Below are 107,589 nucleotides of genomic sequence, written 5' to 3' on the forward strand. Positions count from 1 at the left end.
GGCATTGTCAAAGAGGCTCCGTTTCTTTGGATCCTTCAATGTCTCATAGGCGCGGCCGATTTCCGCAAAGCGAGCGCTCGCCGTCGGGTCGCCCTGATTGTGATCAGGGTGAACCGCCTTGGCCATATTGCGCCAGGCTGCTTTGATTTCGTCCTGCCCCGCGTCGCGCTTGACGCCCAAAATCTTATAAGGATCGCGCATGTCCCAAACCGCCGGTGTTCCGATGCGGTGTGCCTGCCCTTGCCCTGGCACCCCGAAGCCTCTCGTTCGGCGCCCGAGCTCATCCTGAGGATAAATCTGGCGCACATGAGGAACGATTGTCAGGAAAAGATGCTAATCAGTTCTTATCCGACGTGGCGGGTATCTCGCTTTTGCGCCGAATGGTTAGCCTTTTGCTAAACATCAAAAGAGGTGAGAGCACGCGCTAAGCATGCGTCGCAGGGCATTCAGCTTTCCGGCTGGAAACTCAGGAGCTGCCAGTTGCCGCCGCCGACCAAGCAGGTCTTGCCATAGAATTTTGCAATTCCGACATAGGAGTGGCGCGTCGTACGGAACTGTCGGCAGACATGGCCGGAATCGGTATTCTCGACGATGGTGTCGATAACGCCGGCGCTTCCGGTCGAAGCGTTGGCCCAGGGAAGGGGACGTCCCTCTAGTCTCTGGATGTCGGCCGATGTCACGGCGTTGCCGACCGTCATCTCGTCGGAAATCGAGTCACTCGTGGGTGCCGGCTGCGGCACCGTGCCCGTCGCAACCGAGCGGTCGACCTTCGAACTGCTGAAAAGATCAAGGCCGCTGGAGACGCAACCGGAGAGGGAGAGCACCGCCGTGCCGACAACGCAGAAGGCCGCACTGCGACGCAGCAGACCCTTTGTATGACGATCTGACTTTGCTATGACTTCCACCCTGCGTCCTGTCCAGTAGCTAAAAGCTGGGCAAACTTCGAATAAACCCGGGGCATTTGAGCTAATATGTCGGCAAATGAGTTAATAAGCGGTGACTTCACCGAGCGAAACGAACCGTTCGATCTTTTTGCCGAGTGGCTGAAGGAAGCGGAGGCTTCCGAGATCAATGACCCGAATGCGGTAGCACTTGCGACGGTCGACGAGGACGGCCTTCCCAATGTCCGCATGGTTCTCCTTAAGGGATTCGATCACGAGGGTTTTGTCTTCTACACGAATTTCGAGAGCCAGAAAGGCCAGGAAATCCTCGGGCAGAAAAAAGCGGCGATGTGCTTCCACTGGAAAACGCTGCGCCGGCAGGTTCGCTTGCGGGGGCCTGTGGAAATCGTCAGCGATGAAGAAGCGGATGCTTACTTCAAGACGCGGGCTCGCGGCAGCCGGATCGGTGCCTGGGCATCGAAGCAGTCACGGCCGCTGGAAAGCCGGTTCGCGCTCGAGAAAGCTGTAGCTGAATATACCGCCCGCTACGCGATCGGGGAGATTCCGCGTCCGGCGCATTGGTCCGGCTTCCGGATTCGGCCGGTGTCGATCGAGTTCTGGAAGGACCAGAAGTTCCGTCTGCACGATCGCATCGAGTTTCGCCGGGCCTCGCCGGAAGACAACTGGACGAAGGTTCGGATGTATCCCTGATCAACAGGATGGTCACACCTTGCTCGATGCAAACCGGAAAGGGATGCCGGAAGCAAGGCCGGAAACATGGCGCACGTTCTGATAGAGGCCGTTGACCGATAGCCTCGGCAGATGGGTGATGTGGCCGATCGAGCGCGGGGTGACGACGCCGGGCTGTGTCGTCACGGCAATATCAAAGCCGACCTCGCGTGCGATCGCCGCCTGCCTCTGCGTGACAGCCTGGCGCGTGCCATAGGGATAGGCGAAGCAGCCCGGTCGGGCGCCTGCGATCGCAGCGACATAGTCGCGCGAGGTTTCCATCTCGTCGCGAACCTCCTGGTCGGAAAGGCGGGACATCGCCCTGTGGCTGATCGTATGCGCGCCAAGGGAGGCGAGGGGACTGGCTTCCAGCAAATTGAGCTCCGGTGGGGTCATGACGAGATCGTCAACGATCTCGTGCGGATCGATCTCGTGCATCCGCGCCATGGCATCGATGGCTGCCACCACGGCGCTTTCGTCATGGCGATGAAGATGGCTCGCGAAACGCGCGAACGCATGCTCCTTCAAGGCAACCGTTGCGATATCCAATATCTCATGGCCATTGCCGAAATCGAAGCCGAGCCTTTCCTCCTTACGCAAAAGCGCCGCAAGTGTCTCCCACCAGATCGTATGGGTGCGTTCGGAAAGGCCTTTGGCGACGAAGATGGTGAAGGGCGCGTCGTGTCTCTCGAAGATAGGCAAGGCATAGACAAGATTGTTGCGGTAACCGTCATCGAGCGTGAACGCCGCGAAAGGTTGGCTTGACGCGGACTGCGACAGCAACGCGGGAACTTCGTCAAGCGCCACGAAGCGATAGCCGTCGCGCTTCAGACGATCGAGGACCAGATCGAGGAATTCGGGTGTGATCTCCAGATGCGCATTGGGAGCGAACGCAGTGACTTCCTGGGGGCGGACATGGTGGAGCGTGAAGATCGCGCCGCGCCCGCGGGCGCCCCGCATCACACCGGCCGCACGCAGGAGGTTGGCAGCCTCAAGCCCACCGGTGATGGCAATTCGCCTTGCAAGCTTTTTCGCGCTGCCCGTCATCTCACTGGCTGCTGACCCGTTTCTGGAACGGCGAAACTAGCAAGCCCGGGGTTAAGTCTTGCTGAATGAAGATTTTTGAGTGTCCTCTTTACGGGATTTTCACTATGAAGGATAAAACTTGGCAAAAATGGTACCAGTTGTCGCAAAGTCGCTCCAGATTGGCTGCTTCTGTAGCGGAACGGGACAAATCCGAATGGCGCCGGCTATTCGTTCATCAAGGGGAAATGCATGAATAAGCTGTTGGCCGCGATTATAGCCGCGACGCTCGTCGTTGCGGCGCCGTTGACGGCGATGGCAGGTAGTGCCTCCCTTATCCTGGATGCCCGGACAGGCAAGGTGCTCAGCGCCGAGAATGCCGACGTACTGAATCATCCCGCGTCGCTGACGAAAATGATGACCATCTATATGGCCTTCGAGGCGATCAAGCGCGGCAAGATCAGCTGGAACACGCCGCTTGTCATGTCGAAATATGCCGCCTCGCGGCCGCCGACAAAGCTCGGTGTTCGGCCCGGCGATTCCATAACTGTTCAAGAAGCAATCCTCGGCATGATCACCAAGTCGGCCAACGATGCTGCCGCGGCCATGGCCGAGAAGCTTGGCGGTTCCGAAAGCAACTTTGCAGCCATGATGACGCAGAAGGCGCGCCAGCTCGGCATGACCCGCACGGCTTTCTACAATGCGTCTGGCCTTCCGGATGGCCGCCAGGTTACGACGGCGCGAGACATGTCCACGCTTGCCGTGGCCCTCATGCGGAATTTCCCCGGCGAGTATCGTCTGTTCTCGACGGCCAGCTTTACCTTCCGCGGGCGCACGATCCGCGGCCACAACAACCTGATGTACCGCTATCAGGGCATGGACGGCATCAAGACTGGTTACACCAATGCGTCTGGTTTCAATCTGGTCAGCGCTGTCAGGGACGGAGACCGCCGCGTCGTCGGCGTCGTGCTGGGCGGCCGCACTGCCCGCAGCCGCGACGCAAAGATGGCCGGCCTGCTCGACAAGTATCTCGGGCGCTCGCCAGGCGGCGCGAATATGGTCGCGAGCACAAACTCACGCCAGCCAGTGGAAGTTGCCTCGGCGGCAGATGACGGCGATATGCCGACCCCGGGAACCGCACCGCGCAAGAACGAACTCTCGCCGAAGGCGCTCGGCTTTCTCAGCGATGCGACGGTTCCAATGGAGCGTCCGTTTGACGCCGCCGATCCCAGCAAAGCTAGCAAGCCGGCCGCAAAGTCTGCCGCTGCGCCGACAGCAGCCGGCGACTGGCAGATCCAGATCTCTGCTGCATCGAGTGACGATGCGGCGCGCGCCCTGCTTGCCCAGGCCAAGGCCGAGGGCGGCGCTGCCTTGAAAATGGCCTCGCCCTATACCGAGGCTGTCGGCAATGGCGCGAACAAGATCTATCGCGCTCGCTTCGTCGGCTTCCATAGCCGCGAGGCGGCTACTTCAGCCTGCGATGCCCTGAAGCAGCGCTCCTACGACTGCATGCTGCTGCCTGATCACGGCTGAGGCTTCTGGACTTTCCTGCAGAATCAAGGTTCTCCTTTGTAAACAAAAGGAGAACATCATGCTGAATGATCTCGCCGAAAAATTCGAGCGTTCCTCTCGGGCCTACGCCGACGCAAACCACATCGAGCGGGATGCCGACTGGTTTCTGCTGAAGCTGCAGGAGGAAATGGGGGAACTCACCCAGGCGTGGAACCGCGTCAGCGGCAGAGGCCGCCGGAAGGGGAGGTCCGATGACGAATTGGCCCGCGATCTCGCCGACGAGACGGCGGATGTGCTCGGCCACATTCTCCTTTTTGCGCACAGGAACGGTTTGGATCTCTCTGCCGCGATCAAGCGCAAGTGGCTTTTCCAGGCTGAATAGACTTCAAGCCGCGCCGATCCTACGCCGATAGAATTTCGTGTCCAAGGCCATCAGCGGAAACGATCGCGGAAGCTCGCCTTTCGAAATCTCGATGAAGCTGTTCTTCTCATAGAAGCGATGCGCGGCGAGGAATTTGTCCGTCGTTCCAAGGAAGACATCCTTGACCTGCTGAACCTCGGCGTGTGCCACCAGTTCCGCAAGGAGCCGGGCCGCGACGCCATGCTCGCGGCCGCGCACGTCAGCCGCAACGAACATCTTGCGCAGTGCTGTCTGACTGTTGCCGATGTCCTTCAACCCAATCGTGCCGACAATCTGGCTGCCGCGAACTGCGACCCAGAACTGTCCCTTTCCCGACTGATAGAAATCGGAAATGACGGCGAGATCCGGCTGGTCGTCGGCCGTGATGGAGATGCCGAATTCCTCGCGCTGAATCGGCAGGATCACCGAGAAAACGCCATCGATGTCGCCTGCAGCGAAGAGTCTGATCTCGATTTCGCTCATTGCGGTTCCGTTCTCGACTAGGCCTTCGTGCCGCCGACGGTGATCTGATCCATCCTGAGATGCGGTTGGCCGACGCCGACCGGGACCCACTGGCCGCCCTTGCCGCAATTGCCGATGCCGGTGTCGAGCTTCATGTCGTTGCCGACCATCGAAACACGCTTCATGGCGTCGGGTCCGTTGCCGATCAGCATCGCGCCCTTGATCGGTGCGCCGATCTTGCCGTTGTCGATCAGATAGGCCTCCGTGCAGCCGAACACGAACTTGCCCGAGGTTATGTCCACTTGGCCGCCGCCGAACGAAACGGCGTAGATGCCCTTTCTGACCGACGAGATGATTTCCTCCGGCGTCTTGTCGCCGCCGAGCATGTAGGTGTTGGTCATCCGCGGCATCGGGACGTGCGCGTAGCCCTGTCGGCGGCCGTTGCCGGTCGGTGCCATGCCCATTAGGCGGGCATTCTGCCGGTCCTGCATGTAGCCGACGAGCTTGCCGTTTTCGATCAGTACGTTGTAGGCGGACGGCGTGCCCTCGTCGTCGATCGTGATCGAGCCGCGCCGGTTGTCGATCGTGCCGTCGTCGACGACAGTCACGCCGGGTGCCGCGACCATCTGGCCGAGAAGGCCGGCAAAGGCCGACGTCTTCTTTCGGTTGAAATCGCCTTCAAGCCCATGACCGACCGCTTCGTGCAGCATGACGCCCGGCCAGCCGGAGCCGAGCACGACGTCCATGGTGCCTGCCGGCGCCTCGATCGCCTCCAGATTTACCAGCGCCTGCCGCAAGGCCTCGTCGGCGCCGTATTGCCAGTTGTCTTCGGCGATGAAATCGCCGAAGCCGATGCGGCCACCGGTGCCGTAGGAACCGCTTTCCTGACGATCGCCTTCGCCTGCAATGACCGAGATGTTGATACGCGTCATCGGCCGGATGTCGCGAACGCGGTGACCGTCGGCCCGCAGGATGTCGACGACCTGCCAGCTGGCAGCGATCGATGCGGTGACCTGACGGACCTTGGGGTCCTTGCCGCGCAGATAGGCGTCGATGTCCTGCAGCACCTTGACCTTCTCCTCGAAGGTCGGCGTGCCGATTGGGTTCTCGTCGGAGTAGAGTTTCTTGTTGGTCCGCTGGGGAGCCGCCGCATAGCTGCCGGAATGACCGCGGGTGACTGCGCCAACCGCATCGGCCGCGCGCTTCAGGGCGGCCACCGAAAGGTCGCCCGCATGCGCGTAGCCGACGGCTTCGCCGGCAACCGCGCGCAGGCCAAAACCCTGCTCGGTGTTGAAGCTGCCGCCTTTCAAGCGTCCGTTATCGAACATCAACGACTCTGCCTGGGCATGTTCGATGTAGAGCTCCCCGTCGTCCGCGCCCGAAAGCGCTTCGGCAACGAGCGAACGCATCTTCGCTTCGTCGGCATCGAAAAGCGTTAGGAGATCCGTATTCATGTCTTTTGCTCCGCTGAAGCAGGAATGCTTTCAGCCGATGTAGGTCCGGGGGACGGTTCGAGCAAGCCCGAAAATCAAGACGATCAGGGGAGGGCGTCGTAGCCTTCGGCAAAGCCCTTGAGATCAACGGGGATGCCGATCCCTTCCTCGGGCGTCTGGAAGACGATGAAGGTGGCGCTGGCGCCGCTGCGGAAGGTCTTCAGCAGCTCGTCTTCAAGAACAACCTCGGCATAGCAGCCGTCGGCAAAGCAGCGGACGAAATAGGCGCGGCCGATATCCTTGCCGTCGACATTGAGACCAAGGCCATTCGGCAGCAGGACGCCGAGAGGCGCCAGAACGCGCAGTATCTTCGACTTTCGGTCAGCGGTCTTCAGCACCACGACGGAGAGACCGACTTCCGGCCGGTCTTCGGCGATCACGTTCTGCATCAGCGCGCACTGCTCAGCCGAGGCGCCGGCGGGCTTGTCGCACACCACAGACCATGCCCCATGGTTCGACTTTACGGTGCCGGGCGCCTGCGGCTGCGTCTGCCCAGGCTGTGCCTGCGACGTCGGCGGCGTTGGCGCTGGCTGCCCCGGCGCGGGTTGCTGCTGGGCGAAGGCGGGAGCAGTCGCTGCGGCCGCAATGCACGCTGTCAGCACGAAGGGCCGTGCGAGGGAACGGAAACCCATGAAAACCTCTGCAATTCGAATCAGTGCCGCTAAGTTGGGGCGCGCCACCAAAAATGAAAAGCCCCACCCGCTGAAAAGCCGGGGACTACGGCGGAAATGGGACGTTTATCCGAGAATGTTGGTGCGACGGCACCGACAACAAGCGATATTTCACTGATTGCAACGAAAAAGATGGAATGTTTCGCTATGCTTGGGTCAATGTGTTTGAAAGCGAAAATGCCGCACGAACAAACGCTTTGGGCTGTTGCGATCAATGACAAACTGTGGTTTGAAGCGCTGAGATGGCAAGGATTCTGTGCGTGATTTTGCGCAGATCAGCGCTCGAGGGAGATTTTAAGGTGATTAAGAAGGCTTATGCAGCTCTGACCGCGCTGGTCTGTCTGCTTTTTGCTTCCGGCAGTTATGCCGACCAACCGATGCCGTGGCAGGCGACATTGCAGCCGGCAGCCACGCCGATCATGCGGGACATTCATTGGTTCGAACAATATACCCTGTGGTTTATCGTTCCGATCACGCTCTTCGTTCTGGTCCTTCTTATCGTCGTCTGTCTCAAGTTCCGCGCCGGCGCAAACCCGGTGCCGTCCAAGACGAGCCACAATACGATGATCGAAGTTGCCTGGACCGTGGGACCGGTCCTCGTGCTTCTCTTCCTCGCTGTGCCTTCGTTCAACCTCTTGACCGCCCAGTTGACCTTGCCGGAAAATCCTGACGTCACCATCAAGGCGACCGCGACGCAGTGGCAGTGGAATTACGAATATGAGGGCTCGGGCGAAAACCCGCTCGCCTTCGATTCCTTCCTGCTCAAGGATGCCGACCGCGCAGCCGCCGGCAAGGAAGACAAGGCGATCTATCCGCGCCTGCTGACTGTCGACAACGAGCTTGTTCTGCCCGTCAACAAGACCGTCCGCGTTCTGGTGACCGCTGCCCCGACCGACGTCATTCACGCATTCGCCATGCCGTCCTTCGGCGTCAAGATCGACGCCGTTCCGGGTCGCCTGAACGAAACCTGGTTCCGCGCCGAGCGCGAAGGCCTGTTCTACGGCCAGTGCTCCGAGCTCTGTGGCAAGGATCATGCGTTCATGCCGATCGCCATCCGCGTCGTTTCCGAGGACAAGTACAAGCAGTGGCTCGCCGGTGCCGCTACCGACTTGCCGGGCGCGTACAAGACACTCATGGCCGCAACCGATGGTGCCGCAAGCACCGTCAACGTTGCCGAAAACGTCGCACAGTAAGGGAAGAGGGAACGGGACATGGCTGGACCTTCCGCACACGACGATCATCACTCGCATGATCATTCTCATGGCGCGCACGCCCATGACGACCACCACGATCACTCGCACAAGCCGAGCTTCGTCAATCGCTGGTTCTTTTCGACGAACCACAAGGACATCGGTACGCTTTACCTGATCTTCGCGATCATTGCTGGCATCATCGGCGGCGCACTCTCCGTTGCTATGCGCATGGAGCTGCAGGAGCCGGGCATCCAGATCTTCCACGGTCTGGCATCGATGGTCTACGGCTATGAAGGCGACGCCGCCATCGACGGCGCCAAGCAGATGTTCAACATGTTCACGACAGCGCACGCGCTGATCATGATCTTCTTCATGGTCATGCCGGCGATGATCGGCGGCTTTGCCAACTGGATGGTGCCGATCATGATCGGTGCACCTGACATGGCGTTCCCGCGTCTGAACAACATCTCCTTCTGGCTAATCGTTCCGGCCTTCCTTCTGCTCATCCTGTCGATGTTCGTCGAAGGTCCTGCCGGTGCTTACGGTGCAGGTGGCGGCTGGACGATGTACCCGCCGCTGTCGAGCTCGGGCACGCCGGGCCCTGCCGTCGACCTTGCGATCTTTGCGCTCCACATCGCCGGTGCGTCCTCGATCCTCGGTGCGATCAACTTCATCACCACGATCCTGAACATGCGCGCTCCGGGCATGACGCTGCACAAGATGCCGCTCTTTGCCTGGTCGGTGCTGATCACCGCCTTCCTGCTTTTGCTGTCGCTCCCGGTTCTGGCCGGCGCCATCACCATGATGCTGACCGACCGCAACTTCGGCACCTCCTTCTTCGTACCGGAAGGCGGCGGCGACCCGATCCTCTACCAGCACCTGTTCTGGTTCTTCGGTCACCCGGAAGTCTACATCCTGATTCTGCCCGGCTTCGGCATCGTCAGCCACATCATCTCGACCTTCTCGCGGAAGCCTGTTTTCGGTTACCTCGGCATGGCCTACGCCATGGTCGCGATCGGCGCCGTCGGCTTCGTCGTCTGGGCGCACCACATGTACACGGTCGGCCTGTCGCTCGACGCGCAGCGCTACTTCGTGTTCGCCACGATGGTCATCGCCGTTCCGACGGGCGTGAAGATCTTCTCCTGGATCGCAACGATGTGGGGTGGCTCGATCAGCTTCCGCACGCCGATGGTCTGGGCGATCGGCTTCATCTTCCTGTTCACCGTCGGTGGCGTCACCGGCGTGCAGCTCGCCAATGCCGGCCTCGACCGCTCGCTGCATGACACCTACTACGTCGTTGCTCACTTCCACTACGTTCTGTCGCTTGGCGCCGTCTTCGCTATCTTCGCTGCCTGGTACTACTGGTTCCCGAAGATGACCGGCTACATGTACAACGAGTTCCTCGGCACGCTGCACTTCTGGGTCATGTTCATCGGCGTCAACCTGGTGTTCTTCCCGCAGCACTTCCTTGGCCTCGCGGGCATGCCGCGCCGCTACATCGACTACCCGGATGCATTCGCCGGCTGGAACTATGTTTCCTCGGTCGGCTCCTACATCTCCGCCGTCGGCGTGTTGATCTTCCTGGTCGGCGTCTTCGAAGCCTTCGCCAAGAAGCGCGTTGCCGGTGACAATCCGTGGGGTGAGGGTGCAACGACGTTGGAATGGCAGCTGTCGTCGCCGCCGCCGTATCACCAGTGGGAACAGCTCCCGCGCATCAAGTAAGATGCGAGAAATTACGACCGCCGCGTGTTACAGTGCGGCGGTCGGCTTACAAGTTTGCAGGACAAGAGAATGACAGTAATCGGCAATCGCAAGGCTCTGGCGCACGACGGCGAGTTCCGCCTGTCGGAAGCGAGTGCGCGCGATTATTTCGAGCTTTTGAAACCGCGCGTCATGTCGCTCGTGGTCTTCACGGCATTTGCCGGTCTCGTTCTGGCTCCGGGGCACATCAATCCGGTCCTCGGTCTCATCGCCATCCTTTGCATAGCTATCGGCGCCGGCGCTTCCGGCGCGCTGAATATGTGGTACGACGCCGATATCGATGCGATCATGACCCGCACCGCCAAGCGTCCGATCCCGGCCGGCCGGATCGCGCCACGGGAAGCGTTGGCATTCGGTCTGGTGCTCTCCTGTTTTTCGGTGATTATCCTCGGGCTCGCCGTCAATTGGCTCGCAGCCTCGATCCTCGCCTTCACGATTTTCTTCTACGCCGTGATCTATACGATGTGGCTGAAGCGCTCGACGCCGCAGAACATCGTCATCGGCGGTGCCGCCGGCGCCTTTCCTCCGATGATCGGCTGGGCTTGCGTGACGGGTACCGTCACGATCGACAGCTTTGTTCTATTCATGATCATCTTCCTCTGGACGCCAGCCCACTTCTGGGCGCTGGCTCTTTTCAAGATGGAAGACTACGAGGCGGTCGGCGTGCCGATGCTGCCGAATGTCTCCGGTGAGCGGACCACCAAACACCAGATCGTAGCATACGCGGTGCTGACAGCGATCTGCGGCGTGCTGCCGACGGCTCTCGGCTTTGCGAGCCTTGGTTACGGCCTGGTTGCCGCCGCGCTTGGCGCGATCTTTATCTACTGTTCCATCGCCGTCTGGCGGATGCCGGACGGCGATGAGAAGATGATCCCGGCGAAGAAGCTTTTCGGCTTCTCGATCTTGTATCTCTTCGCGATCTTCTCCGCCCTGATGTTCGACCGGCTCGCTGCCGTGCTCGTTTCTCACATGGGAGGCATTCTCTAATGGACGTCGTCAAGCTTACAGAGGCGCAGCGCAAGTCGCGCCGCAACCGCAACGTTGCGCTCGGTCTGGTTTTGGCCGGCCTCGTCGTGCTTTTTTACACGATTACGATCGTGAAGTTTACGGGGCACGCTTGAGATGAGCGGGATGCCGAGCACGCCGCGAAAGCCACGCAACAACGGCGCTGTCGTTTTCATGTGCCTTGCCTTCGTCTTCGGCATGGGCGCTGCGAGCTATGCGGCGGTTCCGCTCTACCGGATGTTCTGCCAGCTGACCGGCTATAACGGCACGACGCAACGCGTCGAGCAGGCTTCCAGCGTGATTCTCGACCGCAAGATGCGCGTCACCTTCGACGCCAATGTGGCGCCGGGTCTTGATTGGGAGTTCAAGCCGGTCGAGCGCGAGGTCAACCCGCGCATCGGCGAAACCATTCAGGTGAATTTCACTGCGGTGAACAAGTCGAACGAGCCGCAGCGCGGTCAGGCTGTGTTCAACGTGACACCTGGCGAGGCGGGCGTCTATTTCAACAAGGTGCAGTGCTTCTGCTTCAACGAGACCGTTCTGAAACCGGGCGAAAAGCTCGAGATGCCTGTCGTTTTCTATATCGATCCTGATATTACCAAGGCTGTGGAATCGAAGGATATCCACACCGTTACCTTGTCCTATACGTTCTATCCGAAAGAGGGTCCGAAGCCGGTGGCTTCGAATGAGGGTGGAACGGTAAAGCTTGAAAAGAAACTTTGATTGAGGTTCGTTTCCGGCTATGCCGGAGCGGAGAGGAAGAGATCCGGGGATAGCTTACATGGCTGATGCTCATCAGAAACATCACGACTACCACATCATTGACCCGAGCCCGTGGCCGATCCTGGCTTCGATCGGCGCGTTCATCATCACGTTCGGCGGCGTCGGCTTCATGCGCTACCTCAACGGCGGGTCGCTGCATCTCCTCGGCATCGAATGGGCTCATCCGTGGCTGTTCTTCATCGGCCTTGCGATCATTCTCTACGTCATGTTCGGCTGGTGGTCGGACACGGTGAAGGAAGCAAACGAGGGCGCCCATACCCGCGTCGTCTCGCTGCACCTTCGCTACGGCATGATCATGTTCATCGCTTCCGAAGTGATGTTCTTCGTTGCCTGGTTCTGGGCTTACTTCGACGCAAGCCTCTTCCCCAACGAAGCGATTCAGGCGTCGCGCGTTGCCTTCACCGGTGGCCAGTGGCCGCCGAAGGGCATCGAAGTTCTCGACCCTTGGCACCTGCCGATCTATAACACGGTCATCCTGCTATTGTCCGGCACGGCCGTTACCTGGGCGCACCACGCGCTGCTGCACAACGACCGCAGGGGCCTGATCCAGGGCCTGACGCTCACCGTTCTGCTCGGTATCTTGTTCTCATCGGTGCAGGCGTTTGAATACGTACATGCGCCGTTTGCCTTCAAGAACTCGATCTACGGTGCGACCTTCTTCATGGCGACCGGTTTCCACGGCTTCCACGTTCTGGTTGGTACGATCTTCCTGCTCGTCTGCCTGCTGCGTGCAATCCGCGGCGATTTCACGCCGAAGCAGCATTTCGGCTTCGAAGCGGCGGCCTGGTACTGGCACTTCGTCGACGTCGTCTGGCTGTTCCTGTTCTTCTGCATCTACGTCTGGGGCGGCTGGGGCGCTCCGCTGGCTGCAGGCTGAGCCGAGGCCATGAATTGAAAAGGGCGGGTGCCACGGCACCCGCCCTTTTTGTTTTACTGATCACCGCATGGCGGCGATGCGCTCGAACGCTGAGGGTTGGGGAATGCCGAGATCCAGGCGGTGCCGGATCGCTTCGGCACATTCCAACGGCGTCAGCACCGAGGTGTCCACCTCAAGATCGTAGATGCCGGGGATATGGACCTGCTCCTGCCAGAGCTGGACCGGATGGGGGACGGCCTCATCTTCGGTTGCGGTGACGTACAGCGAGTGACGACCTGGCACTGGGATGTTCCGCCTTTTCATGATGACCTTGATCGGACATCTGACACCGACGAAAAGCACTGGCAATCCCTCAAGCCGGCGCGCGCAATCGGCGAGAATGCCGAGCGGCTGAGAGTAGCTGTCATGATGGCCGAGGTCGGCCACGACATTGAGGCCGAGCCCAGCATGGATGGCGACCGATTCGTAGAGTGCCGCATAGAAAAACGGAATCATCTCCTCGAGGTCAGGGCGTTCTCCGCCCGGACGCAGCCCGATTCCCGGCAGGTAGCGTTCCGCGGTCATCGAGTTGTAGGTGTCGACGCCAAAGTTCATCCAGGGGCCGTCGAAATGCTCCTGGATCGCGTTGGCGATCGACGATTTTCCACTGCGCGGGGCGCCGTTCAGAATGACGATCTGTCCGGCCGAGCTGTCATATGTCATCAGTTTTCTTCTTCTGTTTGGCGCGAATCGCTGAGGCGAAAGAGCGCAGGTATTTCCTTTCCCTCTGTGATTACTTTATGGGTGAGTTATGGCGGAGCCACCGGTTGGCCATAGGCAATTGGAAGGATGGCATGAACGAGGACAGCGCGCATTTCCCACCGGTTGATCCTGTCAAGACGGGCTTCAAGGGATGCTGCCCGCGCTGCGGCCAGGGAAAGCTCTTCAACGGCCTGCTGGCGCTGAAGCCGCGCTGCTCGGCCTGTGGCCTCGATTACGCTTTTGCCGACGCCGGCGACGGCCCTGCGGTATTCGTCATTTTGATCGTTGGCTTCATTATCATCGGCTCCGTGCTGTGGCTTGAGGTCAACTACGCACCACCGATCTGGCTGCACATTCTGCTGTTCGGCCCCCTGACCATCATTCTCTCCCTACTTGCCCTGCGCTGGTGCAAGGGGATCCTGATCGCAATGCAGTATCGCCATAACGCCAGCGAGGGGCGCATTTCCCGTGACTGAATTTGATGTTTCGGCGCCGCGCCGAAAGCGGTCGGTGCTGTCAGGCATCGCTCTGCTTGTCGCGCTTGCCATCCTCCTCTCGCTCGGCACCTGGCAAGTCGAACGGCTACACTGGAAGGAAAAACTGCTGACCGATATCACCGAGCGCCGGCAGGCGCCGGCGGCATCGCTTGCCGATATCGAAGGCATCGCCGCAGAGGGCGAGGATATCGATTATCGCCACATGACGGCCAGCGGCGAGTACGTCAACAGCAAGGAACGGCACTTCTTCGCCACCTGGCATGGCCAGACGGGCTTTTACGTCTACACCCCACTGCAGCTTGCCGATGGCCGCTATCTCTTCGTTAACAGAGGTTTCGTTCCTTACGACAACAAGGAGCCGGAAATGCGCATGCAGGGGCAGCTCACCGATCAGCAGACGGTGACCGGCCTCGCTCGCGCGAAGCTTCCCGGCAAGCCGTCTTGGGTCGTGCCCGACAATGATGTTGCGAAGAATATCTTCTACTGGAAGGACCTTGACGTGATGGCCTCGAGCGTCGGGCTCGACAAGACGCAAGTCGTTCCGTTCTTCGTGGATGCGGACGATACCCCCAATCCGAAGGGGCTGCCGATCGGCGGGGTCACCGATGTCGATCTGCCCAACAACCACCTGCAATATGCCTTCACCTGGTATGGGCTTGCGGTAACGCTTGTCATCATCGCCGTGATCGCTCGTTTCCGCAGGCGAGGTCCGGCGCAATAGTATCGCTTCAATTCTTGCCTATATTGGGCTAGAGAGCGCTATCCCTACGAACCGGAACAGACATGAATATTGCGGCGAAACCTCCCTTGACGATCAGGCTCTGCGGACCGCGCGGCTTTTGCGCCGGCGTCGACCGCGCCATCCAGATCGTCGTGCTGGCGCTGAAATCCTACGGTGCGCCTGTTTATGTCCGCCACGAGATCGTCCATAACAGGTATGTGGTTGAAGGCTTGGAAGCCAAGGGCGCCGTCTTCGTCGAGGAGCTCGACGAGATCCCGGAAGAGCATCGTGCCCAGCCGGTCGTCTTCTCAGCGCATGGTGTGCCGAAGTCGGTTCCGGAAGATGCAAGCGCCCGCAATCTCTTCTATCTCGATGCCACATGCCCGCTGGTCTCCAAGGTGCACAAGCAGGCAATGCGCCACAACAAGCTCGGCCGCCATGTCGTCCTGATCGGCCACGCCGGCCATCCGGAAGTGATCGGCACGATGGGGCAGCTGCCTGAAGGGTCGGTATCGCTGATCGAGACGATCGAGGACGCCGACGCCTACGAGCCGGCCGATCCCGACAATCTGGGCTTTGTGACGCAAACGACGCTCTCGGTGGACGATACGGCCGGCGTGATCACGCGCCTGCACGAGCGCTTCCCCAACCTGACGGCGCCTGCCGCCGACTCGATCTGCTATGCCACGACCAACCGCCAGGAAGTCGTCAAGCAGGCAGCACCCGGCTGCGATCTCTTCATCATCGTCGGCGCTCCGAACTCGTCGAACTCCAAGCGACTGGTCGAGGTCGCGCTGCGGGCAGGGGCGAAGAAGTCGCTCCTGGTGCAACGCGCCTCGGAGCTCGATTGGGACGAGATCGGGCCGATCTCGACGCTTGGGCTTTCCGCCGGTGCATCGGCACCCGAGGTGATCGTCAATGAGATCATCGAGGCCTTCCGCGCGCGCTTCGACGCCAAGGTCGAGCTTGCCGAGACGGTTCAGGAAAACGAGCATTTCCTCGTCAATCGCGAACTGCGCAACATCGAGCTGACGCATGAGGATATGGCGTGGGTGAATGGATAAGGCGCATCCCGTGATGCGGGAGTAATCGTCGAGGGGACGATTGCGGCGCCAGTCACCGCCCGACCCGGGCGGTGGTCTAACTGATCAAACATTTTCGCGGGACGTAAATTGGCAGTCTATACCGATATTTCCGAAGACGATTTGAAGTGGTTCCTGACGGAGTACGATACCGGCACGCTGCTGTCCTATAAAGGCATCGCCGAGGGTGTTGAGAACTCGAACTTCCTGCTGCACACCACCAAGGACCCGTTGATCCTCACGCTTTACGAAAAGCGCGTCGAGAAGAACGACCTGCCGTTCTTCCTGGGGCTGATGCAGCATCTGGCGGCCCGCGGTCTCTCCTGCCCGCTTCCCCTGCGGCGAAAGGACGGGGCCCTGCTTGGCACGCTCTCCGATCGGCCGGCCGCTGTGATCTCCTTCCTGGAAGGCATGTGGCTGCGCAAGCCGGAAGCAAAGCATTGCCGCGAGGTTGGCAAGGCGCTTGCGCAGATGCATGTCGCCGGCGAAGGCTTTGCGCTGAAGCGTCCCAATGCACTGTCGGTCGATGGCTGGAAAGTGCTCTGGGAGAAGTCCGAGGCGCGTGCCGACGAGGTGGAGAAGGGACTTCAGAACGAGATCCGCACCGAGCTCGACTTCCTCGCCGCCCATTGGCCGAAGGACCTGCCGGGTGGCGTCATCCATGCCGATCTCTTTCCTGATAACGTCTTCTTCCTCGGTGACGACCTGTCCGGCCTGATCGACTTCTATTTCGCCTGCAACGACCTGCTGGCCTATGACGTCTCGATCATTCTCAATGCCTGGTGCTTCGAGAAGGACGGCGCCTACAACATCACCAAGGGCATGGCGATGCTGGAAGGCTACCAGAGCGTCCGGCCGCTGAGCGCTGCCGAGCTAACGGCACTTCCCATCCTTTCGCGCGGTTCGGCGTTGCGCTTCTTCCTGACGCGCCTCTACGATTGGCTGACGACGCCCGAGGGCGCGCTGGTCACCAAGAAGGATCCGCTCGAATATCTGCGCAAACTGCGCTTCCACAGGCAGATCGGTTCAGCCACTGAATATGGGCTCGTGGCATGAAGCACGTCGATATCTTCACGGACGGCGCCTGTTCCGGCAATCCCGGCCCCGGCGGCTGGGGGGCGGTGCTGCGCTACGGCGATGTGGAAAAGGAACTGTCTGGCGGCGAGGCAGACACCACCAACAATCGCATGGAGCTGCTGGCGGCGATCTCGGCGCTGTCGGCGCTGAAGAGCCCGTGCGAAGTCGATCTCCACACGGACAGCAAATACGTCATGGACGGCATCTCGAAGTGGATCTTCGGCTGGAAGAAGAACGGGTGGAAGACCGCCGACAAGAAGCCGGTGAAGAACGGCGAACTTTGGCAGGCACTCGATGCCGCCAACCAGCGCCACAAGGTCAAGTGGCACTGGGTCAAGGGCCACGCCGGCCATCCGGAAAATGAGCGCGCCGACGAGCTCGCTCGCAAGGGCATGGAGCCGTTCAAGAAACGCTAGAGCTTTCCGGTCGGGGATCCGTGCAAACAAGGACATCGGGCGTTTCCTCGAATCAGTTCGGAAAGGTCTTCGCGCAGAAGGGGAGGGATGTGATGCGGATTGTCTCGCTGAATGCATGGGGCGGAAAACTGCACGCGCCGCTCATTCCCTACCTCGCCGAGATCGATGCGGACGTTCTCTGCCTGCAGGAGATCACGCGTACGGTGACCGTTTCGACCGATTGGCTAGTCTACCGTGACGGCAGCCATATTCTGCCGCAGCGCGCCAATCTGTTTGCCGAGATCAAGGCGATCCTTCCCACGCACGATGCCTTCTTCGCCCCGACCGCAAGAGGCGAACTGTTCGAAGGCGAGACCGCTGTCATGTCGGAATTCGGGCTTGCGACCTTCGTGCGCCAGTCTCACCCGATCATCGGCCAGGCGATGGATTTCGTGCACGGCGACTTCTCGGGCGACGGTTATGGCGCCCACCCCCGCGCACGCAATGCCCACTGCCTCCGCTTGTTCGACTATCGCGCCAACCGTCCGATCACCATCGCCCAACTACATGGCCTGCGGGACCTTGCCGGCAAGGGCGACACGCCCGCACGTCGCGGGCAGGCGGATGCACTGGTCGGTCTGATCCGCCGCATATGGCGCGAAGGCGAGCCGCTCGTCGTCTGCGGCGACTTCAATGTGCTCCCTGACAGCGCCATGTTCGAAGCGCTCGCCGAACTGGGCTTGAGCGACCTCGTGACCTCACGCGGCCATACGGATACGCGAACCTCGCACTACACCAAAGAAGGCCGCTACGCCGACTACATGCTAGTCACAGCGAACGTCAATGTGGTTGCGTTCGACGTCGTTGAACAGCCCGAGGTGTCCGACCATCGGGCTCTCTTGCTGGATATGGCGTAGGAGCCACGGATGGCGCAACGGATGCGGATGCACCCGCTGCGCCGAGCCTCGGGAGGCCTTTACCTAAGCCGCCTTGGCGACTTCGCCATGCGGGTCGAGGACAAACTTCGTCGCCGCGCCATGGTCGAAGCTCTCGTAGCCTTGTACCGCCTCTTCGAGCGGAATGACCTTGGCGTTGACGATATCGGCGATCGGCAGGCGGTCATGCAGGATCGCCTGCATGAGCTGACGATTGTACTTCAGAACAGGTGTCTGGCCTGTATGGAACGACTGCGCCTTCGCCCAGCCGAGGCCGAAGCGCAGCGCCAGGTTGCCATGCTTGGCAGCATTGTCGACGGCGCCCGGATCCTCGGTCACGTAGAGGCCGGGAATGCCGATCGATCCCGCCGCGCGGGTGATTTCCATCATCTGGTTCAGAACGATTGCCGGCTGTTCGCCGCCCGAATGACCGCGGGCCTCGAAGCCGACGGCGTCGATGGCGCTGTCCACTTCGTTGCTGCCGGTCACCTGCGCGATCATGTCGCCGAGCCGGTCGCTCTTCGACAGGTCGATCGGCTCGAAGCCGACCTTGGCGGCATGGGCAAGACGATCCTTGTTGAAGTCACCGATCATCACCACTGCAGCGCCGAGGATGCGGGCGGATGCAGCCGCGGCAAGCCCGACCGGGCCCGCTCCAGCGACATAGACGGTCGATCCGACGCCGACACCGGCGCGCACCGCACCGTGGAACCCGGTCGGCAGGATGTCGGAGAGCATGGTGAGATCGCGGATCTTCTCCATCGCGCGATCGCGGTCCGGGAATTTCAAGAGGTTGAAATCGGCATAGGGAATGGTCACGTAGCGGGCCTGCCCGCCGATCCAGCCGCCCATGTCGACGTAACCGTAGGCGCCGCCGGCGCGCGACGGGTTGACGGTCAGGCAGACGCCCGTGTCCTGCGATTTGCAGCAGCGGCAGCGGCCGCAAGCGACGTTGAACGGCACGGAGACGAGATCACCGATATCAAGCATCTCGACATCGACACCCTTCTCGATCACCTCACCGGTGATTTCGTGGCCGAGAACGAGGCCGGGCATGGCCGTGGTGCGGCCGCGAACCATATGCTGGTCCGATCCGCAGATATTGGTGGAGATCACTTTCAGAATGACGCCGTGCTCGATCTTGCGGCCATCGGGTGCTTCAAGCTTTGGATCGTCGATGTCGTGGATTTCGACCTTGCCGGGCCGCATGTAGACGACGCCTCGGTTCTTGCTCATTTCCATCTCCTCCGTTGAAAATGCTGCCTCGCGCAGGGCTCCTCTTCGCCGCACACTGGGTACCGACAGATTAGACGAGAATGTAGGACGCGCCGTTCCGTTTACGACGGTTTACGGCGTCGAATTGGTCGCGTCTCGCACACCGGCCTTTGCCGAAGCCATTCAGATGGGGATGTCTGCAGAACGGCACGTCCTTGTCACTTGCCCCTGCGACGTTTCTCCCTATGCTCGCCTGAAAATGGAATCCGGGAGGTTACCACATGATCCTGCACTGCGTGCTGATGCGGCTGAAGGCAGCCATGACAGGGGATGAAAAGCAGTCCTTGTTTGACGCGATCGTCGCATTGAAGCAGCTGATTCCCGGCATCATCGACATCAAGTACGGTCCGAATGTGTCGCCCGAGGGGCTACATGCGGGCTACGTCGATGGCTTTGCGGTCACCTTCGAAAGCGCGGAAGCGCGCGATGGATACCTTGTGCATCCCGAGCACGTTGGCGTCGGCGAGCGTATCGTCTCCTCGACGGATGGCGGCTTGGGTGGCCTGATCGTCTTCGACCTTAACTATTGAGGCCGAGCCGCGCCGTTGCGCGACCCAGCCGTTGTCGTCAGCTGGCTTTCGCCATCGCCGCCGCGAGCTGATCGACGTTGTAGCGGAACATCTTCTCGTAGGTCGGAGCCGCCCCCCTGGCATCGGAAAGAGACTCGACATAGAGCTCGCCGCCGGGTTCTGCCCCCGTCGCCTTTGCGATCTGCCTGACGAGGCGAGGATCATTGGAGTTCTCGAAAAAATACGTCTTCACGTGCTCGGCCTTGATCTGTTCGATCAGCTTGGCGACATCCGCGGCCGAGGCTTCGCTCTCCGTCGAGACGCCGATCGGGGCGAGGAACTGCACGCCATACTCACGACCGAAATAGCCGAAGGCGTCGTGGCTCGTCAGGACCTTGCGATGGTCGGCAGCGATGGGATCAAGCTTCGAATGTGCGTAGGCGTCGAGCGCGTCGAGATGCTTCAGGTACGCCTCGGCATTGGTCTTGAACGCGGCAGCATCGGCCGGCGCAGCCTTTGCAAGCGCCTCTTCGATATTGGCGACCCAGACCTTGACGTTGACGGGACTGTTCCAGACATGTGGATCGGTGACCGTCTGTCCGTCCTCGTCCATGGTGCGGAGCTTTATCCCTTCGGAGACGACGACCGGCTTGCCCTTGTAGCCCGAGGCGGCGATCAGGCGGTCCATCCAGCCTTCCAGACCCACGCCGCTGACGAAGGCAACCTGTGCCGCATTGAGGTTCTTGGCGTCGCTTGGCGATGGCTCGAACTCATGCGGATCGCCGTTCGGGCCGACGAGGCTTGCGACCGTCACGCGATCACCGCCGACCTGGCGGACGACGTCGGCAAGCACGGTGAAGGAGGCCACCACCTTGAGGGTCGCGGCAGATGTCGAACTCGTCGAAAGCGCCACCAGTGCCGGGATCATCACTGAGAAAAGCAGTCTGCGGGAAATCATCGGAAGGCTCCGGTTGTCAGCCCTTAAGATGCGGGCGAGGGAAATACCGCCGGGCGAGACCCGACGGGGCGAGGAAGATCGAGAAGCCGTAGAGCAACGCCGCCGTCATGATGATCGTCGGCCCAGAGGCGAGCTCGAGATGGTAGGAGGCGATGAGGCCGAGGTAGCCGGAGGCCGTAGCGCTCGCTGCTGCGATCGCCATCATCGACGGGAGGCTGCGCGACCAAAGTTGCGCGATCGCTGCAGGCAGCATCATCAGGCCGACCGCCATCAATGTGCCCAAGGCCTGGAAACTGGCGACCAGATTGAGCACCACCAACAGCAGAAAGAGAAAGTGATAGACCGGTCCACGTCCGCCGATCGCCCTGAGGAAACCGGCATCGAAACATTCCGCGACGAGCGGACGGTAGATGATCGCCAGCGTCACCAGAGTTACGGTGCTGATTGCGCCGATCTCGTAAAGGGCGGAGGCATCAATCGCGAGGATGGTGCCGAAGAGAACGTGCAGCAGGTCGATATTTGAGCCGCGCAACGAAACGATGAGCACGCCGAGCGCCAGCGAGGAGAGATAGAAGCTGGCGAAGCTCGCATCCTCCTGTAGCGAGGTCGTGCGGCTGACGATGCCGGAGAGGAGCGCCACCGATAGCCCGGCAATCAGCCCCCCAAGGCCCATTGCGGTCAACGATAGCGAACCGGCAATGAGATAGCCGATGGCGGCGCCGGGCAGGACGGCATGGCTCATCGCATCGCCGACGAGGCTCATCCGCCGCAGCATTAGGAAGACTCCGATCGGCCCGGAGCCAAGGCCAAGGCACAGGCAGGCGACGAGCGCGCGGCGCATGAAGCCATAGTCGGAAAACGGCGCGAGAAGAAGATCGTAGGCGGTCATCTGGCGGGCTCGCAGATGTCGGCGCTCTCGTCCCACCGCTCGGCCATCACCCGCGCCTTCGTCAGGTTTGCCGTGGTCATGACATCGGCCGTCGCGCCCCAGCCGATGACTTCGCGCGCAAGCAGGAGTGTCTGCGGAAAGTGGGCACGGACCTGCTCGAAATCATGAAGGACTGTAAGCACCGTTCGCCCTTCGCCATGCCAGCCCGCAACGATCTCCAAAAGATCCCGTGTCGTGCGGCTATCGATGGCGGTGAACGGCTCGTCGAGCAGGATGACACTCGCATCCTGCAGGAGCAGCCGGGCAAAGAGCACGCGTTGAAACTGACCGGCTGAGAGCGAGCCGATGCCGCGCCGATCAAAGCCCTCCAGCCCGACCACGGCAAGTGCATCGCGCGCTTTCTGCTGCTCCGGCGATGCGATCTGTGCGAAGGCTCCGGCCTGCCGCCAGGATCCGAGAAGAACCGTGTCGAGCACCGAGATCGGAAAACGGCGGTTGATATCGGCTGCCTGCGGCAGATAACCGACATCCGTTGGTTTCAGTCGGTGCCTTATCGTGCCGGAGGAAGGGCGGAGTTCGCCGATGACAGCTTTCAGCAGGCTGGATTTTCCGGCGCCGTTTGGACCGGTGATCGCCGTCAGGCTGCCGGTCGCAATGGTTCCTGAAAGATGATGGACCGCGGGATGCCGCGCGTAGGCGACCGTCAGATCATCAAGCTCGATTGCAATGTCACTCATGGCAGCAGCGTCGCCCAACGGATCGCTGCCCAGAGTGGGATTCCAAGTGCGGTGACATAAAAGATGCGACGGCCGGCGGAGAGGGCCATAAGGCCCAGAGAATCTTGAAATTTCGAGAAACGCATATTTTTCACCAAATGTAATAACATTACAGTTATGTTATAACAAATGAGGCGAAAAGACGGCGTGCGACGAACTTTTATGAGGAAACAAAAAAGCGGCCACACGGGCCGCTCTCAGAGGGTCGGAATGTGCGGAGCCTTACAGTTGCTCCAGCATGGTCGCAGCGCCGGAAACGGTGGCCTGACCCGGATTTTCTTCGACATTCAATGACTTCACGACACCGTCTTCGACGAGCATCGAATAGCGCTTCGAGCGGACGCCGAGACCGCCGGCAGAAAGGTCGGCGTCGAGACCGAGCGATTTGGTGAAGCCGGCATCCCAATCGGCAAGGAAGTGGATCTTGCCCATGCCGCCGGAGGACTGAGCCCAGGCGCCCATCACGTGCCAATCGTTGACGGCGACGACGGCGATGTCATCGACGCCCTTGGAAAGGATCGAGTCGCGGTTTTCCAGATAGCCCGGCAGGTGGTTCAGCGAGCAGGTAGGCGTGAACGCGCCAGGGACTGCAAAGAGAACCACGCGCTTGCCCTTGAAGAGCTGCTCCGTCGAAATTTCGACCGGACCGTCAGACGTCTTTTCCTTGAAGGTGGCTGCGGGAAGCTTGTCGCCGATTGCGATGGTCATGGACGTCTCCTTGTCATATATGGCGGCGCAAATACCGCGATTTGCGCGCGACTATAGAACTCGACTACTCAAAGGCAAGCGGTGTCTCGATGGCACGCGAACCGTCGATGACAAGCGCGCTCCATGTCTTTCCGTGAATGTCGTATGCCTTGGGAAGCTTGCCGACGGAAAGCGTCGTCGTGAAGCTTCGACCGTCGCGGTGAGTTGCGGTCTGCTTGGTAAAGACGTGCCCGCTCGGGCCTGCGACGATCACCTCAGGAGCCGTCTCGCCGCTCTCCGGCAGTGTCACGGTAAGGGAAAGCTCCTTCATGTCGGGCGACAGCCTATGGTCGCTCACGTTGAATTCGGAGGAGGCGGCTTCCGGCAAGGTGGCCTCGGCCGCTCGGAGGATTTTTTCCTCTTCGGGGCGTGAACGGGCCGATGGTTCGAAGGTCAGCGACAGCTCCGCCTGAAACGGGATGCAGATTTCCTTGCAGATGCCAATAAAGGCGGTTGCCTTGAGTTCATGGAGTGCCGGGTCTTTCGCCGTCAGCTGCAACGGGAAGGTGACCGACGCGTCGTAGGCGACCTCATCGACCTTGTCGTCGACAATATGCTTGGGAGTCGGAAAGCTCATCTTGTCGAGCGAAACGCCTTCAGAAGAAAAACCGACCTGGGGCGGGATGCCGCTATTGCCGGGTTCTCGCCAATACGTGATCCAGCCCGGCTTCGGTTCGATCTGCAGTCCGGCGCGAATGCTTCCGCTTGCATCAGGAGGAAGCGCGATCAGTCGCATCCGCCCACCCTCATTCTCGGCCCAGGCGCTCATCTCCGCCCGGGCGGGCTGAGAAAGCTGCAGCATCACGACGAGCAGACCGAAAGCGGAACACAATTGGCAAGTGACGCGTGAAATAGTTTGCATGGATCAATGATCTATTGAAATTCGCCATGCTCGGCTAGAACTCGCCATCATTTAAGTTTTCATTTTCAGTTGATTGATCTGTGACATTGGCTCATGCTCGTGTTGTCGGGCCTCATGCGGTCTGGCAGAGGAGGAACGATGTCGTTGGCGACCCTCAAAAACAAAAGAGAACGTGGCTTCTTCGATGGCCAGTTTCTCATTGCCATGCCGGGCATGGAGGATCGCAACTTCGCCCGCACGGTAATCTATATCTGCGCGCATTCCGATGCCGGCGCGATGGGGTTCGTCATCAACCGTCCGCAGAACCTGACCTTTACCGATGTGCTCTTGCACCTTGAAATGATCAAGGATGAGGATGCCATCGTTCTTCCCCCACATGCCCGCGATTGCCCGATCCAGACCGGCGGGCCGGTGGAAAGCGGACGCGGTTTCGTCCTGCACTCCGACGACTATCTCTGCGATTCCAGCATTCCCGTCAGCGACGATATCTGCATGACGGCGACGCTCGACATCATCCGCGCGATTTCCAAGGGCAAGGGACCGAAGCGGGCGACCATGCTGCTCGGTTACGCCGGTTGGGGAGCGGGTCAACTGGAAGCCGAAGTCGGCAACAATGGTTGGCTCACATGCGCGGCCAACGAGGAATTGATCTTCGACCGCAGCCTCGACGACAAGTACGAGCGGGCGCTGGCTTCGATGGGCATTAATGCCGCCATGCTTTCGGCCGAGGCCGGGCACGCCTAATTGGCGGAACGATCCGTAAAGAAGCGCGTTCTCTGCTGGCGCGGGCCATAGGGCCCAGTCAGGGGAAGTTTGATGGAAACCACGGCCGGAAATTATCCGCCGTCCACTTTGCACAGCGGTTTTTCGACCCCTGATCTCGAGGGAGGCGCGCGTTGAGGCTGTTTGTATGTGACAACTGCGATCAGGTTGTTCATTTCGACAATCGCCAGTGCGTCCGGTGCGGTCACCGCCTTGGCTTCCAGCCGAATGGCCTGCGCATGCACGCTGTTCAGCAGCAGGACAGCGATCTCTGGCAATACGTGGCTCAGCCGGACCTGGTGCGTTTCTGCGCCAATGCCGGCCTCGACATCTGCAACTGGCTTGTTGAGGATGGCGACGCGGGTGACTACTGTGTTGCGTGCCGGCATAACCGGCTTGTGCCGAATTCAGCGACGCAGGATGGCGTGGACCGGTGGCGTCGGATCAGCCAGGCACAACGACATCTCTTCTACTCGCTCTTGCGCTGGCGCCTGCCGCACCCGGACCGCACGCAGGATCCCGTAGGCGGCCTTGTTTTCGACTTCCTGGAAGACACCGTCCAGGATGACGGCAGCGTCGTGCCGGCGATAACCGGACACGAGGAGGGCCTGATCGCAATTCGGGCCGCCGAGGCCGACGACCTTACGCGCGAACAGGCGCGCACTTCGATGAACGAACCCTACCGGACGCTGCTCGGCCATTTCCGCCATGAGACGGGTCATTTCATCTGGAACCGCCTCGTCCGCGACAGGAACAACTTCGATGGATTCCGGGCAGTGTTCGGCGATGAGCGCGAGGACTACACCGAAGCCCTTGCACAGCACTACGCAAATGGTGCTCCGCCCGGCTGGCAGGAAAGCTTCGTCAGCGCCTATGCCAGCGCCCATCCTTGGGAAGATTTCGCCGAGTGTTTTGCTCACTATCTCCACATCGTGGACACGTTGGAGACTGCGCGCGCCTTCGGCATCGCAGTTGATCCCCGCGGTCACGAAGAGATGGCGGCGGAAGTGGATTTCGACCCTTACAGGGCAGCTAGTGCCGATCAGCTTGTCGACGAATGGGTGCCGCTCAGCGTTGCGATCAACTCGATACAGCGCAGCATGGGGCAGCGCGATTCCTACCCGTTCGTGCTGTCAGCGCCGGTGGTCGCCAAGCTTGAATATATGCACCAGCTGATAGCGGGCGCCGCTACGCCGTAACATTGAGCGGGTCGGTTAAGCGCGCTTCGTCAACGGGAACCGTTCCTTCAGCAGCCGCAGGACGGACTCCGCTGCCATCGGCGGCCCGAACAGGTAGCTCTGTCCGAAAGTGCAGCCCATCTTTGCGAGCTCGATCGCATCTTCGTTCGACTCGATCCCTTCGGCGACCACCTTCATATCAAGTTCACGCGCCATGGCGATCACCGAGCGAAGCACGGTTGCCTTCTTGTCACTGCCATCGCGCACCATCACCTTGTCAAGCTTGATCGTGTCGAACGGGAAGCGCGTCAGATAGGCGAGGGACGAGTAGCCGGTTCCGAAATCATCCAGCGCGAGGCCAAGCCCCATCTCCCGCAGCTTCTCAAGCACGAGGCGCGCTTGCTCCGGATTCTCCATGACCATGGATTCCGTGAGCTCCAGCTTCAGGCGCGAAGGGTCGCAATGGGTTTTCGCCAGCACCGAACGGACGTCGTCATAAAGCTCGTTGTTCAGCAGCTGTGCGCTGGAGAGGTTGATCGAGACGAAGATGGGCAGCTCGCCGGTTTGGTTCTCCCAACCCATCAGGTCGTTGGTCGCCTGCTCCAGGGCAAAGAGACCAAGCATCTCGATAAGGTCGGATGTCTCGGCGATCGGAATGAACTCCGAAGGAGGGATGGTGCCGCGCTTCGGATGCTCCCACCGCATCAGCGCCTCGAAGCCGGCAATCTCCACGTCTTCCAGGCCGGCGATCGGCTGGTAGACCATCGACAGTTCCTTGCGCTCGATGGCACGGCGCAGGTCGGATTCGAGTTGCAGCCTGTCGGCGCCGAAATCGCGGAAGGCGGGCTGGAACGGCTCGACGCGATTGCCGCCGGCGCGCTTGGCCCGGTACATCGCAAGCTCCGCGTCGCTGAGCATGCCGGCGGCGCTTTCCTGCTGATCGACGAATGAGGCAAGCCCGATTGATGCCGTCAGGATGATTTCGCGATTGGCGAAGTTAATCGGCACCATGATCGCCTTGCTGATCGCATCGGCAAAATCGGCCACCTTCGTCGGATCGCGCTCGGACGTCAGGATCAAACCGAACTGGTCGCCGGAAAGCCGTGCGAGCGTGTCCTGCGGCTTGAGCAGCCGTCGCAGGCGTCGCGTCAGCGCGATCAGGATATTGTCGCCGGCGGCGATCCCCAGCGTATCATTCACCAGCTTGTAGCGGTCGATATCGATCACCATTACCGTCGGGCGCAGCGTCTCGCCACCGGGCGCCAGTGCAAGCACCGCCTGCAGGCGATCAAGGAACAGCTGCCGGTTCGGCAAGCCGGTCAGGTTGTCGTGCAGCGCGTCGTGCAGCAGCCGTTCGACGGAGTTCTTCTGTTCGGTGACATCGACAATCGTGCCGACGCAGCGGATGATTTCGCCGTTCGAGCCGAGGACTGGGCGGGCGCGGATGAGAAGCCAATGGAAATGACCGTCTTCCGCGCGGATGCGGAATTCATGATTGAGCCGCCCGCGGCGATGCTCGAGCAGCACGTCGAGCGTCGCCCGGAAGCGATCGCGATCGTCCGGATGAAGCCGTGGCAGCCAGTTGCGGGCCGCGCCATGCATCGTGCCGAGCGGGAGACCGAGCTTGGCCGACACGTCGGGAATGGTGACGACACGATCGCGTGCCACGTCCCAATCCCACACCATGTCGCCCGAGCCGGTCAGAGCCAGCGATTGCCGCTCCAGATCGGAGAACAGGCCCTGCTGAAATGCACCGCCCGCAAAGGCGTGCTGCATGACGGTAAAGCCGATCAGCAGGACGATGAGAACAAGGCCGCCGCCGAGCGCTGGCTGAATGATGTCGTTGTCGAGCTGGCCAGTGATCGTCAGCCATGCCCCGAAGATCCACACGAGGATCAGCGCCCAGGCGGGCACCAGCAGGATGGCGCGATCGTAGCGGTTGAGGCCGAGATAGATGATGAGGAAGAGGCCCATCGTCGCGGTCAGCGCAAACGACAGCCGCGCGATGCCGGCGGCGATTGCCGGATCGTAAATGGCGACGCCGAAGAGCAGCGCCAGGCCCAGCACCCAGGCGAGCGTCAGGTAGCCGAGGTGTGTGTGCCAGCGATTGAGGTTAAGGTAAGTGAACAGGAAGATGACGAAACTGGAGGCGAGCGCGACTTCAGCGCAGGCGCGCCATATTCGCTGGTCGGTCGACGCGATGCTGATCAGCTTGCCGAGAAAGCCGAAGTCGACGCAGATGTAGCCGAGCACCGCCCAGGCGAGTGCTGCCGTCGCCGGTAGCATCGACGTGCCCTTGACCACGAACAGGATCGTCAGGAACACCGCCAGCAGACCGGCAATCCCGAGCACGATACCGCGATAGAGTGTAAACGCGTTGATCGTGTCCTTGTAGGCGTCCGGTTCCCAGAGATAGATCTGCGGCAGCTCCGGCGTCGTCAGTTCAGCAACGAAGGTGATGACGGCGCCGGGGTTGAGCGTGATGCGGAAGACATCGGCCTCATCGCTCGGCTGCCGGTCGAGCGCGAAACCTTCGCTTGGCGTAATGGCGATAATGCGCTGCGAACCGAGGTCCGGCCAGAACAGCTTGGAGTTCACGAGGCGGAAATGGGGGGCCACGATTACGCGCTCGAGCTGTTCGTCGGAGACGTTGGCCAGCGCAAAGACGGCCCAGTCGCCCTGGTGATTCTCCGAGCTGGCACGTACCTCAATACGGCGCCGGATGCCATCAGCACCAGCAGCGGTCGAGACCTGAAAGGCTTCGCCCTGATTGGCGTAGATTTCCGTCGTGGCAGTCAGGTCGAGCGCCGTATCGTCGCGGGAGATCTTCACCGGTTCGGCTGCGTAGACGTTGCCTGCCGCTAGCATGAAGGCCGACAGCAAGAGAGCTGCGATCACCGCGATCAAACGTCCGGCCGGTGATGAGAGCAGCATGCGGTTGTTAGTCATCGGCTGTCGGTTATCCTGCCTTTATCCGTGTCGGTGGCGAGCAATGAGAACATCACATGGTCGTGCCACTGACCGTTGATTTTCAAGTATCCGCGCAGATAGCCTTCCCGCTGAAACCCGGCTTTTTCAAGCAGGCGGATGCTCCGAGCATTGTCTGGAATACAGGCTGCTTCGATACGGTGCAACTCAAGCACCGTGAAGATGTAGGGTATAACCAATTGAAGTGCGGCGAACATATGACCTTGGCCGGCGTAGGTCTCACCCATCCAATATCCGATCATGCAGCTTTGCGCCGCCCCGCGCCTGATGTAGCCGATCGTGATTCCGCCAAGCAGCGTCATCCTATCCTTGTGGAACAGGAAGAGCGGGATCGCCTGGCCGGACGCATATTCCTGTTTGCCGCGGATGACGCGGGCGCGATAGGCGCCCTCGGTCAATTCATCCCGCCGCCATGTCGGCTCCCAGGGCTCGAGGAACTGCCGGCTGGCCGCCCGCAGCTTGTGCCACTGGTTGAAATCCTGGTAGCGCGGCAGGCGCAGCACATAGTTCTCGTTTTCGAGTTCCACTGAATCCGGCTGTCGCGACAGGAACCGAAAAACCGATTTTGGCATCGATCACTCCCGGCAGGATGGATGTGAAATCAAACGAGCGCTTGTTGGCTGTGCGGTGCGGCGGGCGAGGAGAGAGAGGCGGCGATATCTTCCATAGGAGCCAAGTGTTCCAGAGGACCGATAGCCGATAGCGTCGGAACGGTGTCGAAGAACAGGCGTCCTGCAAGATCCGTCAGGCGCTCGACGGTGATCCCCTCGAGCCGTTCCATCATCTCCTGATTGGAGATCGGGCGGCCGTAGAGCATCATCTGCCTTGCGATCTGGCCGGCGCGGGCCGCCGGGCTTTCCTGGCCCATCAGCAGCTGGGCGCGGATCTGGGCGCGGGCGCGTTCGATTTCCTTCTGCTCGATCGTCGCTGCCGACTTGTGCAGTTCGTCGATGATGACGGGCACCAGCTCCGGCAGGTTCTCGCCACCGGTGGCGGCGTGGATGCCGAAGATGCCGGTGTCGGAAAAGCCCCAGTGAAAGGCATAGATCGAATAGCAGAGGCCACGGATTTCGCGCACTTCCTGGAACAGGCGAGACGACATGCCGCCGCCGAGAATATTGGCGAGAATCTGCGAACAGTAGAAGTCGCGGGCGTGATAGGCCTTGCCCTCGAAGCCGAGCAGAATCTGCGCATCCATCAGGTCGCGCGTTTCACGGATGTTGCCGCCGATGTACTTGGCAGCTTCCATGACCGGCGTCGCCGATGGAGAAGTCGGAAGGCTCGCGAAGCGCTCCTCGACCATGCGAACGAACTCGTCGTGCAGTACGGCGCCGGTCGCAACGATAAACATCCGGTCGGTCGTGTAATTGCGGCTGAGATAGCCGCGGATCTGCTGCGGCGTGAACGACAGCACGGTTTGCGGCGTGCCGAGGATCGCCCGACCGAGCGTCTGATCGCGGTAGGCGGTTTCGGAAAACTTGTCGAAAACGACGTCGTCCGGCGTATCGTTCGCAGCGTTGATTTCCTGCATGATGACCTGCTTCTCGCGCTCGAGTTCTTCTTCCTCGAACGCGGACTCCGTCAGGATATCGGCAAGAATATCGACGGCGAGCGGAACGTGGTCCTTGAGGACGCGGGCATAGTAGGAGGTCGTTTCCGTGGATGTCGCGGCGTTGACCTCGCCGCCGACATCCTCGATCTCCTCGGCAATTTCGCGCGCGCTGCGGCGTGCAGTGCCCTTAAAGGCCATGTGTTCGAGCAGGTGGGCGATGCCATGCTCGTCTGTCGTCTCGTTGCGCGATCCTGATTTGATCCAAACTCCCAGCGCAACGCTTTCCAGATGCGGCATGGTCTGTGTGACTACTGTCAGCCCGGATTTGAGCCGGGTGCACTCAACTGTCATTGGCTATCTTTCTGCGCCTGCGTTACTTAGGCCCGAGCGTGCTCGCCGATGAAGGTCTCGATGGCTTTGAGCTCAGGCTTCACAATCTGAAAGCGCTCCTCCTTGTGCATCAGATCAGCAAGCCACGTCGGAAGCGCGGGGTCAATACCGGAGGCGGATTTTACGGCGGCGGGGAATTTCGCCGGGTGTGCGGTGGCGAGCGTCACCATCGGCGTGTTCGGCTTTTCGTGTTTGCCCGCAACGAAGACACCGATCGCCGAGTGCGGATCGAGAAGATAGCCGGTTTCGGAATGGGTTTTCTTGATCGTCTGGGCGACCTGTTTCTCGCTGGCGCGGCCAGCGCGGAAGTCCTTCTTGATGAAGGCTAGGGCCTCCTTCGCAATCTCGAAGCCATTGGATTGCTTGAGACTGTTCATTGCCGCGCGAACTTTGGATGCGTCGCGATCAAAGGCTTCGAACAGCAGTCGCTCGAAGTTCGATGAGATCTGGATGTCCATCGAAGGTGAGGTCGTTGCCTTTACCGCTTTCATCTCGTAACGGCCGCTCTTCAGCGTGCGTTCGAGGATATCGTTCTCGTTGGTCGCGACCACCAGTTTGCCGATCGGCAGGCCCATCCGCTTTGCGCAGTAACCGGCAAAAATATCCCCGAAATTGCCCGTCGGCACGGTAAACGAAATCTTACGGTCCGGTCCGCCAAGCGCGATTGCCGTCGTGAAATAGTAGACGATCTGGGCCATGATGCGGGCCCAGTTGATCGAGTTGACGCCGGAGAGCCTGACGCGATCGCGGAACGGTCCGTCGTTGAACATCGCCTTGACGAGGTTCTGGCAGTCATCGAAATTACCTTCGACGGCAAGCGCGTGAACGTTGGAGGCAGTGGAGGTCGTCATCTGGCGCTGCTGCACCGGCGACACCTTGCCATGCGGGAAAAGAATGAAGATGTCGGTGCGTTCGCGCCCGGCAAAGGCGTCGACCGCCGCGCCGCCGGTATCGCCGGAGGTAGCGCCGACGATGGTCGCGCGCTCGCCGCGCTTTTCGAGCGCATAGTCCATCAACCGGGCGAGCAGTTGCATCGCGACATCCTTGAACGCCAGCGTCGTACCATGGAAGAGCTCCATGACGAAGCTGTTCGGCCCTGTCTGCACGAGCGGGGTGATCGCAGGGTGGCGGAAAGTGCCATACGCCTCGTCGATCATGGAGCGGAAGGTCTCGTCGGGAATCTCACCGTTGGTAAAGGGCGACAGGATAGCGAAGGCAATCTCCTGGTAGGTCTTGCCGCGCAACGCGCGGATTTCCTTTTTCGAGAAATGCGGCCACTTGCGCGGCACATAGAGGCCACCATCGCGCGCCAGACCAGTCAACAATGCATCGCAGAAACCGAGGGAAGGGGCTTCGCCGCGGGTCGAAATATAATCCACTGTCGTCATCCTTGATGTGCCGGTCGGAGAAAGGCTGAGGGAAAGTAAACCCCGCGCTGCATCTCGCTTGCGCTGTCGGCTATGGTCGCCTGCGATCCCGAAATGTGCATCAAAACGGTTCTTACCCAATCGATTTTTGTTTGCGCCGCTGATATAGACCATCGCAAACTGTCACGAAAGGCCTGCCATCAAGTGATTGGGCCTGCCAAAAAACTTTGTGGAGAGGGTGGAATAATCGTGCTTGGCAAGGTCTCGCGTCTCATCGTTTCGGCTTCCCTTGCGGCAATGCTTGCCGGTTGTAATTCGCTCGGCGCCGGTGGTGGCTCAGACAGCGCAACGGCACCGACCCAACCGAACGGCAATGGCCAGATCATGCCGTTGGCGCCATCCAACCCGTCCTCCAGCGACGCATCGATCGGTTCCGCCAAGACGGCCGCTGGCGCAACGGCGCCCGTCGTTCAAGGCGCCTGCCCGCAGATGTTCATGAAGGACAGCGACGCGATCTTCCGGACTTATGCCGGCGGAGCGAAGACCGGCGATGCGGAGAAGCTGGCCTACCAGGCGTCGATCGGCAACTACACGCGCCAGTGCACTCTCAACGACACGAACCTGACGATGACCGTCGTGGCGCAGCTTCGCGTCATTGCCGGGCCGAACGGATCGTCCGGCAAGGTCACGCTCCCGGTTCGCATCACAGTCTATGACGGCCAGGAAGCGCTCTATTCGGAAGTGACGAATTTCCCGGTTGATGTCGGACAGAACGCTACACAGGCCCTGTTCCGCAAGGATGGCATCAAGCTGCCGGTCGGCTCCGGCGCGCTGGTTCGCGTCAATATCGGTTTCGATCAAGGACCCGTGTCGACGAAAAAGAAGAAGGCCTGAAGAACGCCCCTGTTTCCGCTTCGCCAGGCTGGTGAGGCGGGGAGAAGATATCGCTTGAAAATCGGCATCGTATTGAATCCGGCGTCGGGCCGGCGCGGAAAGAAACTGTTCTGGTCGGCGCTGCGGCGCGCCATCGAGGCGAGATTTGCCGATCTCAGCCTGCGTGAAACCAAAGGCTTCGGCGATGCCGAGCGGTTCGGGCGCGAACTGGCGAATGATGGGGCCGATCTGGTGATCGCCGTCGGCGGCGACGGAACGATCGGCGAGGTGGCTGGCGGCATCCTCAAATCGCATCGGCCGGGTACTGCGTTTTCTTTCATCCCAACCGGCACCGGCTGTGATTTTGCCCGCAACTTTCCGATGTCGCGCGATCCCACCACGATCGCCAACGGCCTGAACTCTCCGTCCGTGCGGCTGATCGATGCCGGCCAGCTCACTTGCGACGACGAGGACGGCGACACCGTCACCCGCCACTTCGCCAACATCGCAAGCTTTGGCGTTTCCGGCCATATCGTGCGCGCCGTCAACGAGGCACGCAGGGGCAGGCGCCTGCCCGGGCCGATGGTTTTCTTCTTCCATAGCCTGCTTCAGATCCTGCGCTACGAGCCGCGCACAATTCGCCTCAGACTTGATGGAGAGGACATCTACGAGGGCCCGATCACGGCGGTTGCCGTCGCAAACGGCGCTTGGTTCGGCGGCGGTATGAAGGTGGCCCCCGATGCAGATATCAGCGATGGCCTGTTCGACGTGGTCATCATTCGAGGCGCCGGCCGGTTGAAAGTGCTGTCGTTAATGAACAGCATCTATAGCGGTGGCCACCTCAAGAGTCCGCTCGTCAGCATCCATCGCGCCACGCTCGTTGAGGCATGGCCGATCGGCAAGGCGGCGGTGCCGATCGACAGCGACGGCGAGGGACCCGGTCAGCTCCCGGCCCGGTTCGAGATGCTGGCTGGCGCGATCAACCTGAAAATCTAGTAATTTCAGACGAGTATTCATGGCGAACGCAACCAGCGGAGTCGCACAACGAACGCCGTGTCGTCGTTCAGCCGTCCAAGCGCGCCTGAATTGTCGCGCCGAGATTGGTGTCGTGGAACCCTTCGTAGAAGGCCACCACCTCCTGCGCCATGCCGGCCGGAATGGCGACGAAATCCTGAAGTCGGAACCCAACCGCCTTGTTGAGCCCGGGACTCAACAGGTCCTTCTCGCTCAAGTTCTCGACACGGCTGGCCAACTCTTTGAAATATAGCAAGTTGTCGTCCACCGTTGTGGGGGAGAGGGTTCTGCCGTGAGCCGGAATCACGAACCTTGCGCTCAGGTCGCATATTCGTTGGAGGGATGAGCAGAGCAGCCGGAGATCGTGCGCGCTCCTACTCCACACCTCGGGGATCGGATACTCGACCGCGTCGACGGCCAGACAGACGCGGATTTCAGGAATCCAGACGGAGACATGGTCGGGCGTATGACCTGGCGTGTGAAGCAATTCGAGCGTGAGATCGCCGCCATGAAGGGTCGTAGAGTCTGAGAAGGTGATATCTGGCGCTATGAGCTCAACGTTTCGAAATCGCTGATCTTCGCGCACCTTGTCTTTCAGGACCTGAACCGAGGAAGGATCGCGCAAGCGCTCAAGCGTTGCGGCATGGGCAATGATCGGCGCCCTTCCTGCAATCGCGGCGTTACCCCAAAAATGATCCCAGTCCATGTGCGAGTTCACGACCAGTAGCGGACGTGCATGCACGTCCTCGCCAAGCAGGTCCAGCGCCTTCCGGCATAACTCAGGCGTTCCGAGAGTGTCGACCAGGACGTTGAATCTCTTGGTGCGGACGAAGATGCCATCAACTTCGTCTCCGGCCCTGACAATGGTGAGCCGGTCGTCGAGTTCGGGCGGAGAGCACAATTCCACGGAAACGTTCATACGAGACAGCCCATCAGACGGCGATTACCACACCGATATCCGAATAGGTTCGCTCTGTCGCGCCAAGAACGCGCGTTCTACAGGGCGCCTTCCCATTCGGCGAGCGCGGCAACGATGCCGGGCAAATCGCTCATCCGGGAAATGACGGTTTCAGCACCGGCATCGGTCAGCCTGTCGGCATGTGCCGGATAGGTATGGGAGGCGCCGGTGAAGCCGATGACGCGCATGCCGGCAGCCCGCGCTGCGTGAACGCCATGTACGGAGTCCTCGACGACGACGACGCGGTCTGTGGAAACGCCCATCTGCTTGGCGCCGTGCAGGAAGATATCCGGTTTCGGCTTCACGCGATCGGCACCGAGATCCTTGGCCGAGAAGATATGCGGCGCAAAGAGGGGCTTCAGGCCCACTTTGCCGAGCATCATGTCGAGCCGCGCACTGCTGGAGTTCGAGCAGATGCAGCGCTTCAGCGTCAGTCGCGAGAGAGCGGCTTCGACGCCGGCAATTGCCTGCACATCCTGGGCTAGACGCAGATCGAGCAGCTTTTCGGACTTGTCGAGCAGCGATGCGGAAATCGGAATGCTGGCTTCGCGCTCGACCTGCAGCAGGATGTTCTGCCAGGTCATGCCGGCGAAACGCTCGCCCATTTCCTCGATGCTGATCGGGTAACCCGCTTCGGTGAGAAGCTTGGATTCGACATCCGCAGCGATAATTTCCGAGTCGACCAGAACGCCGTCACAGTCGAAGATGATGAGGTCGAAGCCGTCCATATACTCGCGCCTTATTTGGGATGATGCCCCTTTACACGATGCCTCGGCGAAGCTCAACCGACAGCAGGGCATGGCTGGATTGCGTGTCGCGGGCGGCTTCGATTTTACGATCGTTCGCGGCTATTTGGCGGCAGGAAACAAGGCAAGAAACTGCCGTTCGCCTTCTGGTGAGAAGATGACGGAGCGGCTTTCGGCCGTGCGACGCGCCCAGCCTTTGTCGAGGAAATTCGAAAGTAACGCCTTGCCGAGACTGCCGGCGAGGTGCGCCCGTCGCTCGCTCCAATCCAGGCAGGAGCGGCAGAGTGGACGACGCGACGATCTCAGGGCGTGGACGTCGATGCCGATACTCTTGAGCGCGGTTTCGCCGCTCTCCGTCAAGGCAAGACCGTCACCGAGTACATCGATCGCGCCCTCGGCAATCAGGTTGTCGAGCATGCGCACGCCGTAGTCGCCGGCGAGGTGATCGTAGCAGATGCGGGCCTTGCGCAGTGCTGGTTCCTTCGGTCCCGGCTTGTGGCGCAAATGGCCGCGCCCGGCCGCAAATCCCATGATGCTTTCCAGGAACTTGCCAACGCTGTCGTCCGCCAGCGTGAAATAGCGATGGCGGCCTTGTTTTCGCTGGGCGAGCAGATTGCCGGCTTCCAGCTTCGCAAGGTGCGTGCTCGCTGTCTGCACGGTAATGCCGCCGGCAGCGGCAAGCTCCGTTGCTGTCAGCGCCTTGCCGCCCATCAACGCCGTCAGCATGTTGGCACGGGCGGGGTCGCCAATCATCGCGCCGATCTGGGCTATATCGGGTCCTTCCTTCATACTTCGATCCTAACCGAAGCATTGTCGTCAGGCAATGTGCGAAAACGGTCTCCAGACAACAAGGAGACGACGATGATTACCTGCTTCATCCGCTATGAAATCGATCCGTTCAAGAAGGAGGCCTTTACCGAATATGCGCGCAACTGGGGCCAGGCGATCCCGCGCAACGGCGCCGACCTGATCGGCTACTTTGCGCCACATGAAGGTTCGGCGACGACGGCGTACGGCGTCTACAACATTGAAAGCCTCGCTGCCTACGAAGCTTATCGCGCCCGCCTTGCCGCCGATCCGCTCGGCAGGCAAAACTACGAATTCGCCAAACGCGAACGTTTCATCCTCAAGGAAGATCGTATCTTCCTCAAGAACGCTTCCCTTCCTCATGCAAAGCTGGTGATGCCATGATCGCTGTTATCTTCGAAGTCCTGCCCTTCATGGGCGAACGCCACACCTATCTCGACCTCGCCGGCGAACTTCGCGGTGAACTCGAAAAGATCGACGGCTTCATTTCGATCGAACGCTTCGAAAGCCTCACCAACCGCGGCAAGCTGCTGTCGCTGTCCTTCTGGCGCGACGAGGAGGCGGTCAAGGCTTGGCGAAACGTGGAGGCACACCGAGCTGCCCAGCACGCCGGCCGCAACGGCGTCTTCGCCGACTACCGGCTCCGCATCGGCCATATCGTCCGCGACTACGGCATGAACGACCGCGACGAAGCGCCGGCGGATAGCCGCAAGGTGCACGACGTGGCGGCTTAACGACAACAGCCGGAAGGGCGGGGGTTGTACCCGCCTTTCGACACTAAGCACGCGCTGCGACTTATTTTCCCGAAATCGCTCATCCCTTCAGGCTTTGGTAACCAAACTGAGTAACCATAACGGACAGTAAAAGCGTAATGTGTATGAGCGAGTTTTCAGATGGCGTCAGTATTTCCGCTTGCCGATCTCAAGGCCTCCGCAAAGCCGGACTCCTGGATCGACACGATCATCAAGGGCGATTGCGTTGCTGCCCTTGAAGCCCTGCCGAACCACTCCGTAGACGTTATCTTCGCTGATCCGCCGTACAATCTGCAGCTTGGCGGTACGCTGCATCGCCCCGACCAGTCGCTGGTTGACGCTGTCGATGACGAGTGGGATCAGTTCGCCTCCTTCGAAGCCTATGATGCCTTCACCCGCGCCTGGCTGCTCGCCTGCCGCCGCGTTCTGAAGCCGACCGGCACGATATGGGTGATCGGCTCCTATCACAATATCTTCCGCGTCGGCGCGACGCTGCAGGATCTGAACTTCTGGATCCTCAACGATATCGTCTGGCGCAAGACCAACCCGATGCCGAACTTCAAGGGTCGTCGCTTCCAGAACGCCCATGAGACGATGATCTGGGCGAGCCCGAACGCCAAGGCAAAGGGCTACACCTTCAACTATGACGCCATGAAGGCCGCAAACGACGACGTGCAGATGCGCTCCGACTGGCTGTTTCCGATCTGCAGCGGCAATGAGCGCCTGAAGGGCGACGACGGCAAGAAGGTGCATCCGACGCAGAAGCCGGAAGCGCTGCTCGCCCGCGTCATCATGGCTTCGTCCAAGCCAGGCGACATCATCCTCGACCCGTTCTTCGGCTCGGGCACGACGGGCGCGGTTGCCAAGCGCCTCGGCCGCCACTTCGTCGGCATCGAGCGCGAGCAAGATTATATCGACGCGGCTTCCGCCCGCATCGAAGCGGTCGAGCCGCTCGGCAAGGCTGAACTCACTGTCATGACCGGCAAGAAGCAGGAAGTTCGCGTGGCTTTCAACGTGCTCGTCGAAAGCGGTCTGATCAAGCCCGGCCAGGTGCTCACCGATGCCCGCCGCCGCTACAGCGCGATCGTTCGCGCCGACGGCACGGTGGCCTCCGGTGGCGAAGCCGGTTCCATTCATCGCCTTGGGGCAAAGGTCCAGGGCCTTGATGCATGCAACGGATGGACATTCTGGCACTTCGACGACGGGCAATCCCTGCGCCCGATCGACGAATTGCGGTCCGTGATCCGCAGTGATCTGGCAAAGGCGGAATGACGCGCGCCTCGACCTGATCGAGACTTCCTTCTTCCGGTGTTTTGTACCTCCAGTTACGGAAGAAGGCTTGGCGCCCGGGGATCAACACCCCGGGCGCTCTTCATTTTGGCTCGCGCGGCCGTGCAATTCCGTGTCATGTATCGGCTGCTGATGATCCGAAAGAGGCAAGGAACGCCATGTATCTTGCGGTCATATTGTTGCTGATGCTTGTTTTGCCGTTGGGCTCGGTTGTCGCCGAAGTGCATTGGAATGCGGACGCCAATCTCGTCTTCCTCATCGGAAAATGGTTCGTCTTCTGGGGCGTCGGCTTGCGATTGCTTATGGCCAGTCTGAAACAGATCATCAATCCGGCCTTCACGGCGGAAACGATCTTTGGTGTGACCGATCACAAGGCCCAGTCGTTGGTGCAGGAGATCGGCTTCGGCAACCTGTCGATCGGTATGCTTGGCATGCTCAGCCTTTTCGCGCCGCAGTGGACCGTCCCGGCCGCGATCATCGGTTGCCTGTTCTTCGGTCTTGCGGGTCTCAAACATCTGTTGGAGCGAGCAAGAAACAGGTCGAGAACCATCGCGATGGCTTCCGACCTGTGGCTGTTTTTCGTGCTTGCCTTTTATCTCTCGGCGGCGTTCTTTCAGAACTCTCGGTAGTCCGTCACCTCGACGTGGGTGACGCGACCGTCTTCGTTGAAGGTGATCGTCTCTTCGCCTTCCCGCACTAAGGGCTTGCCCGTCTTGCTGTGCGTCGCGCGGACCGACCAAACGGCACGGCCGGCATGGGGGCTGACCTTCTCGACCAGCGTGTTGATTGCTGTCTGGTCTGGGTAATCGTCGAAATATTTGCGGAAGGCGACCATGATCTCGGCTCGCCCGGACAAGCTGCCCACGCCATTCGAGACATAGGTCGCGTCATCCGCGAAATAGTCCTCGATCATATCGAAATCGAGCGCGTTGATCGCGCCATGGAAGCGTTTGATTTCCTCAACCGGATCGAATGCCATGGTCAGAGCCTCACGCCGCGCGCTGCAAGATCGGCGCGCAGCTTGTCGGCGCCGGTGAAGAGAACCGCATCCCAGCCGGCCGCTTTCGCACCTTCGACGTTGGGGGCGGAGTCGTCGATGAAGATCGTCGCCCCCGGATTGAGGCCGAAACTCTTGGCGTGTGTTTCGTAAATAGCAATATCGGGCTTGATGAGACCCACATCGCCGGAAACGGTCACGCCGCGCGGCTTGGTCAGGAATGGAAAGCGTACTTGTGCCTCGCGGAAGGTATCGGATGCGAAGTTCGTCAGCATCGTCACGTCCTGGCCATCGTCAATCAGCCCTTCCATGATGGCAACGCTGTCATCGTAGGCATGCGAGACCATTTCGTGCCAGTGCTTGCGGAAGGCCCGGATGTGCTCCTCGCGGTCCGGATGAACCTCGATCAACAGAGCTTCGGCATCGGCCCAGGCGCGACCGCGGTCCTGCTCGACGTTCCAGTCGTGGGTGCAGACATTGTCGAAAAACCACTTGCGTTCAGTCTCGTCGGGGATGAGGCGGCTGAAAGGGATACTCGGATCGTAATGGATGAGTACTTTTCCAATGTCGAAAACAATATGCTCGATGGGCATCGATTAATCCTTGGCATGTTTGAACGCGAGCGGGATAGCCGCGGTGATTGCTTTTTTCATGACGGTCGGCAGCGCCTGCGAGTCAAGATTTGTAACCGCCTCCCACCAACCGTTATCCGTTTGAATTCGCGAAGGTATCGCGACGCGGTAAATCGACAGCCTGAGCTCGAAATGAGTGAAGACGTGTGTCACCGTCCCGCAAGGCTCCCAGGCTGCCGGAAACGGTGCCCCGTCGGCCGATGTCTCGCCGTCCTGCCGCGCCGTCCAGTGGGTCGTCGGCACCTCGGTCATGCCGCCGAGCAGGCCGCTCTCGATGCGACGCCGCAGCAGAACCTTGCCATCCGCCGTAACCGCGATGAAGGCTGCGCCTTGGCGGATCGGCTTTTCCTTCTTGGCTGCCTTGACCGGGAAGTGCTCCGGATCGTGCAGGCGCAGCGCCTCACAGGATCCCCTGAAGGGACAGAGCGAACAGGCTGGCCGCTTCGGCGTGCAGATCGTCGCACCGAGATCCATCATCGCTTGTGCGAAGTCGCCGGGCCGATCTTTAGGTGTCAGCAGAGCCACCTTCTGCTTCATGTCAGGTTTGGCAGCGGGCAGGGGCGTGGCGATAGCGTAGAGCCGCGAGATCACCCGCTCGACATTGCCGTCCATCACGGCTGCCTGCCGGTTGAAGGCGATCGCGGCCACTGCGGCGGCTGTATAGTCGCCGATGCCGGGAAGCGATTTCAGCCCGTCCTCGCTATCGGGAAAGACGCCGTCGTGGTCACGCGTCACCGCCTCGGCGCATTTCTTCAGGTTGCGGGCGCGCGCGTAGTATCCAAGCCCGGCCCAGGCAGCCATGACGTCTTCGCTGGGAGCATCGGCAAGGTCGCGGACGGTCGGCCAGCGCGCCAGGAAATTGGCGAAGTAGGGCTTCACCGCCGGCACCGTGGTTTGTTGCAGCATCACCTCGGAGAGCCAGACATGGTAGGGATCGGCCTTGATGCCGCGCGCCGCCATCGGCGGCGAGATGCGCCATGGCAGGTCACGATGGTGCCGGTCATACCAGTCGAGAAGGGGCTTGGCAGCGGGCGCGTCCAGTGTCGTCGATGTCATCATTTGCCGTCGTGAGGGGAAGTGCCCTATACTTGGCGAAGCAATGCCGCGCGATCAAGGCAGTGGTGCCTGAACGCAGCGCGATCTGAAGGTTTCAATGAGTTATCCACGCAAAGGTGAAAAGCAGATCTCCGAATTGACCAATGGGTTGATCGATCCGGTGCTCGCAAAGCGCGCCGGCATCAACACCGCTCTGCTCGGTTCGTGGGATGAGATCGCCGGCGAGGAATTTGCCGATTGTACTCGGCCGGAAAAGATCGCCTGGGCGAGGGGCAACGATGACGGCGGTTTCCGCCCCGGCGTGCTTACCATCGCCTGTGAGGGCGCACGAGCCCTTTTTCTGACGCATGCGCAGGGCGAACTGATCCAGCGCGTCAACAGCTTCTTCGGTTTCGCCGCCGTTCACCAGATCCGCATCGTCCAGAAGCCTGTCTATCAAGCGATCAAGCGCTCCCGTACACCTCCGCCGCTAAAGGGTGCGGCAGCCGCAAAACTGGATGAGATGATGGAAGGGATCGAAGGCGACAAGCTGCGCGAAGCGGTAAAGCGTCTTGGAACGGCCGTGTTGGGAAAGCGCGGGCGCTAGCGCTTCCAAGTATTGCTCCCGCAATTCTGTCCGCAATTTAATCTGGCGGTCCAACCAAGGTCACAATTCTTTGAAGAAAGTTGGCGAACCGTGCCTTGTTCGGGGCATCGAGCCGTTATATCGCACTCACAGCCACTACTCTCATTTATGGGGAACTTCATGCCGATTTCCGAAATGCAACTGACGAAACGCCAGCTTCTGGGCGGCGTGGCTGCCGCGACCGCGACGCTTGCGGTTTTCAGCACCGCGCAGGCCGCTGTCGAAATGCCTAAGCCCGATGGCGACGTCGACATGGCTGCGGTGCTGAAGCCGGGTGAGTTGCCGGAAATGGCACTGGGCAAGGAAGACGCACCGGTCACGATCGTCGAATACATGTCGATGACCTGCCCACACTGCGCCCACTTCCACACGACGACCTTCGATGAAATCAAGAAGAAGTACGTCGATGCCGGCAAGGTGCGTTTCATCATCCGCGAATTCCCGTTCGATCCGCGCGCGGCTGCCGCCTTCATGCTGGCGCGCTGCAATCCTTCCAAGCCGGAAGAATTGAGCACGGCCGAACAGTATTTCCCAATGGTTGCCATGCTGTTCAAGCAGCAGCAGACCTGGGCGGCCGCAGATGATGGCCGCGGCGCACTGCTTCAGATGTCCAAACTTGCTGGATTTACTGAGGATAGCTTCACGAAGTGCTTGACGAACCAGAAGCTGCTGGATCAAGTGAATGCAACGCGGGAAAGGGGTTCCAAGGAGTTTGGCGTCAATGCCACGCCGACGTTCCTCATCAACGGCAAGCGCTATTCTGGAGACATGACGGTTGACACCATGTCGGCCCTTATCGACAGCCTGCTCTAATCTGAACCGTATCCGATCGAGGGGCGACGGCCGAAGCCGTGCGCCCGTCTTTTGTTTTATCAGGCGCGGGGATACGGCATGAAGTTCAATAAGCTTCGTGTCGTCGGCTTCAAGTCCTTCGTCGAACCCACCGAATTCATCATCGAGCGCGGCTTGACCGGTATTGTCGGCCCGAACGGTTGCGGCAAGTCGAACCTCGTCGAAGCGCTCCGCTGGGTGATGGGGGAGAACTCCTACAAGAACATGCGTGCGTCCGGCATGGACGACGTCATCTTCTCCGGCTCCGGCAATCGTCCCGCTCGCAACACTGCCGAAGTCGCGCTTTATCTCGACAATGCCGAGCGCACAGCGCCCGCCGCCTTCAACGACAGCGACGAGATCCAGGTCACCCGCCGCATCGAGCGTGAGCAGGGATCGATCTATCGCATCAACGGCAAGGAAAGCCGCGCCAAGGACGTGCAGCTTCTCTTTGCCGACGCCTCCACCGGTGCCCGTTCGCCGTCCATGGTCGGGCAGGGGCGGATCGGCGAGTTGATTTCGGCCAAGCCGCAGGCCCGCCGCCAATTGCTCGAAGAGGCAGCCGGCATATCAGGTCTGCATTCGCGGCGTCACGAAGCCGAGCTTCGCCTGCGTGCTGCCGAAAGCAATCTCGAACGCCTCGACGACGTGACATCTCAACTGGAAAGCCAGATCGAGAGCCTGAAGCGTCAGGCCCGTCAGGCAAGCCGCTTCAAGTCGCTATCGGCGGACATCCGCGCCCGCGAGGCGCTGCTTTTGCATATCCGCTGGGTGCAGGCCAAGGAAGCGGAAGGCGAGGCCGATAGCGCGCTCAATCAGGCCACCGTCGTCGTCGCCGAAAAGGCGCAGATGCAAATGGAGGCCGCCAAGGTTCAGGGCATTGCCAGCCTGAAGCTGCCGGAATTGCGCGAGAGCGAAGCGCGCGCCGCTGCCGCGTTGCAGCGCCTGCAGATCGCCAAGACGCAGCTGGAGGAGGATGCCAACCGCATCCTGCGCCGTCGCGACGAGTTGACCCGCCGCCTAGCACAGCTCGGCGAGGATATTCGCCGAGAGGAGCGGCTGGTTGCCGACAACGCCGAAATCCTGGCGCGGTTGGACGCCGAAGAGAGCGAGATCACCGAGATTCTTGCCGATTCCGGCCGTTTTGCCGAGGAAACACGCGAAGCCTTCGAGGAGGCTGCGGCAAGGCTCGCTGACAGCGAGCGCATTTTCACCGCGCTGACGGCCGAACGCGCCGAGGCCGCTGCCGGGCGTAACCAGCTCGAGCGTGCCATTCGCGACCTTGCCGATCGCAAGATGCGCCTCGAGCGGCAGATGGACGAGGCCAATCGCGAGCTGTCGACCATCGGGGAGAAGATTTCCAGTCTGCCCGATCCGGAAGAGAAGCGGGCCGTGGTCGAGGCGGGCGAGCAGGCGCTTGCCGAGGCGGAAGCCGCAATCCAGAGCGTCGAGCAGGCCTTGGCCGCCGCTCGCCAAACAGAGGCCCTGTCCCGGTCTCCGGTCGATCAGGCGCGCGCAAAGCTGAATGCCATTGAAACGGAAGCCCGGACGATTTCACGCATGCTGGCGGCCGGCGCTGCCGCAGGCGAATTTGCGCCGGTTGCCGATGAGCTTCGCGTCGACCGCGGCTTCGAAACGGCGCTCGGTGCGGCGCTTGGCGACGACATCGAATCCCCGCTTGATCCCCAGGCGCCGGTTCATTGGTCCGGTAATGGTGACGGCGCCGCGGATCCGGCATTGCCATCTGGCGTGACGCCGCTGATCGATCATGTGCGCGCTCCCACGGCGCTGATCCGCCGACTCAAGCAGATCGGCCTCGTCTCCGGTTCGGATGCGGCCGCCCTGATGAAGGACCTCAAGCCTGGTCAGCGGCTGGTCACCAAGGAGGGCGCCGTCTATCGCTGGGACGGGCATGTTACAGGCGCCGATGCACCGAGTGCTGCGGCCCTCCGGCTGGCGCAGAAGAACCGGCTCGCCGAACTCGAAAGCGAAACGGCACTTGCCCGCGACATACTCGATGAAGCAGAGGAGCGCCTGGCAGGTGCTGCCGATGCGATCCGCCTTCAGGAGCAGCGCCTCGCCGAGGCACGCGAAAAGAGCCGTATCTCCGCGCGGCAACTCGCCGAGGCGCGAGACGCACTGGCAGCGGCCGAGCGGGCGTCCGGCGATCTCATCCGTCGCCGCGATGTCATTGCAGAAGCCGTCAGCCAGCTTCAGATTCAGCTCGAAGATCTCTCGATCCAGGAAGAGAACGCCCGGATCGAGTTGGAAGATGCCCCTGATCTGACCGCGATCGACGAACGGCTGCGAGCGCAGCAGGTCGAAGTCGCGACCGATCGTGGTGGGCTCGCCGAAGCGCGCGCACGCCATGAAAGCCTGAATCGCGAAAACGAAGCCCGTCAACGCCGCATCATTGCCATCGGCCAGGAGCGCGAGACCTGGCGCCAGCGCGCGGCCAGCGCCGAGGATCACATCGCCACCCTTCGCGACCGCGAGGAGGAAGCACGGGAAGAAGCGGCCGAGCTCGAAATGGCGCCCGATGAGTTCGACGACAAGCGCCGTGCGCTGTTGACCGAACTTCAGAAGGCCGAGGAAGCGCGTCGCCACGCGGCCGATGTGCTTGCTGAAGCCGAGATCGTCCAGCGCGACGCCGACCACAAGGCGGCAACGGCCCTTTCCGAACTCGCCGAAAGCCGCGAGCGTCGCGGTCGCGCCGAAGAGCGGCTGGTCTCGGCGCGTGAAAAGCGGCAGGAAACCGAGGCGCGAATTCGCGAGACACTGAACGTCGCGCCACATGAGGCTCTTCGGCTTGCTGGACTGGAGTCGCTGCAGGCAGCACCTGATCTTCGTGAGGTCGAGCGCGAACTCGAACGCCTGAAGATGGAGCGCGAGCGCCTTGGCGCGGTCAACCTGCGCGCTGAGGAAGAGCAGAAGGAACTGAGTGGCAAGCTCGAGGCGCTGATCAAGGAACGCGATGACGTGATCGATGCGATCCGCAAGTTGCGTGGCGCGATCCAGAGCCTCAATCGCGAGGGTCGCGAGCGCCTGCTCGCCGCCTTCGACGTTGTCAACGGCCAGTTCCAGCGTCTCTTCACCCATCTTTTCGGTGGAGGCACGGCCGAATTGCAGCTGATCGAGTCCGATGATCCGCTCGAAGCCGGCCTGGAAATTCTCGCCCGCCCGCCCGGCAAGAAGCCGCAGACGATGACGCTTCTTTCGGGCGGCGAGCAGGCGCTGACGGCAATGGCGCTGATCTTTGCCGTCTTCCTCACCAATCCTGCCCCGATCTGCGTGCTGGACGAGGTGGACGCCCCGCTCGACGACCACAATGTCGAGCGCTATTGCAACCTGATGGACGAAATGGCCGCATCCACCGAAACGCGTTTCGTCATCATCACTCACAATCCGATCACCATGGCGCGCATGAACAGGCTGTTCGGCGTGACGATGGCGGAGCAGGGCGTATCGCAGCTCGTGTCGGTCGATCTGCAGACGGCTGAACAACTGCGTGAGATCGCCTAAACAAGCCGCTGACAAAAAGCCCAAAAAAAGTCGAGCCGAATTGGCACATCTTCACCATTGGGTGATGTTTTTCTACTGATCTTGTATTAGAGATTGCTTCATGTCGCTGCCGAATTGCCGCGAAGCGGTATCGGCTGCAGAGTTTTCTGTGCGACGCGATCGGAGCAGGCCTTGGGCGCTCCGGCTGTCGTATGGACGAGACCCCCCGTCCGGTTTTTCCTGGCTGGACGGACAGAAGGCTTTGCGGGACTTTGTTGCAGTCCCGCAAAGCTTTTTCTCCCTTCAATCGCTTCAGTCTGTCGCAGTTGTTGTGCGACGCAACATTTCGGCCGCATTTGTCGATTTTCATTTCAACACCAACGGATTAAGTTGATCCGGATTTGGTGTTGGGGGGAATATGACCAAGTGGGTCTATACATTTGGCAACGGTCACGCAGAGGGTAGCGCCCTCGACGGCGAGCGTTTGGGCGGCAAAGGCGCAAACCTTGCGGAGATGTGCAATCTTGGCCTTCCCGTTCCTCCTGGTCTGACGATCATCGCTGACGCTTGTTCCGCCTACTACAAAAACGGGCGACAGATTGCCGAGGACCTGAAAGCGCAGGTCCGAGCCGGCATCGAGCGCATTGAGGAAGCGACCGGCCGGCGCTTCGGCGCGGGTGATCAGCCGTTGTTGCTCTCAGTGCGCTCCGGCGCGCGCGTTTCGATGCCGGGAATGATGGACACTGTCCTCAATCTCGGCCTCAACGACGAAACCGTGCAGGCGCTCGGTCACGATGCCGGCGACGCCCGTTTCGCCTGGGATAGCTACCGCCGCTTCATCCAGATGTATGCCGACGTCGTCATGCGTCTCGATCACGAAGTGTTCGAGGAAATCCTCGAGGATGAGAAGGCCAGGCTCGGTTACGAATTTGACACGGAACTGACCGCCAGCGAATGGCAGCATGTGGTCTCGCTCTACAAGAGCATTATCGAGGAGGAACTGGGCGAGGAATTTCCCCAGGATCCGGAAGTGCAGCTATGGGGTGCGGTCGGCGCCGTATTCTCGAGCTGGATGAGCGCCCGTGCCGTCACCTATCGCCAGCTTCACAATATTCCCGAAGTCTGGGGTACGGCCGTCAATATCCAGGCGATGGTCTTCGGCAACCACGGCAATTCGTCTGCGACCGGCGTCGCCTTCACCCGCAATCCGTCCACGGGTGACAAGTCGCTCTACGGCGAATTTCTCGTCAATGCGCAGGGCGAGGACGTCGTCGCTGGTATCCGCACGCCCCAGAGCATCACCGAGGAGGGTCGTATCAGCTCCGGTTCCGAACGACCGTCGATGGAAAAACTGATGCCTGATGCCTTCAAGGAGTTGTCGCGCATCTGCGCCGAACTCGAGGCGCACTATCGCGACATGCAGGACATCGAATTCACCATCGAGCGCGGAAAGCTGTGGATGCTGCAGACCCGCGCAGGCAAGCGTTCGACCCGTGCGGCGATGAAGATCGCCGTCGACATGGTCGATGAGAGAGTAATTACCGAAGAGGAAGCGGTGCTACGCATCGAACCCTCGTCGCTGGACCAGCTTCTGCACCCGACGATCGATCCGCGTGTGTCGCGCGAGATCATCGGCACTGGCCTTCCGGCATCGCCGGGTGCCGCGACCGGCGAGATCGTCTTCACGGCCGAAGAGGCCGTCATCGCCTCGGAGGAGGGGCGCAAGGTCATCCTTCTGCGCGTCGAGACGAGCCCGGAAGACATTCACGGCATGCACGCGGCCGAGGGCATCTTGACGACGCGTGGCGGCATGACCAGCCATGCCGCCGTAGTCGCTCGCGGCATGGGCATCCCCTGCGTGGTTGGTGCTGGCAGCATGCGCATCGATGCCCGCAACGAGCGGCTGATCGGCGTCGGCGTGACGCTGAAGAAGGGCGACGTCATCACTATCGACGGCTCGGCGGGACAGGTCCTGAAGGGCGACGTGCAGATGATCCAGCCGGAGCTGTCCGGCGATTTCGGGCGCATCATGCAGTGGGCAGACCGCGCGCGGCGCATGACAGTGCGCACCAACGCCGATACCCCTGCCGATGCGCGCGCGGCTCGCTCCTTCGGCGCCGAAGGTATCGGCCTTTGCCGCACCGAGCACATGTTCTTTGAAGGCGACCGCATTCATCTGATGCGCGAGATGATCCTGGCGGAAGATGAGACCGGCCGCCGTGCCGCTCTCGATAGCCTGCTGCCGGTGCAGCGGCATGATTTCACCAGCCTGTTCAACGTCATGCATGGGCTGCCGGTGACGATCCGTCTGCTCGATCCGCCGCTGCACGAATTCCTGCCGAAGACGGACGAGGAGATCGCCGACGTTTCCGCCGCAATGGGCATGGATGCTGCGGCGTTGCGACAGCGCGTCGATGCGCTGCACGAATTCAATCCGATGCTCGGGCATCGCGGCTGCCGGTTGGCGATTTCCTATCCCGAAATCGTCGAGATGCAGGCGCGCGCCATTTTCGAGGCGGCGGTTGCGGCGGCCTATGAAACGGGTGCCGCCGTCGTGCCTGAGATCATGGTGCCCCTGGTTGGGCTGCGTGCGGAGCTGGACTATGTCAAGGAGCGCATCGACGCCATCGCCCGGGAGGTCACTGCGGAGGCCGGTATGCGGATCGATTATCTGGTCGGCACGATGATCGAATTGCCGCGTGCAGCGCTCAGGGCCCATATCATTGCGGAAGCGGCCGAGTTCTTCTCCTTCGGCACCAACGATCTGACGCAGACGACCTTCGGCATCTCGCGCGACGATGCGTCGGCTTTCATCCCGACCTATCAGCGCAAGGGGATCATCGAACACGATCCTTTCATTTCACTGGATTTCGATGGTGTCGGCGAGTTGATCCGCATCGCCGCCGAACGCGGTCGGCGCACCCGCAACGATATGAAGCTCGGAATCTGCGGCGAACATGGCGGAGATCCTGCATCCATCCATTTCTGCGAGGAAATCGGATTGGACTACGTGTCCTGTTCACCCTTCCGCGTGCCGATCGCCCGCCTTGCCGCCGCGCAGGCGGTCATCAATAGCGATAGTGCCGCCAGTATGGGCGCCCGTAGTAAGACGGGTCCAACTCGAACGCCATCCCCATCATGAGCCTGTCGCTGTCATAGCGATACTGCGCGCGGCGGTAGAGATCGATGCGCTGCAGGCATGCGGCAAACCCGTCGGTCCTGGGTTTGAAGCCATAGCGTCGGCATTGGTCTTCGTCGGCGGCGCGCTGCTGCTCGGGCGGCAGTGCTTGGCACGCTGACAGGCTTACGGCGGCCGCGGCGAGCGCGAGGGATAAAGCGAGGATTTGCATCGGTGTGTCTTTGCAACGAAAATTTCCCGTAATCAGATGACGCTAATCACCGGTTACAGTCAACTAAAAGAATGGCTTAGGGTTACGAGCTGATTTTGCGATCACTGCCGGCCGGCCGATCCGGCGCGCGAATGGCTTTCGCCGGCCCAGGATCGTCTGTAAGAAGGCGGCTCGCACGATATTGGAAGGCAAGCATGGCACTGCGCGATCGATTCTCGAAGAAACTGACCTGCCCGCAATGCGGCAATACGGGTTTTGCCGAAGCTTCCGAAATCGATGATCCGAAGCGCAAGCATCCGGGTTTCAGCGTCGACCACCTGCCGCGCGGCTTCTTCATCCAGCGCCCCTCCAATCATCAGGAAACCTGCATGATCAAATGCGAATGCGGCCGCAAATTCCCGTTTCGCAGTGTGGCCGAGGCAGCCGCGGCGCGCGATTAGCCCTGAAAGCGCTCGGGGTCAGAACCGTTCGAGAACCTTGATGAAGGCATCGGCGAAACGGACGAGGTGGGCCGTCGCGGGGTCCGGCGCTTCCATCCGGATTTCTGTGCCGCTGTGATCGAGTACGGCGAGAACGACACGCATCTTCTCGTTGGAGGAGGGGATGCGGAGCACGGCGATCCGCTTGCAGTCGTCCATCAATCCCTCGGCGGGAAGGTCGAAAAGGAATTCGCCGCCGGCCTTGGCCGAAGCCACACGCACCGTCTCGCAGAAGTCGGTTTTGCCGTCATATCCATCGAGCGACAGTTCCAGTTCCAGAAGCTCTATCGGCAGAAGCGGATCTGCATGATCTGCTGCCCCCAGCGTCGGCGCCTGGGTTCCCGATGCGAGCTCCGGTGCAATCATTGCCCTTCTCCTGTTGGTCGGTTGCGGCGCAAACCACACAACCGCAAATCAACGAATATCAGAAAATGCTCACGCACGCCATTGTCGTCTTCTCCGTGGATTGCGCCCGTCGGATCGACACAACAGTTTCAATTTAGGCGAATCTTGCACTAAACAAGTCGAGGGCGATTTTGCGCGTTCATGCGGGACGCGCCGCTTGCGAGTAACCGGTAAGTTTTGATGGCAATCCGTTTCGACCGCCCCGTTTCAAGTGCCGCCCGCTTCTCGCGGCGCTTCGGGGCATTTGCGCTGGTTCTTTGCCTTGCCGCCCTGGTCGGCCACCGCTTCGCCGGCCTTGTCACGCCATACCTGGTGCTGGTGCTGATCGTCTCTGCGGGCTTCGCACTGCTGGCAGCGCTGCTTGCCTTCGCCGGCCTCCGCAGCCTTTGGCTGACAGGGGCCGAAGGTGGGCTAGACGCCTTGAAAGCCTTGATTTTTGCTGCTCTTCCGCTGGCGCTCGGCGCAATTGCTGCCGAACGATATTTCATGCTGCCGGCAATCTACGACGTCTCGACCGATCTCGTCTCCGCCCCCGATTGGCTGAAGACGCCGAATGCCGACCAGATCTGGCTGAAGCGCCCGCCAGCTGCGACGCCGGAGGACCGTGAAAAGCAACTTGAGGCCTATCCGGAGCTGACCGGCCGTCGCTACGACGGTGCGATCGACCGCGTGCTCCAGGCCGTGAAGAAGGTCGCCAAGCAGAGCGGCATTCGGATCACCCGTGCCGATGGCGACAACGAGCCAAGCGATCTCGACGATCGGCCGGTCAAGCCGCAGCCGGATGACGGCGCGGTTGCCGAGGCGCCGGAGGCCGTGCCGATCCCGACGCCGCGGCCGTATGACGACGATGTCGCGCAGCTGATTCGCCGGGCCAATGGCGTCACGCTCCAGGGCGAAACCCGCACCTTGGTCCTCGGCCTGCGTTTCGACATCGTCATCCGCTTGCGCGAAGAAGCCGAAACCACCCTCGTCGACGTCAGGGTCGCCTCACGCTACGGCCCTCACGACCTTGGCCTCAGCGCCGATGTTGCCGAGGACTACCTGAAGGCTCTGGATTCCGAATTGCTCGGCATCGCGGGCAGCTAGTCGCGTTTCGGTTTGGCCGTCGGAACCAGTCGTCCCCGACGGATTACCCTAGGAATCGGCGCCTCTGATCCGGGCTCGGCACGAAGCAGGTGGCTCGCCTGCCGGCAATGCGGAAACGATTTCGCGCCACGAATTCGTAGAGCCTGTCGGCAAGCCCCCGCGGCAGCAGTCGAAGGACGCCTACAAGTGACCAGGGAAAGCCAAGCGCTTCGACCATACGGATCGTCCCTCTCGACTTGAAGTGCGCGTGTCCGTCTTCGATCAGGATATTGGTTTCGTAGTCGCGGCCATCGAGCCCGTAGTGGCGATAGAGCGCTTCCCCGAGTGGCGATTGCGCCGCAAGAAAGCGATAGCGCTCAGCCTTGTCGTGCCTCAGCACGAACTGGACCCACGCCGAGCAGAACACGCATTCTCCATCGAAGACGATGAGAGGCTTGTCATCCGCAAATTCGGGCACGCCGGCATCGGCGCGATAGCTGTAGGCCTCGCGCACGGACTATCTCCGCTTTGCCGGCCGGTATGACCCGAGCAGGGCAGGCGGCCCGTCGGTCTCGATCTCACCGCGCTCGAGCAGATCCTCGATATGGGCAAGCACCGAAAGGGCGGCGGCGCCATGCAGGCGTGGATCGGTTTCGCGATAGATGACCTTTACCATGTCGGGAATGTTGCGATCGCCCGCACGAATGCGGCCGAGCACGGCCCGCTCGCGCATTCGTCGATGGGTTTTGAGCGCGCGCATGAACGAGATCGGCTTGTGCACGGGGCCGCCATGTCCCGGCAGCAGAATCCGGTCATGCCGCGCAATCAGCTTGTCGAGGGAGGCCAGGTAGTCGGACATGGAACCGTCCGGCGGCGCGACGATGGAGGTGGCCCACGCCATGACATGATCGGCGGAAAACAGGATCCCCGTCCCCTCGAGCGCGAAGGCTGCATGGTTGGCGGTATGTCCCGGTGTCAGCACCCCGGTCAGGCTCCAACCGTTACCGGCGATCGTTTCGCCGTCGCGAATTGTGATGTCGGGTCGGAAATCCAGGTCCGAGCTCTCGGCAAAAGGGTTGATCTCGCCTTGGTGCAGCGGGCGGGCGGCGCGGTGCGGTCCCTCGGCCACGATCCGCGCCCCGGTCGCCGCCTGCAGTCGCCGCGACAGGGGCGAGTGGTCGCGATGTGTGTGGCTGACGAAGATGTGGGTGACCTCGCGTCCGTCGAGCGCTGCCATCAAGGCCTGGAAATGTGCCTCGTCCTCAGGGCCGGGATCGATGACGGCCGTGGATTGATCCCCTATGATGTAAGTGTTGGTACCGTAGAAGGTGAAGGCGCTCGGATTGTTGACCGTGATGCGCTGTACGCCCGACGTAACTGGCACGGCTTGGCCATAGGCGGGCTCGAAAGCCAGATTGAATTCGGGACTTGCCATTTATTTGTATTCGATCTCGATGAAGGACATCGGCTGATCGCCGGCATTGACGACATTGTGCTCGGTGCCGGCATCGCGCCGGTAGGCTGCGCCCTTGGCAATGTCGACCCTGCGGCTGCCGTCCTTCTCCTCCAGCAGGAACCGGCAATCGGTCATCGGCACGACGACGTAGCCCATTCCATGCGTATGGACGCCCGTATCGGCACCCGGCTCGAAGTCCCAGCGCGTGATCCGAACCACCGCATCGTCGAGCAGTAGCGTTGCGAGGGCAGGCGGGCGGGCACGGTACTGGCTCATTGTTGCTCCATGGTCCTGGACGGCTGAGGCGAGACCTAACATGGCAATGAGACATCCGCACAGAAATATGCGATAGCCCGAAACTTAATGATTGTGACGGCAGGCGAGCTTTGCTAAGCAGGCGTCGATTTGGCAAGCGGTCTCCGCTTTCAAGCTCTGGTGGGGCGTCGCCAAGCGGTAAGGCACCGGTTTTTGGTACCGGCATTCCCAGGTTCGAATCCTGGCGCCCCAGCCATTGAACTCCTGCAAATGATGAACACGCGCTGTCGCAGATTCAGGCGCAACCGACCAACGCGCCATGAGCGGAGTCTATTCAATACAAAAAGGCGACCCGATGGGCCGCCTTCCAAATCCGCGTGCTGTGCCGTTTCTTACTACGCCGGCTGTGCCGGTGCCAGTAACTCGGCGCAATAGGACGGGCCGTTGACGCCCGGGATATCGCCGACGACGCGGATGCTGCGGATCGTGTAGTCGGAGCTGGTAACGATTTCGGCCTGGCAGCGCAGGTACTGCGTGCGGGCCGCCGCGATCTGCTTGCCACGCTTGCCGTCCGCACCGTCCGCATATTTTGCCGGAACGCGCACGGTCTTGTAGCCACCCTTCCAGGTGTAGGTGACGCCGGAGCCGCTTTCGACGTCGTTGATCGGCGGGCCGAAGGCAGCGAAGAACTTTCCGGCGGACTGGCCAACCCAGCGGCTGGAAATCGGATCGGCGGAGGTCTGAATCGTCGTGCAGCCAGCAAGCGCAATGGCAAGCCCAGCCGCGGCAAAGGTGCGGAGTTTCATTCTTTCGTCCCTGAAATGTTGTCGCGCATTCGACGGCGGGAACTGCTGGTCTGCAGCGGTTTCCGCTTGTCCCGCCGAGCGCTTTAGCGCGGAACCCGGCAAAAGAAAATCGGCCCGCCTTCGCAATCGCAAAATTTGCCGCAAGTGTGTCTTTTTGCTCCACTTACGCGGCCGAGACTGGTGCTGGCCGCGTCTGTAAAAAATGCGCCGGCTTTTGAATTTTGGTGCTTGCGCAACAGGATGGGCCGGTCTATAGAGGCGCCGCTGGTCACGGAGTGTAGCGCAGTCTGGTAGCGCACCACGTTCGGGACGTGGGGGTCGAGTGTTCGAATCACTCCACTCCGACCAGCTTGAACCTTTGATTTGGTTCACTTATTTCCCGAACAGCCATTCTCCCCAAAACCTTAGATGCCTTCAAACGGACCGATTGCGGACCGTTTCGATTTCCGGACCGCTTTAGAATGCGTTCGCTGCCTGCTGCTGGAAGTCCGGGCTTGCATGCGCATAGGTCCGTTCGAACTCCTCGGCCGTCATTCCGAGTGAAGCCGCTGCCTGTTCTACCTCGACGCCAGCTTGGGCGAGCCATGTTGCTCGCGTGTGCCGCAGGACGTGGGGCGTTATATCGTCACCGAGACCGGCAGTCGCGCGGATCGAGCGGAACGCCTTGTGCGGCTTGGTGATCTTCTCTCCACCGTAGTGGACAGCATAACGAAGCGTGACGGATCGGCCTCTCTCATCGATGGTCGTATCGCGCTTGTGCCAGTAACGCAGGAAGCGAAGCAGGCGAGGCGGGATCTTGACCGGCGTCTTGCGCTTGTTGTGCATCGTGCGCTCGCCTTGGGCCTTGCGATAAATCACGCCGCGATCGAGGTCGATATGGCCGCCGGTCGTGTTCGCCATCCATTGCAGGTTTAGGATCGCGGTCAAGCGGGTGCCAGTGTAGAGGCCGACCATGATTAGGCGCACGAGGTGCGGGTTACGCCATCCGGTGCGCTTCCATCTGTTGGGCTGCTGCGTCGCCACGTCGCAAGAGACGGGGACCCAGCCCATGGCCGCGAGCAAGAGCTTTGCGATCTCGCTCCTCGTCAACCAGCTCTGACGGGGCTCGCCCTTCTCTGGCAACGTGACCTTCGGAACCATGTCGAGCGTTTCCTCGGCGTGGTAGTGGTTGATTGCTGCCCTGAGGGCTTCCAGGTCACGTCGGGCGCCGCCCTTGCTGCCGCGATCGGCGGCGTAATCGCGGAACGTTTGCCCGCGCAGCTCCGTCAGCATCATTTCACCGAAGAACTCGTTGACTCGGTCGAGCATCGCAATCGTCTCTTTCGGGCGTGCGGTGCTCGGCGCCTTCTCCTCGGCATAAACAATGATGATGTCGCCTACCGTGACCTCAGCGGCACGACTGCTGCGCTCTGGGCGGTACTGGGCTGCGATGTAGTCGGCAAGCCGTCTCTGAGCTGCTTCAACTTCAGCCTCGCTGCAATCCGTGGGGACACGCTTGCTTCCGTCTTTGATGAACCACGTTCCTGTGTCTGGTCTGAGCCAGAGCCTTGCTGGGCGCCGTTTCTGAGGCATTTTTCTTTCATCCTATTGATCCCGTTTTTGGTGACGAAATCCTTGTTGGCGATCCGGATGATTTCCAGGTTGCCTTTCCTGTGCTCCGTGCGCAGGGCAGATTTCGTCAGCGCACCACGAAACAGCAGCTTCGCGGCTTGCGCAAGCGGGATTGGATCGTCAGGGCCAAACTCGTCGAGGACAGCGTGCATCGTCAGGCTTCCCTCGTGGCGGGCGGAGGGCAGGAGGCTCCGCAGATGTCGCAGGTTTCGCCTGGCTGGATGTGGCATTCTCCGCACGGGTCTCCGCCGTCTTTGCGGCTAGGCTGGGGGAATGGCTCTTCATCCGGGCGTTCATAGATATCTGCAGCACACGGCTCGGCACACGAACCGCTGTATCCGTTATAGATTGTGCCAATTCGGTAACCTCTGTCCTGCGCCGAGTGAACATCAGCCGGATCAGCAACATCGATCGTTCCCACCTTGCGATAGCCGGGAGGGCAATCATTGCCGATGAAGGTGTAGTTTTTTCGATCGGTGGTCATGCGGCAATCCTCGCGTGCTCGCGAATGGCGGCGGCCACCTGCTTATTGATCTCAGGTTCGAGATTAAAAAATGAGAGCTGGCCACGGCATTGGATCAACGGGAGCGGGAAAGCATCACGCAGGACGAAGCCGAATTTTCCGTAGAACCACTGGCTATCCATTTCGCGGACGCAATCGACGATGCGGGCCATACCGACCACGCCGCCGCGAGGCATAGCCATCTGGTGATCGTTGTCCTTATCGATCTCAGACTTAGAGACGCCAGCATGCACGATGAACCAGCCGCGGCCCTTTGTCGGCCAGTCGCGGTTCTCCACGTCTTTGCCATCATGGAAGATGTGATACGGATATGGTTGCTTGATGCTCAGGGACTTTATGTCTCCGGCTTCAACGCGATCGGCGAGCTTGTGAAAGTCGACCTGACTCATCACTTCATCTCCTCGTAATCGAGGTAGTAGCCCTTGCCGCAGACGTCGCAGCGATAGCGCTCGCCGTCCATGCCGCCGCCTACTTCCTTCATGTTGGAGCAATCACGGGCAGACGGATCAGCAATACCGCATGGTTGTGGCCCTATCGCTTCATCTTGGGGCGATGGGATGACGGAAGCCATGAACTCGGCCATGGCTGCGTAGTCGGTGGTATCCCAAACAGCGCCAATGCCGCCGCATTCATGGCAGCCTAAGCCGAGATGGCATTTCATGATCGAGCTATAGGCTCCGGTAGGAACCCCTTCGTTCAGTTCATGGCAACCGCTGCAGGACCGCCATACTCCATCCCCGCCAAGCTGCCGCTCGACGCCGTCCAGTTCGATAGGCGGCGACTGCGGGGTGGGAGCCCTCATGTCATCGTCTAGCATCCGCTGCCAGCGGCGGAAACCGTTCAGCTTGCGGTCGGCACGAGCTTCGTCGTATTCGTCGTTTACCAGCTCCCGCAGCCACTGGACCGCCGCATCAAGGTCGGAAATCTCTTCGAAGAGTGCCTGACGGTTCGGCTTGCCGCTGACGGGCTCGCTCTGGTCGAGGCCTTGAATTAGGCAGCGGGCGAGGATGGCGGCAAGCTCGTTGGCTTCCTCGCATGCCTTGCCGAGCGCCTGGTGAATGATGACGTCCGGCTCTGGCTTCCAAAGAGTAATGCTCATGCTGCCTCCTTTTGCGCGCCGGCATATCCGCCCCACTGGGCAGCTGCGGCATCGGCGATTCCTGGAAATGTTTCGGAACGGATCTTCCAACGATCGGGGCCCGGCGGGGCGCGGTGGATCTTGGACCACAGCTTATGCTCCTCGGTGCCGGCCTTCGGCGGTGTCAGCTTGTTCGTCGGCACCAGCTTCGGAAGGCTTTTCAGGAAGAACGACGTGCCCTTGAAGGCCTCGTCGCCGAACCACCACGGCTGGACGGTCTGAGCCGGGTCGACGTAGTTCTCGATACGGGCCTTCGCATGCCGGTGCATGACCGGGTTCTCGATGGCGATGCGTTCTATGGGCGCATTCCAGCAGGCCGAGAACAGATCCGCACCCTTATCCAGCTCGCGCCACATGAAGGCTAGGCGTGCATCTCTGTCCATCGCCAAATAGGTAAGCTGATCCTCTGCCGAGTAGGTCTCATTCAGCTTCGTCGGCGGCTCAGTGAGCCAGCGGACGCCACTGTTGCAGAGCCTGGTGCAGGGCGGATGCATGACGGCGAGCAGATCCCAACCGTCATTCAGCAGATCGCGGACATCGCAGATGATGTGACGGTTACTGCGGTCATCGGATGGCAACAGATCGCACGACCACACATCGTGGCCGAGCCGATCGAAGGCGCGGCGCATCATACCGGACGTCTCGCAGCCAATCAGAATTCTCACTGGCGAACCTCTCGAATGGACGTGCTGATCAAAAATTTTTTGGAAGTCCCACTTGGGACCGGCTTCGCGGAACGCCTTGAACGCGAGCCACATGGCTTTCGCCTTCGTATCGGCAAGGAAGCGCTCAGGAGCGTACCCGTACACCTCGACAGAGAAGGTCTTCATTCCGCAGCCTCGCAAACTATGGCGCGTTTCGCCTGCTCGCGGCGGATGGCGTTTCGTTTTCTAGTGACCATTTCAAGGTGATCGGGGTGAGGGCGAACGCACAGCCGGTTGCGGCAAACGTGGTCAAGTTCCTTCTTGCCGGGGATATAGCCGTGTTCGTTGGTCCACAAAACGATGTGGACGGCGACAGTCTGGCCAGCGAGGGCCATACGAGGGTAACCAGCACCTCGACCTTCTGTCCCGGATGTCGGTCCGGTCCAGATCCAGCAACCTGTCTTCTCATCGATCCGGACGCGTGCCATGACCTTTTCGCGGATGCTGTCGCGTCGGCTCATCAGACCCAAAACTCCAACTCATGCTTGAGATCGGCATAGATCGAAGAGTAGCGCTGGCTGTTTTCATCCTCAGTGAGGCATTCGATTGCAATTTTCGCAGCATCCAAGAGCTTTTCGACAACTTCGATATCGCCGAAACTGCCATTTATATCAGCTCCCTCGCGGCTGAAGCGCAGCAGCTCGGTTACAGCTTCCGATGCCTGGTGGGCCGCAGCGACGGCGTGTGTCTGCCGATCGGCGTCTGACATGTTGTAGACATCGACCGTCATGGGTTCACCAGCTGGTGATAGCGATTCAGGAATGACTGAGCGGCAACCTCGGGAGCCCACGGGATGATTTCCCAATCGTACGGCTGAGCGTAGTCGTCGATCCCCCACCGCTCACCCTTCCATGGAAGGAGGTCGCGGCGTTCAGTAGCAAGCATCCTCAAATCAGCACGCTTGATTTCTAACGGATCGGTGATTGCCACACTGAATCTTGCGAGGATTGCCGCCTCACACTTCTTCTCGATCGCTTTGAAGGACGGGTTTAGTGACTTTAGCGGTGCGTTCATATCGCCGCACACGGCCTCGCCAACCTCGTGCATCAGAGCTTCCAGCGCGAGTTCATCGGGGACAGAGTGACTCATCCGAACGCAGTGCTCGGCAACAGAGTAGAACACGCGTTTTTGCAAGATGCGGCTATAGCACTGGCCGGCGCAGCGGCCCTCGTAGGCGAGGCCATAGGCGATATCCTCGATAGTGATCTCCGAATTCCACGGGTCTTCGAAGTCGAAATAGGTGCCAGATCCCAGAAGGATCGTCGGACCGACAGCACGGCGGATCGCGCTATCACGCATTTTTTCGATGGTGACTTCCTTGGTCATACGACCTCCTTCATCCAGGATTCAAATTCGGCACGCAGTTTCAGCCAAAGCTTTCTGGCATTTGCGTCGGTGTTGATGTGGCTGCGGCTATCCACCTTCAGCAGGTAGCGAACGTGCTTAGCGACAACGTTGTCCTCATCCATGGCCGGTAGCTCCTTCTCTTCAAAGAGGAAGCGGCGGAATGCGGGCTCCTTGCACATCATGGCGCAATTGGCGGCATAGTTCGGCTCGTCGGACTTTTCCTGCCTCGGCTCGGCGCCGCGCGGATCTTCGGGCGGCTTGAGCTTGCGGATCTCTGCGAATGCCGCGTCGAGCAGTGTCAGCAGAGCGCGGATCAGGAGGGGCGCCTTCATCATGAGACGACGATCGTCGTAGCTGCAGTCTCGGGTTAGGAGCGCAATAGGCACAACCTCGCCGGTCTGTCGGTCGACGATGCAGATCTCGGCCCGTTGATCCCTCAAATTATAGGACTCGCTCCACGCCTCGCTTGCGAGGCCTGCAATCTCGCGAGCCATAGGAAGCAGAGGTTTTGCGTCGTTCAGCCGCATGAACATCACATAACCTCCAGCGCATTGCGAAACATGAGTGGCTGCTGATCTCGTGGGATGCGGTTGCGTCCCCGCGACATCGGATGCTTCGGAGATCCGTCCTTATTTCTGCCAAGGCAGACGAGGCTGACGGTATGGAGGCGGGCGCGCGAGATGAACCATTCGTCGCGGTCAAGGTGATTGCCGCCATTGCCCCACGCGGCCAACACAGGCGTGCCCTGATGGCGGGAGAAGGTGAGGGCGGATTCGATGAACTCGCCATTCTTAGGACCGACGCATGCGCCTTCCGCCATCATCACACTCGGGTGCGAAGCGCGGAAGGCGTTGAGGTTTACAACGATCAGGCCGCTGTAGCCCCAGAGCTTGCCGAAGTACGTCAGTTCGCGCAGCGTCGGATCGTCTTTTTCGTCGTCAGCTGTCGATGGGTTCAGCATGCAGACGACGAGAAGGCGCTTGCCGGCATCCCATGTGCGGCAGAGTTCGTATCGGTAGCGCTTGCAGTCGGAAATGACTGCGCTCTTCTGGGTGCCAATTTCGCCCGATATCGACAGCTGGCTCATGCCGCCTCGCTTTCGTGGGCGGTCACAGACGACGCTCCTGTGATCCTCATGACCCCAACCATCATGACCGTGTTGGGATCACCGGCAGTGGACAGGAATGCAGGGTTGCGGCCTTCGCCCACGATGATTTCGACCTCGTCACGGTCGAGATGTTCAAGGGCGGCTATTACGTAGCGACCGTTGTAACCCTGCCGGATCTCGCCGTCGCACTGGATCTGGATCTCGTCGCTTGCCTCGCCCCCGACTGCATCGCTGCTGGACTGCAGAACAAGGCGACCTGGCTGAAAATCGAAGGCGACGCCGCTCATCTTGTCGGAGCTGATCGTCAGCACGCGCGCCAAAGCCGTCGCCAGCGCCTGCGCACTAAAAGTGGCCCGTACGCCATTCTTGCTCGGGGAAAGGGCCTTGTAGGGCACGAAATCGCCGTCAACGAGCTTCGAGGTCAGGACGGCCTCATCGCTGGCGACGCGGATTTTGTCCTCGGAAAGGTCAATTGTCACATCTTCCTTCTTGTCGAGGATCTTCACGATCGCCGGTATCGCCGCGTTCGGAACGGTGACTGATGGGACCCCGTAAAGGTCCTGATCGAATTCGATCGACGACAGGAAGCGCTTGGCCAGCCGGTTTCCGTTGGATGCGCAAACCATCAGCCCGTCGGCTTCTGCGTCGAGCCGAACGCCGCAGTAGGCGTAGCGCTGTTCGTTCGTCTCGACAGCGAAGGAAACGGCCTTCAGGGCTTTCAGGAAATTGACCGCGCTGAGGCTAAGCTGATGAGGCAGGTTGCCTGACGGCATAACGGGAAAGTCGCTCGCGGGCAGGACCGGGAGCTTCGTCCGGAAGGCGCCAGAGCGGATGCGGATGTCGGAAATCTTTCCCGCGGTGCGCCCTGCCTCGACGGTGATGTTGAAGCCATCCGCAACGTTCTTGACGATGTCGACGAGCATCTGTGCCGGGCAGGCAAAGGGCTCGAAATCGCGCCCGATCTCTGCCGAAAATGTTGATCGGATCTCCTGGTCAAGGTTCGTTCCAGTGATCGACAGCCTGTCGCCCTCACGGTCGAACAGGACATGCGTGAGAACCGGTATTTTTGCCTTTCCGTCGACCGCATCTTTCGCGACAGAGAGCGCCGCAGCGATAGAGGCTTTTTCGGTGATGAACATTTACACCCCCGCCTTTGTCTTGCAGCGATCAGCGAGGCGCAGTTCCGCAGCCGGTGGGCGGAGGTTGCACTCTGCTCCGAACAAGTCGTGGACGATCTGCAGCAGTTCGAGGGTTGGCTCGCGATCAGCAATCGCGCGATACAGATGCTCGATGCCGGCGTGATCAGAATTGATGGCAGGGCTGTAGCCATTAATGTACATGACTGCCTCCGATTGTCGGCTTGCTGGCAATCTCCGCTACGTGCATGCTGACGCGAGGGAGCGATAGCTGACGCAGCTGAAACGCGCCGCCCATATAGAAATCACGCATGAAGGTGACGCGATCCTCACGGAAGCGGACGTCGCCGTTACGGGCAGCGCGTGGTGGCGGCGCGCGGTTGAGGGCCTCCTCCGCCAAGCGAACGGCGCTGCTGCGGACCTCGATCAAACCGTATCGGTCCAGATGGATACGCAGCGCGCGAACGCCGACTTCGTAGGTCTCGGCGATATGCTCGATGCTCATGCCTGAGGCCAGATGGGCTGCAAGCGTTTCCCGATCGGGAACCTTTCTTCTATGGTGCGGCATGCTCATTCTCCATTGACCTGCAGCCACTGGCGCACGGCGCGCGAGAGATCGCGGTCGCGGTTGGAACTGCAGAGGTTGATGATGTTGAGGACGGCTGGGAGCAGCTCGCGCAGCGTCTCGCCATCCATGAGGGCGTCACCGGGGCCGAGGGCGTCATCATTGACGATGCGCACGGCGGCATTCGCCAGATCCTTGTTCACGAGCGAGAGCTTGTCAGACGCTGCCAGAACCTGCCTGAGCTGATAGTCCGGCATGTCGCGGTCCTCCAACTTGCTGGCGATGCGAAGGCGCGGCTTCTCAGTCGCTGGAAAGCGAGTGACCTCCATTTCAGATCCTATCCGCCAGCGAGGAGGCGCGTTCGGCCGCACAAAGGGCGGCAAAAATCGCCTGCATGTTCCAGTAGACCAGCACGGCAATGATGACCTTGAGCCACAGAACGTCGCGGCGACGGCGCGCCTCGATCTCATCAGCCGAAATGCAGATTGGCTTGATTTTAAAGTGCTGCATGGGAACGAAGCTCCATCCGTTTCGGAACCCGCTTGCCGCTAGGGGTGGCGCGACAAGCGGTGACCGAAGCGGATACTCAGGCCGCAATCGGCATTCCCGCGTGACGGACGCGCTCAGCGACGGACGCCGCGTTGCGTGCCTGGCTCTCCTTGCTGATGCCTGCGGCGATGAGCTGCGCTTCCGTCATCGCGCCGCGCTCCTGCCAGAGCCGGAACATGGTTTCGCGATCGAGCTTATCGGATGCTGTGAGTTGGGCGATGCGCTGCATTCTTTTTCTCCTATGCCTCTCCCGGTTTCGCCGCTGCTCAGGGAGGAGGAGAGAGCAGCGGCGCGCCCCGTGGGCGATCCGGCTTTGGGAGGAGGAGAAGTCCGGACAGCTAGAATATGTCGAATATCGACAATGACTGTCAAGGAGAAAAGTTGTCGATTATCGTCAATATGCGGAAATCCAGCGTTAAGCCATTGACGCATATCGGCAAAAGAAAAGGCGGCACAAAGGCCGCCTCAGTTAAATCGTTGGAGGGTGTTCCTTAGTCTTCGCGCTGGACGCTGAAGACGATCCTTCCAACGATGCGGACAATATTGCCGTCGCCCTCGGTAAGATCGATCGGCAACTGATGGCGTGGATCGCTCGACTCCGGCAGCAACCAATATTTGCCGTCGTCATCCATCCAGAGCTTCTTGACGGTAGCCTCTCTCAGTCCGTCCGGGCGCTCAACCTCGATGATGTACCTTTTACCAACAGCGGGACTTTCACCGGTTTCCTGAATGTCGGTATAGATCACCGCCGAACCTTCAGGGTAACGCCTGTTCATAGAGGGTCCACGGGTTTCTGCGCCGTGCAAGGACAAATTTCTGAACTGTTCATCATCCGGAACGACTACCTCATACCAATCGTCTTCCGGCCAAACATTGGACTCTGCCCACTGCCCCGCCTGGACGTGTTGACGGATGCTAACACGACGCACATGACCGGTATCTGAAATGAAGTCTGCTGGCTCGCGGTGAAAGATCTCCGCGAGTCGCTTGAGCTTTGAAAGGGTCAGTTCCGTCTTTCCCTTTTCGAGACGGTTATAGTTCTCGGTGGAAATATCCATCTCTGCGGCGACCTCGGCTTGGGTCTTCCCGCTGGATTCCCTGATCTTTTTAAGTTGGTTCGTCATGACTAAACTTATAACGAAAATCGTCAAATCATGTATGACGCAAATCGACAATGAAAGAGCTTGACTCTAGTTGTCGATAATCGACATATTGGCGGGCATGAGATTGAAGCTGTGGCGACAGACGCACGAACACACCCTGGCGGAAATGGCCGGTATTCTCGCAATTGAGAATGCTCGGACGTATCAGCGCTACGAGGATGGCGAGAACAGAGCCGACGCCCCGCTTGTCGAACGCATTCTTGCTGCCACCGAAGGCGCGGTTTCGCTCGACGACCTTCACCAGCAGCGCCTTGACTGGTTGCGCGCCAACAAGCCGGAGGCGTTCAATACCGGCGCGCCAGCGGATACCCCTCTTATGATGGAGGCGGCATGTCGTTAGGTTCCTTGCGCAGCCAGTGGAGTGTCTGCGCCAACTCGCGCCGGGCTGGCGGACCTCCAATGCCCGGCGCGCCTTCTCTTTGCAGTGCAGTTCGGTCGTTCGTCCAGCCATGCGGCCCTCCGTGATTTGCTGACGAACCACCGATAGGGCGCGACCCAGCGCCGATCATCGAATCCATTTCCGATTTTGTTTCCTTGATTTCGAGGGAGAGTACCTGTGCGCACAATTTCCGAGATCGAAATCCGATCAATCAAATCCGCAACCGAAGCGTCCTACACCTTGGGTGGCGGCGTCACCGCGTTTCCGGAGCTGACGCGCGTCAATGTTTCGACGCTCTCAAAGTATGCGTCGTTCAATGATGATCTGAAGGAAAGCGTCATTCCTTGTGACGTGGCAATCGAAGCCGATCGACGCGCAAAAAGTCCCGCGATCGTCAGCGCAATGGCGCGGCTACTTGGATACCGGCTAGTTCCCGACCAGGCAGAGCAGATTGACGGTCCGATAACTGAGCATGACGCCCATCGCGTCCTTTCGGAAAGCATGGATCTGTCGAAGGCGATCCTGAATGCTCTTCTCGATAACCGCATCGATGCCTTGGAGCGCAAGCAGATCGCGCGGGAAGGTCGCGAAGCCCTACGCGCTATAGAGCAGGTTTTGGTTAAGCTCGAAGAGGGAGGCGCTTGATGGAACAGGCGATTGGACCTGATGGTCACGCGCTTCTCCGCCGCATTCGGCTTCTTCGCGATCAGCATCTCGCCGCAGACGAGACGGACAGACAATTGCTTCTGTCGCTAATCGCGCGCGGCCATGTGCGTCGCTGCGGTTCGGCTCATGCGCGACTGACACTCACCTCGAAGGGTAACACCCAACTCGACCGCCTAATGAGGTGCGAGTGATGAACATTCTGGCGCCGTCCACCACTCATCAACGCATGCAGGCGTTTGACAGCCTGCCAAAGCCGCTCCGGATCGCAATTTCCGGAGCGGCTTTCCCTTACGACCCACGTGAGATCGCAGAGCGCATCGCCAAGGGTCGTCGTCCAGAAACCATTCTGCGGGGCATCGTCCGCTGCGAGCGGAGGGCTCAACAATGAACGCAAGGGCACATCAGGTCTCGCGGGATCGCCAGACCGATCTTCTGGCCCGCGCAAGACGCGACGGGTTCGTTATCAGTGAAACATCGGCGGAGCGCCTGTCCTGCATCAAACTCAACACCAAGGGTTTGCTTGCGCGCGATCCGAAGGCGGCGGACAAGTGGTATCTCACGGACAAGGCTGCCGCCGAGCATCCGCCTGAGGCTGAGCCGGCTGGGTCGGCGGAGCGAACCATTATCCGTCGTCGCATCGACAGCATCGACAGCGCAGATCGGCTGCGCGTTGTCGACCAGGCGGCGGTTGAGGCTCTCAAGCCATCGATCCGAGAGCACGGTTTAAAGACGCCGATCACGGTGCAGGGCAAGCCCAGCGATGAGCGCGTGACGCTCTGTGCAGGAAAGCACCGCCTGGAGGCCATGCGCCAGCTCGGCGAGGAATTGATCGACTGCTTCCACGAGGATGTCGATGACCTCGATCGAGAGCTTTGGGAAATCGACGAAAATCTGATCCGGTCGGAGCTGACGCCCGCTGATCGGGCGTTGTTCGTCGCGCGACGCAAGGAAATCTACCTTCTGAAGCATCCCGAAACTGCTCATGGCGGCGATAGATCAAGTCGCCAAGTTGGCGACTTGCTTAGTGCTCGTCGGTTCAGTGCTGCGACAGCGGAAGCAACTGGGCAGAGCGAGCGCGCCATTCAGCGGGACGCATCTCGTGGAGAGCGTATCACGGAGATGGCTCTGCACCTCGTGCGTGGGACGCGGCTGAACAGCGGCGCTTTCCTCGATCGATTGAAGACCGTCGCGGAGGACAAGCAGGTTCTCTACGTCAAGGCAGCCCTCGACGACGAAAAACGCAAGGCTGCCGAGGTGAAGGAAAACCGGCGGGCGCTCTCTGAAGTCCGCCATGCTGTGCGACTGACCCACATGGCGCATGTTACCGCAAACGGCGCGGCGACCGCCGGTCAGGTAGCCCACAAGTTCCCGATCATTTATGCGGACCCGCCATGGAAATTCGGCGTCCACTCGGAGGTGACGGGGCGCGAGAAGAGCCCAGAGAACCACTATCCGACCATGACGACGCACGAGATCTGCGCGCTTTGGGAACAGATCGGATCGCCGGCGAAGCAGGACTCCGTTCTATTTCTCTGGGCAACAAACCCGATGCTGCCGGATGCGCTGAGCGTAATGGCTGCGTGGGGCTTCGCCTACGTGCATCACTGGATATGGGACAAGGAGGTTGCTGGCACCGGTTACTGGGGCCGTGACCGCCACGAGCTGCTGCTGATTGGGCGGCGCGGAAACCCTGCCGCGCCCTTGCCTGGTAGCCAACCGCAGACCGTCCATCGCGAGACGAAGGGGCGGCACAGCGCTAAGCCTGCCTTCTTTGCCGAAACGATCGAGCGTTTGTATCCGGATATGCCACGCCTCGAAATGTTCTGCCGCGACCCGCGTCCGGGCTGGACGGCGTGGGGCTTCGAGGCCAAGGCGGAAGGCGAGGTGGCTTGATGTTCCCCGTCTCGTCTCTCCCATTCGTTGATCAAGCTATTTGGGCAGAATCTCCCGTAGCGATCGGCGTATCCGGAGGCAAAGACAGTCAGGCGGCAGCGCTGGCGACGTTCCAATATCTTGACCAACTGGGGCATCAAGGTCCACGGGTTCTTGTTCACGCCGATCTTGGTGTTGTCGAGTGGAAGGATAGTCTGCGCGTTTGCGAGGAGCTTGCAGGCCATCTTGGTTGCGAGCTTTTGGTTGTCCGCCGCAAGGCCGGCGACTTAATGGATCGATGGGAAGCGCGATGGCGTTCCAGCGTCGATAGATACGCGGCCCTTGAAACGGTAACCCTAGTTCCATGCTGGTCAACTCCGCGAATGAGGTTCTGCACCTCGGAACTCAAGACTCATGTCATTCAGGCCGAGCTGAGGCGGCGATACAAAGGCCAAACGGTCATCAATGTGACGGGGGTTCGCCGCGAGGAAAGCGCAGCGAGATCCAAATCGACCGTTGCTGACGAAGGCGCGGCCAATGACAGCTTCATCAACTGGCGGCCTATCGTGGATTGGACCGTGCGGGAAGTGTTTAGCGCGATCGACGCCAGTGGCCTCGCCCCACATCCTGCTTATCGCGAAGGTGGGATGAGCCGAGTTTCCTGCATGTTCTGCATTATGTCGAACATTGCGGATCTGATGGCTGCCGCTGCGCAGCCCGAGAGCCACGATCTCTATCGTCGGATGATAGGGCTTGAATGCGACAGCAGCTTCGCGTTCCAAGGCTCCAGGTGGCTTGGCGATGTCGCACCGCAGCTGCTCACGTCAGATCTTCACGAGCGCCTCATCGTAGCCAAATCGACAGCACTCTGGCGCACACAGGCAGAGGCTCGCATCACTGAAGGCATGCTGTATGTCAAGGGATGGCCCACCCGTATGCTTACGGATGCAGAGGCGGACATCCTAGCCGGCGTCAGAGCAGAGATCGGCGCGCTCTTCGGCATTGAATGCGCTTTCCTCGATCGTGAGAGCATCCATGATCGCTATGCGGAGCTGATGCGTCAGCGGGAGGCGGCATGAGCCAGTTCCTCCGACCAGAAATCGATGATTGCGAGAACGACGCAGAACGCGCGAACTGGCTTCTCACGTCGCCGATCGACTGCCTTATCCGCGATGAGAACTTCATTCGAATGGTTCTTCGCGGGACTCATTTTCATGCCGGCCTTGCCTACCTCGAAGCTGAGCTTTCGCACCTACGCGAGCCACGGCGCGAGGACGGTTGGCCGGTTCAGATTCTTGCTATAGCGGCCGCACGGGGACGGCTGAAACGAATTGCGAGCGGTGCGACGCTCAAATCGGAGGCAAATCCGTAAAACCATGGAATGGCAGCACGAGGCTTATCGGTCCGTTTTCTTCTGCGGCGGCGTGAAGATCGGCACAGTAAATCCACCTTGGAATGGCACAGGGCGCTGGCGCTGGCGCATTTGGGTGACGAGCACAACTCATCCGCAAGACGGACGTGCGGACACTCGCGAGCATGCCATGCGGCAGGTCGAGGGCCGTTTTAACGCTTTCCTCATGACGGCACGCCTGCGGTCGGAAGGCGGTGCGGTGTGAGCATCATGATCATGAGTCGGTTGTTCCGAATGAACCTAGGTGGTTGCAACAGGAAGCTTCTGGCAGTGCGCCTGGCTGACTTCGCAGACGATGAGGGTCGCGGCATATATCCAGGCGTGAAGCGTCTCGCTGCCGAGACGGAACTGTCTGAGCGGACCATCCAGCGCATCCTCGCTGATTTCGTACAGGACGGCATCCTTGTTGTCGTGAAAGAGGCATCTGGTCGGCCCGGACAGGCTACCCGCTATGACTTCGATCTGGCTGCGCTGTTCGGATACACCCCTAAGGAGACGGGTGACATGGTGTCACCCGTTGAACAGGCCGGACGGGTGACAAACGAGCAGGAGACGGGTGACACCGACGACAGAGACGGGTGTCACGGTGTCACCCGAACCGTAATAGAACCACCATTAGAACCATCATCTGAGAGAGAGGGCGCGCGAGCTGGTTCGGAAGAAAGCGATACGGCCCTCGTCGAGGATCGTCGGAAGGTCGAAAAGGAGTTCAAGCTCTGGTATCGCAACTGGCCAACATCCCTCAGCGACAGCGAGCCGGCGGCGCGCCGTGCTTGGGATGCCTTGACTGTCGACGAACGCGCAGTCTGCCTCCAGCGGACGCCTGCGTTCATCAATGCCGTGAAGGCAATCAAGGGTAAGTTCACGTTCTCTAGCGTCTACCTGTCGTCCAGGGCTTGGGAAAAGCTCGACGATCCGAAATCAGACGTGGCGCTGCCTTCGGTCCACAATCCTTTCAGCAGGGCTTGGATGGCAGGACTGCTCGCCGAGCTGATGAAAGCACCCAATCAGAACATGCCGGTGCCCACGGCTTTCCAGAATCAACAACTGAAAGCTGGTGGCGAAGCGGCGGAGGCCGTCCGTCGGGATCGTCTGCGGAAATACGGATGGCCTCGGGTCAATACCATGTTCAGCCAAGCCTATGACCGCAAGGGCGTCACCGTACGGCCCGATCTCGCGGCGCTCTCTGAGGTGTTCCAGCGTGTCGACGCAAACACCCTGGAGCGGTGGAAGTGTGCCTTCGAGAGCCGCGGTTGGCCTTGGCTGCCGAACACCGGGCACGAGTGGTTCTTCTTCCCGGCGGGGGAGCCTGAAGAGGCTTTGAGCGATTTCAGCAACGCAATCACGAGGGAACGAGGCGATGACGATGGAGTTTAAGCGCGGCGCATTCGATTTCGGCGGGAAGGTCTCCCTCAAAGGGATAGAGAAGCTCGACAGAATCGCCGACGAACAGCGAATCATGATCAGCAATCTGGCTATGGCGAGCCGCCGAATCATTGCTGACTATCCCGAAATCTGTGCCTGGTATTGCTTATCCGTCAGAACCGGGAGCGAGTTTACGGTGGAAAAGTTCCTGTATGAGGAAAATGTTGAGGCCTTGGTGCCGACGTTTCTGACGGCTCCAAAGTACACGAGGGGCCGTATGGTTCAGCCTCACAAGAGGCCGGTGATGCCGGGTTATGTGCTGGTTCAATGCGCTGCTAGCGCTCATGCGTTCATCGCCTTGATGAGGGTAAAGCATGTCATGGGCATCATCGGTGGCGCTGAGAAGCCGTTCAAAATCCCGTTGAAACACATCGAAAAATTCAGAGCGCGTGCGAAAGGCGGCGAATATAACTATCGCCAAATAAACGTCGACTATCACCTCGGAGAACCGGTTAAGGTAACGGACGGACCGTTCGCGTCTTTCAGTGCCGAGGTGGTCGCCGTCGATGGCGAAAAGCATCGCGTGACAGTCGAGGTGGAGATCTTCGGTCGGAAGACGCCGCTCGAATTAGATGTTGCGCAGGTCGAGAAAGTGTGAGTAGAAATCGTCTCACGGACAAGCTGATGATCCTGCAGTGAGCCTCTGAGAACACACGAGAGTGTGGGGCAATAGCCCGAGGTTGGTACACCGGTCAGCCCCCGCCCTGAAAGCCAAGATACGGCGATAGATTCAGGGTCAGTGCGACAGCTATGAGATGATGACAGGCGGCCTTGGGGTCGCCTTTGTTGTTTAATGGTTATGAGCTGTCGTGCTGGGCTCATGAAATCCTAGATCAGGAGATCGCAATGGGTATCCGTTGCAAGATGACGTTGGAGAACGTTTACGCGAATGCTTGGGGTGGCTCGAAGGCAATCTTCCGCTGCACCTATGACAAGGCCATCGCTGAGGATCTGTCGTTCTCGAAAGCGACGCCAAGCGGTTTTGCCGAGTACAACATCGACAATCCTGCGGCTGCTGAGCAGCTCGTCATCGGAAAGCAATACTATGTCGACTTCACTCCGGTGGAGTAGTTAGCGTATAGGCGGCCTTCGGGTCGCCTTTTCTGTTTAAAGGGTATGGGCAAGCTCACATCCCTGAAGCCTCGGCTCAAGACCCTCGGCTCTCGGCTCACTCCGATCTCTCCATCGACACGTCAGGAAGCGGAAGCGCAGCGCAGTCGTGAGCGTGACCAGAGCCAGCCATGGCGAGCCTGGTACAAGAGTAACCGATGGCGGAAGCTGCGAGAGGAAGTGCTGAGGCGTGACCTCTACACCTGCAAGCAAACGGGTGTTCTCTGCATCGGTAAGCATCCAGCCGATAACAGTCCAGTGGTTGACCATAAGATCCCGCATCGCGGTGACGAGCGGTTGTTCTGGGATGTGAACAACCTGCAGACAGTGAGCAAAGCCTACCACGACAGCGAGAAGCAGAAGCAGGAGCGGGCTCGGCCCGGCTGGTGATATGGCCAAGGATGCAAGCGAGATCATTGTCGACGGCAGCGAACTGCTGCGCACACTGAGGATCGGTGTTCGCTTGCCCAAAGGCTTTGCCCTGCGGATGTGGATGGCGACCAAGCTGTTCGAGCTAGCAGGGATCGTGAGCGGCATGACCGTGGTCGTCGAGGTCGATGACAGCAACACCGATGAGGCAGGAGCCTGACGATGCAGATAGCAATGATCGAAGGCGCAACGCGTATCATCGGTAAGAGCCAAGGCTACCTTGGTCTGCCTTTGCTGGACGAGGTGATCCACTGCACTGTCGGAGGCGAAGGAACGCCAGCGATGGTCACGGCTTGGTCACCCACACCTGAAGAGCTTGCTCGCCTCAATGCAGGTGCATCTGTGCACCTTCGTGTCCTCGGCACCATGCACCCACCGGTCATGGTCGATGTGGGTGAACCGCCGATCGAGGCCTGACCCCTCAGGGGGGTGGGTCGAAAGTCTGGAGGACCCCCTCGGCCCGGACCCGCGCCCCTCTCATTTAGAGATTTTTTTCGGATGAACGAGAATTTTGACCTCTTCGGTCACTCGATCCCAGAGTGGAAAGGGAAGCGAGGTAGACCCCCATACGAGCCGTCCGACAAAGACCGCAACAAAATCAAACTGTTGCTGGCGCTCGGATGGTCGATTGAGCGAATGGCGAACGGCATCGGTATCTCGCCAGCCACTTTGAAGAGGTATTTTAGAGCCGAGTTGAAAGAGCGCGGGGCTATGCGAGACAGGCTCGATGCAAGGCGCTTCGAGATCGCGATGGAGCAGGCCAACGCTGGCAACGTCGCTGCCCTCAAGGAGTTGGGCAAGATGCTCGATAGCAACGACCGCATGGGAATGGATCAGCGGCTACGCGACGCCCAGGAGAAGAGGCGAGGTGACGCCGCAAAGGAAGAGACCACGCCCCAAGGCAAGAAGGAAGCGGCAAAGGCTGCAGCGAAGACAGCCGGAGCAGACAGCGATTGGGGCAGTGATCTCCTTCCGGGAATCCAAGGGAAACCGAACTGATGGACACAGCTTGGATGCCGGAGTCGACCTGGTCGACTGCTGTTCCAGACTGGAAAGAGCGCATCCGCTTTCGAAGATCCATGGTGCCGGATCTGCCGCTCTTCGATGCCGTGGCGGAAAAGGCACTACGGATTTTCAAGCGGCTCCGCGTGCCGGACGTCATCGGAAACCCCACCTACGGCGAGGCCTGCGACGAGTGGGTCTTTGATATCGTCAGGGTCATCTTCGGGAGCTATGACCCCGAAATAAAGCGGCGCATGTTGCGGGAATTCTTCCTGCTGGTGCCGAAGAAGAATGGAAAATCCTCTATCGCCGCCGCCATCATGGTGACGGCGGCAATCTTGAACGAGCGGCCGGAAGCCGAGTTGCTGCTGATCGCGCCGACGAAAACAATCGCAGGGATCTCGTTTAAGCAGGCTGCTGGTATCGTCCGCCTGGATGCGGAGCTTTCCAAGCTCTTCCACATTCAGGATCATCTGAAGACGATCACGCACTTGAACACACTTGCGGTGATCATCGTTAAGGCTGCTGCCGCTGACGTTATCACCGGCTCGAAGGCCACCTACATCCTGATCGATGAAACGCACGTCTTCGCGACCATGGCGAAGGCCGCAGACATCTTCGTCGAAATCCGCGGTTCACTGGCCGCTCGACCCGACGGCTTCCTGGTGCAGATTACCACCCAGTCGAAGACGCCGCCAACAGGCGTGTTCAAGGCTGAGTTGAAGAAGGCGCGCGACGTTCGCGACGGTCTGTTTGAGTTCCCCATGCTGGCGGTTCTCTACGAACTGCCGCCGGAGGATGCGGTCGACGGCGGGTGGATGCGGAGGGAGTTGTGGGGGCTCGTCAACCCGAACCTAAACCGTTCCGTCGATGAGGCCTACCTCGCGGGCGAGATTGCAACGGCGCTGCGCGAAGGGCCTGAGAAGCTGGCTCTGATCGCGTCCCAGCACTTCAACGTGGAGGTCGGGCTTGGACTACATGCTGATCGCTGGGCTGGAGCCGACTACTGGCTTGCAGCAGCGGCCAAGGAGATGACGCTCGATCGTCTCCTCGCAGAGAGCGAGGTTGTCGTGATCGGTGTCGATGGTGGTGGCCTCGATGACTTGATGGCGATTGCGGTCATTGGTCGTCAGAAAGGCACACGCAACTGGCTGCACTGGGGTCGGGCTTGGGCACATGAGGATGTGTTCGAGCGCCGGCAGGAGATAGCGCCACGCCTTCGCCAGTTCGAGGGTGAAGGGGACCTGGTTGTCTGTAAGGAGGTTGATGACGACGTGAACGAAATCGCGGATATCTGCGAGAGGGTTCACGCGCTAGGCCTTCTGCCGGAGCAAGCAGCTATCGGTCTTGATGCCTATGGTATCGCAACGCTGCTTGATACCTTGGCTGAAAAGGGGATTGGCGGGGATCTGACCTTGGCAGTCTCTCAAGGCTGGAAACTTCAATCGGCCATTACGACGCTGCCTAGAAAGCTCAAGGACCGAACGTTGCAGCATTGCGATCAGCCTTTGATGGCTTGGGCAGTGGGCAACGCCAAGACTGAGTTGCGAGGCTCGAACTATCTGGTGACAAAACAAGCGGCCGGCGCGTCGAAGATCGACCCGCTGATGGCTCTCTTCAACGCAGCGATGCTGATGTTCCAGAACCCGGAAGCGAGGGGTGACGGCATGGACGATTACTTCAAGAGCATGGCAGGTGCGGCGTGAACCTTCTTCGAAAAATGGCGGATGTCGTCATCCGAACGCTGTCTCTCACCAGTTCGGCCGGCTGGCGCAGCGAAGGCGAGCGTGGGGACGCAGGTGAGTTGGTGACTGCCGATAGTGTCCTGAGCATCTCAGCGGTATGGGCCTGCGTGAATCTCATCGCCGGCACAATCGCAAGTCTGCCGGTCATGATCTACCGCGTCGACAAGAAGGGAAATCGTGTCGTTGCTAAGGAACATCCATTGTATCGCGTGCTGCATGACAGCCCAAATTATGATCAGACGGCTGTAGACTTCTGGGAATTCGTGGCTGCTTCTATCGAGCTTCGAGGCAATGGGTACGCCCGAATCGAACGAAGCGTAGGGAATGTCGCCGGCCTTCATCCAATCATTCCGGAGGTTTCCGTCCGGCGTCTAACGAATGGCTCGATCGAGTATCGGTGGTCACAAGACGGAAAATCATACGTCGAAACCGACCAGAACATTCTCCATATCCGCGGCTTTGGCGGGAACCCTCTTGGCGGTCTCTCTACCCTCCACTATGGCCGGCACGCTTTCAGCCTAGCTCGAGCAACTGACAGATCGGCGGCAAGCATGTTCAGGAATGGCTTGCGCCCTTCCGGTGTTCTCACCTTCGAGAAGTGGCTCAATCCCGAGCAGCGGAAGGTCGCCGAGGACAAGCTTACCGAGAAGTATTTCGGCGCGATGAACTCCGGCCGCCCGCTCATTCTTGAGGGCGGAACCAAGTGGGAACAGCTCACAATCTCGCCAGAAGATGCGCAAATGCTGGAATCCCGTGCATTCTCGGTCGAGGAAATTTGCCGGTTCTTCGGAACTCCGCCATTCATGATCGGCCACACCGAAAAAACAACGAGCTGGGGCAGCGGTGTTGAGCAGCAAACGCTCGGCTTCCAGAAATTCACGCTTCGTCGCCGGCTCAAGCGAATGGAACAAGCTCTCGAAAAGCAGCTCCTTACGCCTGCCGACAGGGCAAATGGCGTGACGATTGAGTTCAACCTTGATGGTCTGCTCCGGGGTGATAGCTCGGCACGCGCCCGTTTCTACCAGCAAATGACTGGGATCGGCGCCATGACCATCAACGAGGTCCGCGCCCTCGAAAACTTGCCGCCCGTAGACGGTGGCGACGTTCCTCGCATGCAAATGCAGAACGTGCCGATCACTGAGATCGACGAAGAAGCAGTCCGCCGCTTGATCTCCGAAGGAAAGGGAGCATCCGCATGATTGTCGCCAATGCACTTTCGCTGCTGACGAAGTCGGCAGCTGTCGATCAGCTCCAGAAAAATGGCCCTTGTGTCGAGATCAAAGCTGACAGCCTGACGGAAACGGGCGAGTTTGAAGGGTATGGCTCGACGTTCGGTGGGAAGCCGGACAGTTATGGAGACGTGATCGCGCCTGGTGCTTTTTCGGAAAGCCTGAAGTCGGGCGTCATGCCGAAAATGTTCTGGCAGCATGACCCTTCCAAGCCCATAGGCAAGTGGATGGATGCCAAGGAGGACAGCAAGGGCCTCTTCCTCAAGGGTAAGCTGAACATGGATGTTCAGCAGGCGCGTGAGGCTTACTCCCACCTGAAGAACGGCGATATCGACGGCCTATCGATAGGCTATCGGATCAAGGAGTATTCGGTCGATACCGAAACGGGCGTCTGGACGCTTGAGAAACTTGATCTTCGCGAAGTATCGATCGTCTCGATCGGCGCCAACGACAATGCAGTCATTACCAGCGTGAAGGCAGCCAAGCAGCTGCATCAGCTGACTGAAAAGCTGAAGGCCGGGGACCGGCTGACAGAACGAGAGTTCGAAATTTGGCTCAAGGGATTGGGCTTTTCGAATTCGCAGGCGGAGCGTGCCGCGCGCCTCCATCTGAAAGGGCAGAGGGAATCTGCCGGTGCGGACGAAGCGCTTGCCTTTCTGCAGGCAATGAAGGGCTGACAGCCCGACCATCACCAACCTCATCTAGGAGATTCCCCATGAAGGGACATAGACGTGCCGTTTTTGCGGCGATGTCGAGCATTGCTGTGCTCGGCGTAATGACCCAATTTGAACGTGCTGCCGGCCGCTATCTTCGCGCGCCGGATCACGATACCAGCACGAAGAGCGTTTCTGAACTGGCGGCAGACATCAAGGCTGATCATCAGAAGGCCTTCGATGCCGTGAAGGCAATCGCCGATGAAGCTCTCGGCAAGGCCAAGTCGGGCGAAGCTCTGTCCTCCTCGCTGAAGGAGAAGGCCGACGAAGCTCTCGTCAAGATGAACACGTTGACCGAGCAGGTTGCCCAGATGGAGCAGAAGCTCGCTCGGGGTGCTGGCGGCGAACATGAAGGTCAGAAGACCATCGGCGAGCAGTTCGTCGAGGGTGATGGCTTCAAGGCATTCAAGGATGCCGGCTTCTCGAAGAGTGCGCGCGGTGCGGACCTCAACGTCAAGGCAACGCTGACTTCCGCAACCACCGATTCGGCTGGTTCTGTCGGCGATGCGATCGCTCCAACTCGCATCCCTGGTGTCATGCCGCTCGCGCAACGGCGCATGACTGTCCGCGATCTGCTTTCGCAGGGCCGGATGGACGGCAGCACGCTGGAATACGTCAAGGAAACCGGCTTCGTGAACAACGCCGCGCCGGTCGCTGAGGGCGCTGCCAAGCCATCTTCGGACATCAAGTTCGATCTGGTGACTACGACTGCAAAGGTTATCGCTCACTGGATGAAGGCTTCGAAGCAGGTTCTCGAAGACATATCCCAGCTTCGCTCAATCATCGACCAGCGCCTGCTCTATGGCCTGGCTTATGTCGAGGAAAGCCAGCTGCTGAACGGCGACGGTACCGGTCAGAACCTGAACGGTATCATTCCGCAGGCGACGGCGTATTCGGCACCGATCACCCTGACCTCGCCGACCAGCATCGATATCATGCGCCTCGCGATGCTTCAGGCGGCGCTTGCAGAGTATCCTGCGACCGGTCACGTCATGAACCCGATCGACTGGGCATGGATCGAGACGCTGAAGGATGGCGAAGGCCGTTACATCATCGGCAATCCGCAGGGCACGGTTACTCCGACCCTCTGGGGACTGCCGGTGGTAACCACCCAGGCGATGACGGTCGATAAGTTCCTGACAGGTGCCTTCAAAATGGGCGCTCAGGTTTTCGACCGTTGGGATGCTCGTGTCGAGGCGGCCTACGTCAATGACGACTTCATCAAGAACCTGATCACGATGCTTGCGGAAGAACGCCTGGCGCTGGCTGTCTATCGTCCGGAAGCCTTCATCTACGGCGACTTCGGTCGCGTGACCTGATCGAGTTCGGCTCGTGAAGGAGGGCGGCATTCATTGCCGCCCTCTCTACGAACCGAAGGAGAGCAGCATGAAAACCTACACAGTTCTTCGCCAGCATCTCGGCGACAAAATGTACATGCCGGGTGACGAGCGGCAGGCGACGGAGGGTGACGTTACTCACCTGATCCGAAACGGTGTCCTGGAAGAGAAAAAATCCGAGAAGCGTGTGGTCAATAAGGCCGCGCCGCCGGTCAAGAACAAGAGCGAATAGCCCATGTACCGTCCCGTTCTCGTCGTGAAGCCAGCGGCGCTGCCTATCTCTGTCGCCGACGTGAAGACCGCGCTGCGCGTAGACGGGCCGGACAACGATGTAGAGATCGAGCGACTGATTAACGCAGCCGTCGATCATTACGAGGGATGGTCTGGTGTGCTGGGTATCTGCCTCGTAGCGCAGACCTGGCGGCAGGACTATGGGCGCTTCGAGGACAAGATGGCTCTCGCCCTCCGGCCGGTGCAGTCGATAGCATCGGTGACATATCGGAACTCACTTGGCCAGGAGGCTACTGTCGCGGCCGATCAGTACGCGCTGAAGCAGGATGGCGGCGGGCAGTCATATGTCAGATTCGTCAGCGAGTTCTCCGCGCCGACCGATCTTTATGAGGATGCGCCAGTTTCTATCGAGTTCGTCGCCGGCTGGCCTCTTGGCAGTGAGGGCAAGCCGACGACCCCTGCCGATATTCAAACGGCGATCATTATGTTTGTCCAAAAACACCTCGACGAGGCCGCTCGGGCGAACTGGGACATTCTAGATCGCGTCGAGAAAGACCTGATCTCGAAATATCGACTTCCGCTCATTTGAGGAGAGACCGATGCGCGTTCGATTTAGCCATGATTTCGACTACAAGCCCACGCTTCAGGCCACCATCGGCTACAAAGCCGGGATGGAGCTGACGGTGAAGCGCGAATGCGGCGAGCAAGCAATCGCCGCCGGCAAGGCGAAAGAGGTCAAGCTCGTAGGAAGGCCCGACGATGGCGCCGACTAACGCACCTACCGCGCAAGAACTCCAGCACCGGGTCTACTTCGACGAACGATCAGGGGGCGATGATGGCTATGGGAATTCCGAAGGCGAGTTTCAGGAGCGCTTCGAAGTCTGGGCAGCGTTTCGTTCACGCGGAGGCTCCGAGGCTGTTGTGGCCGCGAGGTTGGAAGGACGCAATATCCTCGGCGTCTACCTCCGTTCGACTTCCCAAACGAGGCAGATCGCAGCCGACTGGCGGATGAGGGACAAGCAGTCGGGCGAGACCTACGCGGTGAAGATCGTCGACGCAGTTACCGATCGAAATTGGGTCTATCTCGAAGCCCAAACCGGCATTTCTGCATAGCTAGAGGCAACCATGAGCGCAGGAAAAGAACTATGGGGCGCCATCTACCAGGCGCTCAAAGCGAACTCTGCTCTTGTCGCATTGGTAGACGGGATTCACGACAAAGCGCCGAACGACCCATGGGGAGCCAAGGGGGCTTACATCAGTCGCGGACCGTTTTATGGCTCTTCTGATGACGCCGACTGCATTCTGGGGCAGGAAATCACGGCTCAGATCGATATCTGGTCGCGCAAGCCCTCCCGCTGGTCGATGGATGACATGATAGCCGAGGTTCGACGAGCGTTGCACGGGAAGGAATTCCCGCTCGACGAACTGGCGCTTGCGACGATGGAGGTTCGGCTCTGGCGCGTCGTGGACGATCCAGATCCGACTCAGCAGCACGGGATTGTCCAGGTTCTGGCTCTCATTGAAGAGAGTGCGACGTGATAGCAAAAATTGAAGGTCTGAAGCGCCTTCAGGCAAAGCTCGATCGGCTCCCAGCAAAGGTCAAGCAGCGAATCCGGGACGCGATGGAGGCGGGAGCGCAGGAGATCGTCGACTTGGCAAAGTCGTTGGTCCCTGATGACACCGGAGAGCTGCGCGACAGTATCGGTTGGACCTATGGCAGGGCGCCGAAAGGGGCCATGACGCTCGCCACAGTCGAAAGCACTGGTGGCGATCTTACCATCACCATCTACGCCGGGAACAGCGAAGCCTTCTACGCCCGTTGGGTCGAGTTCGGCACTAGCGCGCACGTTGCGGGCGGCAAGTTCGCCGGCGCCAAAATCCCTGCACAGCCAGCGCGACCGTACTTCTATGTCAGCTTCCGAGCCAAACGGAAGCGCGTCAAAGGCAGGATCACCCGAGCCATCAATAAAGCGGCGAAGGATGTCGCCGCCGGAAAGTAAACTGCAACCGCCATCAAGGAGACCTTATATGGCACAGCCAACTACCGCCCGTTTCGGCAAGTTCCGAGTTCTCCTCGGCAACAGTGCGACGCCGATCGTTTATACCGCTCCATGCGGGTTCACCTCGAAAAGCCTGACGCTCACGAAGGATCTAACCGACGTCAATCTCCCGGATTGCGACGATCCGGACAAGGTCGCCTGGGTCGGTCGCGACGCCAGCTCGTTGTCCGCGGCGATTTCCGGTGAAGGTGTCGCGGCTGTCGAATCTGCCGAAACGTGGCTTGAGGCTTCCGAGAGCGTCGACAGCGTCCCGGTGAAGATCGAGCTGGAGTTCCCGGCCAAAACCATCACTTGGACGGGCCTTATGCATGTCTCTCAGCTCGAAATGGGCGCCGAACAGGGCGGTCGTGTCACTTTGAACGTCCAGATGCAGAGTGATGGCGAACTCGTACGCACGGTGAGCCCGTGAGCCGTGATGCCAGGATCGAAGTGGACTGGGCAGACGGAACGTATTCGTTCCGTCTCGCCTGGGGCCAACTGGTGGAGCTTCAGGAGAAGTGCGACGCCGGACCCTATGTCATCCTCGATCGGCTTAGGACCCATCAGTGGCGAATGGAAGATATCTCCAGTACCATCCGCATCGGCCTCATTGGCGGAGGCCTAAAACCTGCCGAGGCTCTGGTTCTCGCCCGGCGCTACGTGGAGGAGCGCCCTCCGCTCGAAAACGTCCATCTGGCGATAGTCGTTCTGACTGCAGGTCTTATGGGGGCTCCTGACGAACCCTTGGGGGAGGACGAGGCGCCAAGTCAGAGCGAACTCGGCTCGACGATCTCCCAAACGGAAAGCTCCGATTTGGCGCAGTCTACGGAACCGGAGCGGCGGTCGGGTACACGCCGCAAGAAATAAATCAGATGTCGATGTGGCAGTTCACTGCCGCAATCGAGGGCTACCTCGACGCGAACACGCCTGATGACGGCAAAATGGGCGACAAGGAAGCCGACGAGCTTTTCGAGTGGCTGAAATCGAAGGAGTGAGCAGTGGCAGCGACGGATCTCGAACGTCTTGTGGTTCAGCTTTCTGCGGACATCACCAAATACGAGCGTGCAATCAATCGCGCCGCTAGTGTTGGCAATAAGCAGTTTGCTGCGATCGAGAAGCGCGCCGTCGCGATGAACAAGAACCTAGCGAGCTCGTTCGCCGCCTTGGGGGCGAAGGTCGGCGTCGCGCTTGCTGGAGCCTTCACCCTCAAAGGGTTTTCGGACCTTCAGGACTCCTACATCAAGATCCAAAATGCGCTAAAGGCGACGGGTCTGCAGGGCGAGCAGCTGACGGGCGTGTATGATCAGCTCTACGCGTCTGCCCAGAAGAACGCTGCTCCGATCGATGCGCTTGCCACGCTTTATAGCCGGGTCGCTATCAATCAGAAAGAGCTGGGCGTTACGTCTCAGCAGGTTGTCGGGTTGACGGATACCGTCGCCAAGGCGCTGAAAGCACAAGGTTCCAGCGCAACTGAGGCGCAGGGCGCTTTGCTTCAGCTGTCGCAAGCATTGGGTGGCGGGAAGATCCAGGCGGAAGAGTTTGGCTCGCTTATCGACGGCGCGCCCGTGCTGTTGCGCGCTGCCGCAGCCGGAATAAAGCAGGCGGGTGGTTCCGTTGCCGAGCTTACCAAGCTCGTTAAATCCGGTCAGCTTTCCAGCAAAGCGTTCTTCGACGGAATTCAGGCGGGTGCGCCTGTTATCGACGAAATGCTCGCTGGCTCGACAGATACCGCCGCACAGTCAATTACCCTGCTAGAGAACTCGCTCACCAACGCCGCTGGTCGATTTGGCGAGGCAACCGGCGCCAGCGATGTCTTTAAGGGCGCGGTCTCCAGAATGGTGGCGTACCTTGATACCGTTTCCTTTGACGGTTTCATTCAGGCCATCAACAATGTTGCAACGGCGCTCGACACTGCTGCCACAAAGTTTAGTTCTTTCATTCAGCGGGCTAACGAGGCGACTGGCCTGACGCCGCAGGTCATCAACGATCTCAGCAAGTTCGGGCCTTCAACCGACAAGGAGATCTATGAGTATCTCTACAAGGGCGGAAAGGAACGAGAGAAGGCGCTTGCTAATGCAAAGGACCAACTTGGCGTCCAGCAGCAGATCAAGGCGCTCGAAACCAACCCTGTTGGCAATAGCGAGGTTCTTCGCGATCTGAAGCAACAACGCGAGGCTATTCTCGCTGCGCGTCAGGACGCATCCGCTACAGGAACCAGTCTCAACCGAAAGCCTGTTCAAGGCCCTCTGAATTTTCAGGGTCCGGTAAAGCCAGCGGTCGCGATCGCGCCAGTCGATATCACCCAATCCCAATATGCTGTCCCTGCTGGTGGTAGCGGTAGCAAATCGAAGAAGGCGCGGCTCGACGATTATCAGCGCGAGACGCAGCAGCTCAGGGAGCATACGACCGCACTGAACGCTGAGACTGAGGCTCAGTCGAAGCTGAACCCTGTCATCGACGACTACGGTTTTGCGGTGGCCAAGGCGCGCGCGCAGCAGGACCTGTTGAATGCCGCGCAATCTGCTGGAAAGGCGGTTACGCCGGAGTTGTCCGCCGAGATTGACAAGCTTTCGACGGCCTACGCCAACGCAGAAGTTGCTGCCAACCAGCTCGCCGAGAGTCAGGACAAGATCCGCGAGCGCGCGGCAGAAATCCAAGATCTCAACAAAGAGGTATTCCGCGGCATCGTTGACGGCTTTGTGGAGGGCAAGGACGCTGCAGAGGTGTTCAGCGATGCGCTCAGCAAGGTCGGCAGCAAAATCCTCGATCTTGCGTTCGATGACTTCTTTGGCACCGGTGGGAAGGCCGGCACGGGCGGTAGCGGCACGAATATTCTTAGCGGCTTCTTTAAGTTGCTGGGTTTTGCTGCTGGCGGATACACCGGCGCTGGGGGCAAGTACGATCCCGCCGGTATCGTTCATAAGGGCGAATTCGTCATCCCGAAAAACGTTGTCGACAAGGTCGGGGTCGGAAACCTGGAGAAGCTCCTCGGCGGCTATGCCGATGGTGGCTTTGTGGGCAAGGCTCCAACCCTGCCTTCGATCTCCAGCCTGTCCAGCGCTCCCGCCATGTCAATCAATTACGCGCCTGTCTACGACAATCGCGGGGTGGACAATGAGCGCCTGGCGAGGCTTGAGCAGCTTCAGGAGAAAGATCGCCGGGAGTTTTCGTCGAAGGCGATCAGCGCGGTGCAGAAGGCTCGAAAGAGCAACGTGAAAGGTCTCTAAATGGCAATCGCCTTTCCGCGCGATATCCTGGACGGTTTCCCCGGCTGGTCGGTTAGGTTTGAGCTCGCATACCGCCAAGAGCGCTCGCGTACGGCCGGTGGCAAAACCTTCGCCAAAGATCTCGGCTCGCCGATCTGGCGAGCCTCCTACGTCACGAAGCCCGTGCGGGCTAACACCGTCGACAAATGGCGAGCGAAACTGGCCAGCATGGACGGTGGCATCCAGACGTTCCTCGGCGTCAACCTATCTCGCTGCTACCCGATTGCCTATCCGCGCGGCTCATGGCCGACAGGGGACGCTTTCGGCGGCACCGGCGGCATCACCGGCATTGACGCCAACCGGAAGGTTTTCAGCGTTCAGGGCTTTCCTCCTGGGTTCAAGCTTTCTGAAGGCGACATGATACAGGTCGGTGCGACTGATCTGCATTGGGTGGAATCAGACGCGGTAGCAAACGGCTCCGGCGTGTTCCCAACGCTCGAAGTACGTCCGCACCTCTGGCCGTCGGTGACAGCAGGCGCAGCAGTGACCGTCAAGCGGCCTCACTGCATCATGTCGATCGACCCTGACACGGTCGGCACGCAGACGGATCTTGCGACCGGTACGGGCGCCATCTCCTTCGATGCATGGGAGGTCCGCTGATGCCGCGCAATATGACGGCTGCCAATGTCGCGGCCCTACAGCAGCGCCGGCTCGTCGCGCGTGATTTCCTCTGGATTGTCGCTCGCGATCGAACCACTGGCGCGCCTGTGCCTGATGGCACGTGGAGCGATTGGGGAGATGTGTCGGCTCAGGTGATCAACCCTGACACCGGCCTCACCGAAACCCGTGACTTCTACGGCTCCGGAACGCTGGTCCATATGAGCGATATCCCGCTCGTCAAGAACATGAGCGTGCAGAACATCACGATCAGCATGTCGCAGATCAATGATCACGTGCAGCAGCTCGCACGCGACTACGACGTTCGTCAGGCTCGTGTCGAGGTCTACCGCGGCCTCTTCGATCCGGAGACGCGGCAGATGGTGGCGCCGGCTGAAAACCGCTTCGTTGGCTTCGCTGACAATCTCGTTATCGAGACGCCGAGCGAGAACGAGGAGGGCGGTATCACCCTGACCTGTGTCAGCCATACGCAGGAGATGACCAGGGCGAATGCCGAGACCCGTAGCCACGAGACGCAGGTTCTGCGGAACGCCGCCGACGCCTTCTACAAGGATGCGGCGACGACACCGACGTGGAAGATCTGGTGGGGCTCGCAGAAGGGTGTCGTTCCCACGCAGAAGAAGCGCAAGAAGTTTCTAGGGATATTCTGATGCGGGAGCTGTTAGCGAAAGAGGCCATGCTCATCGTCGCATTGCGGTTTGCAATCGCCAATGGCATGCGACTAACCTATCGCGGCACGCTTTGCTATGAGCCCCGCGACTTCAGCTACTGGGGCGCCTGATGCATATTCACGAGGCGCGCCTCAGCCATCTGCCAGCACTTGTCGCGCTAGCGGAACGCTTCCACGTGGAGATCGGGGGCCCATATCCCTTCAAGATTGACCGTGTGCGCGCTTTCCTCTCTCAAGCGATCACGAGCGCGGAATTTCTCACGTTGCTCGCTGGTGAGTCTCCCTGTGGGTTCCTGATCGCGCGCGCTGGCACCAACTACCTGACAGGCGAGCGCATGGCGGAAGAGGTGGCGATGTTCGTCGAGCCCGCCTCTCGATCGGCGGGGCTGGCTGCCGCACTGATAAGCGAGTTTGAGGCGTGGGCAATGTCGACGGGATGCTCTGTCGTCAAGCTGACGTCGCAGCACTCGGCACGGCCCGAAGCGGTCGCGCGGCTCTATCGGCGCAGCGGTTATGCCGCGGCAGAGACTGCTTTCATCAAAAGGCTTTAACTGATGGCAATTTTCACGGCTCTGGCGGCGGGTTTCTCCGCTGTTAGCTCCTTTATTGGCAGCCTCGGCGCATTTGGCACCTTTGCGCTGCGCACTGCTGTCGGGGTTGGCTTGAGCCTTGCCGCTCAGGCTTTGGCTGGAAAGCAGAAAGACACTACGAACTTCTCCATCAATGGGGATATTCAGGGCGGTGGCGATCTCGCGCGCTCGTTCATCCTCGGTCGCTATGCGACGGCCGGCAGCCTCGTCTGGTCTAACACCTGGGGCAATGACGGTGACACTCCGAATGCGTGGTTTACGCAGGTCATCGCCCTTTCCGACCTGCCTATCACCGGCCTCGTCGAGATCTGGGTTGATGGCAAGCAGGTCACCTATGACCCGGCCGGCAACAATAACACCGACTTCGGCTATTCTATCCCGGAATATGAGAACAGCGGCCCGAACCTCTACGTCAAGTTTTACAACGGCAAGCAGACGGCTGCTGATCCCGCGCTCTACACCTATGCCCAGAGCATAGAGCGGCCGTGGGGCGTCGATCGCATCGGCTATGGGGTTGCCTATGCCGTCGTGCATGCACGCGCGACGAAGAACATGTTCAGCGGCTTCCCGGCTGTCACCTTCGTCGTCGATGGCATGCCGCTCTATGACCCATCCAAGGATTCGACCGTCGTCGGCGGTTCTGGGCCTCAGCGCTTCAGCGATCCGTCCACGTGGGGCGGTGATGGCGACCGGCTGCCTGCGGTGCAGATCTACAACATCATGCGCGGCCTGCGCTATGGAACGCGGTGGGTCTATGGCGTACAGGGCCTGACGACGGCTCGCCTGCCGGTACAGAACTGGATCACGGCAATCAATAAGTGCCGGCAGGTAATCGTTTCGACCTCGGGCGACGGCATCCAGTATCAGTCCGGTGGCGAGATCTCTGTTGATCAGCCCGTCAATGCGACGGTCGAGAACCTGCTGACGGCCTGCCAAGGCTCACTCTCCGAGATTGGTGGCGTCTACCGCCTCTTTCTCGGCGAACCCGGCACACCAACGATCAGCTTTACGGATGACGATATCCTGTCGACTGATGGGCAGACATTCACGCCGTTCTATGGCTTGGCCGATACCATCAACGGGATTAGCGGCACCTACCCGGAGCCTTCGAACGGCTGGGTGATGCAGACGGCGCGCCCATACCTGCGCCCGGATCTCGAAGCGGCTGACGGCGGCCGGCGTCTCCTGGCTGACGTGTCCTTCGACCTGGTCCCCTACGCCGAGCAGGTGCAGCGGCTGATGAAGTCGGCGCTCCTGGCGGCGCTGCGCGCCCGCCGACACACGATCGTCCTGCCGCCGAGCTTCTGGCCATATGCGGTCCCCGGTGAGGTGCTGCAATGGACATCGGCACGCAACGGCTATGTGAACAAGTGGTTCGTGATCGATGGTGCTGTCGATCGCGCCAACCTCGATGTCATGGTCGACATCACCGAGGTCGATCCGTCCGATTACGATTGGGACTCTGAAACCGAGTTCCATCCGCCTGTTGACGGTGCGGTCGGTCCTGTTGTTCCCCAGCCGCAGCCGATCATCGATTGGTTCGTCGAGCCCTATGTGCTGCTCGACAACGCCAGCAACAGCCGCAGGCCTGCCATTCGCATGGTCTGGGACAACTCACCGGGCGGCCTGATTGGCGTCATCGGCGTCCAGTGGGAAGTGCGGGACGCGGCAACCTTCGAAGTCATCTATCGCGGCAACACGCTGCGCGCCGATGTTGGCTCGGTCATCATCGCGCAGAACCTCCTACCGAATAACGCCTATGGCGTGCGCGGTCAGCTGGTGCCCTCCGATCCGGACAGGCTAATGGAGTGGAGCGACTGGCTCCCGGTCACCACTCCGAACGTCCTGCTGACGGATATGGATATCTATCTGCCCGGTGTCGTCGAGGGCGTCGAGGAGCTGGTCAACGATGCCACCGCGTGGATTCGCGATGGCACGCGTCAGACCATCCTTGAAGCGCAGCGGATCTCGCGACTTCAGGCTGACGAGGATTTCGGCAGCTTCCTCGCTCGCCAGCAGCTCCGCACGGAAATGGTGCTTACGAACGGCAGCATCACGGCAAGCTACCTCAACGCGATCACCATCGCGACGGGTCCGAATTCGGCTCTGGCGCTCCGCCTCGAGGAGTTGGAAGTCTATGTCGACACGACGGTGGCGAGCGCGATCGACTCGCTGCAGGTGCAGATCGACGAACAGGGCGATGCACTGGCTTCAGCTATCACCGCTCTCTCGGCGGCATCCAGTGCCGGGGACGTGGCGACGGCCAACTTCCGGATGACCGTCAATGCGGGACCGTCCGGATATGCGGCGCGTATCGGTGCGGAGGCTCGTGCGGGTGGCGCTGGCGCGTTCCGTGCGGCTGCCTGGTACCTCGACGTGCCGAGCACGCCGTCGCAGCCCACGCGCTTCCTTGTGGTGGCCGAGCAGTTCGTTGTCGCCAACCAGGCCGACCTCGGCAACGTCAGCAACCCGCTTGTGTTCCAGTCCGGTGTCCTGTCGCTCAACGTTGCAAACATCGGGACGGTGAACACCGGCATCCTGCAAAGCCCGAACGGCAAGATGGTGATCACACTGACGGCCGGCACAATCGAGATCTACGACTGATGGCAAGACGGATCAGACTAACGCCCGGCCGCGTCGTGATCTCCAAGCCGGGCTTTGACGCGGCGAATGCAGACACGATCGGAGACCGTAACAAGGTCTTCGACTCCAATTGGAACTTCTCCGGCACAATGCTCCAGGCGGGCAGGGCGGCAGGATGGAACCAAGCAAGCAATGCGCCGATCACCATTCCGTTCGGTCGCACCTACAGCTTCGTCCCGGCAGCTCGTGTCGTTGGCTTTTACAGGGCAAACGGCGGCTTCCCGACGATCACCGGCTATCAGGCCTACGTCGACACGTGCCAGTGGGGAGCGAACTCGCGCGTCTTTCAGGACCGGATCTATCTGGAGTCCGATACGGACAACGCGACCGCCTCTGAATACATTCTCTGGCAGATTTACGGGGTTCGGTGAATGGCGCGGCGCACGAGAATAGGGCCGCACATCACGACGGGGGAGCCGGGGGTCTACATCAGCCATCCCGGCGTCGACGTCGCCAACACGGCCATACCGTACCTGCTGGACTCGCGATACAAGAACCTCGACCTGCTGACATACGGTGCCGTCGGCATGAGCCGCATGAACGCGGTCTCGGAGACGATCTACTACGCAACCGTGACAATTCCGGATCTCGGCTATCAGCCGCAGTTTTACGCGAACATGGTCTACACCTCAGGCAATGCTGGGGGCATCCCGGTCAATGCTGCCTACTGGCCGTCGTCGGGGGTCACTTTCTACACAAACGCTGGCAATAGCCAGTTCACGCCTCAGTATACCGGCGTCTGGATGCCGAACCGCTTCACGATCTGCGCGCAGTCGAACATCCTGCAGGGCAACGTCAGTGGCAACATGGCGCTCTACTACGTCGTCTTCAAAAATCCGGAGACCGCTTAATGGGAAGGCGCGTGTTTATCGGCAACGACGCCGGCGTCATGAAGTTTCGGGCAACGAACCTAACGACGATCGACTCTCGCTACGCCGACATAAGTCAGCTGACGATCCATGAGCAGATGGCGCCGATGGTGCCGAAAGATTCGGGCGTAGCCGTCTTCAACGTCACCGGCTCCATCAATGTCGGTCTTACGAAGTCGTATTCGTACCCGCCGTTCATCCTGCTCAAATCAAATATCGGCGTGGTGCCGGGCTATCCCAACCTCTGGGCTACGATCAACCCCAACAGTCTCGTCGTCACCATATCGACCCGGTTCGTTCACACCGTAACCTGGTACGCCTTCGACGAGCTCGTCTAGGAGCCTCAATGTCTGAAGAGAACAAACTCACGATCTCGCCGCAGGTGCAACTGGTCGAGATTTCCGCGCAGAAGGCCTTCCTTGAGCAGCGCGTACTGATGCTGTCGCAGCTGCTGCATGACAAGGCCGACGAGGTGCTTGCCCTTCAGCACGATGTCAACGAGCGCAACGAAGGCAATGCCGAGCTTGCAAGGCGCATCGAGGAACTCACCATTCGACTGCAGGCGGCGGAGAGCGATGCTGCCGAGTTCGAGAGGCAGATGTACCTCGCGCTCAATCCGCAGCCGGCACCTGCCGGCGATGCTACCCAACCCGAAATCTGAGAGGCTGGCTGATGGCCGCAATTCTTCCGTCTTCCTACAAGGATGGCACGGTTTCCGTTGCCACCGGCAGCACGGCCGTGACCGGCACCAACACGTTCTGGGGCACGCCAGGCGGTGAGGGCAATCCGATCCTGCCGGGTGACTGGTTCGGCGTTCATAAGGGCTATGCTATCCGTATAGCCTCAATCGAGGGCAACGGCGCGTTGACGCTGGCAAACCCTTGGCCGGGTCCGCCGCAGACCGATGAGCCTTACGAAGTCATGCTTCAGAGCGATAACGCTCGCATGGCGACGTCGACTCGCCAGCTGCTGCAGCAGCTCATGAACGGCAACATCGCGGCATTCACCGGCCTTAACGGCGAGCCGGATACGGTGCCCTATTTCACCGGGCCGGGCGCCATGGGGCTTTTGACCCGGCAGGACCTGACGCAGGGCGTGGACTACGATGTTCAGGTCGACACGCTTGCCGATCGCGCTGCCTACGATCTTCAGGTTCCGGGCTATGCTGTCCTGGTGTCCGACATCGGCGACGGCCGAGCTGCGATCTATTCGAAGGTGACGGCAGCTTCCGGCGACTGGAGCGACCCTGCCTACATCACCGGCCCACGCGGCCTGACGTGGAAAGGGGCATGGAGCGGCGCGACGGCATATAAGAAGGACGATGCAGTCAGCTATAACAATGCGTCGTGGATCGCGCTCGTCGACAACACCAACGTTGCACCTATCGTCGGTGCCACGTGGGGACAGCTGGCAGCTCGTGGCGCTACAGGCGCGACGGGCGTCAATCCTCGCGGCGCCTATGACAACGCCACTGCCTACGGGGTAACCGACTCTGTTCTGGATAACGGCTCGACGTGGATCGCAATCGCGCCAACTACCGGGAACGCGCCGCCGGTTCTTCCTACGACAAGCAATGCCTATTGGCAGCTTCTCGCGCGGAAAGGCACCGATGGAACCGGGACAGGTGACGTTGTCGGGCCGGCTGGTGGCGTCGCGGCGAGCGACATCGTTGCTTTCGACGGCACGACTGGAAAGCTGATCAAGAAGGCTCCCAACGGTTCTGTCGGCAACGCTTTGCTGGCCAATATGGCAGCCGGAACCCTCAAGGGTCGGCGCGCGTCCTCGGGCAATGGCGCTCCCGAAGATTTGACGCCTGCGCAGGTTCGCGGGGAAATCGGAGCGGAATTCCTATCGAGCATTCGCAACAAGCTGCGCAACGGCGGCTTCGATGTCTGGCAGCGCGGGGTGACTTGGAATACCCCTGCAAACGGAGCTTACACGGCTGATGGCTGGAAGGTCGCCTATGACGTCGCAGGAACGTTCGTTCTTTCGGCCGTTACCGCGACCAACGAGGCCATCAACCCGCAGACGTGGCGATATCTCCGATGGAACCAGACTGTCGCCGGAGCCGCGACGTCGCGTCTGCTCATGTCGCCGATCGAGAACGTTCATACCCTTGCCGGTCAGACTGTGACGGTGACCTTTGAGGCATGGGCAACCACGGCACAAAGCCTTGCTGTGAACCTGCAGCAGATTTTTGGAACGGGCGGAAGTCCTAGCGCGTCGGTGGCTCTCGCTGCCCAGACGGTCAATTTGACGACGACTCCTCAGAAGTTTTCGCTGGTCTTCAACCTCGCTGATGTCAAATCGAAAACCCTTGGCACTAACGGTGACGATTACCTCAATCTCATATTCGGCCTGCCGCTGACCGGCACATTCGACATCAAGATTTCTCGCGTCTCCCTCGTCGCCGGTGATGCTACCCAAGAGGCTGATCCGTTCGGCCCTGGCTTGGACTACGCGCGCATTCTCAACATCTGCGAGCGGTACTATCAGCAAGCCTACATCACCTTTGCTCCATACGCGGCGGCCTCTGTGACGCAGGCTATCGGCGTGAATTTCAGAACAACGATGCGCGCCACGCCGACGGCATTGGGCGGAACAGTCATCAGTGCATCGGGCACGACGGTCGCCGGTTATGATTTCTTGACCCCCCAGGGGGCGCGTATGACGCACACGCCGTCAGGTTCTGGCGTCTGTGCCATCGCGGTGAACGCAGCATTTGGAGCGGAGTACTGACATGGAAGTCATAGGCTTTCAGAACCCTGAGAATACCGTCATCCGTGCGATCATCGATGGGGCGGAAATGTTCGTCCCCGACCAGATGGGCAACAAGGAGCGGCGTCGCATCTGGGACGAATGGGAGATGGCGCCTGCACCTGAAGGAACGCCCGACGATCAGCGGGAGCGGGCGAACTCCATCCCGCTGTTCCCAGAGCCTGCGCTGCCCGCGATCAAAGCCGCCCTGAAAGCCTCGATCGATGCCGCGGCAGAAACCGAACGTCTGAAGTACATCACTGGCGGTACCGGCCAGGCGATGACTTATCAGCAGAAGTCGGACGAGGCGCGGCGTTATATCACGGCGATTGGATCATCCGAGACGCCGATCAATCCCGCTGACTATCCGCTGCTGTCGGCCGAGGTTGGCATCACGGCGCCCACGCTTGGAGAGGTTGTCGCCGTCGTAAACGCAGCATTCCTGCAATGGCAGATGATCGGCGGGGCCATCGAGGCGATAAGGCTCGGGACAAAGGCCGCTATCGATGCCTCCGGAACAGTTGCGGAAGCCGAGGCTGCTGCCGGTGCCGCAGTCTGGCCCTGAACAGCAAGAAGCTCGCCGGGGTGGGCGAGCTTCCTTTACGCATTACTAACAGGATCTGACCGCACCATTGCTGTCGGTATCATAAAAACACAACCGGCCGTACATCGCACTTCATCCAATAGAAGTAAGCGGGCCAACCAGTAAGCGAAAAAATCTGGAGCTTCCCATGAATGTGCAGGTGTCTGCGCAGCACCTCCGTGCTGCCGCAAAAGGGGCAGTGAACGCCTCAAACATGAACTCCGTGCTCCTGGCGATGGGCCGTTATGGCGCCGAACTTGGAATGGACAAGCCCCATAGGGCTGTTCAATTCTATGCGCAGATCATGCACGAGAGCGGCGACTTTCGCTTTGACCGGGAGGTATGGGGACCGACGACTGCGCAGAAGGGCTATGACACGCGCACTGACCTTGGCAACACGCCAGAGGCTGATGGAGATGGAAAGATTTATGCCGGCCGCACTGCTATGCAAATCACCGGCAAGGCAAATTATCGCGCCTTCACCGAGTGGTGCCGATCTCATGCGATGAACTGCCCTGATTTCGTTCGCAACCCGGATGCCGTCAACACAGATCCGTGGGAGGGGCTCGGGCCGCTCTGGTTCTGGGACACGAAGGGGCTAAGCCGCTGGGCTGACCAAGGCGATGTAGAAACGATCACTAAGCGGGTCAACGGCGGGCTCAATGGCCTCGCCGACCGCATCGACTACCTGGTGCGGCTATCGCTCGTTGTGCTCGGCTACAAACCTGACGGTGTTCGTCAGTTCCAGGCGCGGTCGGGGCTCGAAGTCGATGGTGACGCGGGGCCAAAGACGCGCGCGGCTGTTCACAAGGCCTTGCTAGCTCTCTCTGGCGCCTCGACAAGGACGGCGGCGTTCTCGGCGGCTCCTGTCGTCGAGGAGAAGGCTGTCGTTCCCGCGGCCGTCGAGCAGACCGTCAAGAAGAAGTTCAGCATTCTTGGTTGGATAGGGAGCGCCTTCGGCGGTGGCGGTTTAAGCCTGGCCGCGTTCGCGGGCTTCGATTGGCGCGCGCTACTCGTTCTGATCGGCGCGGCCGTTCTTCTCGGCGTCGGTGGCCTTCTGCTGCGGCATTGGATCATCGCCGCGATAAAAGACATTCGGGAGGCGGTGGAACAGTGATGTTCAGCAAGTTCATTCCCGACGAATTCAAGCTGCCAGCAATCGCTGTCGCAGGAGCAATGTCAGGTGTGTTGGCTGCGTATTACCCCGCAAAACTCGTCGGCCGTCACGAAGAGCGGCAGGCGGTCGAGATCGAGGCCGCCAAGGAGGCTCTCGATCGCATTCATCACCTGGAGAAGAACAATGCGAGCTTCAACAAGCTTTCGGATCGCGATCGTTGCCTCGTTTTCATGCGCGATAGCGGCTTGCCAGACAGCGCCTGCGACTGAAGGCAGTGGATATCAGTTTGTCCGCTTCCAAGATGCGGAAGCCGCGAAAGCTGCCTCTCAAGACCCCCTAGCCGGTCCCGCCATTTCCTCCAACAACAAGCAGTGCCGCGAAGATGCGGCCTGCAGAAAGTGATGGTGATGGCGGACATGCCTTATATCGGTCCCGGCCTTTGGGTGCGTATTCAGCACCGCTTTGGCCCGCGTATGATGGAATGGTTTCTTGCAGGACACACGGCACTGTGGGGCTATGTTCTGCTCATGCCCGTGCCACTGTTTGACCAGCCCGCGTGGTCCACGTTTCGGGCGATCTTCCGGAACGAGGATCTGCTGGGATGGCTAATGGTGATGCTCGGCATCCTGAGGATTATCGGTCTGATCGTGAATGGCGCACGAAAGCACGTGACGCCGCGCATACGGCAGGTCTCTGCTGCAATAGGCTGCCTCATCTGGGTCGGCATCATATATTGCTACGCATCCTCTAACGTCGTCTCGACCTGGCTCGCCATTTACCCGCTCTTTGCGATTGGCGAGCTGGTCAACATAAAACGAGCCGCGCACGACGAGAGGGAAGCACGGAATGGAAAAGCTCGCTGATCTACCAGCGCCCGCTCTCATAACTTTCGGCGCTACGCTCGCGCTGATCTTTGCATTTCGCTACCTAGGAATTATTTCGGCAGATAAGGCCGGACCGTCTAGCGCAACCGTAGCATCGGTTATCGTCGATCCGACCGCCCTCATGAGCGCGACAGCTGCCGTAAAGCACCTCGCGGAGGTAATGACGGACGGACAGGAAGAGGCGAAGAACAATGCGCACATGTTGTGCCGACGTATAGAGGGCCTCGCCAACGAAGTGGAAGACCTTACAAGCGCGATCCGTGATATACGTGTTGATCTCGCTCGACTTGCCAAGTGAGCGATGTGTTACTTATCGCTGTTTTGGTAGCACGCGAGTTGAATGTCATTGGAGAATTGAGATATGGCCTCATCTCTCAATTTTTGAGTATGCCAAGCCGGTCGTTTATAGGCCAGAATTACGATTCTACGATAGAATTCCTTTCCCTCGCCTGTCCTGTCCATAATCTCCATTAGCTTGGACATGTCGGCATTCCTCTGTCTGGCTTCCATGACGGTTTTAGCCGTCTCCCCGACTGCCCTGCAGGTCTCTGTGGAATTTTCGGCGTAGGCTGGCGCGCACAGCAAGAAGCTTGCGACGATAAAGAAAGCACGTTCTACGTTCATCGGTTCCCCTCTCGATGAGCAAGGGATGGATGATATTTAATCGAGAGTCGATAGTAACTTCTCACCCAACACTGTCCTCTATCGCTTCTTCTTCGGCTTCTCTCGTTTCGGCGGAGGTGTAAACCGATCAGCATCATCATTCACGTGAATGCCTGCCGCCTGAGCCGCCATAATAAAAGCGGCTCGCGCTGCCTCGGCGTTGGTGCGACTCTCTAACGCCCTCATCGAAGCGATTGAGGCCGCTTCCCAAGCATCGTTCTTCTCGTCCTCCGGCCATCGATCGAGGAGGATCTGGGCCAGCTGCTGCACACTCGTTAGCACACGGTAGCCCCCAGGCCGGACGTCGATATCGATGCCTAAGGGGCGGATATCCATTGGCGGCAGCATCACTGTTTCCTCAGGTCGTTGTTAGCGAGCAGAGTGTCATAGTACTCCTCTGCCATCCGGGCCGCCTCTCTGGCTGTCATGCTGTAGCCCTGATGGGGCAGGTGGCGCTTTACCTTGCGCGGGCCGTGACCCGACCATTGCCACTTCCCCTTCATCGGTCCGGCTTCCTCCAGCCTAATGCGTCCGATTGGCGTCTCTCCATCCGAGCCTTGGAAATCCTGCAGCGGTTTGCCATCGAGGCCGACCTCGCCGGGCCATGTTTCCTGCCATTTGTATTTCGGTTCGTACTCCATCAAGGTGTGGTTCCGTGGGACAACTCCAAACAGAAGAAGGCCTGCGCTGCCTCCACAATTCAGCAAGCCTATAATTTGGCTCGCTTGCCGTCCTCCGGCAAGGGGCAGAACCATCAGTCCGGCGCGCCCTCGGTTTCGAATAGCCAAGGCTGAAACCTGACGACGTTGCCGTCTAGACCTTTGATCTTGACCATTGTGCGCCAAGGGTTTTCGTCTGAAAACTCAATATAGTGATTAAATATGGTATCGCCGTCTCGGCTAGTCTCACAGTCTTCTCGATAGTGCAGCTCTTCCAATTCTTCAACCGAGATGCCCATCTCACGGGCATAGACAGCAAGCTTGGCTTGTTCGAGATTATCAGTGTTCATTTAAACGCCTCAGTTTGTTTGGGGACCGAGGAAAGGGCTACCACCTGCTTCCGGGTATTGCCTAGAGGCGAGTTGAGGTTTTCTTAAAAACCCTTGGTGGTTACGCTATGAGCGCCTGGAACGGACAATCCTGCGCTTCAGTCGATCTAGATCGGCGAGAATGTCGACAAGTTCTTTGTCGTTCGGATCGAACTCGGCGCCAGAAAAGGTGTCTTCTAACCGAGCGATGATCTCTGCTGTCATAGACCGGTCGTTTGCTCGCGCCGCCGCAAACACACGTTTCTTCAGTTCTTCAGGTATTCGTAACCTAAAATGTAAGTCTTCTCTGGCCATGCCGCACGGATGCCACATGTGGCAATTGACCGATATGCCACCTCGATGCCACACATAGAGTTATGCATATCCGAGGTTGAGCGTAGTTAATGATCGCTGTCGCCTCGCGATAGTGCCGGGGGCGCGAAAGAGCGAAGTTGGCCGGGATAGCATCGCCCTGGCTCGGCCAACATCGAGTGAAGAAATGACCTAAGGAACCTGATGAAATGGGAAGCGATGCATACCGCGACGGCTGCGCCGGCGCGATTGATAGCCCATGTCTCGCACGTCGAGGCGTAGTCACTGGATTAGCTGCGCTGGCTAGTGCCAGATTGGCACGGCCAGTATTCGGCCCGCATGATGAGACGGTCAGATATTTGCGACGACAGTTTCTTGGCGAAGCTGACCGGATGTCTTTGGTCGAAGGTAAGGATAAGGAGTTAGTATTCGCGAGGATGGCAAAGCTCGCAAATGCACTCACTGTAATACCGGCCGAAGGTGAGGATGCTCGACGGGCCAAAGCGGACGTGGCTGCGTGGTCGGTCGACGATGGCGGGTGGAAGATCCGACTTCCGCGCGAGCTGATCTCGGCCTTAGAGGCAAACTAAGAGCATATAGGCCTCGACCAGCGTCGGGGCCTTTTTATTTGTCCTGCCGGACCGTTTGCGGACCGTTTCATTGGACAGAAGCGGAACAGGCGCGAACAAACGGCATGCGCCTATCCCGGTTTTGCTGGGTTTTGTGGAAGCCATCGCCGTTCGGGACGTGGGGGTCGAGTGTTCGAATCACTCCACTCCGACCAGCCGAAAAGCCCGCGCAAGCGGGCTTTTTTCATTTCGGGCGTCGGCTCAGGCAAAGGCGCGCCCGGATTTCAAACAGCGGTGTCTTCCGCGTTCTCAGACTTGTCGTCGGCGACGTCGGCGGTCTTGATGAGAATGGCGCGGCGCAGTGTTTCGACATGCTGTCGTCCTTCCTCGGCCCGCCTTCCGTTCGCGGCGGCAGCCGCGCCGAGACCGCTGCGGCGGGCGTCGTCGGCCATTTTTTCGCTGAGCGTCACTCTCTCTTCGATGATTCGAAGCGCAACCCTCATCGCCTCGTCGACAGCACCTTCCTTATCGGCAGACAGGGCCTCGGAAGTATAGGCGTGGCCGACCTGGCAGCGAAACCTCAGGGGCGGACTATTCCTGACTTGGGACAGTATGCCCCCGCAGGCCGGACATGAAATAGGAACTGGGTCGGCGATGGTCGCAACCACTTCGGGGCCGATTTGTAGACCAAGAGCGATGTCGATCTCCAGCCTGATATCCTCTGGAACGACAACCGGAGGGCCTGCGTCTTCGCTGGTGAGCTTGCGAAACAGCTGCGGAAGTTCGGCGAGCGAGGCGCGATAATCGATCCGGCTCGCCCTCAGGGCTCCGAGTGGCATATCAGGGGCGACCGCGTCCGACGGATTCTGTACGACGGTGACGCCGCCGCAGCGCTTCAGATCGGCCAGGCCGGCGGCTCCGTCGTTCAGCATCCCGGTCAGAACGATTGCGATTGCCCGCGGGCCGAAGCTCGCGCCAACAGAACGAAACAGCGGATCGATCGCCGGTCGCGCAAGGTTTTCGCGCGGCCCGCGGCCGAGCCGGATGGTGTCATCGACGACAAGGAGATGATGATCCGCCGCCGCAACATAGGCGTGGCCCTTCTGAACGCGCTCGCCATCGACGGCAGTCGTGACGGGAAAGCCGGCGTCCTGGTCAAAAATATCAGCGAGCAGATTGTTGCCGCGCGCGCCGACATGGATGACGATGAAGATCGCTGCAGGCAAGTCGTGGGGAAGGTCGCGAAGCAGATGTTTGATTGCACCAACCGCGCCCACCGATCCCCCTATGGCTATCACGTCGCGGCGGTCCATGGCATGCTCCGTTTCATCGAAAACGCGCCAACACCCTATAAGTTCAATAAAGGCCGAAACCTCGGAGATGCGGATCCGAGCCGCCGCTTTTCACATTGATTAAACAAGTAGATAATACTTGCGTTTCCGGCCGGCCGCTATTGGCGCGGCCTTCCGGCCTGCTATATAAAAAGGCCGCGCAGGCCACGTCGGAATGACCCGCGCGCCGGTGGTGCTGGGAGGTAGAAGAATGGATCAACAATCGGATCCGCCGATTGTGGGGATCGGGGCTTCGGCAGGGGGCGTTCAGGCGCTTCAAACGTTCTTCGCCGCCGTTCCAATTGACACCGACGCGGCGTTTGTCGTCATCGTCCATCTCGACCCGGATGTCAGGAGCGAGCTTGCCAGCATCCTTGCGATGCGGACGCGAATGCCGGTCACGCAGGTCGAAGACACAGCCAAGCTGGAAGGCAATCATGTCTACGTCATTGCGCCGAACCGGCGGCTGAAGATAGCCGACGGCACCATCGCGGCGCTGCCTTTCGAGGAGACGCGTGCACATCGTGCGCCGATTGACCTTTTCTTTCGATCGCTTGCAGAGCACCAGGGCAGCGGATTTGCCGTCGTTCTCACCGGCGCGGGCGCGGATGGCGCGATGGGTGTCAAGGCCATCAAGGAAGCTGGCGGCATTGTACTGATCCAGGATCCCAGCGAGGCCGAGTATGCCTCGATGCCGCGCAACGCCATCGCCACAGACGTCGCGGATTTTGTCCTGCCGATTCGCGAGCTTACCGATCAGTTGGCGGAACTCCTGGCCAGCCCGGCCAATCTGGTTTCCCCCCATATCCGTCCCAATGACGAGGACACGCTTGGTCGAATTCTGGCGCACGTGCGCGTGCGCACCGGACACGACTTTTCGCAATACAAGCGTGCGACTATCCTGCGCCGCATCAGCAGGCGGGCGCAGGTGACGAGGAAGGAAACGCTGGCGGAATATTACGCCTATCTCCGCGAAAACGTGGAGGAAGCGCAGGCGCTCTTCAGTGACTTTCTGATTTGCGTCACAACCTTCTTTCGCGATCCAGCGGCGTTCAAATCCTTGGCTGATAACGTCATTCCGCAATTGTTCAACGGCAGGACGGCCGGCGACAGCATCCGGGTTTGGGTTCCCGGCTGCGCCAGCGGCGAAGAGACCTACACTATAGGTATCCTGCTGCTCGAGGAGGCTGCGCGTCGCGACCTTGCCCCGGAAATTCAGGTATTCGGCTCGGACCTCGACATAGGAGCGCTGGCAATCGCCCGTGAGGGCCGCTTTCCCGCGACGATCGAAAGCGATCTTTCGGAGGAAAGGCTTCGCCGGTTCTTTCAGCGCGAAGGCGACCACTATCGCGTGCGCCGAGAGCTGCGTGACGTGGTCCTGTTCGCCAGCCACAGCTTGCTCAGAGATCCACCCTTTTCACACCTCGACATGATCTCCTGCCGCAACCTGCTTATCTATCTCGACAGGCAGCTTCAACAGCAGGTCTGCAATACCTTCCACTACGCACTCAATCCGGGCGGCTTCCTGTTCCTCGGTTCGTCCGAAAGCGCCGATCACCCGGCTGGACTTTTTCGCACTGTCGATCGCGAGGCACGAATCTATCGGTCGGCCGCCAGTCCCAGCGACCGGCGCCCAGCGCTGCCGGTGCTCCTCGGGCCGCATCAAGTGGCGGAAAGGGCACCAGTGCTCACGCGCCAGCCGTCGCTGGCAAGCAGTGTCAGCGACGCGGCCTTGCATCGCCAGATGCTGGAGAAAATTGCCCCGCCGAGCATGCTCGTCGATGAAAACCAGCGGGCAATTCATCTTTCCGAAAATGCCGGCCGATTCCTGCGGCCTTCGGGCGGCCCGGTCAGCACGGATGCGACGGACCTCGTGCGCGAAGAGTTTCGTTTCGACCTCCGGGCGGCCCTGCATCGTGCTTTCGAGCGGAACGAAGGCACATTGAGCATGCCGATCCTCTCCCAGCTCGATGGGGTGCCGCATCGCGTCTACCTGCAGGTCAGGCCGGTCCTGCAGGGAAGCGACCCGACGCGCCATGCTCTGGTGCTCTTCATCGAGGGCGAGGCGGCAACCGACAACGCGGGAGACACCGTCGCGGAAGCTTTGGACGGCCGCCCGCCCAGCAGCCAGACAATTCGCCAGTTGCAGGAAGAACTGCAGCTCGCCCAAAACCGGCTGCGAGTGACGAGAGAAGAGTCGGAAGCCGCCAATGAAGAATTGCGCGCCGCCAACGAAGAACTCCAATCGATGAACGAGGAATACCGTTCGACAGCAGAGGAACTCGAGACCAGCAAGGAGGAATTGCAGTCGATCAACGAGGAGCTGCAGACCGTCAATAACGAACTCAAGCTGAAGCTGGAAAGCGTTTCGCGCGCCCACAGCGACCTTCAGAACCTTATGGCGGCAACAGACGTCGCCACGCTCTTCCTCAATCCGTCGCTCCGCATCAAGCGCTTCACGCCCCGCTTGATGGAGATCTTCAATGTGACGTTGAATGACGAGGGGAGGCCGATCACGGATTTTACTCACCAGCTCGAATATGAGGATTTGGCCGAGGAAGCGCGCTCGGTGGTGGAAGATCTCACGCCAATCGAGCGCGAGGTCAAGAGCCGCAACGATGGCTGGTATATGGTGCGGATGCGGCCCTATCGCACGATCGACGACAAGATCGATGGCGTCGTCGTGACCTTTGTCGACGTGACAGAGCGCCGCCATGCGGAGGAGGCAGCGCGGGCCAGTGCGGAGCGCCTGGATCAGGAAATGCGGCTTGTCGAACTCTCGCGCTCGCCGATTTTCCTATGGGACCTCGACGACGGCGTCAAACAGTGGAATCGCGGCAGCGAGGAACTTTACGGCTATTCGCGGGAGGAGGCCGTCGGAAAGCAGAAGGAAAAGCTGCTGAAAACCGCCGTACCTGGCTCGTCGTTCAAGCAGCTTCGGCAGACGCTCATCGAAAAGGGCCGGTGGAGCGGCGAGTTGCATCACACCACCAAGAGCGGCCAGGTGCTGACGGTAGAGTCCCAGATCGAACTGATGGTGCTGGGCGACAGGAGGCTTGTACTCGAAAGCACGCGCGATATTACCGATCGCAAGCGCTGGGAGCGACGCCGGCAACTGCTTTTGGGCGAATTAAGCCACCGTGTCAAAAACACGCTTGCCGTGGTTCAATCGCTGGCGCGACAGACGCTGCGCACCACCCATTCCAGCGAAGATTTCGTCGCGCGGTTTGATGGGCGGCTGGCTGCGCTGGCGAATGCTCACAAGCTGCTCGTCGACTCGGAGTGGAGCGGCGCCGAGCTCGAAGCCCTGGCGTTCAATCAGCTCGAAGCGTACGCCGGCGATCGGCATCGGCTCAAGCTTCACGGGCCGCCGTTAACCTTGTTGCCGGAGGTTGCCACGCCATTCGGCCTCGTGCTTCACGAGCTTGCTACGAATGCCGCGAAATACGGAGCCTTTTCGGTCGAGACCGGCAGGGTCACGCTCAGCTGGGAGCTCCGGAACAACGGTCGTCAATTGAACGTTGTATGGGAGGAGCGTGGTGGTCCGCCGGTCGAGCCGCCTGCAGCGCAGGGCTTCGGCGGTGCGTTGATCGAAAAGAGCCTACCTAACGCGACGGTCAAACGCGACTTCCAGCCGGAGGGTGTCGTGTGCACGATCGCCATCGACCTTCCGGAGGTTGCGCCGAATGGTGGGGAAACCTGAGTTGGATCAGCCTTTATCCGGAGCCAGAATTTTAATCGCTGAAGACGAGATTTTGATCGCACTCGATATGGAGGCGGCATTTCTCGACGCTGGGGCATACGTCGTCGGTCCGTGCGCGACCGTTGCAGCAGCGGTGGATGCGGTCAGCACGGAAGAGCTTTCCCTTGCGATTCTGGACATTAGGCTCGGCCAAGAGACAACCGAAAGGATTGGCGACCTGTTGACCGAACGCGGGGTCCCATTCTTGTTTTACAGCGGGCAGACGCTACCCGACGAGATGAAAAGAAAATGTAACGGCGTGCTCGTCGTCTCCAAACCAGCGACGCAGCAGGAACTCATCGGCGCGGCCGCTCGAACGCTCGCGGTTTAGGATACCTGGATGTACCGGCCACAGCCTGACAGGGCTAAAGCCGGCACCAGCAGCGCAACATACGACTACACCCCAAGAATGGCATCGATCTCGGCAATCAGGGCGGCATAGCTCTCGATATGGCGATAATACTCGTTGCGGATCTGTTCGGTGATGTCGGAGAGCGGGCCGGATCCCTCGGCTCGGAAGTGCTTCACATCATTCTCCGTCATGGATTTGAGGTTGCCCTCGTACTCCTTGACCTTCTCAGCATAGTCTTCCCGAAGTTTTTCCAGACTCATGGCATCTCTCCTCAGGCGGCCAGGCGCTGTGGACATTCTGCCGCGTGGTGGCGGCAATCTAAAGGTTGCCTAGAATAGATGCGGCGCTTAAAGCAGATTGACAATCCCGGCCCGTGAAAAGTGAATCAATGAGCAAAGCAAACTTTTATTCCAACATGGGCGGCCTGCCGCCGCAGACCGAACTCCTGTCCAGCAAGGCCGTGTTCACGACAGCCTATGCGGTCATCCCGCGCAGCGTGATGACGGACATCGTCACCAGCTATTTCCCGCATTGGGAAGGCACGCGCGCCTGGGTGATTTCCCGCCCGCTGACCGGTTTTTCCGAGACGTTTTCACAGTACATCATGGAAGTGCAGCCGGGCGGCGGCAGCGACCGGCCAGAACCTGAGAAGCGCGCCGAAGGCGTGCTCTTTGTGGTCGACGGCGAGATGGCCGTCGAGTTCGAGGGCGCCTCGCATGCAATGCGCCCTGGTTCCTTCGCCTTCCTGCCTGCCGGCTCCCGCTGGACACTGTGGAACAAGAGCGCGGCGCCCGTGAAGTTCCACTGGATCCGCAAGGCGTTCCAGGAGGTCGAAGGGCAGGATCCGCCGCCGGCGATCTTCACGCATGAGGAAAATCATCCGCCGCAGCCGATGCCCGACACCGATGATGCTTGGGCCACGACCCGCTTCATCGATCCGGCCGATCTTCGCTACGACATGCACGTCACCATCGTCACGTTCGAGCCGGGCGGCGTCATTCCGTTCATGGAAACGCATGTGATGGAGCACGGCCTCTACGTACTCGAGGGCAGGGCGGTCTATCGCCTCAACAAGGATTGGGTCGAGGTGGAAGCCGGCGACTTCATGTGGCTGCGCGCCTTCTGCCCGCAGGCTTGCTATGCCGGCGGTCCGGGCCGCTTCCGCTACCTGCTTTACAAGGACGTCAACCGCCACATGCCGCTGTGGTAGGCGCGCTGGCGAGGCCGACGAACCGGGGCCCCGGCGTATGAGCTGACATACCGGTGCTGGTTTTGCATTCTGGCGACGCCAGCGCCGACTGTTGCGCGCAGATGACATCTCGCGCCTTTCGCAGTTTCGATCTTGAGAAGACCGCGCTTGTCTGCGATGCTTGGGTCTCAATTCCTGCAGCTTCGGGAGACCAACATGAAAACGATCCTGTCCAACCAGAAAGGAAACATCGACCACAAGGACATGACGCTTCATGATTTCTCGGTTCTCGCGCGCAAGGAAAAGCACGCCACGCCATAAACCCTCTCTTTGGTTCTTCCGGACCCGGCAGATTGATGCCGACCGTGAACGCCGGCCTTCACGCTGGCGCAAGTTTCTCTCCTACTATCGGCCGCATCTGCCTTTGCTGCTGGCGGACCTGTTGTGCGCAATCCTCGTTGCCGGCACGGCGATCGCGCTGCCGCTCTGCGCCAACTACGTCACGCGCTATCTTCTGACGCTGAGCGATACGCCGCAGGCCTTCGGGGAAATCCTGCTTATCGGGGCCGCCATGCTCGCGATCCTGGTGGTCCAGAGCGTCGCCATCTTCTTTGTCGACTATCAGGGCCACGTGATGGGTGCCCGGATCGAGGCGGCGGTTCGCCAAGAGCTCTTCGAGCACTGCCAGAAGCTCTCCTTCAGCTTCCACGACACGCAGCGCACCGGTCAGCTGATGAGCCGCATCACCAATGATTCACTGTGGTTGGGTGAGCTTTTCCACCATGGTCCCGAAGACCTCTCCATCGCCGTGCTCAAATATGGTGGGGCAATGGTTGTCCTGTTCTACATCGATCCGCCGTTGGCCGGCATCATCCTTCTGCTTACACCGCTGGCCATCGCCTATGCGCTGCATTTCAATCGACGCATGAACCGCGCGCTCGACGCCAGCAAGCAACAGATCGCCGCCGTCAACGAGCGCGTCGAGGATGCCTTGGCGGGCATTCGTGTCGTCCAGTCCTTCGCCAACGAGGCCAGGGAGAAGGAGCGTTTCGCCGATCTCAACCAGGGTTTTCTCCGCAGCCGTGCTGACGGCTACCGCAGCGAGGCCTGGTTCTCCGTCGGCACGGAGACCTTCGCGCAGCTCATCACCATCCTTGTCATCATCGTCGGGGCGATCCGCATCCTGACGGCGGAGCTTACCGTCGCCGATCTCCTGACGTTCCTGCTTTGCGTCGCGGTACTGGTCGATCCCGTAAGGCGGCTGGCCAACTTCGTGCGGCTTTGGCAGGAGGGCTACACCGGGTTCGTCAGGGCCATGGAGATACTGGAGATCGCACCTGACATCACGGACCGGCCTGGAGCCCGGCCTTTGTCGGTTCCTTACGGGGAAATCGCCTTCTCCGAGGTCACGTTCGGCTATGCTGACGAAGGCGCCAGCGTGCTCGACAATGTTTCTCTGACGATCGCGCCGGGCGAGTTCGTGGCTTTGGTGGGACCTTCAGGCGTGGGCAAGAGTACACTTTGCGCACTCATCTCACGCTTCTACGACATCCAGTCCGGGGTAATCCGCATCGATGGTGTCGACCTTCGTGACGTGACGTTGGCGTCGCTGCGCCGCCATATCGGCATCGTACAGCAGGATGTGTATCTGTTCGCCGGCACGATAGCGGAAAACCTGCGCTATGGACGGCCGGACGCGACGGATGCCGAGGTGGTGGCCGCCGCTCGTGCCGCGAACGCGCATGACTTCATCATGGCGTTACCCAACGGCTACGATACCGATATCGGCCAACGCGGTGTCAAGCTCTCGGGCGGCCAGCGTCAGCGCCTCACGATCGCTCGCGTTTTCCTGAAGGATCCGGCGATCCTGATCTTCGATGAAGCGACCAGCGCGTTGGACAACGAGAGTGAACGCGCGGTGCAGCGTGCGTTGCTGAGTTTGGCGAAGGGGAGGACAACGCTGGTGATCGCCCACCGTCTGTCGACCGTTCGCCACGCCGACCGCATTCTGGTTCTGACCGGCGATGGCATCGTCGAGCACGGAACCCATGAGGATCTCATGGCCCATGACGGGGTCTATGCCAACCTGCATCGGGTGCAGGCGAGCATGTAGAAATCGTGGCCCGCTCGATTGGAGCGGGCCACGACCAAGCATTCGTCAGATGTCGCTTGCCGCGTTCGACCAGAGATCGGAGGCTTCAGCGGCGGTCATGCGCCGCACCTCAGCCTCGTGGCGGCGGTTGGCGAAGAGTTCGCTCGCCATGATCTGGTCCGCGAGATCGGCTGGCAGAGACAGGATCACGCGGGCGTCGCCGCCGTGGATACCGCCGAGTTCGCTCCGCTTTCCTGATATCATGCCGCCTGCCACCGTGTTGTTGGTGTCGGGGTCGATCAGGATGAAAGAGCCGGATGCCCGGTTCTGCTCATAAGGGTCGAAGATCGCCTGCTCGTCGAAGGCAAGGCGCACCTTGCCGATCGCGTTCATGTAGAGCGTGTCGACTGGAGCCCAGGCGCCCGTCTTCAGCTCAAGCTGCGCCACCGGCTGCACCTGCACGCGCTGGCGGCGGCTGCCGCTCTTCAGCCAGTAGCGCTTGCCGGCTTCGATGCCCTCGGGCTGCAGCGCGACGATCTGCGCGTCGAAGGACAGGCCGACCTGCGGCTGGCTGTCGATCGAGACGATCATGTCGCCGCGTGCAACATCCACTTGCCGGTCGAGAACCAGCGTGATTGCGTCGCCGGCAACGGCGGCGTTGCGGACGAGATCGAAGGTGACGATCTTGGTGACGTTGGCGACCATGCCGGACGGCAGGATCATGACGCTGTCGCCCGGCTTGACGGAGCCGCCGGCAACCGTGCCCTGGTAGCCACGGAAGCTTTCGCCCGGGCGCGATACGCGCTGCACCGAGAAGCGGAAGCCCGTCGCCTGCGACGAACGGACGGTGGCAAGCTCAAGCGTTTCGACCAGCGTCGGGCCGGCATACCACGGCATCGCTGCTTCGCCGGAGTAGACGACGTTCTCGCCCTTCAGCGCCGACATCGGGATCGCGGTGATCTGCTTGACGCCGAGCGACAGCGCGAATTCGCGAAACTCGTGCGTGATCTTGTCGAAGCCAGCGCGATCGTAGTTCGTCAGGTCGATCTTGTTGACGGCGAGCACAAACTGCTTGATGCCGAGCAGCGAGGCGATCGTCGCGTGGCGGCGCGTCTGTTCCAGAATGCCGGCGCGCGCATCGACGAGCAGCACGGCGAGATCGGCAGTGGAGGCGCCGGTTGCCATGTTGCGGGTGTACTGCTCGTGGCCTGGCGTGTCGGCAACGATAAAGGAGCGCTCGGTCGAGAAGTAGCGATAGGCGACATCGATGGTGATGCCCTGTTCGCGCTCGGCCTGCAGGCCGTCGAGCAACAATGCGAAGTCGGGCAGGCCGAGATCGTTCTGCTTGCCGGTGGAATCGCGCTGCAGCGTGGCGGCCTGGTCTTCCTTGACTGCCTTGGTGTCCCAGAGCAGGCGGCCGATCAGCGTGGACTTGCCATCATCGACGCTGCCGCAGGTGATGAGGCGCAGCGGTCGCGAGTCGCGGGTCGCCGTCGCGGGTTCTGCGGCGGGCACGGCGAGGGCGTGTGCGGCGGTTACGGCTGCGGTCATCTCAGAAATATCCTTCACGCTTCTTCTTTTCCATGGAACCGGATTGGTCGCGGTCGATGGCGCGGCCCTGTCGTTCGGAAACCGTGGCGATTTCCAGCTCCGCGATGATGTCTTCAAGGGTGGTGGCGGTCGAGCGGATCGCGCCCGTCAGCGGGAAGCAGCCGAGTGTGCGGAAGCGGATGGAAGCTTCCTGCTTCGTTTCGCCGGGCAGCAGTTCAAGCCGCGGATCGGAGGCAGCAATCATCATGCCGTCGCGCTCCACATAGGGGCGCTTTGCCGCGAAATAGAGCGGCACGATCGGAATGTTTTCCGCCTGGATGTAGCGCCAGATGTCGACCTCGGTCCAGTTCGACAGCGGGAAGACGCGAACGCTTTCGCCCTTGCGGATCTGGCCGTTGTAGACGTTCCAGAGCTCAGGGCGCTGGTTGCGCGGATCCCAGCGATGGTCGGGCGTGCGGAACGAATAGATGCGCTCCTTGGCGCGGCTCGCCTCCTCGTCGCGGCGGGCACCGCCGAAGGCAGCGTCGAACTTTCCGGCGTCGAGCGCGTTGCGCAGCGCTTCCGTCTTCATGATGTCGGTATAGCGCGCCGACCCGTAGGTGAACGGCGTGATGTTTTCGGCAGCACCACGCGGATTGATGTGCTCGATCAGATCGAGATCGTACTTCTTCACGATCTCGTCGCGGAAGGTAATCATCTCCGCGAACTTCCAGCCGGTATTGACGTGCAGCAGCGGGAAGGGCACGCGGCCGGGATAGAACGCCTTACGCGCAAGATGCAGCAGGACCGACGAGTCCTTGCCGATCGAGTAGAGCATGACGGGCTTCTCGAACTCCGCGGCGACCTCACGGAAAATGTGGATCGCTTCGTTTTCAAGCGCCTTCAGATGTGGGTCGAGCGGCGGCTTGGCGCTCTGGGGATTGCTGAGTTCCGTATCCGGACG

At 60.2% G+C, this 107,589-nt stretch carries 129 protein-coding genes, 2 tRNA genes and 1 pseudogene (2 of these 132 cut by a window edge); 79 read left to right on the plus strand and 53 right to left on the minus strand.

The annotated features are described in order from the left end of the window. Together RGCCGE502_RS04580 and RGCCGE502_RS04585 are read right to left on the minus strand one after the other, a co-directional pair. A protein-coding gene (locus RGCCGE502_RS04580; RefSeq protein ID WP_016552995.1) for a DnaJ C-terminal domain-containing protein crosses the window boundary here: on the minus strand, positions 1–201 show its 5' end (the start). It extends 969 nt beyond the left edge of the window; only the first 201 of its 1,170 coding nucleotides appear in the window; it begins with the start codon at positions 199–201; the stop codon falls past the left edge of the window. Positions 202–446: 245 nt separating this feature from the next. Beyond that, entirely contained in the window at positions 447–905 is a 459-nt protein-coding gene (locus tag RGCCGE502_RS04585) for an RT0821/Lpp0805 family surface protein (protein WP_016552996.1), read from the minus strand. A 66-nt stretch (positions 906–971) separates the two neighbouring features. On the opposite strand from RGCCGE502_RS04585, the gene pdxH reads away from it, so the two are divergent. After that, positions 972–1,592, plus strand: coding sequence for a pyridoxamine 5'-phosphate oxidase (gene pdxH / locus RGCCGE502_RS04590; RefSeq protein WP_016552997.1), 621 nt, complete (start codon positions 972–974; stop codon positions 1,590–1,592). Positions 1,593–1,604: 12 nt separating this feature from the next. On the opposite strand, the gene RGCCGE502_RS04595 is transcribed toward pdxH, so the two are convergent. Further along, on the minus strand, positions 1,605–2,657 hold the full coding sequence (locus RGCCGE502_RS04595; RefSeq protein WP_016552998.1) for a polysaccharide deacetylase family protein: 1,053 nt from the start codon (positions 2,655–2,657) through the stop codon (positions 1,605–1,607). A 228-nt stretch (positions 2,658–2,885) separates the two neighbouring features. On the opposite strand from RGCCGE502_RS04595, the gene RGCCGE502_RS04600 reads away from it, so the two are divergent. Further along, positions 2,886–4,166, plus strand: a complete 1,281-nt coding sequence (locus RGCCGE502_RS04600) for a D-alanyl-D-alanine carboxypeptidase family protein (protein WP_016552999.1) — start codon at positions 2,886–2,888, stop codon at positions 4,164–4,166. Positions 4,167–4,224: 58 nt separating this feature from the next. Continuing rightward, complete coding sequence (locus RGCCGE502_RS04605; RefSeq protein WP_016553000.1) at positions 4,225–4,527, plus strand: nucleoside triphosphate pyrophosphohydrolase family protein; 303 nt, start codon at positions 4,225–4,227, stop codon at positions 4,525–4,527. A gap of 3 nt (positions 4,528–4,530) precedes the next feature. Here RGCCGE502_RS04605 and RGCCGE502_RS04610 read toward each other — a convergent pair whose 3' ends face one another. The 3 genes from RGCCGE502_RS04610 to RGCCGE502_RS04620 form a co-directional block, all read right to left on the minus strand. Next, positions 4,531–5,028, minus strand: a complete 498-nt coding sequence (locus RGCCGE502_RS04610) for a GNAT family N-acetyltransferase (RefSeq protein WP_016553001.1) — start codon at positions 5,026–5,028, stop codon at positions 4,531–4,533. Between the two features lie 17 nt (positions 5,029–5,045). Continuing rightward, a complete protein-coding gene (gene tldD / locus RGCCGE502_RS04615) occupies positions 5,046–6,461 on the minus strand; it encodes a metalloprotease TldD (RefSeq protein WP_016553002.1) in 1,416 nt (471 codons plus the stop codon). 83 nt (positions 6,462–6,544) lie between these two features. Next, positions 6,545–7,132 (minus strand): invasion associated locus B family protein, encoded by a 588-nt coding sequence (locus tag RGCCGE502_RS04620; protein ID WP_016553003.1) that lies wholly within the window; start codon positions 7,130–7,132, stop codon positions 6,545–6,547. A 338-nt stretch (positions 7,133–7,470) separates the two neighbouring features. Here RGCCGE502_RS04620 and coxB point away from each other — a divergent pair, with 338 nt between their 5' ends. The 6 genes from coxB (at position 7,471) to RGCCGE502_RS04655 (ending at position 12,790) form a co-directional block, all read left to right on the plus strand. Then, the gene (gene coxB / locus RGCCGE502_RS04630) at positions 7,471–8,364 is read left to right on the plus strand and encodes a cytochrome c oxidase subunit II (protein ID WP_019279686.1); all 894 of its coding nucleotides are present in this window, start codon (positions 7,471–7,473) and stop codon (positions 8,362–8,364) included. Positions 8,365–8,382: 18 nt separating this feature from the next. Beyond that, on the plus strand, positions 8,383–10,086 hold the full coding sequence (ctaD, locus tag RGCCGE502_RS04635) for a cytochrome c oxidase subunit I (protein WP_016553005.1): 1,704 nt from the start codon (positions 8,383–8,385) through the stop codon (positions 10,084–10,086). Positions 10,087–10,155: 69 nt separating this feature from the next. Next, the gene (locus RGCCGE502_RS04640; RefSeq protein WP_016553006.1) at positions 10,156–11,112 is read left to right on the plus strand and encodes a heme o synthase; all 957 of its coding nucleotides are present in this window, start codon (positions 10,156–10,158) and stop codon (positions 11,110–11,112) included. Continuing rightward, positions 11,112–11,246, plus strand: coding sequence for a cytochrome c oxidase system small membrane protein (locus RGCCGE502_RS38685; protein ID WP_016553007.1), 135 nt, complete (start codon positions 11,112–11,114; stop codon positions 11,244–11,246). Before RGCCGE502_RS04640 ends, RGCCGE502_RS38685 begins: the two co-directional genes overlap by 1 nt. Position 11,247: 1 nt before the next feature. Then, positions 11,248–11,853 carry a cytochrome c oxidase assembly protein gene (locus RGCCGE502_RS04650; RefSeq protein WP_040673970.1) on the plus strand — a complete coding sequence of 202 codons (606 nt, stop codon included), beginning with the start codon at positions 11,248–11,250 and terminating at the stop codon, positions 11,851–11,853. Positions 11,854–11,911: 58 nt separating this feature from the next. After that, on the plus strand, positions 11,912–12,790 hold the full coding sequence (locus tag RGCCGE502_RS04655) for a cytochrome c oxidase subunit 3 (protein ID WP_016553009.1): 879 nt from the start codon (positions 11,912–11,914) through the stop codon (positions 12,788–12,790). 60 nt (positions 12,791–12,850) lie between these two features. On the opposite strand, the gene RGCCGE502_RS04660 is transcribed toward RGCCGE502_RS04655, so the two are convergent. Continuing rightward, complete coding sequence (locus tag RGCCGE502_RS04660; protein WP_016553010.1) at positions 12,851–13,492, minus strand: chloramphenicol phosphotransferase CPT family protein; 642 nt, start codon at positions 13,490–13,492, stop codon at positions 12,851–12,853. 131 nt (positions 13,493–13,623) lie between these two features. On the opposite strand from RGCCGE502_RS04660, the gene RGCCGE502_RS04665 reads away from it, so the two are divergent. The 6 genes from RGCCGE502_RS04665 (at position 13,624) to RGCCGE502_RS04690 (ending at position 18,220) form a co-directional block, all read left to right on the plus strand. After that, positions 13,624–14,007 (plus strand): DUF983 domain-containing protein, encoded by a 384-nt coding sequence (locus RGCCGE502_RS04665; RefSeq protein WP_016553011.1) that lies wholly within the window; start codon positions 13,624–13,626, stop codon positions 14,005–14,007. Beyond that, a complete protein-coding gene (locus RGCCGE502_RS04670; protein WP_016553012.1) occupies positions 14,000–14,749 on the plus strand; it encodes an SURF1 family protein in 750 nt (249 codons plus the stop codon). The genes RGCCGE502_RS04665 and RGCCGE502_RS04670 overlap by 8 nt, the downstream gene beginning before the upstream one ends. 62 nt (positions 14,750–14,811) lie before the next feature. Next, positions 14,812–15,813, plus strand: coding sequence for a 4-hydroxy-3-methylbut-2-enyl diphosphate reductase (ispH, locus tag RGCCGE502_RS04675; RefSeq protein ID WP_016553013.1), 1,002 nt, complete (start codon positions 14,812–14,814; stop codon positions 15,811–15,813). Positions 15,814–15,921: 108 nt separating this feature from the next. Continuing rightward, complete coding sequence (locus RGCCGE502_RS04680; protein ID WP_016553014.1) at positions 15,922–16,887, plus strand: homoserine kinase; 966 nt, start codon at positions 15,922–15,924, stop codon at positions 16,885–16,887. Further along, a complete protein-coding gene (gene rnhA, locus RGCCGE502_RS04685; protein ID WP_016553015.1) occupies positions 16,884–17,324 on the plus strand; it encodes a ribonuclease HI in 441 nt (146 codons plus the stop codon). Before RGCCGE502_RS04680 ends, rnhA begins: the two co-directional genes overlap by 4 nt. A 92-nt stretch (positions 17,325–17,416) precedes the next feature. Continuing rightward, positions 17,417–18,220 carry an endonuclease/exonuclease/phosphatase family protein gene (locus RGCCGE502_RS04690; RefSeq protein ID WP_016553016.1) on the plus strand — a complete coding sequence of 268 codons (804 nt, stop codon included), beginning with the start codon at positions 17,417–17,419 and terminating at the stop codon, positions 18,218–18,220. Between the two features lie 63 nt (positions 18,221–18,283). Here the strand turns inward: RGCCGE502_RS04690 and fdhA are convergent, their stop codons facing one another. Continuing rightward, positions 18,284–19,474, minus strand: coding sequence for a formaldehyde dehydrogenase, glutathione-independent (gene fdhA / locus RGCCGE502_RS04695; protein WP_016553017.1), 1,191 nt, complete (start codon positions 19,472–19,474; stop codon positions 18,284–18,286). A gap of 260 nt (positions 19,475–19,734) precedes the next feature. Here fdhA and RGCCGE502_RS04700 point away from each other — a divergent pair, with 260 nt between their 5' ends. Beyond that, a complete protein-coding gene (locus RGCCGE502_RS04700) occupies positions 19,735–20,043 on the plus strand; it encodes a Dabb family protein (protein ID WP_016553018.1) in 309 nt (102 codons plus the stop codon). A gap of 37 nt (positions 20,044–20,080) precedes the next feature. Here the strand turns inward: RGCCGE502_RS04700 and RGCCGE502_RS04705 are convergent, their stop codons facing one another. From RGCCGE502_RS04705 to RGCCGE502_RS04725, 5 genes are all read right to left on the minus strand, one after another. Beyond that, positions 20,081–20,980 carry a metal ABC transporter solute-binding protein, Zn/Mn family gene (locus RGCCGE502_RS04705; RefSeq protein ID WP_016553019.1) on the minus strand — a complete coding sequence of 300 codons (900 nt, stop codon included), beginning with the start codon at positions 20,978–20,980 and terminating at the stop codon, positions 20,081–20,083. A 16-nt stretch (positions 20,981–20,996) separates the two neighbouring features. Then, positions 20,997–21,869 carry a metal ABC transporter permease gene (locus RGCCGE502_RS04710; protein WP_016553020.1) on the minus strand — a complete coding sequence of 291 codons (873 nt, stop codon included), beginning with the start codon at positions 21,867–21,869 and terminating at the stop codon, positions 20,997–20,999. Then, a complete protein-coding gene (locus RGCCGE502_RS04715; protein ID WP_019279687.1) occupies positions 21,866–22,606 on the minus strand; it encodes a metal ABC transporter ATP-binding protein in 741 nt (246 codons plus the stop codon). Before RGCCGE502_RS04715 ends, RGCCGE502_RS04710 begins: the two co-directional genes overlap by 4 nt. A gap of 261 nt (positions 22,607–22,867) precedes the next feature. Further along, a complete protein-coding gene (locus RGCCGE502_RS04720; protein WP_016553022.1) occupies positions 22,868–23,353 on the minus strand; it encodes a peroxiredoxin in 486 nt (161 codons plus the stop codon). Between the two features lie 64 nt (positions 23,354–23,417). Further along, a complete protein-coding gene (locus tag RGCCGE502_RS04725; protein ID WP_081647226.1) occupies positions 23,418–24,254 on the minus strand; it encodes a protein-disulfide reductase DsbD domain-containing protein in 837 nt (278 codons plus the stop codon). A 138-nt stretch (positions 24,255–24,392) separates the two neighbouring features. Between RGCCGE502_RS04725 and RGCCGE502_RS04730 the strand changes: the two genes are divergently transcribed. Then, positions 24,393–24,998: a YqgE/AlgH family protein gene (locus tag RGCCGE502_RS04730; protein WP_016553024.1), complete on the plus strand. Its 606-nt coding sequence runs from the start codon at positions 24,393–24,395 to the stop codon at positions 24,996–24,998. Between the two features lie 152 nt (positions 24,999–25,150). After that, entirely contained in the window at positions 25,151–26,215 is a 1,065-nt protein-coding gene (locus RGCCGE502_RS04735; protein ID WP_040673972.1) for a zinc-binding metallopeptidase family protein, read from the plus strand. Between the two features lie 15 nt (positions 26,216–26,230). On the opposite strand, the gene RGCCGE502_RS04740 is transcribed toward RGCCGE502_RS04735, so the two are convergent. The 4 genes and pseudogenes from RGCCGE502_RS04740 to thrC form a co-directional block, all read right to left on the minus strand. Further along, on the minus strand, positions 26,231–29,143 hold the full coding sequence (locus RGCCGE502_RS04740) for a sensor domain-containing phosphodiesterase (RefSeq protein ID WP_016553027.1): 2,913 nt from the start codon (positions 29,141–29,143) through the stop codon (positions 26,231–26,233). Next, positions 29,140–29,754, minus strand: coding sequence for a GNAT family N-acetyltransferase (locus tag RGCCGE502_RS04745; protein WP_016553028.1), 615 nt, complete (start codon positions 29,752–29,754; stop codon positions 29,140–29,142). Before RGCCGE502_RS04745 ends, RGCCGE502_RS04740 begins: the two co-directional genes overlap by 4 nt. Positions 29,755–29,783: 29 nt before the next feature. Then, positions 29,784–31,085: a M16 family metallopeptidase gene (locus RGCCGE502_RS04750; RefSeq protein ID WP_016553029.1), complete on the minus strand. Its 1,302-nt coding sequence runs from the start codon at positions 31,083–31,085 to the stop codon at positions 29,784–29,786. Between the two features lie 3 nt (positions 31,086–31,088). Then, positions 31,089–32,512 (minus strand): annotated as a pseudogene (gene thrC / locus RGCCGE502_RS04755) (threonine synthase). Positions 32,513–32,737: 225 nt separating this feature from the next. On the opposite strand from thrC, the gene RGCCGE502_RS04760 reads away from it, so the two are divergent. Together RGCCGE502_RS04760 and RGCCGE502_RS04765 are read left to right on the plus strand one after the other, a co-directional pair. After that, entirely contained in the window at positions 32,738–33,385 is a 648-nt protein-coding gene (locus tag RGCCGE502_RS04760; protein ID WP_176705676.1) for a hypothetical protein, read from the plus strand. A 54-nt stretch (positions 33,386–33,439) separates the two neighbouring features. After that, entirely contained in the window at positions 33,440–34,360 is a 921-nt protein-coding gene (locus tag RGCCGE502_RS04765) for a diacylglycerol/lipid kinase family protein (protein ID WP_016553032.1), read from the plus strand. 67 nt (positions 34,361–34,427) lie between these two features. Here the strand turns inward: RGCCGE502_RS04765 and RGCCGE502_RS04770 are convergent, their stop codons facing one another. The 3 genes from RGCCGE502_RS04770 to RGCCGE502_RS04780 form a co-directional block, all read right to left on the minus strand. Next, positions 34,428–35,297: an MBL fold metallo-hydrolase gene (locus RGCCGE502_RS04770; protein ID WP_016553033.1), complete on the minus strand. Its 870-nt coding sequence runs from the start codon at positions 35,295–35,297 to the stop codon at positions 34,428–34,430. Between the two features lie 77 nt (positions 35,298–35,374). After that, positions 35,375–36,064: an HAD family hydrolase gene (locus RGCCGE502_RS04775; protein ID WP_016553034.1), complete on the minus strand. Its 690-nt coding sequence runs from the start codon at positions 36,062–36,064 to the stop codon at positions 35,375–35,377. Between the two features lie 120 nt (positions 36,065–36,184). Beyond that, complete coding sequence (locus tag RGCCGE502_RS04780) at positions 36,185–36,871, minus strand: ArsR/SmtB family transcription factor (protein ID WP_016553035.1); 687 nt, start codon at positions 36,869–36,871, stop codon at positions 36,185–36,187. A 72-nt stretch (positions 36,872–36,943) separates the two neighbouring features. On the opposite strand from RGCCGE502_RS04780, the gene RGCCGE502_RS04785 reads away from it, so the two are divergent. The 4 genes from RGCCGE502_RS04785 to RGCCGE502_RS04800 all read left to right on the plus strand — a co-directional run bounded on the left by RGCCGE502_RS04785 (position 36,944) and on the right by RGCCGE502_RS04800 (position 39,560). After that, positions 36,944–37,273, plus strand: coding sequence for an NIPSNAP family protein (locus tag RGCCGE502_RS04785; protein WP_016553036.1), 330 nt, complete (start codon positions 36,944–36,946; stop codon positions 37,271–37,273). Then, positions 37,270–37,623: an antibiotic biosynthesis monooxygenase family protein gene (locus tag RGCCGE502_RS04790; RefSeq protein ID WP_016553037.1), complete on the plus strand. Its 354-nt coding sequence runs from the start codon at positions 37,270–37,272 to the stop codon at positions 37,621–37,623. Before RGCCGE502_RS04785 ends, RGCCGE502_RS04790 begins: the two co-directional genes overlap by 4 nt. Before the next feature lie 159 nt (positions 37,624–37,782). Beyond that, positions 37,783–38,913 carry a site-specific DNA-methyltransferase gene (locus RGCCGE502_RS04795; RefSeq protein ID WP_016553038.1) on the plus strand — a complete coding sequence of 377 codons (1,131 nt, stop codon included), beginning with the start codon at positions 37,783–37,785 and terminating at the stop codon, positions 38,911–38,913. Positions 38,914–39,089: 176 nt separating this feature from the next. Next, the gene (locus RGCCGE502_RS04800) at positions 39,090–39,560 is read left to right on the plus strand and encodes a DUF6790 family protein (RefSeq protein ID WP_016553039.1); all 471 of its coding nucleotides are present in this window, start codon (positions 39,090–39,092) and stop codon (positions 39,558–39,560) included. Here RGCCGE502_RS04800 and RGCCGE502_RS04805 read toward each other — a convergent pair. From RGCCGE502_RS04805 to mutY, 3 genes are read right to left on the minus strand one after another with little or no spacing between them, the layout of a single operon-like run. Continuing rightward, complete coding sequence (locus tag RGCCGE502_RS04805) at positions 39,545–39,910, minus strand: nuclear transport factor 2 family protein (protein WP_016553040.1); 366 nt, start codon at positions 39,908–39,910, stop codon at positions 39,545–39,547. The two genes, RGCCGE502_RS04800 and RGCCGE502_RS04805, sit on opposite strands and share 16 nt — an antisense overlap. A gap of 2 nt (positions 39,911–39,912) precedes the next feature. Beyond that, on the minus strand, positions 39,913–40,521 hold the full coding sequence (locus RGCCGE502_RS04810) for an HAD family hydrolase (RefSeq protein WP_016553041.1): 609 nt from the start codon (positions 40,519–40,521) through the stop codon (positions 39,913–39,915). Between the two features lie 3 nt (positions 40,522–40,524). Next, positions 40,525–41,616: an A/G-specific adenine glycosylase gene (gene mutY / locus RGCCGE502_RS04815; RefSeq protein ID WP_016553042.1), complete on the minus strand. Its 1,092-nt coding sequence runs from the start codon at positions 41,614–41,616 to the stop codon at positions 40,525–40,527. Positions 41,617–41,713: 97 nt separating this feature from the next. On the opposite strand from mutY, the gene RGCCGE502_RS04820 reads away from it, so the two are divergent. The 4 genes from RGCCGE502_RS04820 to ppdK all read left to right on the plus strand — a co-directional run bounded on the left by RGCCGE502_RS04820 (position 41,714) and on the right by ppdK (position 49,715). Next, positions 41,714–42,202: a DUF721 domain-containing protein gene (locus RGCCGE502_RS04820; RefSeq protein ID WP_016553043.1), complete on the plus strand. Its 489-nt coding sequence runs from the start codon at positions 41,714–41,716 to the stop codon at positions 42,200–42,202. A 159-nt stretch (positions 42,203–42,361) separates the two neighbouring features. Then, a complete protein-coding gene (locus RGCCGE502_RS04825) occupies positions 42,362–43,054 on the plus strand; it encodes a DsbA family protein (RefSeq protein ID WP_016553044.1) in 693 nt (230 codons plus the stop codon). Positions 43,055–43,132: 78 nt separating this feature from the next. Further along, positions 43,133–46,594: a chromosome segregation SMC family protein gene (locus tag RGCCGE502_RS04830; protein WP_016553045.1), complete on the plus strand. Its 3,462-nt coding sequence runs from the start codon at positions 43,133–43,135 to the stop codon at positions 46,592–46,594. 397 nt (positions 46,595–46,991) lie between these two features. After that, positions 46,992–49,715 carry a pyruvate, phosphate dikinase gene (ppdK, locus tag RGCCGE502_RS04835; protein ID WP_016553046.1) on the plus strand — a complete coding sequence of 908 codons (2,724 nt, stop codon included), beginning with the start codon at positions 46,992–46,994 and terminating at the stop codon, positions 49,713–49,715. Here the strand turns inward: ppdK and RGCCGE502_RS35165 are convergent. Continuing rightward, the gene (locus tag RGCCGE502_RS35165; protein ID WP_081647227.1) at positions 49,642–49,923 is read right to left on the minus strand and encodes a hypothetical protein; all 282 of its coding nucleotides are present in this window, start codon (positions 49,921–49,923) and stop codon (positions 49,642–49,644) included. The genes ppdK and RGCCGE502_RS35165 overlap by 74 nt on opposite strands. 194 nt (positions 49,924–50,117) lie before the next feature. On the opposite strand from RGCCGE502_RS35165, the gene RGCCGE502_RS04840 reads away from it, so the two are divergent. Continuing rightward, positions 50,118–50,363 carry a hypothetical protein gene (locus tag RGCCGE502_RS04840; protein WP_016553047.1) on the plus strand — a complete coding sequence of 82 codons (246 nt, stop codon included), beginning with the start codon at positions 50,118–50,120 and terminating at the stop codon, positions 50,361–50,363. 18 nt (positions 50,364–50,381) lie between these two features. Here RGCCGE502_RS04840 and RGCCGE502_RS04845 read toward each other — a convergent pair whose 3' ends face one another. Beyond that, entirely contained in the window at positions 50,382–50,768 is a 387-nt protein-coding gene (locus RGCCGE502_RS04845) for a hypothetical protein (RefSeq protein ID WP_016553048.1), read from the minus strand. 219 nt (positions 50,769–50,987) lie between these two features. Here RGCCGE502_RS04845 and RGCCGE502_RS04850 point away from each other — a divergent pair, with 219 nt between their 5' ends. Further along, positions 50,988–51,893, plus strand: a complete 906-nt coding sequence (locus tag RGCCGE502_RS04850; RefSeq protein ID WP_016553049.1) for a DUF1499 domain-containing protein — start codon at positions 50,988–50,990, stop codon at positions 51,891–51,893. A gap of 43 nt (positions 51,894–51,936) precedes the next feature. On the opposite strand, the gene RGCCGE502_RS04855 is transcribed toward RGCCGE502_RS04850, so the two are convergent. The 3 genes from RGCCGE502_RS04855 to RGCCGE502_RS04865 are packed head-to-tail and all read right to left on the minus strand — an operon-like array spanning position 51,937 to position 53,604. Next, entirely contained in the window at positions 51,937–52,386 is a 450-nt protein-coding gene (locus RGCCGE502_RS04855) for a thiol-disulfide oxidoreductase DCC family protein (RefSeq protein WP_016553050.1), read from the minus strand. Positions 52,387–52,389: 3 nt separating this feature from the next. Further along, positions 52,390–53,307: an MBL fold metallo-hydrolase gene (locus RGCCGE502_RS04860; RefSeq protein WP_016553051.1), complete on the minus strand. Its 918-nt coding sequence runs from the start codon at positions 53,305–53,307 to the stop codon at positions 52,390–52,392. Beyond that, entirely contained in the window at positions 53,308–53,604 is a 297-nt protein-coding gene (locus tag RGCCGE502_RS04865) for a cupin domain-containing protein (RefSeq protein WP_016553052.1), read from the minus strand. A 160-nt stretch (positions 53,605–53,764) separates the two neighbouring features. Here RGCCGE502_RS04865 and RGCCGE502_RS04870 point away from each other — a divergent pair. Next, positions 53,765–53,839 (plus strand) — tRNA-Gln (locus tag RGCCGE502_RS04870). A gap of 139 nt (positions 53,840–53,978) precedes the next feature. Here the strand turns inward: RGCCGE502_RS04870 and RGCCGE502_RS04875 are convergent. After that, positions 53,979–54,389 carry a hypothetical protein gene (locus RGCCGE502_RS04875; protein ID WP_016553053.1) on the minus strand — a complete coding sequence of 137 codons (411 nt, stop codon included), beginning with the start codon at positions 54,387–54,389 and terminating at the stop codon, positions 53,979–53,981. A gap of 271 nt (positions 54,390–54,660) precedes the next feature. On the opposite strand from RGCCGE502_RS04875, the gene RGCCGE502_RS04880 reads away from it, so the two are divergent. Further along, positions 54,661–54,737, plus strand: a tRNA-Pro gene (locus RGCCGE502_RS04880). A 108-nt stretch (positions 54,738–54,845) separates the two neighbouring features. On the opposite strand, the gene RGCCGE502_RS04885 is transcribed toward RGCCGE502_RS04880, so the two are convergent. The 16 genes from RGCCGE502_RS04885 to RGCCGE502_RS04970 form a co-directional block, all read right to left on the minus strand. Beyond that, complete coding sequence (locus RGCCGE502_RS04885; RefSeq protein ID WP_176705675.1) at positions 54,846–55,961, minus strand: tyrosine-type recombinase/integrase; 1,116 nt, start codon at positions 55,959–55,961, stop codon at positions 54,846–54,848. A gap of 519 nt (positions 55,962–56,480) precedes the next feature. Beyond that, the gene (locus tag RGCCGE502_RS04900; protein WP_016553056.1) at positions 56,481–56,912 is read right to left on the minus strand and encodes an ASCH domain-containing protein; all 432 of its coding nucleotides are present in this window, start codon (positions 56,910–56,912) and stop codon (positions 56,481–56,483) included. Then, on the minus strand, positions 56,912–57,622 hold the full coding sequence (locus RGCCGE502_RS37845) for a hypothetical protein (protein ID WP_016553057.1): 711 nt from the start codon (positions 57,620–57,622) through the stop codon (positions 56,912–56,914). Before RGCCGE502_RS37845 ends, RGCCGE502_RS04900 begins: the two co-directional genes overlap by 1 nt. Next, entirely contained in the window at positions 57,619–58,491 is an 873-nt protein-coding gene (locus tag RGCCGE502_RS04910; protein WP_016553058.1) for a hypothetical protein, read from the minus strand. The genes RGCCGE502_RS37845 and RGCCGE502_RS04910 overlap by 4 nt, the downstream gene beginning before the upstream one ends. Then, positions 58,488–58,829 (minus strand): HNH endonuclease signature motif containing protein, encoded by a 342-nt coding sequence (locus RGCCGE502_RS04915; RefSeq protein ID WP_040673988.1) that lies wholly within the window; start codon positions 58,827–58,829, stop codon positions 58,488–58,490. The genes RGCCGE502_RS04910 and RGCCGE502_RS04915 overlap by 4 nt, the downstream gene beginning before the upstream one ends. Then, positions 58,826–59,095, minus strand: a complete 270-nt coding sequence (locus tag RGCCGE502_RS04920) for a hypothetical protein (RefSeq protein WP_016553060.1) — start codon at positions 59,093–59,095, stop codon at positions 58,826–58,828. The genes RGCCGE502_RS04915 and RGCCGE502_RS04920 overlap by 4 nt, the downstream gene beginning before the upstream one ends. Beyond that, a complete protein-coding gene (locus RGCCGE502_RS04925) occupies positions 59,092–59,691 on the minus strand; it encodes an HD domain-containing protein (protein ID WP_016553061.1) in 600 nt (199 codons plus the stop codon). The genes RGCCGE502_RS04920 and RGCCGE502_RS04925 overlap by 4 nt, the downstream gene beginning before the upstream one ends. Then, positions 59,688–60,245, minus strand: coding sequence for a hypothetical protein (locus RGCCGE502_RS34445; protein WP_016553062.1), 558 nt, complete (start codon positions 60,243–60,245; stop codon positions 59,688–59,690). Before RGCCGE502_RS34445 ends, RGCCGE502_RS04925 begins: the two co-directional genes overlap by 4 nt. Further along, positions 60,245–60,799 carry a DUF1643 domain-containing protein gene (locus RGCCGE502_RS04935; RefSeq protein WP_016553063.1) on the minus strand — a complete coding sequence of 185 codons (555 nt, stop codon included), beginning with the start codon at positions 60,797–60,799 and terminating at the stop codon, positions 60,245–60,247. The genes RGCCGE502_RS34445 and RGCCGE502_RS04935 overlap by 1 nt, the downstream gene beginning before the upstream one ends. Beyond that, positions 60,796–61,959 carry a DNA polymerase III subunit beta gene (dnaN, locus tag RGCCGE502_RS04940; RefSeq protein WP_016553064.1) on the minus strand — a complete coding sequence of 388 codons (1,164 nt, stop codon included), beginning with the start codon at positions 61,957–61,959 and terminating at the stop codon, positions 60,796–60,798. Before dnaN ends, RGCCGE502_RS04935 begins: the two co-directional genes overlap by 4 nt. Then, positions 61,960–62,160, minus strand: a complete 201-nt coding sequence (locus tag RGCCGE502_RS04945) for a hypothetical protein (RefSeq protein WP_016553065.1) — start codon at positions 62,158–62,160, stop codon at positions 61,960–61,962. Beyond that, a complete protein-coding gene (locus RGCCGE502_RS04950; protein WP_016553066.1) occupies positions 62,150–62,524 on the minus strand; it encodes a hypothetical protein in 375 nt (124 codons plus the stop codon). The genes RGCCGE502_RS04945 and RGCCGE502_RS04950 overlap by 11 nt, the downstream gene beginning before the upstream one ends. 2 nt (positions 62,525–62,526) lie before the next feature. Continuing rightward, positions 62,527–62,850 (minus strand): hypothetical protein, encoded by a 324-nt coding sequence (locus RGCCGE502_RS04955; RefSeq protein ID WP_016553067.1) that lies wholly within the window; start codon positions 62,848–62,850, stop codon positions 62,527–62,529. A gap of 1 nt (position 62,851) precedes the next feature. Then, positions 62,852–63,031, minus strand: a complete 180-nt coding sequence (locus RGCCGE502_RS04960) for a hypothetical protein (protein ID WP_019279694.1) — start codon at positions 63,029–63,031, stop codon at positions 62,852–62,854. 76 nt (positions 63,032–63,107) lie between these two features. Further along, positions 63,108–63,299, minus strand: a complete 192-nt coding sequence (locus RGCCGE502_RS04965) for a hypothetical protein (protein ID WP_016553068.1) — start codon at positions 63,297–63,299, stop codon at positions 63,108–63,110. A gap of 262 nt (positions 63,300–63,561) precedes the next feature. Then, the gene (locus tag RGCCGE502_RS04970; RefSeq protein WP_016553069.1) at positions 63,562–64,194 is read right to left on the minus strand and encodes a LexA family transcriptional regulator; all 633 of its coding nucleotides are present in this window, start codon (positions 64,192–64,194) and stop codon (positions 63,562–63,564) included. Between the two features lie 97 nt (positions 64,195–64,291). Here RGCCGE502_RS04970 and RGCCGE502_RS04975 point away from each other — a divergent pair, with 97 nt between their 5' ends. The 43 genes from RGCCGE502_RS04975 (at position 64,292) to RGCCGE502_RS05185 (ending at position 94,116) form a co-directional block, all read left to right on the plus strand. Next, entirely contained in the window at positions 64,292–64,573 is a 282-nt protein-coding gene (locus RGCCGE502_RS04975; protein ID WP_019279697.1) for a helix-turn-helix domain-containing protein, read from the plus strand. Positions 64,574–64,789: 216 nt separating this feature from the next. Beyond that, positions 64,790–65,257, plus strand: a complete 468-nt coding sequence (locus tag RGCCGE502_RS04980; RefSeq protein WP_016553071.1) for a phage regulatory CII family protein — start codon at positions 64,790–64,792, stop codon at positions 65,255–65,257. Further along, positions 65,257–65,469, plus strand: coding sequence for a hypothetical protein (locus tag RGCCGE502_RS04985; RefSeq protein ID WP_016553072.1), 213 nt, complete (start codon positions 65,257–65,259; stop codon positions 65,467–65,469). The genes RGCCGE502_RS04980 and RGCCGE502_RS04985 overlap by 1 nt, the downstream gene beginning before the upstream one ends. Beyond that, complete coding sequence (locus RGCCGE502_RS37740) at positions 65,469–65,666, plus strand: DUF6525 family protein (protein WP_016553073.1); 198 nt, start codon at positions 65,469–65,471, stop codon at positions 65,664–65,666. The genes RGCCGE502_RS04985 and RGCCGE502_RS37740 overlap by 1 nt, the downstream gene beginning before the upstream one ends. Beyond that, on the plus strand, positions 65,663–67,171 hold the full coding sequence (locus RGCCGE502_RS04995) for an MT-A70 family methyltransferase (RefSeq protein ID WP_016553074.1): 1,509 nt from the start codon (positions 65,663–65,665) through the stop codon (positions 67,169–67,171). Before RGCCGE502_RS37740 ends, RGCCGE502_RS04995 begins: the two co-directional genes overlap by 4 nt. After that, positions 67,171–68,229, plus strand: coding sequence for a phosphoadenosine phosphosulfate reductase domain-containing protein (locus RGCCGE502_RS05000; RefSeq protein WP_016553075.1), 1,059 nt, complete (start codon positions 67,171–67,173; stop codon positions 68,227–68,229). The genes RGCCGE502_RS04995 and RGCCGE502_RS05000 overlap by 1 nt, the downstream gene beginning before the upstream one ends. Then, positions 68,226–68,522 (plus strand): hypothetical protein, encoded by a 297-nt coding sequence (locus RGCCGE502_RS05005; RefSeq protein ID WP_016553076.1) that lies wholly within the window; start codon positions 68,226–68,228, stop codon positions 68,520–68,522. Before RGCCGE502_RS05000 ends, RGCCGE502_RS05005 begins: the two co-directional genes overlap by 4 nt. Before the next feature lie 273 nt (positions 68,523–68,795). After that, positions 68,796–69,938 carry a helix-turn-helix domain-containing protein gene (locus RGCCGE502_RS05015; protein ID WP_141652290.1) on the plus strand — a complete coding sequence of 381 codons (1,143 nt, stop codon included), beginning with the start codon at positions 68,796–68,798 and terminating at the stop codon, positions 69,936–69,938. Continuing rightward, positions 69,922–70,584 (plus strand): transcription termination/antitermination protein NusG, encoded by a 663-nt coding sequence (nusG, locus tag RGCCGE502_RS05020; RefSeq protein WP_016553079.1) that lies wholly within the window; start codon positions 69,922–69,924, stop codon positions 70,582–70,584. The genes RGCCGE502_RS05015 and nusG overlap by 17 nt, the downstream gene beginning before the upstream one ends. A gap of 248 nt (positions 70,585–70,832) precedes the next feature. Then, positions 70,833–71,057 carry a hypothetical protein gene (locus tag RGCCGE502_RS05025; protein WP_016553080.1) on the plus strand — a complete coding sequence of 75 codons (225 nt, stop codon included), beginning with the start codon at positions 70,833–70,835 and terminating at the stop codon, positions 71,055–71,057. A gap of 45 nt (positions 71,058–71,102) precedes the next feature. Then, entirely contained in the window at positions 71,103–71,486 is a 384-nt protein-coding gene (locus RGCCGE502_RS05030) for an HNH endonuclease (protein ID WP_016553081.1), read from the plus strand. A gap of 1 nt (position 71,487) precedes the next feature. Beyond that, on the plus strand, positions 71,488–71,685 hold the full coding sequence (locus RGCCGE502_RS05035; protein ID WP_016553082.1) for a hypothetical protein: 198 nt from the start codon (positions 71,488–71,490) through the stop codon (positions 71,683–71,685). Positions 71,686–71,687: 2 nt separating this feature from the next. Beyond that, on the plus strand, positions 71,688–71,942 hold the full coding sequence (locus tag RGCCGE502_RS05040) for a hypothetical protein (protein ID WP_016553083.1): 255 nt from the start codon (positions 71,688–71,690) through the stop codon (positions 71,940–71,942). Between the two features lie 294 nt (positions 71,943–72,236). Continuing rightward, complete coding sequence (locus RGCCGE502_RS37850; protein WP_244441670.1) at positions 72,237–72,524, plus strand: hypothetical protein; 288 nt, start codon at positions 72,237–72,239, stop codon at positions 72,522–72,524. Further along, the gene (locus tag RGCCGE502_RS05050) at positions 72,524–74,233 is read left to right on the plus strand and encodes a terminase large subunit (protein WP_016553085.1); all 1,710 of its coding nucleotides are present in this window, start codon (positions 72,524–72,526) and stop codon (positions 74,231–74,233) included. Before RGCCGE502_RS37850 ends, RGCCGE502_RS05050 begins: the two co-directional genes overlap by 1 nt. After that, complete coding sequence (locus RGCCGE502_RS05055) at positions 74,230–75,471, plus strand: phage portal protein (protein ID WP_016553086.1); 1,242 nt, start codon at positions 74,230–74,232, stop codon at positions 75,469–75,471. The genes RGCCGE502_RS05050 and RGCCGE502_RS05055 overlap by 4 nt, the downstream gene beginning before the upstream one ends. Continuing rightward, on the plus strand, positions 75,468–76,178 hold the full coding sequence (locus RGCCGE502_RS05060; RefSeq protein ID WP_016553087.1) for an HK97 family phage prohead protease: 711 nt from the start codon (positions 75,468–75,470) through the stop codon (positions 76,176–76,178). Before RGCCGE502_RS05055 ends, RGCCGE502_RS05060 begins: the two co-directional genes overlap by 4 nt. 98 nt (positions 76,179–76,276) lie before the next feature. Continuing rightward, complete coding sequence (locus RGCCGE502_RS05065) at positions 76,277–77,533, plus strand: phage major capsid protein (protein WP_141652296.1); 1,257 nt, start codon at positions 76,277–76,279, stop codon at positions 77,531–77,533. Positions 77,534–77,600: 67 nt separating this feature from the next. Then, positions 77,601–77,783, plus strand: a complete 183-nt coding sequence (locus RGCCGE502_RS05070) for a hypothetical protein (RefSeq protein ID WP_016553089.1) — start codon at positions 77,601–77,603, stop codon at positions 77,781–77,783. A gap of 3 nt (positions 77,784–77,786) precedes the next feature. Continuing rightward, positions 77,787–78,371, plus strand: a complete 585-nt coding sequence (locus tag RGCCGE502_RS05075; protein ID WP_016553090.1) for a head-tail connector protein — start codon at positions 77,787–77,789, stop codon at positions 78,369–78,371. A 10-nt stretch (positions 78,372–78,381) separates the two neighbouring features. After that, positions 78,382–78,555, plus strand: a complete 174-nt coding sequence (locus RGCCGE502_RS37125; protein ID WP_019279699.1) for a hypothetical protein — start codon at positions 78,382–78,384, stop codon at positions 78,553–78,555. Beyond that, positions 78,542–78,895 carry a phage head completion protein gene (locus tag RGCCGE502_RS05080; RefSeq protein WP_016553091.1) on the plus strand — a complete coding sequence of 118 codons (354 nt, stop codon included), beginning with the start codon at positions 78,542–78,544 and terminating at the stop codon, positions 78,893–78,895. Before RGCCGE502_RS37125 ends, RGCCGE502_RS05080 begins: the two co-directional genes overlap by 14 nt. A 12-nt stretch (positions 78,896–78,907) precedes the next feature. Then, the gene (locus RGCCGE502_RS05090; protein ID WP_016553092.1) at positions 78,908–79,321 is read left to right on the plus strand and encodes a DUF3168 domain-containing protein; all 414 of its coding nucleotides are present in this window, start codon (positions 78,908–78,910) and stop codon (positions 79,319–79,321) included. Beyond that, positions 79,318–79,782: an HK97-gp10 family putative phage morphogenesis protein gene (locus RGCCGE502_RS05095; protein ID WP_016553093.1), complete on the plus strand. Its 465-nt coding sequence runs from the start codon at positions 79,318–79,320 to the stop codon at positions 79,780–79,782. Before RGCCGE502_RS05090 ends, RGCCGE502_RS05095 begins: the two co-directional genes overlap by 4 nt. 28 nt (positions 79,783–79,810) lie before the next feature. Next, positions 79,811–80,251 carry a phage tail tube protein gene (locus RGCCGE502_RS05100; protein WP_016553094.1) on the plus strand — a complete coding sequence of 147 codons (441 nt, stop codon included), beginning with the start codon at positions 79,811–79,813 and terminating at the stop codon, positions 80,249–80,251. Then, on the plus strand, positions 80,248–80,688 hold the full coding sequence (locus RGCCGE502_RS05105) for a gene transfer agent family protein (RefSeq protein ID WP_016553095.1): 441 nt from the start codon (positions 80,248–80,250) through the stop codon (positions 80,686–80,688). Before RGCCGE502_RS05100 ends, RGCCGE502_RS05105 begins: the two co-directional genes overlap by 4 nt. A 5-nt stretch (positions 80,689–80,693) precedes the next feature. After that, entirely contained in the window at positions 80,694–80,816 is a 123-nt protein-coding gene (locus tag RGCCGE502_RS38690; RefSeq protein ID WP_019279700.1) for a hypothetical protein, read from the plus strand. A 3-nt stretch (positions 80,817–80,819) separates the two neighbouring features. Beyond that, on the plus strand, positions 80,820–83,048 hold the full coding sequence (locus tag RGCCGE502_RS34450) for a tape measure protein (RefSeq protein WP_016553096.1): 2,229 nt from the start codon (positions 80,820–80,822) through the stop codon (positions 83,046–83,048). Continuing rightward, the gene (locus tag RGCCGE502_RS05115; RefSeq protein WP_016553097.1) at positions 83,049–83,687 is read left to right on the plus strand and encodes a hypothetical protein; all 639 of its coding nucleotides are present in this window, start codon (positions 83,049–83,051) and stop codon (positions 83,685–83,687) included. Next, a complete protein-coding gene (locus RGCCGE502_RS05120; RefSeq protein WP_016553098.1) occupies positions 83,687–84,355 on the plus strand; it encodes a hypothetical protein in 669 nt (222 codons plus the stop codon). Before RGCCGE502_RS05115 ends, RGCCGE502_RS05120 begins: the two co-directional genes overlap by 1 nt. After that, on the plus strand, positions 84,355–84,486 hold the full coding sequence (locus RGCCGE502_RS38695; RefSeq protein ID WP_019279701.1) for a hypothetical protein: 132 nt from the start codon (positions 84,355–84,357) through the stop codon (positions 84,484–84,486). The genes RGCCGE502_RS05120 and RGCCGE502_RS38695 overlap by 1 nt, the downstream gene beginning before the upstream one ends. Then, positions 84,486–84,926: a GNAT family N-acetyltransferase gene (locus tag RGCCGE502_RS05125; protein WP_016553099.1), complete on the plus strand. Its 441-nt coding sequence runs from the start codon at positions 84,486–84,488 to the stop codon at positions 84,924–84,926. The genes RGCCGE502_RS38695 and RGCCGE502_RS05125 overlap by 1 nt, the downstream gene beginning before the upstream one ends. Positions 84,927–84,929: 3 nt before the next feature. After that, positions 84,930–87,569, plus strand: a complete 2,640-nt coding sequence (locus tag RGCCGE502_RS05130; protein ID WP_016553100.1) for a phage tail protein — start codon at positions 84,930–84,932, stop codon at positions 87,567–87,569. After that, entirely contained in the window at positions 87,569–87,979 is a 411-nt protein-coding gene (locus RGCCGE502_RS05135; protein WP_016553101.1) for a hypothetical protein, read from the plus strand. The genes RGCCGE502_RS05130 and RGCCGE502_RS05135 overlap by 1 nt, the downstream gene beginning before the upstream one ends. Continuing rightward, positions 87,980–88,459, plus strand: a complete 480-nt coding sequence (locus RGCCGE502_RS05140) for a hypothetical protein (RefSeq protein ID WP_016553102.1) — start codon at positions 87,980–87,982, stop codon at positions 88,457–88,459. Continuing rightward, entirely contained in the window at positions 88,459–88,815 is a 357-nt protein-coding gene (locus tag RGCCGE502_RS05145; protein WP_016553103.1) for a hypothetical protein, read from the plus strand. The genes RGCCGE502_RS05140 and RGCCGE502_RS05145 overlap by 1 nt, the downstream gene beginning before the upstream one ends. Positions 88,816–88,823: 8 nt before the next feature. Then, positions 88,824–89,138, plus strand: a complete 315-nt coding sequence (locus tag RGCCGE502_RS05150; protein WP_016553104.1) for a hypothetical protein — start codon at positions 88,824–88,826, stop codon at positions 89,136–89,138. A gap of 11 nt (positions 89,139–89,149) precedes the next feature. Next, positions 89,150–91,216: a hypothetical protein gene (locus tag RGCCGE502_RS34455; protein WP_016553105.1), complete on the plus strand. Its 2,067-nt coding sequence runs from the start codon at positions 89,150–89,152 to the stop codon at positions 91,214–91,216. A gap of 1 nt (position 91,217) precedes the next feature. Continuing rightward, a complete protein-coding gene (locus tag RGCCGE502_RS05165) occupies positions 91,218–91,799 on the plus strand; it encodes a hypothetical protein (RefSeq protein WP_016553106.1) in 582 nt (193 codons plus the stop codon). 166 nt (positions 91,800–91,965) lie between these two features. Then, positions 91,966–92,934 carry a peptidoglycan-binding protein gene (locus tag RGCCGE502_RS05170; RefSeq protein ID WP_016553107.1) on the plus strand — a complete coding sequence of 323 codons (969 nt, stop codon included), beginning with the start codon at positions 91,966–91,968 and terminating at the stop codon, positions 92,932–92,934. After that, positions 92,934–93,203 (plus strand): hypothetical protein, encoded by a 270-nt coding sequence (locus RGCCGE502_RS05175; RefSeq protein WP_016553108.1) that lies wholly within the window; start codon positions 92,934–92,936, stop codon positions 93,201–93,203. The genes RGCCGE502_RS05170 and RGCCGE502_RS05175 overlap by 1 nt, the downstream gene beginning before the upstream one ends. Positions 93,204–93,335: 132 nt before the next feature. Then, on the plus strand, positions 93,336–93,797 hold the full coding sequence (locus RGCCGE502_RS05180; protein WP_016553109.1) for a hypothetical protein: 462 nt from the start codon (positions 93,336–93,338) through the stop codon (positions 93,795–93,797). Continuing rightward, on the plus strand, positions 93,781–94,116 hold the full coding sequence (locus RGCCGE502_RS05185) for a hypothetical protein (protein WP_016553110.1): 336 nt from the start codon (positions 93,781–93,783) through the stop codon (positions 94,114–94,116). The genes RGCCGE502_RS05180 and RGCCGE502_RS05185 overlap by 17 nt, the downstream gene beginning before the upstream one ends. A 404-nt stretch (positions 94,117–94,520) precedes the next feature. Here RGCCGE502_RS05185 and RGCCGE502_RS05195 read toward each other — a convergent pair whose 3' ends face one another. From RGCCGE502_RS05195 to RGCCGE502_RS05215, 5 genes are all read right to left on the minus strand, one after another. Further along, positions 94,521–94,829: a DUF982 domain-containing protein gene (locus tag RGCCGE502_RS05195; RefSeq protein ID WP_016553112.1), complete on the minus strand. Its 309-nt coding sequence runs from the start codon at positions 94,827–94,829 to the stop codon at positions 94,521–94,523. Then, entirely contained in the window at positions 94,829–95,122 is a 294-nt protein-coding gene (locus RGCCGE502_RS05200; RefSeq protein ID WP_040674012.1) for a hypothetical protein, read from the minus strand. The genes RGCCGE502_RS05195 and RGCCGE502_RS05200 overlap by 1 nt, the downstream gene beginning before the upstream one ends. Positions 95,123–95,235: 113 nt before the next feature. Continuing rightward, the gene (locus RGCCGE502_RS05205; protein WP_016553114.1) at positions 95,236–95,490 is read right to left on the minus strand and encodes a hypothetical protein; all 255 of its coding nucleotides are present in this window, start codon (positions 95,488–95,490) and stop codon (positions 95,236–95,238) included. Positions 95,491–95,595: 105 nt separating this feature from the next. Next, positions 95,596–95,841, minus strand: coding sequence for an Arc family DNA-binding protein (locus RGCCGE502_RS35170; RefSeq protein ID WP_341875025.1), 246 nt, complete (start codon positions 95,839–95,841; stop codon positions 95,596–95,598). A gap of 832 nt (positions 95,842–96,673) precedes the next feature. Next, positions 96,674–97,702, minus strand: a complete 1,029-nt coding sequence (locus RGCCGE502_RS05215) for a chemotaxis protein CheB (RefSeq protein WP_016553116.1) — start codon at positions 97,700–97,702, stop codon at positions 96,674–96,676. A 229-nt stretch (positions 97,703–97,931) separates the two neighbouring features. Here RGCCGE502_RS05215 and RGCCGE502_RS05220 point away from each other — a divergent pair, with 229 nt between their 5' ends. Both RGCCGE502_RS05220 and RGCCGE502_RS05225 read left to right on the plus strand, forming a co-directional pair. Beyond that, entirely contained in the window at positions 97,932–101,423 is a 3,492-nt protein-coding gene (locus tag RGCCGE502_RS05220) for a chemotaxis protein CheB (RefSeq protein WP_016553117.1), read from the plus strand. Next, complete coding sequence (locus tag RGCCGE502_RS05225; protein WP_016553118.1) at positions 101,407–101,793, plus strand: response regulator; 387 nt, start codon at positions 101,407–101,409, stop codon at positions 101,791–101,793. The genes RGCCGE502_RS05220 and RGCCGE502_RS05225 overlap by 17 nt, the downstream gene beginning before the upstream one ends. A 65-nt stretch (positions 101,794–101,858) precedes the next feature. Here the strand turns inward: RGCCGE502_RS05225 and RGCCGE502_RS05230 are convergent, their stop codons facing one another. Further along, entirely contained in the window at positions 101,859–102,074 is a 216-nt protein-coding gene (locus tag RGCCGE502_RS05230) for a hypothetical protein (RefSeq protein WP_016553119.1), read from the minus strand. A gap of 128 nt (positions 102,075–102,202) precedes the next feature. Between RGCCGE502_RS05230 and RGCCGE502_RS05235 the strand changes: the two genes are divergently transcribed. Together RGCCGE502_RS05235 and RGCCGE502_RS05240 are read left to right on the plus strand one after the other, a co-directional pair. Further along, positions 102,203–103,024, plus strand: a complete 822-nt coding sequence (locus tag RGCCGE502_RS05235; RefSeq protein ID WP_016553120.1) for a bifunctional allantoicase/(S)-ureidoglycine aminohydrolase — start codon at positions 102,203–102,205, stop codon at positions 103,022–103,024. Between the two features lie 253 nt (positions 103,025–103,277). Next, positions 103,278–105,116: an ABC transporter ATP-binding protein gene (locus RGCCGE502_RS05240; RefSeq protein WP_040673978.1), complete on the plus strand. Its 1,839-nt coding sequence runs from the start codon at positions 103,278–103,280 to the stop codon at positions 105,114–105,116. Positions 105,117–105,161: 45 nt separating this feature from the next. Here the strand turns inward: RGCCGE502_RS05240 and cysN are convergent, their stop codons facing one another. Together cysN and cysD are read right to left on the minus strand one after the other, a co-directional pair. After that, positions 105,162–106,646, minus strand: a complete 1,485-nt coding sequence (cysN, locus tag RGCCGE502_RS05245) for a sulfate adenylyltransferase subunit CysN (RefSeq protein WP_016553122.1) — start codon at positions 106,644–106,646, stop codon at positions 105,162–105,164. 1 nt (position 106,647) lies between these two features. Continuing rightward, on the minus strand, positions 106,648–107,589 hold the 3' portion of the coding sequence (gene cysD, locus RGCCGE502_RS05250) for a sulfate adenylyltransferase subunit CysD (protein ID WP_016553123.1). 12 nt of this gene lie beyond the right edge of the window; the window shows 942 of its 954 coding nt (coding positions 13–954); its start codon lies beyond the right edge, outside the window — the gene reads right to left on this strand; the stop codon is at positions 106,648–106,650.

Source organism: Rhizobium grahamii CCGE 502, assembly GCF_000298315.2.
Classification (GTDB): Bacteria; Pseudomonadota; Alphaproteobacteria; order Rhizobiales; family Rhizobiaceae; genus Rhizobium; species Rhizobium grahamii.

Coding starts and splice junctions, on each gene's coding strand:
- pdxH (WP_016552997.1), top strand. CDS start 972: ATGTCGGCAAATGAGTTAATAAGCGGTGACTTCACCGAGCGAAACGAA.
- RGCCGE502_RS04595 (WP_016552998.1), bottom strand. CDS start 2,657: ATGACGGGCAGCGCGAAAAAGCTTGCAAGGCGAATTGCCATCACCGGT.
- RGCCGE502_RS04600 (WP_016552999.1), top strand. CDS start 2,886: ATGAATAAGCTGTTGGCCGCGATTATAGCCGCGACGCTCGTCGTTGCG.
- RGCCGE502_RS04605 (WP_016553000.1), top strand. CDS start 4,225: ATGCTGAATGATCTCGCCGAAAAATTCGAGCGTTCCTCTCGGGCCTAC.
- RGCCGE502_RS04610 (WP_016553001.1), bottom strand. CDS start 5,028: ATGAGCGAAATCGAGATCAGACTCTTCGCTGCAGGCGACATCGATGGC.
- tldD (WP_016553002.1), bottom strand. CDS start 6,461: ATGAATACGGATCTCCTAACGCTTTTCGATGCCGACGAAGCGAAGATG.
- RGCCGE502_RS04620 (WP_016553003.1), bottom strand. CDS start 7,132: ATGGGTTTCCGTTCCCTCGCACGGCCCTTCGTGCTGACAGCGTGCATT.
- ctaD (WP_016553005.1), top strand. CDS start 8,383: ATGGCTGGACCTTCCGCACACGACGATCATCACTCGCATGATCATTCT.
- RGCCGE502_RS04640 (WP_016553006.1), top strand. CDS start 10,156: ATGACAGTAATCGGCAATCGCAAGGCTCTGGCGCACGACGGCGAGTTC.
- RGCCGE502_RS38685 (WP_016553007.1), top strand. CDS start 11,112: ATGGACGTCGTCAAGCTTACAGAGGCGCAGCGCAAGTCGCGCCGCAAC.
- RGCCGE502_RS04650 (WP_040673970.1), top strand. CDS start 11,248: ATGAGCGGGATGCCGAGCACGCCGCGAAAGCCACGCAACAACGGCGCT.
- RGCCGE502_RS04655 (WP_016553009.1), top strand. CDS start 11,912: ATGGCTGATGCTCATCAGAAACATCACGACTACCACATCATTGACCCG.
- RGCCGE502_RS04660 (WP_016553010.1), bottom strand. CDS start 13,492: ATGACATATGACAGCTCGGCCGGACAGATCGTCATTCTGAACGGCGCC.
- RGCCGE502_RS04665 (WP_016553011.1), top strand. CDS start 13,624: ATGAACGAGGACAGCGCGCATTTCCCACCGGTTGATCCTGTCAAGACG.
- ispH (WP_016553013.1), top strand. CDS start 14,812: ATGAATATTGCGGCGAAACCTCCCTTGACGATCAGGCTCTGCGGACCG.
- rnhA (WP_016553015.1), top strand. CDS start 16,884: ATGAAGCACGTCGATATCTTCACGGACGGCGCCTGTTCCGGCAATCCC.
- RGCCGE502_RS04690 (WP_016553016.1), top strand. CDS start 17,417: ATGCGGATTGTCTCGCTGAATGCATGGGGCGGAAAACTGCACGCGCCG.
- fdhA (WP_016553017.1), bottom strand. CDS start 19,474: ATGAGCAAGAACCGAGGCGTCGTCTACATGCGGCCCGGCAAGGTCGAA.
- RGCCGE502_RS04700 (WP_016553018.1), top strand. CDS start 19,735: ATGATCCTGCACTGCGTGCTGATGCGGCTGAAGGCAGCCATGACAGGG.
- RGCCGE502_RS04705 (WP_016553019.1), bottom strand. CDS start 20,980: ATGATTTCCCGCAGACTGCTTTTCTCAGTGATGATCCCGGCACTGGTG.
- RGCCGE502_RS04710 (WP_016553020.1), bottom strand. CDS start 21,869: ATGACCGCCTACGATCTTCTTCTCGCGCCGTTTTCCGACTATGGCTTC.
- RGCCGE502_RS04715 (WP_019279687.1), bottom strand. CDS start 22,606: ATGAGTGACATTGCAATCGAGCTTGATGATCTGACGGTCGCCTACGCG.
- RGCCGE502_RS04720 (WP_016553022.1), bottom strand. CDS start 23,353: ATGACCATCGCAATCGGCGACAAGCTTCCCGCAGCCACCTTCAAGGAA.
- RGCCGE502_RS04725 (WP_081647226.1), bottom strand. CDS start 24,254: ATGCAAACTATTTCACGCGTCACTTGCCAATTGTGTTCCGCTTTCGGT.
- RGCCGE502_RS04730 (WP_016553024.1), top strand. CDS start 24,393: ATGTCGTTGGCGACCCTCAAAAACAAAAGAGAACGTGGCTTCTTCGAT.
- RGCCGE502_RS04740 (WP_016553027.1), bottom strand. CDS start 29,143: ATGACTAACAACCGCATGCTGCTCTCATCACCGGCCGGACGTTTGATC.
- RGCCGE502_RS04745 (WP_016553028.1), bottom strand. CDS start 29,754: ATGCCAAAATCGGTTTTTCGGTTCCTGTCGCGACAGCCGGATTCAGTG.
- RGCCGE502_RS04750 (WP_016553029.1), bottom strand. CDS start 31,085: ATGACAGTTGAGTGCACCCGGCTCAAATCCGGGCTGACAGTAGTCACA.
- RGCCGE502_RS04770 (WP_016553033.1), bottom strand. CDS start 35,297: ATGAACGTTTCCGTGGAATTGTGCTCTCCGCCCGAACTCGACGACCGG.
- RGCCGE502_RS04775 (WP_016553034.1), bottom strand. CDS start 36,064: ATGGACGGCTTCGACCTCATCATCTTCGACTGTGACGGCGTTCTGGTC.
- RGCCGE502_RS04780 (WP_016553035.1), bottom strand. CDS start 36,871: ATGAAGGAAGGACCCGATATAGCCCAGATCGGCGCGATGATTGGCGAC.
- RGCCGE502_RS04785 (WP_016553036.1), top strand. CDS start 36,944: ATGATTACCTGCTTCATCCGCTATGAAATCGATCCGTTCAAGAAGGAG.
- RGCCGE502_RS04790 (WP_016553037.1), top strand. CDS start 37,270: ATGATCGCTGTTATCTTCGAAGTCCTGCCCTTCATGGGCGAACGCCAC.
- RGCCGE502_RS04795 (WP_016553038.1), top strand. CDS start 37,783: ATGGCGTCAGTATTTCCGCTTGCCGATCTCAAGGCCTCCGCAAAGCCG.
- RGCCGE502_RS04800 (WP_016553039.1), top strand. CDS start 39,090: ATGTATCTTGCGGTCATATTGTTGCTGATGCTTGTTTTGCCGTTGGGC.
- RGCCGE502_RS04805 (WP_016553040.1), bottom strand. CDS start 39,910: ATGGCATTCGATCCGGTTGAGGAAATCAAACGCTTCCATGGCGCGATC.
- RGCCGE502_RS04810 (WP_016553041.1), bottom strand. CDS start 40,521: ATGCCCATCGAGCATATTGTTTTCGACATTGGAAAAGTACTCATCCAT.
- mutY (WP_016553042.1), bottom strand. CDS start 41,616: ATGACATCGACGACACTGGACGCGCCCGCTGCCAAGCCCCTTCTCGAC.
- RGCCGE502_RS04820 (WP_016553043.1), top strand. CDS start 41,714: ATGAGTTATCCACGCAAAGGTGAAAAGCAGATCTCCGAATTGACCAAT.
- RGCCGE502_RS04825 (WP_016553044.1), top strand. CDS start 42,362: ATGCCGATTTCCGAAATGCAACTGACGAAACGCCAGCTTCTGGGCGGC.
- RGCCGE502_RS04830 (WP_016553045.1), top strand. CDS start 43,133: ATGAAGTTCAATAAGCTTCGTGTCGTCGGCTTCAAGTCCTTCGTCGAA.
- ppdK (WP_016553046.1), top strand. CDS start 46,992: ATGACCAAGTGGGTCTATACATTTGGCAACGGTCACGCAGAGGGTAGC.
- RGCCGE502_RS35165 (WP_081647227.1), bottom strand. CDS start 49,923: ATGCAAATCCTCGCTTTATCCCTCGCGCTCGCCGCGGCCGCCGTAAGC.
- RGCCGE502_RS04840 (WP_016553047.1), top strand. CDS start 50,118: ATGGCACTGCGCGATCGATTCTCGAAGAAACTGACCTGCCCGCAATGC.
- RGCCGE502_RS04845 (WP_016553048.1), bottom strand. CDS start 50,768: ATGATTGCACCGGAGCTCGCATCGGGAACCCAGGCGCCGACGCTGGGG.
- RGCCGE502_RS04850 (WP_016553049.1), top strand. CDS start 50,988: ATGGCAATCCGTTTCGACCGCCCCGTTTCAAGTGCCGCCCGCTTCTCG.
- RGCCGE502_RS04860 (WP_016553051.1), bottom strand. CDS start 53,307: ATGGCAAGTCCCGAATTCAATCTGGCTTTCGAGCCCGCCTATGGCCAA.
- RGCCGE502_RS04865 (WP_016553052.1), bottom strand. CDS start 53,604: ATGAGCCAGTACCGTGCCCGCCCGCCTGCCCTCGCAACGCTACTGCTC.
- RGCCGE502_RS04875 (WP_016553053.1), bottom strand. CDS start 54,389: ATGAAACTCCGCACCTTTGCCGCGGCTGGGCTTGCCATTGCGCTTGCT.
- RGCCGE502_RS04885 (WP_176705675.1), bottom strand. CDS start 55,961: ATGCCTCAGAAACGGCGCCCAGCAAGGCTCTGGCTCAGACCAGACACA.
- RGCCGE502_RS04900 (WP_016553056.1), bottom strand. CDS start 56,912: ATGAGTCAGGTCGACTTTCACAAGCTCGCCGATCGCGTTGAAGCCGGA.
- RGCCGE502_RS37845 (WP_016553057.1), bottom strand. CDS start 57,622: ATGAGCATTACTCTTTGGAAGCCAGAGCCGGACGTCATCATTCACCAG.
- RGCCGE502_RS04910 (WP_016553058.1), bottom strand. CDS start 58,491: ATGAAGACCTTCTCTGTCGAGGTGTACGGGTACGCTCCTGAGCGCTTC.
- RGCCGE502_RS04920 (WP_016553060.1), bottom strand. CDS start 59,095: ATGACGGTCGATGTCTACAACATGTCAGACGCCGATCGGCAGACACAC.
- RGCCGE502_RS04925 (WP_016553061.1), bottom strand. CDS start 59,691: ATGACCAAGGAAGTCACCATCGAAAAAATGCGTGATAGCGCGATCCGC.
- RGCCGE502_RS34445 (WP_016553062.1), bottom strand. CDS start 60,245: ATGTTCATGCGGCTGAACGACGCAAAACCTCTGCTTCCTATGGCTCGC.
- RGCCGE502_RS04935 (WP_016553063.1), bottom strand. CDS start 60,799: ATGAGCCAGCTGTCGATATCGGGCGAAATTGGCACCCAGAAGAGCGCA.
- dnaN (WP_016553064.1), bottom strand. CDS start 61,959: ATGTTCATCACCGAAAAAGCCTCTATCGCTGCGGCGCTCTCTGTCGCG.
- RGCCGE502_RS04945 (WP_016553065.1), bottom strand. CDS start 62,160: ATGTACATTAATGGCTACAGCCCTGCCATCAATTCTGATCACGCCGGC.
- RGCCGE502_RS04950 (WP_016553066.1), bottom strand. CDS start 62,524: ATGCCGCACCATAGAAGAAAGGTTCCCGATCGGGAAACGCTTGCAGCC.
- RGCCGE502_RS04955 (WP_016553067.1), bottom strand. CDS start 62,850: ATGGAGGTCACTCGCTTTCCAGCGACTGAGAAGCCGCGCCTTCGCATC.
- RGCCGE502_RS04960 (WP_019279694.1), bottom strand. CDS start 63,031: ATGCAGCACTTTAAAATCAAGCCAATCTGCATTTCGGCTGATGAGATC.
- RGCCGE502_RS04965 (WP_016553068.1), bottom strand. CDS start 63,299: ATGCAGCGCATCGCCCAACTCACAGCATCCGATAAGCTCGATCGCGAA.
- RGCCGE502_RS04970 (WP_016553069.1), bottom strand. CDS start 64,194: ATGACGAACCAACTTAAAAAGATCAGGGAATCCAGCGGGAAGACCCAA.
- RGCCGE502_RS04975 (WP_019279697.1), top strand. CDS start 64,292: ATGAGATTGAAGCTGTGGCGACAGACGCACGAACACACCCTGGCGGAA.
- RGCCGE502_RS04985 (WP_016553072.1), top strand. CDS start 65,257: ATGGAACAGGCGATTGGACCTGATGGTCACGCGCTTCTCCGCCGCATT.
- RGCCGE502_RS37740 (WP_016553073.1), top strand. CDS start 65,469: ATGAACATTCTGGCGCCGTCCACCACTCATCAACGCATGCAGGCGTTT.
- RGCCGE502_RS04995 (WP_016553074.1), top strand. CDS start 65,663: ATGAACGCAAGGGCACATCAGGTCTCGCGGGATCGCCAGACCGATCTT.
- RGCCGE502_RS05000 (WP_016553075.1), top strand. CDS start 67,171: ATGTTCCCCGTCTCGTCTCTCCCATTCGTTGATCAAGCTATTTGGGCA.
- RGCCGE502_RS05005 (WP_016553076.1), top strand. CDS start 68,226: ATGAGCCAGTTCCTCCGACCAGAAATCGATGATTGCGAGAACGACGCA.
- RGCCGE502_RS05015 (WP_141652290.1), top strand. CDS start 68,796: ATGAACCTAGGTGGTTGCAACAGGAAGCTTCTGGCAGTGCGCCTGGCT.
- nusG (WP_016553079.1), top strand. CDS start 69,922: ATGACGATGGAGTTTAAGCGCGGCGCATTCGATTTCGGCGGGAAGGTC.
- RGCCGE502_RS05025 (WP_016553080.1), top strand. CDS start 70,833: ATGGGTATCCGTTGCAAGATGACGTTGGAGAACGTTTACGCGAATGCT.
- RGCCGE502_RS05030 (WP_016553081.1), top strand. CDS start 71,103: ATGGGCAAGCTCACATCCCTGAAGCCTCGGCTCAAGACCCTCGGCTCT.
- RGCCGE502_RS05035 (WP_016553082.1), top strand. CDS start 71,488: ATGGCCAAGGATGCAAGCGAGATCATTGTCGACGGCAGCGAACTGCTG.
- RGCCGE502_RS05040 (WP_016553083.1), top strand. CDS start 71,688: ATGCAGATAGCAATGATCGAAGGCGCAACGCGTATCATCGGTAAGAGC.
- RGCCGE502_RS37850 (WP_244441670.1), top strand. CDS start 72,237: ATGCGAGACAGGCTCGATGCAAGGCGCTTCGAGATCGCGATGGAGCAG.
- RGCCGE502_RS05050 (WP_016553085.1), top strand. CDS start 72,524: ATGGACACAGCTTGGATGCCGGAGTCGACCTGGTCGACTGCTGTTCCA.
- RGCCGE502_RS05060 (WP_016553087.1), top strand. CDS start 75,468: ATGATTGTCGCCAATGCACTTTCGCTGCTGACGAAGTCGGCAGCTGTC.
- RGCCGE502_RS05065 (WP_141652296.1), top strand. CDS start 76,277: ATGACCCAATTTGAACGTGCTGCCGGCCGCTATCTTCGCGCGCCGGAT.
- RGCCGE502_RS05070 (WP_016553089.1), top strand. CDS start 77,601: ATGAAAACCTACACAGTTCTTCGCCAGCATCTCGGCGACAAAATGTAC.
- RGCCGE502_RS05075 (WP_016553090.1), top strand. CDS start 77,787: ATGTACCGTCCCGTTCTCGTCGTGAAGCCAGCGGCGCTGCCTATCTCT.
- RGCCGE502_RS37125 (WP_019279699.1), top strand. CDS start 78,382: ATGCGCGTTCGATTTAGCCATGATTTCGACTACAAGCCCACGCTTCAG.
- RGCCGE502_RS05080 (WP_016553091.1), top strand. CDS start 78,542: ATGGCGCCGACTAACGCACCTACCGCGCAAGAACTCCAGCACCGGGTC.
- RGCCGE502_RS05090 (WP_016553092.1), top strand. CDS start 78,908: ATGAGCGCAGGAAAAGAACTATGGGGCGCCATCTACCAGGCGCTCAAA.
- RGCCGE502_RS05100 (WP_016553094.1), top strand. CDS start 79,811: ATGGCACAGCCAACTACCGCCCGTTTCGGCAAGTTCCGAGTTCTCCTC.
- RGCCGE502_RS38690 (WP_019279700.1), top strand. CDS start 80,694: ATGTCGATGTGGCAGTTCACTGCCGCAATCGAGGGCTACCTCGACGCG.
- RGCCGE502_RS05115 (WP_016553097.1), top strand. CDS start 83,049: ATGGCAATCGCCTTTCCGCGCGATATCCTGGACGGTTTCCCCGGCTGG.
- RGCCGE502_RS05120 (WP_016553098.1), top strand. CDS start 83,687: ATGCCGCGCAATATGACGGCTGCCAATGTCGCGGCCCTACAGCAGCGC.
- RGCCGE502_RS38695 (WP_019279701.1), top strand. CDS start 84,355: ATGCGGGAGCTGTTAGCGAAAGAGGCCATGCTCATCGTCGCATTGCGG.
- RGCCGE502_RS05125 (WP_016553099.1), top strand. CDS start 84,486: ATGCATATTCACGAGGCGCGCCTCAGCCATCTGCCAGCACTTGTCGCG.
- RGCCGE502_RS05130 (WP_016553100.1), top strand. CDS start 84,930: ATGGCAATTTTCACGGCTCTGGCGGCGGGTTTCTCCGCTGTTAGCTCC.
- RGCCGE502_RS05135 (WP_016553101.1), top strand. CDS start 87,569: ATGGCAAGACGGATCAGACTAACGCCCGGCCGCGTCGTGATCTCCAAG.
- RGCCGE502_RS05140 (WP_016553102.1), top strand. CDS start 87,980: ATGGCGCGGCGCACGAGAATAGGGCCGCACATCACGACGGGGGAGCCG.
- RGCCGE502_RS05145 (WP_016553103.1), top strand. CDS start 88,459: ATGGGAAGGCGCGTGTTTATCGGCAACGACGCCGGCGTCATGAAGTTT.
- RGCCGE502_RS05150 (WP_016553104.1), top strand. CDS start 88,824: ATGTCTGAAGAGAACAAACTCACGATCTCGCCGCAGGTGCAACTGGTC.
- RGCCGE502_RS34455 (WP_016553105.1), top strand. CDS start 89,150: ATGGCCGCAATTCTTCCGTCTTCCTACAAGGATGGCACGGTTTCCGTT.
- RGCCGE502_RS05165 (WP_016553106.1), top strand. CDS start 91,218: ATGGAAGTCATAGGCTTTCAGAACCCTGAGAATACCGTCATCCGTGCG.
- RGCCGE502_RS05170 (WP_016553107.1), top strand. CDS start 91,966: ATGAATGTGCAGGTGTCTGCGCAGCACCTCCGTGCTGCCGCAAAAGGG.
- RGCCGE502_RS05175 (WP_016553108.1), top strand. CDS start 92,934: ATGTTCAGCAAGTTCATTCCCGACGAATTCAAGCTGCCAGCAATCGCT.
- RGCCGE502_RS05180 (WP_016553109.1), top strand. CDS start 93,336: ATGGTGATGGCGGACATGCCTTATATCGGTCCCGGCCTTTGGGTGCGT.
- RGCCGE502_RS05185 (WP_016553110.1), top strand. CDS start 93,781: ATGGAAAAGCTCGCTGATCTACCAGCGCCCGCTCTCATAACTTTCGGC.
- RGCCGE502_RS05195 (WP_016553112.1), bottom strand. CDS start 94,829: ATGCTGCCGCCAATGGATATCCGCCCCTTAGGCATCGATATCGACGTC.
- RGCCGE502_RS05200 (WP_040674012.1), bottom strand. CDS start 95,122: ATGGAGTACGAACCGAAATACAAATGGCAGGAAACATGGCCCGGCGAG.
- RGCCGE502_RS05205 (WP_016553114.1), bottom strand. CDS start 95,490: ATGAACACTGATAATCTCGAACAAGCCAAGCTTGCTGTCTATGCCCGT.
- RGCCGE502_RS35170 (WP_341875025.1), bottom strand. CDS start 95,841: ATGTGGCATCCGTGCGGCATGGCCAGAGAAGACTTACATTTTAGGTTA.
- RGCCGE502_RS05215 (WP_016553116.1), bottom strand. CDS start 97,702: ATGGACCGCCGCGACGTGATAGCCATAGGGGGATCGGTGGGCGCGGTT.
- RGCCGE502_RS05220 (WP_016553117.1), top strand. CDS start 97,932: ATGGATCAACAATCGGATCCGCCGATTGTGGGGATCGGGGCTTCGGCA.
- RGCCGE502_RS05225 (WP_016553118.1), top strand. CDS start 101,407: ATGGTGGGGAAACCTGAGTTGGATCAGCCTTTATCCGGAGCCAGAATT.
- RGCCGE502_RS05230 (WP_016553119.1), bottom strand. CDS start 102,074: ATGAGTCTGGAAAAACTTCGGGAAGACTATGCTGAGAAGGTCAAGGAG.
- RGCCGE502_RS05235 (WP_016553120.1), top strand. CDS start 102,203: ATGAGCAAAGCAAACTTTTATTCCAACATGGGCGGCCTGCCGCCGCAG.
- RGCCGE502_RS05240 (WP_040673978.1), top strand. CDS start 103,278: ATGATTTCTCGGTTCTCGCGCGCAAGGAAAAGCACGCCACGCCATAAA.
- cysN (WP_016553122.1), bottom strand. CDS start 106,646: ATGACCGCAGCCGTAACCGCCGCACACGCCCTCGCCGTGCCCGCCGCA.